This is a genomic window from Pseudomonas sp. R3-57 (assembly GCF_051132065.1).
GTDB lineage: Bacteria > Pseudomonadota > Gammaproteobacteria > Pseudomonadales > Pseudomonadaceae > Aquipseudomonas.
Genome location: NZ_CP071655.1, coordinates 115,343 through 230,685 on the forward strand (window position 1 = coordinate 115,343; position 115,343 = coordinate 230,685).

At 59.3% G+C, this 115,343-nt stretch carries 103 protein-coding genes and 1 pseudogene (2 of these 104 running past the window's edge); 61 read left to right on the top strand and 43 right to left on the bottom strand.

The features are described 5' to 3' along the window. Positions 1-507 carry the beginning of an autotransporter outer membrane beta-barrel domain-containing protein gene (locus tag J3P93_RS00490; protein ID WP_434594189.1) on the bottom strand. It extends 2,448 nt beyond the left edge of the window, so 507 of the gene's 2,955 nt are visible here — the first part of the coding sequence; its start codon is at positions 505-507; the stop codon falls past the left edge of the window. Between the two features lie 229 nt (positions 508-736). On the opposite strand from J3P93_RS00490, the gene J3P93_RS00495 reads away from it, so the two are divergent. Together J3P93_RS00495 and J3P93_RS00500 are read left to right on the top strand one after the other, a co-directional pair. Continuing rightward, positions 737-2,086: a HipA domain-containing protein gene (locus J3P93_RS00495; RefSeq protein ID WP_434598515.1), complete on the top strand. Its 1,350-nt coding sequence runs from the start codon at positions 737-739 to the stop codon at positions 2,084-2,086. Then, positions 2,083-2,361: a helix-turn-helix domain-containing protein gene (locus J3P93_RS00500; protein ID WP_090287690.1), complete on the top strand. Its 279-nt coding sequence runs from the start codon at positions 2,083-2,085 to the stop codon at positions 2,359-2,361. Before J3P93_RS00495 ends, J3P93_RS00500 begins: the two co-directional genes overlap by 4 nt. A 28-nt stretch (positions 2,362-2,389) precedes the next feature. Here J3P93_RS00500 and J3P93_RS00505 read toward each other — a convergent pair whose 3' ends face one another. Both J3P93_RS00505 and J3P93_RS00510 read right to left on the bottom strand, forming a co-directional pair. Beyond that, positions 2,390-3,226: an amino acid ABC transporter permease gene (locus J3P93_RS00505; RefSeq protein WP_434594193.1), complete on the bottom strand. Its 837-nt coding sequence runs from the start codon at positions 3,224-3,226 to the stop codon at positions 2,390-2,392. After that, a complete protein-coding gene (locus J3P93_RS00510) occupies positions 3,223-4,044 on the bottom strand; it encodes an ABC transporter substrate-binding protein (protein ID WP_434594196.1) in 822 nt (273 codons plus the stop codon). Before J3P93_RS00510 ends, J3P93_RS00505 begins: the two co-directional genes overlap by 4 nt. A gap of 114 nt (positions 4,045-4,158) precedes the next feature. Between J3P93_RS00510 and J3P93_RS00515 the strand changes: the two genes are divergently transcribed. Then, positions 4,159-5,061 (top strand): homocysteine S-methyltransferase family protein, encoded by a 903-nt coding sequence (locus tag J3P93_RS00515; RefSeq protein ID WP_434594199.1) that lies wholly within the window; start codon positions 4,159-4,161, stop codon positions 5,059-5,061. A gap of 121 nt (positions 5,062-5,182) precedes the next feature. Here the strand turns inward: J3P93_RS00515 and J3P93_RS00520 are convergent, their stop codons facing one another. Genes J3P93_RS00520 through J3P93_RS00530 form a run of 3 tightly spaced genes read right to left on the bottom strand, consistent with a single transcriptional unit; the run spans position 5,183 to position 6,947 of the window. After that, positions 5,183-5,854 (bottom strand): GNAT family N-acetyltransferase, encoded by a 672-nt coding sequence (locus J3P93_RS00520; protein ID WP_434594202.1) that lies wholly within the window; start codon positions 5,852-5,854, stop codon positions 5,183-5,185. A 12-nt stretch (positions 5,855-5,866) separates the two neighbouring features. After that, complete coding sequence (locus tag J3P93_RS00525) at positions 5,867-6,313, bottom strand: GNAT family N-acetyltransferase (protein WP_434594204.1); 447 nt, start codon at positions 6,311-6,313, stop codon at positions 5,867-5,869. 10 nt (positions 6,314-6,323) lie between these two features. Further along, the gene (locus J3P93_RS00530) at positions 6,324-6,947 is read right to left on the bottom strand and encodes an FMN-binding negative transcriptional regulator (RefSeq protein WP_434594206.1); all 624 of its coding nucleotides are present in this window, start codon (positions 6,945-6,947) and stop codon (positions 6,324-6,326) included. 91 nt (positions 6,948-7,038) lie between these two features. On the opposite strand from J3P93_RS00530, the gene J3P93_RS00535 reads away from it, so the two are divergent. Then, entirely contained in the window at positions 7,039-8,592 is a 1,554-nt protein-coding gene (locus J3P93_RS00535) for a PLP-dependent aminotransferase family protein (RefSeq protein WP_434594209.1), read from the top strand. Here J3P93_RS00535 and J3P93_RS00540 read toward each other — a convergent pair. The 6 genes from J3P93_RS00540 to J3P93_RS00565 all read right to left on the bottom strand — a co-directional run bounded on the left by J3P93_RS00540 (position 8,549) and on the right by J3P93_RS00565 (position 20,306). Then, on the bottom strand, positions 8,549-13,153 hold the full coding sequence (locus J3P93_RS00540) for a dermonecrotic toxin domain-containing protein (protein WP_434594212.1): 4,605 nt from the start codon (positions 13,151-13,153) through the stop codon (positions 8,549-8,551). The genes J3P93_RS00535 and J3P93_RS00540 overlap by 44 nt on opposite strands. 153 nt (positions 13,154-13,306) lie before the next feature. Continuing rightward, positions 13,307-14,332, bottom strand: a complete 1,026-nt coding sequence (locus J3P93_RS00545; protein WP_434594215.1) for a histone deacetylase family protein — start codon at positions 14,330-14,332, stop codon at positions 13,307-13,309. A 264-nt stretch (positions 14,333-14,596) separates the two neighbouring features. After that, positions 14,597-15,592, bottom strand: a complete 996-nt coding sequence (locus J3P93_RS00550; RefSeq protein WP_434594218.1) for an AraC family transcriptional regulator — start codon at positions 15,590-15,592, stop codon at positions 14,597-14,599. A 168-nt stretch (positions 15,593-15,760) separates the two neighbouring features. Continuing rightward, a complete protein-coding gene (locus J3P93_RS00555; protein ID WP_434594221.1) occupies positions 15,761-16,765 on the bottom strand; it encodes an asparaginase in 1,005 nt (334 codons plus the stop codon). A 168-nt stretch (positions 16,766-16,933) separates the two neighbouring features. Next, on the bottom strand, positions 16,934-18,382 hold the full coding sequence (locus J3P93_RS00560) for an alanine/glycine:cation symporter family protein (protein ID WP_434594224.1): 1,449 nt from the start codon (positions 18,380-18,382) through the stop codon (positions 16,934-16,936). A 499-nt stretch (positions 18,383-18,881) separates the two neighbouring features. After that, entirely contained in the window at positions 18,882-20,306 is a 1,425-nt protein-coding gene (locus tag J3P93_RS00565) for an aspartate ammonia-lyase (protein WP_093096767.1), read from the bottom strand. A gap of 180 nt (positions 20,307-20,486) precedes the next feature. On the opposite strand from J3P93_RS00565, the gene J3P93_RS00570 reads away from it, so the two are divergent. From J3P93_RS00570 to J3P93_RS00590, 5 genes are all read left to right on the top strand, one after another. Then, positions 20,487-21,395, top strand: coding sequence for a LysR substrate-binding domain-containing protein (locus J3P93_RS00570; RefSeq protein WP_090287657.1), 909 nt, complete (start codon positions 20,487-20,489; stop codon positions 21,393-21,395). A 330-nt stretch (positions 21,396-21,725) separates the two neighbouring features. Continuing rightward, on the top strand, positions 21,726-22,217 hold the full coding sequence (gene purE, locus J3P93_RS00575; protein ID WP_007954291.1) for a 5-(carboxyamino)imidazole ribonucleotide mutase: 492 nt from the start codon (positions 21,726-21,728) through the stop codon (positions 22,215-22,217). A 10-nt stretch (positions 22,218-22,227) separates the two neighbouring features. Beyond that, the gene (locus J3P93_RS00580) at positions 22,228-23,310 is read left to right on the top strand and encodes a 5-(carboxyamino)imidazole ribonucleotide synthase (protein WP_434594229.1); all 1,083 of its coding nucleotides are present in this window, start codon (positions 22,228-22,230) and stop codon (positions 23,308-23,310) included. Between the two features lie 111 nt (positions 23,311-23,421). Next, complete coding sequence (locus J3P93_RS00585; RefSeq protein WP_208939209.1) at positions 23,422-23,667, top strand: GlsB/YeaQ/YmgE family stress response membrane protein; 246 nt, start codon at positions 23,422-23,424, stop codon at positions 23,665-23,667. 93 nt (positions 23,668-23,760) lie between these two features. Next, positions 23,761-24,297, top strand: coding sequence for a DUF3299 domain-containing protein (locus J3P93_RS00590; protein ID WP_090288674.1), 537 nt, complete (start codon positions 23,761-23,763; stop codon positions 24,295-24,297). Positions 24,298-24,421: 124 nt separating this feature from the next. Here J3P93_RS00590 and J3P93_RS00595 read toward each other — a convergent pair whose 3' ends face one another. After that, the gene (locus J3P93_RS00595; protein ID WP_434594232.1) at positions 24,422-25,321 is read right to left on the bottom strand and encodes a D-hexose-6-phosphate mutarotase; all 900 of its coding nucleotides are present in this window, start codon (positions 25,319-25,321) and stop codon (positions 24,422-24,424) included. A 57-nt stretch (positions 25,322-25,378) separates the two neighbouring features. Beyond that, positions 25,379-25,783 (bottom strand): acyl-CoA thioesterase, encoded by a 405-nt coding sequence (locus J3P93_RS00600; protein ID WP_003229628.1) that lies wholly within the window; start codon positions 25,781-25,783, stop codon positions 25,379-25,381. Between the two features lie 377 nt (positions 25,784-26,160). Here J3P93_RS00600 and J3P93_RS00605 point away from each other — a divergent pair, with 377 nt between their 5' ends. Beyond that, complete coding sequence (locus tag J3P93_RS00605) at positions 26,161-27,459, top strand: MFS transporter (RefSeq protein WP_090287649.1); 1,299 nt, start codon at positions 26,161-26,163, stop codon at positions 27,457-27,459. Positions 27,460-27,467: 8 nt separating this feature from the next. On the opposite strand, the gene J3P93_RS00610 is transcribed toward J3P93_RS00605, so the two are convergent. Both J3P93_RS00610 and J3P93_RS00615 read right to left on the bottom strand, forming a co-directional pair. Then, positions 27,468-27,968, bottom strand: coding sequence for a type II toxin-antitoxin system VapC family toxin (locus J3P93_RS00610; protein ID WP_434594236.1), 501 nt, complete (start codon positions 27,966-27,968; stop codon positions 27,468-27,470). Beyond that, positions 27,965-29,023, bottom strand: coding sequence for a helix-turn-helix domain-containing protein (locus J3P93_RS00615; protein WP_434594238.1), 1,059 nt, complete (start codon positions 29,021-29,023; stop codon positions 27,965-27,967). Before J3P93_RS00615 ends, J3P93_RS00610 begins: the two co-directional genes overlap by 4 nt. Before the next feature lie 187 nt (positions 29,024-29,210). Between J3P93_RS00615 and J3P93_RS00620 the strand changes: the two genes are divergently transcribed. The 7 genes from J3P93_RS00620 (at position 29,211) to J3P93_RS00650 (ending at position 38,407) form a co-directional block, all read left to right on the top strand. Beyond that, the gene (locus J3P93_RS00620) at positions 29,211-30,209 is read left to right on the top strand and encodes a phosphate ABC transporter substrate-binding protein PstS (RefSeq protein WP_090287642.1); all 999 of its coding nucleotides are present in this window, start codon (positions 29,211-29,213) and stop codon (positions 30,207-30,209) included. A 413-nt stretch (positions 30,210-30,622) separates the two neighbouring features. After that, positions 30,623-32,656: an ABC transporter permease subunit gene (locus J3P93_RS00625; RefSeq protein ID WP_197677995.1), complete on the top strand. Its 2,034-nt coding sequence runs from the start codon at positions 30,623-30,625 to the stop codon at positions 32,654-32,656. Between the two features lie 16 nt (positions 32,657-32,672). Beyond that, the gene (gene pstA / locus J3P93_RS00630) at positions 32,673-34,343 is read left to right on the top strand and encodes a phosphate ABC transporter permease PstA (protein WP_203420046.1); all 1,671 of its coding nucleotides are present in this window, start codon (positions 32,673-32,675) and stop codon (positions 34,341-34,343) included. A gap of 93 nt (positions 34,344-34,436) precedes the next feature. Then, positions 34,437-35,270 carry a phosphate ABC transporter ATP-binding protein PstB gene (gene pstB, locus J3P93_RS00635; protein ID WP_090287634.1) on the top strand — a complete coding sequence of 278 codons (834 nt, stop codon included), beginning with the start codon at positions 34,437-34,439 and terminating at the stop codon, positions 35,268-35,270. Positions 35,271-35,381: 111 nt separating this feature from the next. After that, the gene (gene phoU / locus J3P93_RS00640) at positions 35,382-36,143 is read left to right on the top strand and encodes a phosphate signaling complex protein PhoU (RefSeq protein WP_203420045.1); all 762 of its coding nucleotides are present in this window, start codon (positions 35,382-35,384) and stop codon (positions 36,141-36,143) included. Positions 36,144-36,330: 187 nt separating this feature from the next. After that, positions 36,331-37,284, top strand: coding sequence for a response regulator (locus tag J3P93_RS00645; RefSeq protein ID WP_203420044.1), 954 nt, complete (start codon positions 36,331-36,333; stop codon positions 37,282-37,284). A gap of 226 nt (positions 37,285-37,510) precedes the next feature. After that, positions 37,511-38,407 carry a peptidoglycan DD-metalloendopeptidase family protein gene (locus tag J3P93_RS00650; RefSeq protein ID WP_434594244.1) on the top strand — a complete coding sequence of 299 codons (897 nt, stop codon included), beginning with the start codon at positions 37,511-37,513 and terminating at the stop codon, positions 38,405-38,407. Positions 38,408-38,521: 114 nt separating this feature from the next. Here J3P93_RS00650 and J3P93_RS00655 read toward each other — a convergent pair whose 3' ends face one another. From J3P93_RS00655 to phoB, 3 genes are all read right to left on the bottom strand, one after another. Continuing rightward, positions 38,522-39,862: a hemolysin family protein gene (locus J3P93_RS00655; RefSeq protein WP_090287628.1), complete on the bottom strand. Its 1,341-nt coding sequence runs from the start codon at positions 39,860-39,862 to the stop codon at positions 38,522-38,524. A gap of 123 nt (positions 39,863-39,985) precedes the next feature. After that, positions 39,986-41,272 carry a phosphate regulon sensor histidine kinase PhoR gene (gene phoR, locus J3P93_RS00660; protein WP_231988049.1) on the bottom strand — a complete coding sequence of 429 codons (1,287 nt, stop codon included), beginning with the start codon at positions 41,270-41,272 and terminating at the stop codon, positions 39,986-39,988. Between the two features lie 140 nt (positions 41,273-41,412). Next, the gene (gene phoB / locus J3P93_RS00665; RefSeq protein WP_007896474.1) at positions 41,413-42,102 is read right to left on the bottom strand and encodes a phosphate regulon transcriptional regulator PhoB; all 690 of its coding nucleotides are present in this window, start codon (positions 42,100-42,102) and stop codon (positions 41,413-41,415) included. Between the two features lie 151 nt (positions 42,103-42,253). Between phoB and J3P93_RS00670 the strand changes: the two genes are divergently transcribed. Beyond that, positions 42,254-42,637, top strand: a complete 384-nt coding sequence (locus tag J3P93_RS00670) for a COG4315 family predicted lipoprotein (RefSeq protein WP_434594249.1) — start codon at positions 42,254-42,256, stop codon at positions 42,635-42,637. 111 nt (positions 42,638-42,748) lie between these two features. Here J3P93_RS00670 and ubiA read toward each other — a convergent pair whose 3' ends face one another. After that, complete coding sequence (ubiA, locus tag J3P93_RS00675; protein WP_434594251.1) at positions 42,749-43,639, bottom strand: 4-hydroxybenzoate octaprenyltransferase; 891 nt, start codon at positions 43,637-43,639, stop codon at positions 42,749-42,751. After that, positions 43,639-44,199 (bottom strand): chorismate--pyruvate lyase family protein, encoded by a 561-nt coding sequence (locus J3P93_RS00680; RefSeq protein ID WP_434594253.1) that lies wholly within the window; start codon positions 44,197-44,199, stop codon positions 43,639-43,641. The genes ubiA and J3P93_RS00680 overlap by 1 nt, the downstream gene beginning before the upstream one ends. 200 nt (positions 44,200-44,399) lie before the next feature. Between J3P93_RS00680 and J3P93_RS00685 the strand changes: the two genes are divergently transcribed. From J3P93_RS00685 to J3P93_RS00695, 3 genes are all read left to right on the top strand, one after another. Then, complete coding sequence (locus J3P93_RS00685; RefSeq protein WP_003177199.1) at positions 44,400-44,567, top strand: rubredoxin; 168 nt, start codon at positions 44,400-44,402, stop codon at positions 44,565-44,567. A 20-nt stretch (positions 44,568-44,587) separates the two neighbouring features. Further along, complete coding sequence (locus J3P93_RS00690) at positions 44,588-45,736, top strand: NAD(P)/FAD-dependent oxidoreductase (protein WP_434594256.1); 1,149 nt, start codon at positions 44,588-44,590, stop codon at positions 45,734-45,736. Between the two features lie 190 nt (positions 45,737-45,926). Next, positions 45,927-46,202, top strand: a complete 276-nt coding sequence (locus tag J3P93_RS00695) for an HU family DNA-binding protein (RefSeq protein WP_003213368.1) — start codon at positions 45,927-45,929, stop codon at positions 46,200-46,202. A 98-nt stretch (positions 46,203-46,300) separates the two neighbouring features. On the opposite strand, the gene J3P93_RS00700 is transcribed toward J3P93_RS00695, so the two are convergent. The 6 genes from J3P93_RS00700 to tssI all read right to left on the bottom strand — a co-directional run bounded on the left by J3P93_RS00700 (position 46,301) and on the right by tssI (position 53,568). Continuing rightward, positions 46,301-46,657 (bottom strand): hypothetical protein, encoded by a 357-nt coding sequence (locus J3P93_RS00700; RefSeq protein WP_434594259.1) that lies wholly within the window; start codon positions 46,655-46,657, stop codon positions 46,301-46,303. A gap of 93 nt (positions 46,658-46,750) precedes the next feature. Next, positions 46,751-49,081, bottom strand: coding sequence for a lipase family protein (locus J3P93_RS00705; RefSeq protein WP_434594262.1), 2,331 nt, complete (start codon positions 49,079-49,081; stop codon positions 46,751-46,753). Further along, positions 49,078-49,863, bottom strand: coding sequence for a hypothetical protein (locus J3P93_RS00710; RefSeq protein ID WP_434598518.1), 786 nt, complete (start codon positions 49,861-49,863; stop codon positions 49,078-49,080). Before J3P93_RS00710 ends, J3P93_RS00705 begins: the two co-directional genes overlap by 4 nt. 41 nt (positions 49,864-49,904) lie before the next feature. Further along, complete coding sequence (locus J3P93_RS00715) at positions 49,905-50,702, bottom strand: hypothetical protein (protein WP_434594265.1); 798 nt, start codon at positions 50,700-50,702, stop codon at positions 49,905-49,907. Continuing rightward, positions 50,699-51,547: a DUF4123 domain-containing protein gene (locus tag J3P93_RS00720; RefSeq protein ID WP_434594267.1), complete on the bottom strand. Its 849-nt coding sequence runs from the start codon at positions 51,545-51,547 to the stop codon at positions 50,699-50,701. Before J3P93_RS00720 ends, J3P93_RS00715 begins: the two co-directional genes overlap by 4 nt. Further along, positions 51,544-53,568 carry a type VI secretion system tip protein TssI/VgrG gene (gene tssI, locus J3P93_RS00725; RefSeq protein WP_434594269.1) on the bottom strand — a complete coding sequence of 675 codons (2,025 nt, stop codon included), beginning with the start codon at positions 53,566-53,568 and terminating at the stop codon, positions 51,544-51,546. The genes J3P93_RS00720 and tssI overlap by 4 nt, the downstream gene beginning before the upstream one ends. Positions 53,569-53,804: 236 nt before the next feature. Between tssI and J3P93_RS00730 the strand changes: the two genes are divergently transcribed. From J3P93_RS00730 to J3P93_RS00885, 32 genes are all read left to right on the top strand, one after another. Next, complete coding sequence (locus J3P93_RS00730) at positions 53,805-54,080, top strand: hypothetical protein (RefSeq protein ID WP_434594272.1); 276 nt, start codon at positions 53,805-53,807, stop codon at positions 54,078-54,080. Positions 54,081-54,282: 202 nt separating this feature from the next. Then, positions 54,283-55,845, top strand: coding sequence for a type VI secretion system protein TssA (tssA, locus tag J3P93_RS00735; protein ID WP_336356523.1), 1,563 nt, complete (start codon positions 54,283-54,285; stop codon positions 55,843-55,845). Positions 55,846-55,877: 32 nt separating this feature from the next. Continuing rightward, the gene (tssB, locus tag J3P93_RS00740; RefSeq protein WP_003229587.1) at positions 55,878-56,381 is read left to right on the top strand and encodes a type VI secretion system contractile sheath small subunit; all 504 of its coding nucleotides are present in this window, start codon (positions 55,878-55,880) and stop codon (positions 56,379-56,381) included. 25 nt (positions 56,382-56,406) lie between these two features. Then, on the top strand, positions 56,407-57,882 hold the full coding sequence (gene tssC, locus J3P93_RS00745; RefSeq protein WP_434594276.1) for a type VI secretion system contractile sheath large subunit: 1,476 nt from the start codon (positions 56,407-56,409) through the stop codon (positions 57,880-57,882). A gap of 9 nt (positions 57,883-57,891) precedes the next feature. Beyond that, complete coding sequence (gene tssE / locus J3P93_RS00750) at positions 57,892-58,299, top strand: type VI secretion system baseplate subunit TssE (protein ID WP_090287609.1); 408 nt, start codon at positions 57,892-57,894, stop codon at positions 58,297-58,299. A gap of 11 nt (positions 58,300-58,310) precedes the next feature. Next, positions 58,311-58,835 carry a PAAR domain-containing protein gene (locus tag J3P93_RS00755; RefSeq protein ID WP_434594278.1) on the top strand — a complete coding sequence of 175 codons (525 nt, stop codon included), beginning with the start codon at positions 58,311-58,313 and terminating at the stop codon, positions 58,833-58,835. An 11-nt stretch (positions 58,836-58,846) separates the two neighbouring features. After that, positions 58,847-59,818, top strand: coding sequence for a DUF6402 family protein (locus tag J3P93_RS00760; RefSeq protein ID WP_434594280.1), 972 nt, complete (start codon positions 58,847-58,849; stop codon positions 59,816-59,818). A gap of 2 nt (positions 59,819-59,820) precedes the next feature. Next, positions 59,821-60,219 (top strand): hypothetical protein, encoded by a 399-nt coding sequence (locus J3P93_RS00765; protein ID WP_434594282.1) that lies wholly within the window; start codon positions 59,821-59,823, stop codon positions 60,217-60,219. Positions 60,220-60,221: 2 nt separating this feature from the next. Continuing rightward, on the top strand, positions 60,222-60,671 hold the full coding sequence (locus J3P93_RS00770; RefSeq protein WP_434594285.1) for a hypothetical protein: 450 nt from the start codon (positions 60,222-60,224) through the stop codon (positions 60,669-60,671). A 27-nt stretch (positions 60,672-60,698) separates the two neighbouring features. After that, a complete protein-coding gene (gene tssF, locus J3P93_RS00775; protein ID WP_093096845.1) occupies positions 60,699-62,486 on the top strand; it encodes a type VI secretion system baseplate subunit TssF in 1,788 nt (595 codons plus the stop codon). Then, complete coding sequence (gene tssG, locus J3P93_RS00780) at positions 62,450-63,457, top strand: type VI secretion system baseplate subunit TssG (RefSeq protein ID WP_090287595.1); 1,008 nt, start codon at positions 62,450-62,452, stop codon at positions 63,455-63,457. Before tssF ends, tssG begins: the two co-directional genes overlap by 37 nt. An 11-nt stretch (positions 63,458-63,468) precedes the next feature. Then, a complete protein-coding gene (tssH, locus tag J3P93_RS00785; protein ID WP_434594287.1) occupies positions 63,469-66,126 on the top strand; it encodes a type VI secretion system ATPase TssH in 2,658 nt (885 codons plus the stop codon). A 10-nt stretch (positions 66,127-66,136) separates the two neighbouring features. Continuing rightward, positions 66,137-67,657 carry a sigma-54 interaction domain-containing protein gene (locus tag J3P93_RS00790; RefSeq protein ID WP_394504595.1) on the top strand — a complete coding sequence of 507 codons (1,521 nt, stop codon included), beginning with the start codon at positions 66,137-66,139 and terminating at the stop codon, positions 67,655-67,657. Positions 67,658-67,750: 93 nt separating this feature from the next. Beyond that, a complete protein-coding gene (locus J3P93_RS00795) occupies positions 67,751-67,891 on the top strand; it encodes a hypothetical protein (RefSeq protein WP_003229566.1) in 141 nt (46 codons plus the stop codon). Positions 67,892-67,909: 18 nt separating this feature from the next. Beyond that, the gene (gene tagH / locus J3P93_RS00800) at positions 67,910-69,106 is read left to right on the top strand and encodes a type VI secretion system-associated FHA domain protein TagH (RefSeq protein WP_434594291.1); all 1,197 of its coding nucleotides are present in this window, start codon (positions 67,910-67,912) and stop codon (positions 69,104-69,106) included. A gap of 5 nt (positions 69,107-69,111) precedes the next feature. Then, positions 69,112-69,612 (top strand): type VI secretion system lipoprotein TssJ, encoded by a 501-nt coding sequence (tssJ, locus tag J3P93_RS00805; protein WP_203420024.1) that lies wholly within the window; start codon positions 69,112-69,114, stop codon positions 69,610-69,612. A 2-nt stretch (positions 69,613-69,614) separates the two neighbouring features. Then, on the top strand, positions 69,615-70,946 hold the full coding sequence (tssK, locus tag J3P93_RS00810; protein WP_090287582.1) for a type VI secretion system baseplate subunit TssK: 1,332 nt from the start codon (positions 69,615-69,617) through the stop codon (positions 70,944-70,946). A 5-nt stretch (positions 70,947-70,951) separates the two neighbouring features. Then, the gene (gene icmH / locus J3P93_RS00815) at positions 70,952-71,827 is read left to right on the top strand and encodes a type IVB secretion system protein IcmH/DotU (RefSeq protein ID WP_090287580.1); all 876 of its coding nucleotides are present in this window, start codon (positions 70,952-70,954) and stop codon (positions 71,825-71,827) included. Positions 71,828-71,840: 13 nt separating this feature from the next. Further along, a complete protein-coding gene (tssM, locus tag J3P93_RS00820) occupies positions 71,841-75,380 on the top strand; it encodes a type VI secretion system membrane subunit TssM (protein WP_434594296.1) in 3,540 nt (1,179 codons plus the stop codon). After that, positions 75,380-76,108, top strand: a complete 729-nt coding sequence (locus J3P93_RS00825) for a PP2C family protein-serine/threonine phosphatase (protein WP_434594299.1) — start codon at positions 75,380-75,382, stop codon at positions 76,106-76,108. The genes tssM and J3P93_RS00825 overlap by 1 nt, the downstream gene beginning before the upstream one ends. After that, a complete protein-coding gene (locus J3P93_RS00830) occupies positions 76,105-77,106 on the top strand; it encodes a serine/threonine-protein kinase (RefSeq protein ID WP_434594302.1) in 1,002 nt (333 codons plus the stop codon). The genes J3P93_RS00825 and J3P93_RS00830 overlap by 4 nt, the downstream gene beginning before the upstream one ends. 28 nt (positions 77,107-77,134) lie before the next feature. After that, a complete protein-coding gene (locus tag J3P93_RS00835) occupies positions 77,135-79,171 on the top strand; it encodes a type VI secretion system tip protein VgrG (protein ID WP_434594304.1) in 2,037 nt (678 codons plus the stop codon). A gap of 38 nt (positions 79,172-79,209) precedes the next feature. Continuing rightward, positions 79,210-80,211, top strand: coding sequence for a sel1 repeat family protein (locus tag J3P93_RS00840; RefSeq protein WP_434594306.1), 1,002 nt, complete (start codon positions 79,210-79,212; stop codon positions 80,209-80,211). After that, positions 80,211-83,246, top strand: a complete 3,036-nt coding sequence (locus J3P93_RS00845) for a hypothetical protein (RefSeq protein ID WP_434594309.1) — start codon at positions 80,211-80,213, stop codon at positions 83,244-83,246. Before J3P93_RS00840 ends, J3P93_RS00845 begins: the two co-directional genes overlap by 1 nt. Further along, the gene (locus tag J3P93_RS00850; RefSeq protein WP_434594312.1) at positions 83,243-83,977 is read left to right on the top strand and encodes a hypothetical protein; all 735 of its coding nucleotides are present in this window, start codon (positions 83,243-83,245) and stop codon (positions 83,975-83,977) included. The genes J3P93_RS00845 and J3P93_RS00850 overlap by 4 nt, the downstream gene beginning before the upstream one ends. A gap of 149 nt (positions 83,978-84,126) precedes the next feature. Next, complete coding sequence (locus J3P93_RS00855) at positions 84,127-84,738, top strand: hypothetical protein (protein ID WP_434594315.1); 612 nt, start codon at positions 84,127-84,129, stop codon at positions 84,736-84,738. Between the two features lie 143 nt (positions 84,739-84,881). Continuing rightward, a complete protein-coding gene (locus tag J3P93_RS00860; RefSeq protein ID WP_434594317.1) occupies positions 84,882-85,343 on the top strand; it encodes an XAC2610-related protein in 462 nt (153 codons plus the stop codon). Between the two features lie 20 nt (positions 85,344-85,363). Beyond that, a complete protein-coding gene (locus J3P93_RS00865) occupies positions 85,364-86,728 on the top strand; it encodes a lysozyme inhibitor LprI family protein (protein ID WP_434594319.1) in 1,365 nt (454 codons plus the stop codon). Positions 86,729-86,867: 139 nt separating this feature from the next. Continuing rightward, positions 86,868-87,323 (top strand): cell division protein, encoded by a 456-nt coding sequence (locus J3P93_RS00870; protein WP_434594322.1) that lies wholly within the window; start codon positions 86,868-86,870, stop codon positions 87,321-87,323. Positions 87,324-87,327: 4 nt separating this feature from the next. Beyond that, positions 87,328-87,915, top strand: coding sequence for a lysozyme inhibitor LprI family protein (locus J3P93_RS00875; protein ID WP_434594324.1), 588 nt, complete (start codon positions 87,328-87,330; stop codon positions 87,913-87,915). A gap of 119 nt (positions 87,916-88,034) precedes the next feature. Continuing rightward, complete coding sequence (locus J3P93_RS00880; protein ID WP_434594326.1) at positions 88,035-88,751, top strand: N-acetyltransferase; 717 nt, start codon at positions 88,035-88,037, stop codon at positions 88,749-88,751. A gap of 37 nt (positions 88,752-88,788) precedes the next feature. Beyond that, positions 88,789-88,950: a hypothetical protein gene (locus J3P93_RS00885; RefSeq protein WP_208939242.1), complete on the top strand. Its 162-nt coding sequence runs from the start codon at positions 88,789-88,791 to the stop codon at positions 88,948-88,950. A 113-nt stretch (positions 88,951-89,063) separates the two neighbouring features. Here J3P93_RS00885 and J3P93_RS00890 read toward each other — a convergent pair whose 3' ends face one another. Further along, on the bottom strand, positions 89,064-89,435 hold the full coding sequence (locus tag J3P93_RS00890; RefSeq protein ID WP_093096920.1) for a DUF6124 family protein: 372 nt from the start codon (positions 89,433-89,435) through the stop codon (positions 89,064-89,066). Between the two features lie 584 nt (positions 89,436-90,019). On the opposite strand from J3P93_RS00890, the gene J3P93_RS00895 reads away from it, so the two are divergent. From J3P93_RS00895 to J3P93_RS00905, 3 genes are all read left to right on the top strand, one after another. Next, a complete protein-coding gene (locus tag J3P93_RS00895) occupies positions 90,020-90,403 on the top strand; it encodes a hypothetical protein (protein ID WP_056790828.1) in 384 nt (127 codons plus the stop codon). A 191-nt stretch (positions 90,404-90,594) separates the two neighbouring features. After that, positions 90,595-93,243: a hypothetical protein gene (locus J3P93_RS00900; protein ID WP_434594330.1), complete on the top strand. Its 2,649-nt coding sequence runs from the start codon at positions 90,595-90,597 to the stop codon at positions 93,241-93,243. Positions 93,244-93,525: 282 nt separating this feature from the next. Then, a complete protein-coding gene (locus tag J3P93_RS00905) occupies positions 93,526-94,887 on the top strand; it encodes a hypothetical protein (RefSeq protein ID WP_434594333.1) in 1,362 nt (453 codons plus the stop codon). A 56-nt stretch (positions 94,888-94,943) separates the two neighbouring features. On the opposite strand, the gene J3P93_RS00910 is transcribed toward J3P93_RS00905, so the two are convergent. From J3P93_RS00910 to exbB, 6 genes are all read right to left on the bottom strand, one after another. After that, a complete protein-coding gene (locus J3P93_RS00910; RefSeq protein WP_016772531.1) occupies positions 94,944-96,344 on the bottom strand; it encodes an aminoacyl-tRNA deacylase and HDOD domain-containing protein in 1,401 nt (466 codons plus the stop codon). A 79-nt stretch (positions 96,345-96,423) separates the two neighbouring features. Further along, the gene (gene recG / locus J3P93_RS00915) at positions 96,424-98,499 is read right to left on the bottom strand and encodes an ATP-dependent DNA helicase RecG (RefSeq protein ID WP_394504552.1); all 2,076 of its coding nucleotides are present in this window, start codon (positions 98,497-98,499) and stop codon (positions 96,424-96,426) included. 9 nt (positions 98,500-98,508) lie between these two features. Then, positions 98,509-99,438 carry a hydrogen peroxide-inducible genes activator gene (locus tag J3P93_RS00920; protein WP_090287545.1) on the bottom strand — a complete coding sequence of 310 codons (930 nt, stop codon included), beginning with the start codon at positions 99,436-99,438 and terminating at the stop codon, positions 98,509-98,511. A gap of 279 nt (positions 99,439-99,717) precedes the next feature. Continuing rightward, the gene (locus J3P93_RS00925; protein WP_434594337.1) at positions 99,718-100,464 is read right to left on the bottom strand and encodes a TonB family protein; all 747 of its coding nucleotides are present in this window, start codon (positions 100,462-100,464) and stop codon (positions 99,718-99,720) included. Then, positions 100,461-100,889 (bottom strand): TonB system transport protein ExbD, encoded by a 429-nt coding sequence (exbD, locus tag J3P93_RS00930; protein ID WP_090287539.1) that lies wholly within the window; start codon positions 100,887-100,889, stop codon positions 100,461-100,463. Before exbD ends, J3P93_RS00925 begins: the two co-directional genes overlap by 4 nt. Positions 100,890-100,895: 6 nt before the next feature. Beyond that, a complete protein-coding gene (exbB, locus tag J3P93_RS00935; RefSeq protein WP_434594340.1) occupies positions 100,896-101,849 on the bottom strand; it encodes a tonB-system energizer ExbB in 954 nt (317 codons plus the stop codon). Positions 101,850-102,037: 188 nt separating this feature from the next. Here exbB and J3P93_RS00940 point away from each other — a divergent pair, with 188 nt between their 5' ends. Next, positions 102,038-102,895 carry an SDR family oxidoreductase gene (locus J3P93_RS00940; RefSeq protein ID WP_434594342.1) on the top strand — a complete coding sequence of 286 codons (858 nt, stop codon included), beginning with the start codon at positions 102,038-102,040 and terminating at the stop codon, positions 102,893-102,895. 141 nt (positions 102,896-103,036) lie between these two features. Here J3P93_RS00940 and J3P93_RS00945 read toward each other — a convergent pair whose 3' ends face one another. From J3P93_RS00945 to J3P93_RS00970, 6 genes are all read right to left on the bottom strand, one after another. After that, entirely contained in the window at positions 103,037-103,777 is a 741-nt protein-coding gene (locus J3P93_RS00945; RefSeq protein ID WP_434594344.1) for a hypothetical protein, read from the bottom strand. Between the two features lie 67 nt (positions 103,778-103,844). Further along, complete coding sequence (locus J3P93_RS00950) at positions 103,845-104,225, bottom strand: RidA family protein (protein ID WP_003229509.1); 381 nt, start codon at positions 104,223-104,225, stop codon at positions 103,845-103,847. 24 nt (positions 104,226-104,249) lie between these two features. Beyond that, a complete protein-coding gene (gene spoT / locus J3P93_RS00955) occupies positions 104,250-106,355 on the bottom strand; it encodes a bifunctional GTP diphosphokinase/guanosine-3',5'-bis pyrophosphate 3'-pyrophosphohydrolase (RefSeq protein WP_007920338.1) in 2,106 nt (701 codons plus the stop codon). A gap of 57 nt (positions 106,356-106,412) precedes the next feature. Further along, complete coding sequence (rpoZ, locus tag J3P93_RS00960) at positions 106,413-106,676, bottom strand: DNA-directed RNA polymerase subunit omega (RefSeq protein ID WP_039757363.1); 264 nt, start codon at positions 106,674-106,676, stop codon at positions 106,413-106,415. 168 nt (positions 106,677-106,844) lie between these two features. Continuing rightward, positions 106,845-107,465, bottom strand: a complete 621-nt coding sequence (gene gmk / locus J3P93_RS00965; RefSeq protein WP_039757364.1) for a guanylate kinase — start codon at positions 107,463-107,465, stop codon at positions 106,845-106,847. Between the two features lie 12 nt (positions 107,466-107,477). Next, entirely contained in the window at positions 107,478-108,341 is an 864-nt protein-coding gene (locus J3P93_RS00970; RefSeq protein WP_434594350.1) for a YicC/YloC family endoribonuclease, read from the bottom strand. Positions 108,342-108,609: 268 nt separating this feature from the next. Between J3P93_RS00970 and rph the strand changes: the two genes are divergently transcribed. The 3 genes from rph (at position 108,610) to gltS (ending at position 111,305) form a co-directional block, all read left to right on the top strand. Next, positions 108,610-109,332, top strand: a complete 723-nt coding sequence (rph, locus tag J3P93_RS00975) for a ribonuclease PH (protein ID WP_090287527.1) — start codon at positions 108,610-108,612, stop codon at positions 109,330-109,332. Between the two features lie 28 nt (positions 109,333-109,360). Then, positions 109,361-109,729, top strand: coding sequence for a DUF4870 domain-containing protein (locus J3P93_RS00980; protein ID WP_203420003.1), 369 nt, complete (start codon positions 109,361-109,363; stop codon positions 109,727-109,729). A gap of 367 nt (positions 109,730-110,096) precedes the next feature. Next, positions 110,097-111,305, top strand: a complete 1,209-nt coding sequence (gltS, locus tag J3P93_RS00985; protein WP_434594353.1) for a sodium/glutamate symporter — start codon at positions 110,097-110,099, stop codon at positions 111,303-111,305. Positions 111,306-111,378: 73 nt separating this feature from the next. Here the strand turns inward: gltS and J3P93_RS00990 are convergent, their stop codons facing one another. Then, positions 111,379-112,158 (bottom strand): exodeoxyribonuclease III, encoded by a 780-nt coding sequence (locus J3P93_RS00990; protein WP_007920349.1) that lies wholly within the window; start codon positions 112,156-112,158, stop codon positions 111,379-111,381. A gap of 82 nt (positions 112,159-112,240) precedes the next feature. On the opposite strand from J3P93_RS00990, the gene pyrE reads away from it, so the two are divergent. Continuing rightward, the gene (gene pyrE, locus J3P93_RS00995; protein WP_258451168.1) at positions 112,241-112,885 is read left to right on the top strand and encodes an orotate phosphoribosyltransferase; all 645 of its coding nucleotides are present in this window, start codon (positions 112,241-112,243) and stop codon (positions 112,883-112,885) included. A gap of 183 nt (positions 112,886-113,068) precedes the next feature. Here pyrE and argB read toward each other — a convergent pair whose 3' ends face one another. Further along, entirely contained in the window at positions 113,069-113,974 is a 906-nt protein-coding gene (gene argB / locus J3P93_RS01000) for an acetylglutamate kinase (protein WP_016772548.1), read from the bottom strand. 17 nt (positions 113,975-113,991) lie between these two features. After that, positions 113,992-115,343, bottom strand: a pseudogene (locus tag J3P93_RS01005) (phosphomannomutase/phosphoglucomutase) (its annotated part continues 25 nt past the right edge of the window); the annotation flags it as partial.

A 115,343-nucleotide genomic window follows, 5' to 3' on the forward strand; every position in this document is an offset into this window, starting at 1 on the left:
GCTGGCCTCGCCGCGAATCAGCCCGCCGGCGCGATTGATAATCGTAGTCGTCACCGCATCGCTGCGCAGCGCATCCAGATCCAGACCCTGGCCGGTGGTCGAACGGATCACCCCGCTGTTATCGATCAACAGGCTGCCGCTGACGAAGTTGCTGTCGATGCGCAAGGCATCGTTGGCCCCCAGAATCTGCCCGCCACTGCGGTTGTAGATCGCGTAATTGCGCGCCTTGCTCTCATCGCCACTGCTGTCGATGGCCCGGCCGCCGCTGGAGACGATCTTGCCGGCGTTATCGATCACCACACCGGCACCGCTGGTGCTGTCTTTCAGGCTCACGGCCTTGCCACTGTTGGTGATGCTGCCCCGCGCCGAAATCGTCAGCGTGTCGCTGCCGCCCAGGGTTTGCGAGGCGGTGGTGGCGGTGTCGATCTGCACGGTTTCACCGTGAGCAGTGGTGGCGCTGATCAGCAGGGCAATAGTGAGAGGCAGGCGCTGTGGCGGAAACGGCATGAAGGGAAGGCCTTTTTCTTATGGACGGGCCGTCCTGTATAGCGAGGGGTTTTTACAGAATGATGTCGGAGTCAATCTGCATTGTTTTGCGCGCCGTATAAGCGAAACAGTCCGTTATCTGCATTTTGTTGCAGATTACCCACCTCCAGTCCTTCTGAAATGCACTATATTGCATTCGGCGACACTAAAGCGCTGAGTTAAGTGCATTTAAATGCAGACGGGCGAAACCATGTACAACCTGACATTACAGATTTTCACAGCCGGTATCTGGCACGACGCGATGGTTCTGAGCTTCGATGATCCTGAAAAGGGCTTCGCGAGTCGCTGCAGCTTCGGCTATGAGACGGACTACCTCGCAGAAAACATCGACGCCATAGGCTCGCCTTTCTCCAACGCGGTGAGTGCTCTGTATCCGCTGGACTGGAACGGTCGGCGCTCCGAGACACCGGCATTTGTCCACGACATTGCCCCCGCAGGCGCAGCCAAGCGGTTCCTGCTTGCACGTCTGGGACAGGAAAAACCCGCGGATATCAGCGCCGATCTGTATCTGCTCGGGCGCAGCACCCCGGCCCCTATCGGCAACATGCGCATCAAGGAGTCTGCTGCGGCTGTGGATGAACGCAAGCCTATCGGCTTTACGCGAGAAGACGTCATTCACCGTGACCAGCGCTTTCTTGAGTATGCCTACGAATTGGGCGCGGCAATCGGTGGGGCGACCGGGGCAGGCGGGGAAGCACCGAAATTATTGCTGGTCGAAAATCACGCGGGTCTGTTGTACCCCGACGCGGTATTGAGTGATGAAGACGTCAGGCAGCATTGGTTCGTGAAATTTGCCCGGAATCGAGGTGGGCTGACCGATCAGGACATCCTGCGCAGCGAATTCCATTACTACAAGGCGCTGCAGACGCTGGGCATCGACACGATCGCGGAGGACGGCCTGGCATTGGAGGAGGCGAACAAACCGAGTTTGTGGATGCACCGCTTCGACCGTAGTGTCCAGAACGGCGAAGTCAGCCGTTTTGCTGTCGAATCGATTTATTCGCTGGCTCAGGTGACGACGCCGGGCAGCGCCATGAATCATCTGGAGGTTATCCGCCTGCTTGCCGGTCTCTGGCGTACAGCGGGGCAAACCAGCCAGATTCCTGACCTTGTCGCGGATTATTTGTGTCGAGACCTGATCAACAAGATTCTCGGTAATTCGGATAACCACGGGCGCAACACCGCGATCATTCGCGAGGCAAACGCTTTTCGCCTTGCGCCGATTTATGACTTGGCGCCAATGGTCATGGACGATGAAGGCGTGACCCGTACGACGAAATGGCCAAGAGAGCTGGAGAGGGCGGGAGACATCGATTGGCGAGGCGTGTGCCGCGTACTGGTGGATATTGCCGAGCCAGGCGACCCGTCGGCAGTGAGTGACGAGTCAATGCTGTTTGAGCGCTTGCGCCAAGAGGCTCAACGCCTGTCGGCGCTGCCGGATATTCTGGCTGACAGCGGTCTGCCAGCCAGAACAATGAACCATCCCGGCGTCCACCTGAAAAATCTGCAGCAACGCTTGAATGATTGGGGATTGAAATGAGCCTGTCTGTGGCTGAGCGCACGGCGCTCATCGAAAGCATCCAGCAAGCCCTGGCCCAAGGCACGCTGGACATCGGCGAAGCCGTGCGTCGACTACGGGTGGAAGTGACCGGTTTGCATCAGACCCAGTTCGCGCGGATGTGCAAGATCTCGGTGCGGACGCTGGTGCATATCGAGCATGGCGAAGGCAATCAGACGCTCAAATCGTTGAATGCCGTGTTTCGTCCGTTTGGTATGAAGATGGGCGTGGTGCGGATTCACCGGGATAACAGCTGACTCCCGCACGGGGCAGGGGCTCGCTGTTTCAACTACGCCGCACGTACGCCTTGCCGTAATGCCGCTCCATCTTCGCCTGAATCAATTCCAGTCCAATCGACATCAGCCAATAGATGATCGCCGCGGTGGTGAGCATTTCGATGTAGCGATAACTCGAGCGGCCGTACGACTGGGCGAGAAACATCACTTCCCAGACGCCCATCACCGAAATCAGCGACGAGTCCTTGAGCATCGAAATGAACTGATTGGTGGTCGGCGGAATGATGGTGCGCATGGCCTGGGGCAGGGTGATGCGCCAGAAGATCACCGTCTCGCGCATACCCAGCGCCAGCGAGGCTTCGCGTTGGCCGTGGTCGACACCGAGGATGCCGGCGCGAAAGATCTCGCTGAGGTAGGCGCCATAGTTCAGTGACAGGGCGATGATGCCGGCGACGATCGCACCGGGGACGAGGCCCAGTTGCGGCAGGCCGAGGTAGATCAGCAGGATCTGGATCAGCAGCGGGGTGCCGCGAAAGAACGAGGTGTAGAAACTGGCGATACCGAACGCCACGGCGCTGCTCGACAGGCGCGCCAGTGCCGTGACGAAACCCAGCAGCGACGAGGCGACAATCGAGCAGACGCACAGAAACAGCGTCAGCGCCGCGCCTTGCAGAAAGCCGTTGGGCGCCAGGTGCAGGCCGACCAGGTTGGGCAGCTTGTCGAGGATGATCGAGAACTTCAGGTCGAAGCTCAGAAAGAAACCGGCGAACAGGCAGAACAGTGCGGCCCATGTCAGGTACAGCCGTGTGCGAAAACCGAACAGCCGCTGCAAGCGTGATTCAGCCACCGGTTGCGGTGGCTGTGGAGGCGTCGGGAAAGAGGTCATTGGCTGATATCGGCGCCGATCCATTTCTGCGACAACTGGCTCAGGGTGCCGTCCTGCTTGAGCTGCGCGAACACCTCACGGACTTTCGCGTCCCACTGCGCATCGCCCTTTTCGATGGCCACCGAGTTCGGCTCGGAGTACAGCGCTGCGCCGGCCAGTTTGAAGCGCTTGTCCTGATTCAGGCGTGGCTGTGCAGTGACCAGGTTGGTGAGGATCGCATCCAGACGCACGCCGGCGCCGAGCCCCAGATCCTGAAACGCGACGTTGTCGGTGTCGTACGGGGCGATCTGCACATCCTCGAACGGATACTGCAGTTGCGTGTCTTCGGCACCTTCGATGATCAGGTTCTTGTTCAGATAGCTTTCGTAACTGGAGGCGCTGGTCAGGCCGATTTTTTTGCCGCTCAGGTCCTTGGCGCTGTGAATCCGCTCATCCTTGGCGTTGACCACGATGACTGCCGGCGAAGCGTAATACTCGACCGGGAAATCGAAGACCTCGGCGCGGGCCTTGCTCGGTGTCATCGAGCAGATGCAGATGTCGTAACGTCCGCTCCAGCGGCCGGCGGCGATGACGTCCCAGGAGGGTGTCTCGAGGCGCAGCTTGACGCCCAGTTTGTCGGCCACGGCTTTGGCGACATCAACGTCGAAGCCGTCGAGCTGGTTCTGCTCATTGAGGAACGAGAACGGCGGATAGCTTTCCATCAGCACACCGACCAGTTCTTTGTTCTGCTCGACGCGATCCAGGGTGGCGCCGGCAAAAACTTGTGTCGAAGCGGCGAGCAGGGTCAGGCCCAGAGCCAGTAATGGTTGCAGTTTCACGGGCGATCCCTGAGCAAAAAAAGAGGTTGTCATTAACCGAATGGTGAGCATTAAATAGTTATAACAAAGACTCTGGTAGTGAGTTTTTTTCATAAGCATATGAGTGAAAAGCATATGGGTGCAGCAAGCACAGTGATTCTCGATGGCGGCATGGGCCGTGAGTTGCAGCGCGCCGGGGCGCCGTTTCGTCAGCCCGAGTGGTCGGCGCTGGCGTTGAGCGAAGCACCGCAAGCGGTCGAAGCGGTGCATGCCGCGTACATCGCCAGTGGCGCCAATGTGATCACCACCAACAGTTACGCCGTGGTGCCGTTCCATATTGGCGAAGCACGCTTCGCCGCTGAAGGCCAGGCGCTGGCGGCATTGGCCGGAGAGCTGGCGCAACGTGCGGTGCACGCCTCGGGCCAATCCGTGCGCGTGGCGGGTTCATTGCCACCGCTGTTTGGCTCCTATCGCCCGGATCTGTTCGAGGCCTCGCTAGTCAGCGAATTGCTGACGCCGTTGGTCCAGGGCCTGGCGCCGCATGTGGATCTGTGGCTGGCGGAAACCCAGAGTTCGATCGTCGAAGCCCGAGCCATCCACGCCGGATTGCCGAAGGACGGCAAAGCGTTCTGGCTGTCATTCACTTTGAAAGACGAAGACACCGATGAGGTGCCGCGCCTGCGTTCCGGTGAGCCGGTCGCTGAAGCGGCGGCGGTGGCGGCTGAACTCGGCGTCGAGACGCTGCTGTTCAATTGCAGTCAGCCGGAAGTGATTGGCGCAGCGATTGATGCGGCGCGCGCGACCTTCGAGCGTCTCGGCGTGAGCATCCATATCGGCGCCTACGCCAATGCGTTTCCGCCACAGCCCAAGGAAGCGACGGCCAACGACGGCCTTGATCCGTTGCGTGAAGACCTCGACCCGCCGGGTTATCTGCAATGGGCGAGGGATTGGCAGCAGCGCGGCGCCAGCCATTTGGGCGGTTGCTGCGGCATCGGCCCGGAACACATTGCGGTACTGGCGCAGCAACTGCGTCCTTAAACCATACCCGATTAATTGTGGGAGCGAGCCTGCTCGCGAAAGCGCTGGGTCAGTCGATGCAAGGGTGACTGAACCGCCGTCTTCGCGAGCAGGCTCGCTCCCACAGGGTCGCCTGTGAAGGCTAAGTTCGGCACTCGGCCAGACCTTTGACCTGACCGGCCGGCGTCTGATTGTCATCGCTCAGCCAGCGCTCGAAGCCTGCGCCAATCGCCGGCCACTCCGAATCGAGAATCGAATACCACGCGGTGTCGCGGTTCTGGCCTTTGACCACCATGTGCTGGCGGAACACGCCCTCGAAGCTGAACCCCAAACGCTCGGCCGCGTATCTGGAGCGGGCGTTGCCGTTGTTGCATTTCCATTCGAGACGGCGGTAACCGAGCTCAAAGGCATACTGGCCCAGCAGATAAACCGCCTCGGTGCTTTTCGGCGAGCGCTGCATTGGCGCACCGAACGTGACGTGGCCGATTTCGATACGGCCCTGCGCCGGAACGATTGACATCAGGCTGAGAATGCCTTGCACCTGACCGGTTGCCCGATCGACAACGCTGAAAAAATACGGGTCGCTGTTGGCTGCGTGATTGTTCAGCCAATCGTTGAATGCACTGCGCTCGGGAAACGGGCCGTACGGCAAATAATCCCAGAGTTTCGGGTCGGCACCGGGGCCTTCGAGGGCAGCGTACAGCTCATCGGCATGCCGCGCCGGGTCAAGTTTTTCCAGGCGGATGAAGCGGCCTTCGAGAAGGGTGGCGGTGGGGGCGGGGACGCCTTTCCAGTCAGCGAGTGAAGCGGTCATGTGCGCGTCTCCTTAGAGGGCTTTGCGAAACTGGATGAAGCCCGGGCGTTCGGCGATCCGTTCGTAGAGCTGAATCGCGGTGGCGTTGGTTTCGTGGGTCAACCAATGGACTTTGCCACAGCCGTCGGCTTTGGCATTCGCGTAGACATGTTCGATGAGCAAGCGGCCGACGCCACTGCCGCGGGTTTCAGGGACCACCAGCAAGTCTTGCAGGTAGCAGGAGTTTTCGATGCTCCAGTTCGAGCGGTGATAGATGTAATGCACCATGCCTACCGCTTTGCCGTCAGCCCAGGCCAACGCGGCATGGGTGGGTTCGCTTGGCTCGAGAAAACGCTGCCAGGTACTGTGCGTCACCGTGTCCGGCAGTTCGGTGTTGTAGAAACGCAGGTACGCCTGCCACAACGGCAGCCACGCGGCATGGTCAGCGGCGCCGACCGGGCGAATGTCGATCTGACTCATGGTGATTTCCTTAACGCATCAAGCGGGCGAGGGTTTGATCGTTGACGTCGGGGCTGGCGGCGAGGCCGTCGCGCACCCCGGCAATATCTTCGGCACTGCGGTTCTGGCTGAGCTTGCGTTTGCCTTCGAGACGCTCGATCGGAATGGCGAAACCGACGATGGCCTTGAGCATGCCATCGATGTAATCGGCAGGCGCGTCGGCGACGGCCCAGGGTTGTGCACGGCCAGCTTCGTGGCGGTCGGTGAGGGTGCTGACGATGTCGAGCAGGCGCCCGCCATCGCTGAATGTCTCGGCATGCCCGTAGGCGTGCACGGCAATGTAATTCCAGGTCGGCACGACTTTGCCGTGTTCGGCCTTGCTCGGGTAAAAGCCCGGGCTGATGTAGGCGTCGGCGCCAGCAAAGATCAGCATGGCTTCGGCACCGTCGCGCAAGTCTTTCCACTGTGGATTGGCCTTGGCCAGATGCCCGTACAGCGTGCCGTATTCGCCTTGTTCACAATGCAGCAGCACCGGCACATGGCTGGCTTGCAGGCAGTTTTCGCCATGGGTGACCAGAATGGCGAGGCGGGTGGCGAGGATTAGCTCGTGCAACTGGGACAGTTCTTCGATGGCAAAGGCGCGCGGTGTATACATGACAGAATTTCCTTGGCGAATGCCTGCATCCTAGGCAGGCTATTGGTCTGTTGTAAGAGCCATTGCTGACCAATTTCATAGGTCCATTGTCATGCCTGATTCAGCGCTGCTGTCCATGCCGTTCAATCCGGCCGGTATTGAACTTGATCGCCGTCTGGGTCTGAGCCGCCAGCTTTATCAGGCTCTGCGCCTGCGGGTTCTGGATGGACGCCTGGCGAGTGGCACGCGGTTGCCGGCCAGTCGTGATCTGGCGGCGGCGCTGGGCATTTCGCGCAACAGCGTGGTACGCGCTTACGATCAACTGTATGCCGAAGGGTTTATCGAAGGGCGCGTGGGCGACGGTACTTATGTCGCGCAATTGGTGCCGACAGCCACGCCGCCGAAAAAACTATCCACAAAACTGTCCACAGGCTTTTCAACAAGCTTACCCACAGCCTTATCCACAAATCGGCTGGATTTCCCTGTAGTTTCATCCAGTAAAGTTATCCACAGCGGCAGTTTTTCGCGCATCGAAAGCAACCATTTACCACAACCACCGAGCGGCCCGCCACGGGCATTCCGGGTGGGTGTGCCAGCTTTCGATCTGTTTCCGTTTGACGTCTGGGCCAAGCTGAATGCGGCTTTCTGGCGCAAGCCGGACCTGGAGCAACTGTGCTACGGCGATCCCTCCGGCGATCAGCGTTTGCGCGCAATGATCGCCGCGTACTTGCGCAGCTCACGCGGCATGCAGTGCTTAGCTGAACAAATTGTGATCACCAGTGGTGCACAACAAGGCATTAGCCTTTGTGCACAGTTACTGGTGGAGCCAGGCGACAGTGTTGCGATCGAAAATCCGGGTTACCGCGCCGCCGGGCATGCCTTTGCCGTGGCGGGTGCGCGTCTGCGCGGAATTGCCGTGGATGCCGAGGGCATGGACTGCTCGGCATTATCGGCCAGCGACGATTGTCGCGTGGCCTATGTGACGCCCTCACACCAATACCCGACCGGTGTAGTGATGAGCCTGGCGCGGCGCCTCGAATTGCTGGCGTGGGCCGAGCGCAGCCAGGGCTGGATCGTCGAGGATGACTACGATGGAGAATACCGTTACACCGGGGCGCCGCTGGCACCGTTGGCCGCACTCGATCGTCAGGGTCGGGTTTTATATGTGGGCACATTCGGCAAGGTCGCGTTCCCGGCATTGCGCCTCGGTTATCTGGTGCTGCCGCCGGCACTGGTGGATGCCTTCTCGCAACGCCGTGCGGTGGATGTCCGGCATTCTGAAGTCAGCACTCAAGCGGTGATGGCCGAATTCATGGCCGCCGGGCATTTCCAGCGGCATATCCGGCGCATGCGCCGGGCCGCGTTGAGCCGCCGCAATGCCCTGCTCGACGGCTGGCCACGTGGAATTGAAGGGGTGGGCGAATTGCCCGCCGTCTCGGCCGGGCTGCATTTGACCGTGGCGGTCGAAAGCCTTGAGCGCGAGCGACAACTGGTCGAACAGGCTGCTCGCGTCGAGGTAGAGATCAATGGCTTGAGCGCTTACTGGCTTTCAGACTCCAGCGCGCCGGCGGATCAGCGTGCGGGGCTGGTGCTGGGTTTCGCCGCCGTGCCGGAACCGGCAATCAAAGCGGCGTTGATTCGCTTGCGACAGGCGTGGCGGGCGTGATGAATAGCGCTTGCGCAGACTTGTCGGAGATGCCGCTGCGATGAATGTCGATCAGCGCCTGATTGGTGAGAAGGCGTGGCTCATAGGCCCCCGGCATGTGTCGCTGGGCCACGGTTTTCATATGGCCGAGGGGAAACGGCACGACGGGCGCCTGCGCGCTGCTGTAGTGAAAATGCGCATAACAAATTGGCTTGTGGGTGTGGGCGTCGCGTATTTCGTATTCGTCGAGAAAGTCGGCGGTCTTACCCTTCAAGCGCTTGCGCGTTACCGTTTGAGAAAACGTCACTTCGCCCTGGTCTTTGAGCCACTGAACGCCGGCGGCCGTGGGGGCTTGTTGCTTGACCATTCTGATACGCGTGCGCAGGCCTTTCTCGATCAGACCGGTCGCGGCCTCGTCCAGCTTGTGGCCTAGCGCTTCGGTCGGCTCCTTGAGGTCGGCGGTCAGGTTGCTGGCCGTCAAGGCTTCATCGATGGCCGCATTGGCTGTGCGCAGAATGGCAGCCTGTTTAAGATATTCCTCCTCGACCTCCACCGGTATCCGTGGACCTCGTTTGAGCCAAGCCTCGGTGCGCCGGTGGAAAGCGGCCAGACCGTCGATCAGTGCCTGACCTTCACGAATGCTTTTGTTGAGACTCGGTGTGGCCTTGGCCGGCGCAGGTTTTACCGTGCGCTGTTCGACCCAGACGCCTGGTGACTCTTCCTCGAAGGTAGCGATGACGCCGGTCAGGTGGGTGCGTATCTCGACCAGACCAGAGTCTTCGCCGTCGACGCTTTTTTTCCGCTCGCCGACCAGCACGCCGCGCGATCGGGTCTTGATGATCCGGCGCGTCGATGCCGATGCGGATGCCGGCCGTGATGGACCCGGTTGCGGTTCGAGCAAGTGTTTGTAACGCAGCAGCTCGACCAGTTTTACATCGGCGCGAGCCTTGAATTCGTTGACCCGTTTGCGCACCAGCTCCAGTCGCTCGGAATTGATGTGCTCGGGATAGTCGATAAGCAGATCGCCAAAACGCTGATCGATGGAAGTGAACCGTTCGGCGGCCGTGCTCAGTACTTCGGTGCGCTCGCGCAGGTTGTCGAGACTTTCGTCAGCAGTCAGGTTGAGCGTGCTCTGGATGCTGAGCGCTGCCTCCTCAATCAGCGTGCTCAGGCTCTGATAAGCGTTGGCGCTCGACGCCGAAGCACCGGTCTTGAGGCAGATCTCCTGACCAAGGCTGATCTGCAACAGCTTGAGGTCATTGAGATCATAGCCAGGCAATGCGTCACGATAGGTCTTGATGATCCCGGCCGCATCCCGGCCGAGCAGGGCCAGCTCATCGAAACGGCTCTGCGCCAGCTCCACTTTTTCCATGATGGCCTGGGTCTGGTCGGTCATTGTTTCGAACGTCTGTACGAACGCCTGAGCCTCGAAGCGGGCTTCGTCGGCGAGCATGGTCTGCATGGTTTTCAGGCTGGCCTGGAAGTCGTCCGAATGCAGGCCGAGCCATTCCTGGCCGAGAAACAACTGCATCTCCAGCCGCTGCATCATGACCGTGCGGTAATTGGGTATGGGCTCCTTGTGATTCAACGCTTTGATCTGTTCGATGTTCTTGCCATAGGCCTGGATTTGCGCCTCGAGCGTTGCCAGATAGCGCTCCCGCGCCGCGGTCTGCGCCGCCGGTAACGCTGCGGTGAGTGCGGTGTGGTCGGCGTTGCGCTGTTGTTGCTTGGCATCCATGGTCTTGTCGAACGCATTGATTTCGGCGGTCAGCTGTCGGGCGCCCATCTTGTTGACCTTTTGCAGTTCCTCGAGGGCACTGCCGAGTCCACCGCCACGCAGGCGCAAGCGCAGGTCGATCACCCATTCGCCGTTGGCGGTGCGGGCGAGCAATGGCCCGACCCGCGCAGCTTGCTGGCGTGAGTCGATGATCTGTACGTCGCCATGCTCATTGAGCATGACCTCGAACCAGCGTACGCCGACGGCCGCGAACCATTGCTTCTGGCGCGGATAAAGGTGTCTGTGCGCGCCGTTGCTGGCTGCAGCTCCGATGCCTTTGGGCTTGGCAATCTGAAAACTGTCGAGCAACGCCGTCAGAGCAACGGGCGAGCGTTTCAGCGGGGTGAAGCGATTGACCGATATCTCATGCGCGATGGGCAATGCGCCGTCGACGACGTCAGGCAATTGCGCGGGCTTGCTGGCGGGCAGCTCGGCGGTCGGGGTGATTGCCGGTGCTTCTTCGATGATCGAATCGCTGCGTGGCTGGTCGCTGACCGCTGCGCGATGGGCCAGCACCATGCCCAACGCCAGCAGGATATCGGCGAGCGCGGCCCAGTCGATTTTACCGGATTGCTCGTTGGCCACATCGCTGATCTCTTGCAAGTCGTCCATGATCTGCCAGATCCACGCCGCCGCGCCAAGGCTGCGACCCATGAACGGCAATGCGGCGTTGAACAGCAGCCAGCCGCCGCTTTTCAGGGTTGCCCAGCGTGACTCCGCATCGGAAACCGATTGACGGTCGGCCTGGGTAATCACCGCCTGCACGTTGCGTTCATGCAGGCTCGTCGGCACATGGTGTTCAATATGCGCCATTCCCAGCGCGACGGCGCCGGACATGTCGAGCGCTGCGGTGGGATTGACCAGTAATTGGGGAATCGTCCACACCGAAGGCAGGCTGGCAGTGAACACGAACTGGCTGTAATTGAAACGCACGTCATCCGGCAGCCAGGCCAGCACCGACTCACGCAAGTCGCGTGAATGCTGGATCTGATAAAGAAGGTTGGCGTGGGAAGGGAATTGCATCAGGGCCATTTCGAACAGCGGCCGGTACAGCACGCACGGGCCTTTGCTGACCTCGCGCGGGCCGATGATGAACATGTTTTCAACGGTGTCGGCCCTGGTGCTGGAACGACGAGCGATAAACGCCAGCGGACGAATAACAATTTCATCGTGATCGACGTGACGTTCATCGTCAGTGTTGGCCAGGGCGGCGGCGACATAGCGGTAACCCTGTTCGGTGATGCCGGCCTTGCCCTGGATCTTGTGTTGCAACGCCAGCAGCGGCAACTCGATACGCAGCTGGCTGGTATAGAGCGTTTGCAGCGCTGCGGCTTGTTCGCTGTCGTCGATCAGCATTTTCTGCAAGTGCGCGGGGTAGGTCTTGCCGATGTCGACGCTGCTCACCAGTTGTTCCAGATAGCTGGCGGTCATCCATTGCGGCACGTCGCTGCCATCCTTGTAGCGCACGGTTTTATTGCCGATCGGCTGTCCCGCGAGGTTCTGCAAAGCCAGTTCGATCAGCGATAGCGTGCGCGTCTGGGTATTGCCCGGCAAGACGAACGTGCCCCAGACCACCAGGCTGGTGATGGTGATCTGAATGTCCTCGATCTTCACCTCAGCCGCTTTCGGATGGTCCTTGAGCAGCTGCTGTTTCAGGGCCTCCTGAGTGAACGCTTGCAGACTGACGACTTCGCTCTGGAACGTTTTGCCTTTGTTCTCATGCTGCACCGTGGTCAGGTCCAGCAGATGGCGGCTGTAGCGGGTCTGGTCGGCCGCAGGTGCGTTGTCGAGCCACGCTGGCAACATCGGACGCAGGCGCTCGTAATGCGGTTTGAGACGCGGGGTCGGTCCCTGATGATTGCCAGCCGTTCCGGCATGCGGATAGGTGTTGCGCAGGCGCGTACCCTGGAAAAAATTGATCGCACCGAGGGCATCGGCTTCCAGAGCGATCAGAGAGCAGGCCTGATAATCGAAGAAATCGCCCTGCGGTTCGACCAGCCGCCATTTCAAATCATTCCTGGCAGTGGTGTCCCAGTAATGGCGTGGCAGGGTCTCGCCGAGCTCTTCCAGCGACTCGAAGTTCTTGAAACCGTGAACCACCGAATGCGTCATGATCAGGGTGCGCTGGTCATCGACGCCGATCAGTACTGCGGTATCGAGCAAGGTCAGATGTTGCTGCGCATTGCCTTCGCCCTGGTCGATATCGATCAGGCAGGCGCGGGTCTTGTACTTGTCGGCAGGCAGTCGCTGGGCTTTGTCCGGATGGTTGTAGAGTGCGGCGGCCATGGCCTGCTGATCGGCGTCTCGATCAGGGGCCGCGTCGCTGCTCCACAGGTTGCGCAAGGCTTGCGACATTTGTTGCCAGCGTGGTTGGCCGGGATAGGTGAACTCGTCCCAATAGCTGACGTGCTGTTCCTTGTAGGCAATGAACAGCAACGGCGCCAATTGGTTGAGCAACTGACCGATGGCGCTGATCTTGACCGGTAACTGGATGGCGGATGGCTGGTCGGGCTGGCGGGTCAGGTAATGTTCGCCGTCGAGGTAGGTCACGGTGGTGCCGGTGAACCCCAGGCGTACCAGTGTGTCGGTCAGCGACTCGACGAGATGGCGACCGGGCACGACCTGGCCAGCCTGAAGGGTCCAGGTCGGTCTGACGACCATGCTCGATTGCGGATCTATATCCTGATCCGGGTACAGTTTCTTCAATGCCGGGCGCAAGGTTTTCGAGGCGACTTCTCGCAGCGACGGACCGGTGACCAGTTGAGTGATGATATCGATGCTGCTGGGCGAGGGGATTTCGGGCATGGGCAAGTCCTGCTCTGATAGGCGCACACCGGAACGGCGGCGGTATCGGGCAAGGTAGTGGCGGGTCGTGTGCGGGCTGCGGTAGATAACTATCGCAGGGCAAAAAAAAGACCCGCATCGGCGGGTCGTTTGGCGGTTCCTGGCTGCCGGGATTTACCGTTCGAAACCTTCCAGCACGTTCACTGCGTTGATGCCGATTTCTTCCACGGCATAGCCGCCTTCCATGACGAACAGGGTCGGTTTGCCGAGCGCGGCGATGCGTTTGCCCATGGCCAGGTAGTCGGGGCTGTCGAGCTTGAATTGCGAGATCGGGTCGTCCTTGAAGGTGTCGACGCCAAGCGACACGACGATGACGTCAGCGCCGTAACCCTCGATTTTCGCGCAGGCCCGCTCCAGCGCGGCGCTCCACACGTCCCAGCCAGAACCGGCCGGCAACGGATAGTTGAAATTGAAGCCTTCACCAGCGCCTTCGCCACGCTCATCGTCATAGCCAAGGAAGAACGGAAATTCCGCTTCCGGGTGGCCGTGGATCGAGGTGAACAGCACGTCGCTGCGCTGATAGAAAATCGATTGGGTGCCGTTGCCGTGGTGGTAATCGACGTCAAGGATCGCAACCTTCGTGTGGCCCTGATCGAGGAACGCCTGCGCGGCGATGGCGGCGTTGTTGAGGTAGCAATAACCGCCCATCAGGTCACTGGCGGCGTGGTGCCCTGGTGGCCGGCACAGCGCGAAGGCCGCGCGTGCGCCACGCTGGATTTCTGCTTGCGCGGTCAGGGCCACTTGCGCCGCACTGTACGCCGCTTGCCAAGTGCCGGCAGTGATTGGCGCGCCGCCGTCGAAACTGTAATAACCGAGCTGGCCATGCAGACTGGTCGGCTTGATCGCGCGCAGGGTGCGCGCCGGCCAGGTGTACGGCAGCAAATCACCGTCAGTATTGAATTCGGTCCAGCGCGCCCAGGCACCTTTGAAGAACTCCAGATAATCGCGGTCGTGAATGCGTGCGATCGGCTCCAGACCGAAATCCTGCGGCGCTTCGACCGGGCCGAGATTCTGGCTTTTCACTCGCTGCAAAACGTGGTCGGCGCGTGAAGGCATCTCGAAGCAGGGTTTAAGCTGACCGTCGATAAGTTCGCAGCGGCCATGGTGCAGGTGGTGATCGTCCGAGTAGATCGTCAGCATTTATTGTTCTCCGCAAGGCTGGTTCGGTGGCCTTCAGTGTTGCGGCGCAAGGTCAATTGGAGAACGGCAGGAAAGGCCAAAAGGGGACAGATCTGGCCAAAAAAGCTGACCTTAAATCGCCCCTTCGATTCGAATCCACCCTCCATCAGCGCTTGTAACAGGGCCCCTGTAGGAGTGAGCCTGCTCGCGATAGCGGTCCGACAGATACAGATTATTGTCGGGAAAGATCGCAATCGCGAGCAGGCTCACTCCTACATTTTGTCCTCAGTGCGGGCGAAACTGACTCGGTGCCACGCCGCTCCAGCGTACAAACGCATGACGGAAACTTGCGGTTTCGCTGAAACCCAGGGTCTCGGCAATGCGGTAGATCGGCAACTGATCCTCACACAGCATCTGCTTGGCCCGCTCGAAGCGCAGCTCATCGAGCAGTTCCTGATAGCTGCTGCCCATGTCCTTGAGATGTCGGCGCAAGGTACGCGGTGAGCATTTCATCTGCAGCGCCAGCCCCTCCAGACCCGGTGCCGCATTCAGCTGCGCGCTGAGCAACTGCCGAATCCGCCCGAGCCAGGCCTGGCGTCCGGTGAACTCCAGGTTCTGCTTGCGACAGCGCTCGGCCATGGCTTGATGGGTAATGCTGTCGGCCAATGGCAACGGTTGATCCAGCCATTGGCGCTCGAAGGCGAACGCGTTGTCCCTGGCACCAAAGTGCAGCGGCGCATCGAAATGCTCGGCGTAACTGTCGCGGTAGTCCGGCGCGGCATGTTCGAAGCGTGCTGCGAGCAGTGGCAATGGATGCCCGAGCAAGTCATCGCAAATGACCTTCAGCGAGACCAGGCAGAATTCGGCATTGAACACCGCCATCGCCGGGCTTTCACGGTAGTCGGCGGCGGCGAACCAGATGCGCTCGCCGTCATCCTCAAGGTTCAACTCGAAAAGTGTTCCCAGCAGCGCCGGATAACGGATCGCCAAGCGTAGAGCGTCACCGAAGGTGGCACACGTGAGCAAGGCGTAACCGAGGATGCCGTAGCAGGAAACATGCATGCGCCGGCCCAGTTCCAGGCCAATGTCACGCTTGAGCGCGACCGCGTTGGCGCAGACCTGCATTTCCTGATTGGTGGTGATGCGTGTGTCGGCACGTTGCAAATCCGCCGCGGTGATGCCGCTGCCGGCCAGCAACGCCTCGCTCGACAGGCCTTCGGCCTTGAAGGTGTTGAGGATCAGCGAGACCGCGTTAAGGGTGGTGAGGTGGGAGTGGAGCATGGGATCTTCCAGCCTGGGGATACTGGAAACGGCAGCAAGTTGCATGCCGTACGAAGATCGAAATGTAGGAGTGAGCCTGCTCGCGATAGCGGTATATCAATAAACCTTTATGGCGACTGACATACCGCTATCGCGAGCAGGCTCACTCCTACAGGGTTTTGCGTTGTGTCAGATCAACTCACCACACAGATCCAGCTCGATCAGTTGGCGCACTTCAGCGATCTCAAGCCCGGCGCCCAGCAACCCATGCAACTTGCCGAACGCCGCCTCCCTTGTCATGCCACCGCCGGACAATACGCCAACGCTGCGCAAACGGCTGCCAGCCTCATACACGTCCAGCTCGACGCCACCTTCATGACATTGCGTTACTGCCACGACGACCACACCGTTGTCCCGCGCGCGGCCAAGGCTGGCGAGGAATTCGGGGTTGTCGCTGGGCCCGGTGCCGCTGCCATAACATTCCAGCACCAGGCCTTGAATACCGCTGTCGAGCAAGCCGTCGAGGATCCCGGCACTGATGCCCGGGAACAGTGGCAGAACGGCGACTTTGGCCAGTTGTTTCGGCTGGTTGTAATTCAGCGCGGCGGGAATAGATGTGGCTTTGACGCCGCCACCCTGACGCTCCAGACGCTTGAACGGATGCCGCCCGAAGCTGCGTACTTTCGCGCAACGGGTCGGCGCCAGCAGTTCGCCGTGGAAGTACAAATGCACGCCGGGGGCCAGGCCCTGGCCGAGCGCGACCAGTGCGCCACTGAGGTTTTCCCAGGCATCGCTGTCGGTAACGCCGGCGGGCAGCATCGAACCGGTGAAGCACACGCGAGCATTCAGGCCGAGCAGTTGAAAGCTCATCGCCGCCGCGCTGTACGCCAGCGTGTCGGTGCCATGCAGGATCAATACGCTGTCGCAACCCTGGACGTCGACCGCATCGACCACCGCTTCGCGCAGTTGCTGCCAGTAGGCCGGGGTCATGTTGGCGCTGTCGATCAGCGGCGACATCTCGCGAAAGCGCCACTGCGGCACGACCAGCTCAGGCTGGGTGTGCAGATAGTCACGCATGCGCGCTTCGAAACCGGACGCCGGGGCCAGGCCGTTGGCGCTGGCCTGCATGCCGATGGTGCCACCGGTGTAGAGCACCATGACGTGTTGGGCGGCGGGATAAGAATTGGCAATCATCTGAGGTCTCCACGAGAGATGACATTGTAGGAGTGAGCCTGCTCGCGATGGCGTCGTGTCAGCTAATCCTGGGAAACTGACAAATCGCCATCGCGAGCAGGCTCACGCCTACAAGTTATTGCACCACAATAACTGACGGGCGCAGGGGATGCGCCCGTCATTCACCTGTCAGCGTTGCGCTGCTGGTACGCCTTGCGGCTCGGCTTCGGTGTTGCCCGCAGCCGCCGGCGGGTTGGCTGGCCAGGCGTTGCGATCCAGATCCAGATCGAGGAATTTGCTCGAGTCGAATACCGGCTGTTTGACGCCGGCGCGGCGCTGCTCGTCGTAGTCGCGCATGACGCGCATGCCGACCTTGAACAGCATCGCCAGGGCCACCAGGTTGACGAACGCCAGGCAGGTCATGGTGATGTCGGCAAAAGCGAATACGGTCGTGAGGTCCTGCATCGAGCCCCACACCACCAGTGCCAGCACCAGACCGCGGAAAATCATCAGTGCGGCGCGGTTGCGGGTGAGGAATTGCAGGCTGTTCTCGCCCAGATAGTAGTTGTAGAGGATGCAGGTGAAGACGAACAGCGACAGCGCGACGCTGACGAACATGCGACCCCAGTCACCGACCACGGCAGCCAGCGAGTTCTGGGTCAGGACAATGCCGTCACCTTCGAAACCCGGGGTGTAGAAACCCGACAGCAGGATCAGCAGCGCGGTGCAGGTGCAGATCACGAAGGTGTCGAGGAATACGCTGAACGCCTGGACCACGCCCTGCGCACCCGGGTGCTTCACGGCTGCCACGGCGGCGACGTTTGGCGCACTGCCCAGGCCCGCTTCGTTGGCGAATACGCCACGCTTAACGCCCATGACGATGGCGCTGCCGAGCAGGCCGGCAAAGGCCGGGTCGAGACCGAAGGCACTTTTGAAAATGGTCTCCAGCATGGCTGGCACGTGTTCGATCTGGGTGCCGATCACGTACAGGGTCACGCCGATATAGGCCAGAGTCTTGATCGGTACCAACAGGTCGGACACCGAAGCGATGCGCTTGATGCCGCCGATGAAGGTGATGGCCAGCAGCACGGCCAGGACGATACCGGTGTGTTGTGGGTTGAACTCGAAGGCGTTCTGCAGCGAGTGCGTCACGGTGTAGGACTGCAGGCCAATGAAGGCGAAGCCGTAGGTGACCAGCAGCAGAACGGAGAACACCACCGCCATGCCTTTGAGCTTGAGGCCGTGCTGGATGTAGTAAGCCGGGCCGCCGCGGTACAGGCCGTCACCATCGGCGCGCTTGTAGACCTGAGCGAGAGTGCACTCGAAGAAGCTGCTGGACATGCCGACCAGTGCGGTCACCCACATCCAGAACACCGCACCCGGACCACCGAGGGTCACGGCGATGCCGACACCGGCGATGTTGCCCGCACCGACACGCCCGGCGAGGCTGAGCATCAGGGCCTGGAACGAGCTGAGTTGCCCGGCGCTGCCTTTCAGACTGTCGCGGAACACCGCGAACATGTGGAAGAAGTGGCGCAGTTGAACGAAACGCGAGCGAATCGTGAAGTAGCTACCGAGCCCGACAATGAGCACGATCAGTACTTTCCCTGAGAGGAAGTCGTTGATGACTTCGAGCATGGATTTTTCCTCGCTGTTTTTTGTGAGAGCAAATGCTGGACCGGAGAAACATCGTGTTACACCGCTGTGCGCACGGCACAACGGGTGAGGCGAAGGTTTCGTCCCGGATCCATATCGCGGGTTTTGTTATTAGTTCGGGTTTCGCATGGGTTATGGCCTCGTTACCGACGACCGCTCACGCGAAGAGGGGCGGCACTATACCGATCAGTGGCGCGCCCGTCTGCACGGTTGTGGTGCAAGCGACGAAACGAAGCGTTGAAACACCCGGCGTTACCGGCGCCGGGCTTTTGCAGGAGTGAGCCTGCTCGCGATGCAGGCGCCGCGGTTTTAATGACACACCGCGTCATCGTTCATCGCGAGCAGACTCACTCCTACAGAAGACGTTTGTCCTTTGAACAGTTAAAAAAAAGGGCTCGGGGACCAGGTCCCCAAGCCCTCAAAAGGTGAGAGGTGTCTAGTCCCTCGACCTGGTGAGCGGTGCTACAGATAACGTGTCGGTTCAGGCTTTGAGCGGAACCAGACGCGGGGCAATCATGTTTTCCGGACGCAGGATGTCGGCGAGCATGGCTTCGTCGAGCAGGCCTTCTTCGCGTACCAGTTCCAGCACGCCGCGGCCGCTTTCAAGGGCGAGGCCGGCGATGCGCGTGGCGTTTTTGTAGCCGATGTACGGGTTCAGTGCGGTGACCAGACCGATCGAGTGTTCGACCAGTTCGCGGCAGCGGGCTTCGTTGGCGGTGATGCCGACAATGCAGTGCTCGCGCAGCATGTCCATGGCGCGTTGCAGCAGGCGGATCGAGTCGAAGATCTTGAAGGCGATCAGCGGCTCCATCACGTTCAGCTGCAGTTGGCCGCCTTCGGCTGCCATGGTCAGCGCCAGGTCGTTGCCGATGACCTGGAACGCCACCTGGTTTACCGCTTCCGGGATCACCGGGTTGACCTTGCCAGGCATGATCGAGCTGCCTGGCTGACGTGCCGGCAGGTTGATTTCGTTGATGCCGGTGCGCGGGCCACTGGACAGCAGGCGCAGGTCGTTGCAGATCTTCGACAGCTTGACTGCGGTGCGCTTGAGCATGCCGGAGAACAGCACGAAGGCGCCCATGTCGGAAGTCGCTTCGATCAGGTCGGCGGCTGGAACCAGCGGTTGACCGCTGATCAGCGCCAGACGCTGTACCGCCAGCGCTTGATAACGCGGGTCGGCGTTGATCCCGGTACCGATCGCGGTGCCGCCCAGGTTCACCTCAGTCAGCAGTTCCGGGGCCAGCGTCTTCAGGCGGGCCAGGTCTTCGCCCATGGTGGTGGCGAAGGCACGGAATTCCTGGCCGAGGGTCATCGGCACGGCGTCTTGCAGTTGGGTACGGCCCATTTTCAGGACGTGATCGAACTCTTTGCCCTTGGCTGCGAACGCCTGGATCAAGCTGTCGAGGCTGGCCAGCAGGGTGTCGTGACCGAGCAGCAGACCCAAGCGGATGGCCGTCGGGTAGGCGTCGTTGGTCGACTGCGCCATGTTCACGTCGTCGTTCGGGTGCAGGTACTGATACTCGCCTTTCTGGTGACCCATTGCCTCGAGCGCAATGTTGGCGATCACTTCGTTGGCGTTCATGTTGGTGGATGTACCGGCGCCACCTTGAATCATGTCGACCACGAACTCTTCGTGGAAATCACCGCGGATCAATCGGGCGCAGGCTTCGCTGATGGCAGCGTGCTTGGCTTCGCTCAGGTGACCCAACTCGCGGTTGGCGTCAGCGGCGGCCTGTTTGACCATCGCCAGGCCCACAACCAGTTTCGGGTAATGCGAAATCGGAACGCCGGAGAGACGGAAGTTATTCACCGCTCGCAGGGTCTGGATGCCGTAATACGCTTGCGCCGGTACGTCGAGGGCGCCAAGCAGGTCGGTTTCTGTGCGGAAAGATGCAGCGGAGGACATGATGGAAATCATCTCGATAAGGACCCGGTCTGTGCCGGAACGCTGCGAATGCTAGGCTTGTGGGGATTTTTGGGCCAATGCTGTTCAGCACTGCCCTATGCACATTCGGCATAATGTCGGTGTGACGCCGCTGGTGCGGCAGACGTGTGACCTGTTTTGGTGCGTGTCCGGGAGGACGTGATGAATCTGGAAAGCAAATGGCTCGAGGACTTCAGTGCTCTGGCCGCCACCCGCAGCTTCTCGCAGGCGGCAGAACGGCGTTTCGTGACCCAGCCGGCGTTCAGTCGGCGGATCCGCAGCCTTGAAGCTGCACTGGGCCTGACGCTGGTCAATCGCTCGCGCACGCCGGTCGAGCTGACGGCGGCGGGGCAGCTGTTTCTGGTGACCGCACGCACCGTAGTTGAACAGCTCGGCGAAGTGCTGCGCCATCTGCATCATCTGGAAGGCGGGCAGGGCGAAGTCATTCAAGTCGCTGCGGCGCACTCGCTGGCGCTGGGTTTCTTTCCACGCTGGATCGCGCAGTTGCGCAACGACGGCTTGAACATCGCCACGCGGCTGGTGGCGACTAACGTCGGCGACGCGGTGCACGCCTTGCGCGAGGGCGGTTGCGATCTGATGCTGGCGTTTTACGACCCGGATTCGGCGATGCAGATGGACCCGGAAATCTTCCCGTCGCTGCATCTGGGCCAGACCGAAATGCTCCCGGTGTGCGCGGCGGATGCCGAGGGCAAACCGTTGTTCGATCTGGAGGGCGAGGCAAGCGTGCCATTGCTGGCCTACAGCGCCGGCGCGTTCCTCGGGCGCTCGGTGAACGGTCTGCTGCGCCAGCGCCAGTTGCGCTTCACCACGATCTACGAAACCGCCATGGCCGACAGCCTGAAAAGCATGGCACTGGAAGGCCTCGGCATCGCCTGGGTGCCACAACTGAGCGTACGCGCTGAACTCGCCCGCGGCGAACTGGTGGTCTGCGGCGGTCCGCAATGGCATGTGCCGCTGGAGATTCGCCTGTATCGCTGCGCCCTGGTGCGCAAGGCCAACGTAAGGTTGCTGTGGCGCAAGCTTGAGGGCGGCGCAGCACAGTCCTCCTGACCCTACGCTGACCCATTGTAGGAGTGAGCCTGCTCGCGATAGCGTCTGCACATTCAACGATAATGTGACTGATATACCGCCATCGCGAGCAGGCTCACTCCTACAGGGATTTACGGTGTTGTTTCGCTGACCTTCAAGTCAATAAAACCGGGCCTTTCGCTGATTTGACGGATGGTCGTTTCGGGGGCTGTTTATTGCTTTCTTTGCGGTATACTGCGCGGCCTTCGGCCGGCACGTCCGGCCATTTTTCGTACAATCAAGCCACGCAACCTGCGTGGCTTGTTGTTTTATGACGCGCCTGCGGGCGCTCCTGAGAGAAGAGGCGCGACGATGAGTGCACTGGTTGGCGTGATCATGGGCTCCAAGTCCGATTGGTCCACCCTTAGCCACACCGCCGATATGCTGGAAAAGCTCGGCATCCCGTACGAGGTCAAAGTGGTCTCTGCCCACCGCACCCCGGATCTGCTGTTCCAGTACGCCGAAGAGGCTGAAGGCCGTGGCATCGAGGTGATCATTGCCGGTGCCGGTGGCGCTGCCCACTTGCCAGGCATGTGTGCGGCCAAGACCCACCTGCCGGTGCTGGGCGTGCCGGTGCAGTCGGCCATGCTCTCGGGCGTCGATTCGCTGCTGTCGATCGTGCAGATGCCGGCAGGCATTCCGGTCGCCACCCTGGCCATCGGCAAGGCTGGCGCGATCAACGCCGCGCTGCTCTCGGCGAGCATTCTCGGCGCCAAGCACCCGCAGTTCCACGCGGTACTGAAAACCTTCCGTGCCGAGCAGACAGACAGCGTCCTGGACAATCCAGACCCACGTATTGCCTGAGGTTGTTGAGATGAAGATCGGTGTAATCGGTGGCGGCCAGTTGGGTCGCATGTTGGCCCTGGCGGGTACTCCGCTGGGGATGAACTTCGCTTTTCTCGACCCTGCGCCGGACGCCTGTGCGGCCGCACTGGGCGAACACCTGCGGGCCGATTACGGCGATCAGGACCATCTGCGCCAACTGGCCGATGAAGTCGATCTGGTGACCTTCGAATTCGAAAGCGTCCCGGCCGAAACCGTGGCGTTCCTCTCGCAATTCGTACCGGTCTACCCGAGCGCCGAAGCCCTGCGCATCGCGCGCGACCGCTGGTTCGAAAAGAGCATGTTCAAGCACCTGGGCATTCCGACCCCGGCCTTCGCCGACATCCAGTCGCAAACCGATCTGGATGCGGCGGTTGCTGCAATCGGTCTGCCGGCCGTGCTGAAAACCCGCACCCTGGGTTACGACGGCAAGGGCCAGAAAGTCCTGCGCACGCCGCAAGACGTGGTCGGTACGTTCGCCGAGCTGGGCAGCGTCGCCTGCCTGCTCGAAGGTTTCGTGCCGTTCACTGGTGAAGTATCGTTGATCGCCGTGCGCGCGCGTGACGGTGAGACGAAGTTCTATCCGTTGGTGCACAACACCCACGACAGCGGCATTCTCAAATTGTCGGTGGCCAGCACCAATCATCCGTTGCAGGCACTGGCGGAAGACTATTCCAGCCGTGTGCTCAAGCAGCTCGATTACGTCGGCGTAATGGCGTTCGAATTCTTTGAAGTCGACGGTGGCCTCAAGGCTAACGAAATCGCCCCGCGCGTGCACAACTCCGGGCACTGGACCACCGAAGGCGCCGAGTGCAGCCAGTTCGAAAACCACCTGCGCGCCGTAGCCGGCCTGCCGCTGGGTTCGACCGCCAAGGTTGGCGAGAGCGCCATGCTTAACTTCATCGGCGTGGTTCCGCCAGTGGAGAAGGTCATCGCCGTCGAAGACTGCCATCTGCATCACTACGGCAAAGCCTTCAAGGCCGGACGCAAGGTCGGCCACGCCAACCTGCGTTGCGCCGACATGGCCACGCTGCAGGCGCAGATCGTCAAGGTCCAGGCGCTGATCGCCGAGTAAGACAGTTTCATGTGACAACGGCGGAACCATTCAGGGGCCGCCGTTCTCTCATGGCAGGATGCGAAACTCTGGCTAGGCTTTCGCGTATCTACCAAATCAGAGGGAAATGTCATGGGAATTATCGGAACCATCTTTATCGGCTTGATCGTCGGCCTGCTGGCGCGGTTCCTGAAACCGGGCGATGACAGCATGGGCTGGATCATGACCATCCTGCTCGGTATCGGCGGTTCGCTGGCGGCCACTTACGGCGGCCAGGCTCTGGGTATTTATCAGGCGGGCGAGGGTGCCGGATTCATCGGCGCGCTGGTCGGCGCGATCGTGCTGCTGGTGATCTACGGCCTGATCAAAAAGAACTGATCCAAAGCGATAAAGCCCTCTCTGCCAAACTGGCCGGGAGGGCTAGAATGCTCGGCGATTCAACGTTCCTTCCTTTCCATACCGAGCATATTCATGCGCCGTCTTTTGTTGACTCTCCTCTTGCTGGGCAGCGGTTTGGCCCACGCCGGCGAACTGCCGGAAACCGACTGGCTCGAACTGATGCCCAAGTCGGATCAGAAAGCCCTCGAGGCCATGCCTGAAATCGACCACAACACCCCGGAAGCCACCGGCACCTTCACCGAGAAGGGCGGAATGAAGCAGGCCAAAGGTCTGCCGGCGGTGATGTACTCGACCAAAACCGTTGCATCGATGAACGACAAGCACATCCGCATCGGGGGTTACCCGGTGCCGCTGGAGTCCGATGCCAAGGGCCGCAGCACGCTGTTCTTCCTCGTGCCGTACCCGGGCGCGTGCATTCACGTGCCGCCACCGCCACCGAATCAGCTGGTGCTGGTGCGTTATCCGAAGGGTTTGAAGCTGGACGATATCTACACGCCGTTGTGGGTGACCGGCACGCTGAAAATCGAGAAGGTCAGCAACGACCTGGCTGATGCGGCGTATGCGCTGGAGGCGGACAAGGTGCGGGTGGTGCAGGAAGCTGATCTCTAAAGACCGCCGCAGACAAATGTAGGAGTGAGCCTGCTCGCGATAGCGTTGTGTCAGTCAATCAAGTTGGATCTGACGAACCGCTATCGCGAGCAGGCTCACTCCTACACTGGTTTTGCGCTGAGGATTAGAGCGGTATCGCGGCGACGCTGACGCCCATGGTATGGCTCGCTCCTGGCGCCAGTGTGACGATGTCATCCATCACATTTGCGGTCTCGATGCACAGCATGCGCTGCCAGCCGTCATTATCCATGTCCGGCAATGCAGCGGCGCGGTCGATCCATGGGTTCCAGATCACCGCGGTGCGTGAACCCGTCGAGGTCAGCACGATGCGTCGTTCCCAGGTTGGATCGACAATGCTCAGTTGCGGCGGCGCGTCGAGGTAGATGCGGTCGGTTTCGCCGGCAAACTGCAGAGCGCCTTGCTGGCTGGCAATGTTCCAGTCGTCCAGGGTCTCGATGTAATCCAGCCCGGCCACGCCGTCGACCTGCACGTTACGCACGTCACTGACGGCGAAATACGTGTGCAGCGCCTGGCTGAAGGTCACGCTGTCGGCGCCACGGTTGTGGCTGGTCAGGCTGTACCTCAACTGATCCGTCAGATGCAAAGTCAGGGTCAGGTCGACTTCGTGGGGCCAGCCTGGCAGGCCACCTTCCGGGTACGGCAGCTTGAACTCGACCTTGATGCCGTCAGCCTCCGACTCGATGCCGCCCAGTTCCCAATCCATCGCCCGCACCAGGCCGTGCGCGGGGGCCGGCTGTGCGCCGGTGTACATGGCCTGCACGCTCTGCGGGTTGCGTTCGAACTTGCCGAACCACGGCCAGCACACCGGCACGCCGGCACGGATGCTCTTGGCGGTCTTGAAGTCGGCCTTGTCGTTGAGCCAGATGATCGGCGGCTGGCCGTCGACCTGGTAACTGAGGATGTGCGCGCCTTGCTGGGCCACCAGCACTTCGGCCTTGCCGTGGCGGATGCGCCAGCAGTTCAGTTCATCCTGTTTCACGGCTTCAACGTTGGGCGTGTTCATGGGCAACTCTCGATCAGACACTGGGGACGACTATCGACCGCAAAACGGCCGCGAGGTTTAACGCGCGCGTGGCGGCACTGAGCGAGTGCGTCCGCTGCCGTCGATGGCGACGAAAACGAAGACCGCTTCGGTGACCTTGCGCCATTCGCTGGACAATGGGTCATCGCTCCACACTTCGACCATCATCTGGATCGAGCTGCGGCCGATTTCCAGGGTCTGGGTATAAAAGGACAACTGCGCGCCAACGGCCACCGGCACCAGAAACGCCATACGGTCGATGGCCACCGTGGCGACACGACCACCAGCCACGCGACTGGCCATCGCGGTGCCGGCCAGGTCCATCTGCGCGACCAGCCAGCCGCCGAAAATATCGCCAAAGCCGTTGGTTTCGCGTGGAAGTGCGGTGATTTGCAGGGCCAGGTCGCCCTGCGGGATCGGATCTTCTTGTTCGAGCTCTATCATGCCGGGGGTGCCTCTGACCCGTGACTCTTCGTGGGTATTGCGGGTGGTAGCCGTCTTCGGGAAAAACGATTCAACACCGAACACACTGCGTTCGTCACGTTTTCCATCAGGCGCCTAAAGGGAAACTCTGCGAAAAAGGCTAATCCCGAGCAAAGGGCGGGCCAACAACGTTTTCGCACAGCAACCTCTTACAAAACCTGCGCAGGTGGCGAGTATATCGGTCGGTAGACTCCGCGACGACCGTCCGGTTCTGATTTCGACCGTCAATTACGCGCCTCTATGTGCTTTTTCGAACAATTTGCTATGGTGCCGAACCTGCCCAAGCCACCGCCAGCGTTGTTGTGGCGGCAGATTCGACTATAAGAGAAGACCTTGCCATGACCACAGCGCCTTCGAGCCTCGCGCAGCCCGAGCAACCCGCACGACCGTTGACCCGCAATGACTACAAGACCCTGTCGCTGTCCGCCCTCGGCGGGGCGCTGGAATTCTACGATTTCATTATCTTCGTTTTCTTCGCCACCGTGGTCGGCAAGCTGTTCTTCCCGGCCGACATGCCCGAGTGGCTGCGGCTGATGCAGACGTTCGGCATCTTCGCTGCCGGCTACCTCGCCCGGCCGCTGGGCGGCATCGTCATGGCGCACTTCGGCGACCTGCTGGGTCGCAAGAAGATGTTCACCCTGAGCATTTTCATGATGGCCGTGCCGACCCTGATCATGGGCCTGCTGCCAACGTATGCGCAGATCGGCATCTGGGCACCGATCCTCTTACTATTGATGCGCGTCATTCAGGGCGCGGCGATCGGCGGGGAAGTGCCGGGGGCGTGGGTCTTCGTTTCCGAACACGTCCCGCAAAAACACATCGGCTATGCCTGCGGTACGCTCACCAGCGGTTTGACCGCCGGCATCCTGCTCGGCTCGCTGGTCGCCACGGCGATCAACAGCATTTATACGCCGGCGGAAGTCTCCGATTACGCCTGGCGGATCCCGTTCCTGCTGGGCGGCGTGTTCGGCCTGTTCTCGGTCTATCTGCGCCGCTGGCTGCACGAAACGCCGGTGTTCGCCGAGTTGCAACAGCGCAAGGCACTGGCTGAAGAAGTACCGCTGCGCGCGGTACTGCGTGATCACCGCGGCGCGATCGCGATTTCGATGTTGCTGACCTGGTTGCTCTCGGCCGGTGTGGTCGTGGTGATCCTGATGACCCCGACCGTGCTGCAAACGGTCTATCACTTCTCGCCGACCACAGCGTTGCAGGCCAACAGCCTGGCCATCGTCTTCCTCAGCCTGGGTTGCATCGGCGCTGGCGCACTGGCCGATCGCTTCGGCGCCGGTCGCGTCTTCGTGTTCGGCTGCCTTGGGCTGCTGATCAGCTCGTGGACTTTCTATCACAGCCTCGCCGATCACCCGGACTGGCTGTTCCCGCTGTACGCATTGACCGGTCTGCTGGTCGGCACCATCGGCGCGGTGCCGTATGTGATGGTCAAGGCGTTCCCGCCGGTGGTGCGCTTCAGTGGTTTGTCGTTCTCGTACAACGTTGCGTACGCGATCTTCGGCGGCTTGACGCCGATGGTGGTGAGTCTGCTGCTCAAGGAAAGCGCGATGGGCCCGGCCTACTATGTGGCGGTGCTGTGCGGGATGGGTATTCTGGTGGGTGCGTGGTTGTGGAGGAAGGGGCGCTGATCCGTGCTTCAGATTACGTAAGGCTCTCGCCAGCGCAAGAGCCTTGCTTCGCACTCGCCAGCCGGTAGTCGGGCGCCGTGCTCAAGCATGTGGTCCAAGGCATTTGCTGCGTGCTGTTCGTTGATCACTTTATGCTCAACCATAAGATCCAGTAACCAAAGTGCACCGTGTACCCGCAGCCCATCGCGTTGTGCCTGGCGCCGTAACCTGCCATCTCCAGTCAAGAGCGGGCGTCCCGTTTCCTGCGCCAGCAAGTAGCAGGACACGTCCGCGAGTGAGCTGTTGTTGTGCTCGATTTTCAACCCGAAAAGTTTGATCACACCAGATTCGTCAAATGACTCGACGCTCAATCCTCGCTTGAGCAGTTCTTCATGTGGGAAGTCGGCGAGCTCTTGCATTACGAAGTCGGTACAACAAAGGGTGAAGGGCAGTTGGAACATTTGCTCCAGTAGTCCGGCATTTCTAAAGTCGATCCAGATATTCGTATCGCTGATGTAGATCAGACTCATGCATTCTCCAGTGAACCCAGGAAATTAGGGTCCAATGCGCTTACCGGCTTGCGCAGGAGTTCAGCAGCTCTGGATTTGCTGATCAGTCCTTCGGCCAGCGCCCAGAATGCCAGCGACTCGAATCGTTGTGGCGGCTTGCATGGCAGAGGTTCGGGTTCCGACTTGCGCCAGCCGTTTGCACTGAACTGGATGGTCAGTGACTTATAGCCACTTTCGCTGAGCAGCTTCAGATCCTTCAGGCGTCTGAGCGCCGCATGCATCGATATGCCGTATTGGCGCTTGGCAATCAGCAGTTCTCTTGGGTGAACTCTGGAGCGAGGATGGCTGCCGAAATCGCTGGTGACGCCTTTTGCCGGATAGAGGAAGGCCCCGGCAAATCGATGGCAGCAATTTTCCTTGTCTTTCTCGGACATGTCCTCAGGTAATGCCATGACCCAGTGACCGAGTTCGTGAGCGGCAGTAAACCTGATGCGTTCGCCTGGTCGATTGGCATTCAATGCAATCAACACATGCTCGCCATTGCCGGCGGCAGCACAGGCTCCATCGAAATCCTCAGGACCTTTGAGCATCGCTACCTTGATGCTGTGCTCCTCCAGTTGCTCGGTGAGGCTGGCAATCGGGTCGCTGCCGATTCCCCAGACCTGGCGAAGCTCTTCAGCCGCGTGCTCGGCTTCATCGAGGCAGGACACCGGGATCATTTGTGCAGGGGTCGCCGGGGTATATATGTCGGCAGGATTGAAACATTCCTCGAGCGCTATGTAGCGCTCGAGGTGTTCGCGGATTTTCTCTTCGACTTGTGCCTGGCGGTATTTAGGCATCCTGGCCAGCTTTCGAAATTCCAACGGCGCAAGCGCAATTGCATCCGCGCGGAAGAAATACTCCGGGCTGACCTGCAGCGCCTTGGCCAATTGCAACAGGCGAGTCGAGCCTGGAGTGCTCAACCCTTTTTCATATTTGCTCAAGGCTTGTTTGGTTATATCGCCGAGCTGATTGGCCAAAGCCTCAAGGGTGAGGCCACTTTGCAGGCGCGCGCGGCGAATACGGTCGTTTATCATAGGGGCCCCTCGTGGTTGACAAGGCTATATTCTGATAGTGATTTGTCAACTCGCCAAACGTTTCTTCTTATTTGCTGGCGGCAATACTGGCCTTTCATCCAATTGTCATATTTCAGCCATAGAGTGTTCACACGGCCTGCTGATACTTGGCCCCGACTTAACACACCCTATCTGCTAGGAGTAAGGCATGAAACTGAAGCGTTTGATGGCGGCAATGACTTTTGTCGCTGCTGGCGTTGCGACTGCCAACGCGGTTGCCGCTGTTGACCCTGCTATCCCGAGCTACACCAAGACCACTGGTGTGTCGGGCAACCTGTCCAGCGTCGGTTCCGATACCCTGGCCAACCTCATGACCCTGTGGGCCGAGAACTACAAAAAAGAATACCCGAACGTCAACATCCAGATTCAGGCCGCCGGTTCCTCTACCGCGCCACCTGCACTCACCGAAGGCACCGCCAACCTGGGCCCGATGAGCCGCAAGATGAAGGACAACGAGCTGCAGGCTTTCGAGCAGAAGTACGGCTACAAGCCGACTGCCATCCCGGTAGCCGTGGATGCCCTGGCCGTGTTCGTGCACAAGGACAACCCGATCAAGCACCTGACCATGGCTCAGGTCGATGCGATTTTCTCCTCGACACGCCTGTGCGGTGCCAAGGCTGACGTCAAGACCTGGGGCGACCTCGGTGTGACCGGTGACCTGGCCAACAAGCCAGTGCAACTGTTCGGCCGCAACTCGGTATCCGGCACCTACGGCTACTTCAAGGAAGAAGCCCTGTGCAAAGGCGACTACAAGCCAAACGTCAACGAACAACCAGGTTCGGCGTCGGTGGTGCAGTCGATCAGCAGCTCGCTTAACGGCGTTGGCTACTCGGGTATCGGCTACAAGACCGCCAGCGTGAAAACCGTTGCTCTGGCCAAGAAAGAAGGCGGCGAGTTCATCGAGGACACCGAAGAAAACGCCCTGAACGGCAAGTACCCGCTGTCGCGTTTCCTCTACGTATACGTCAACAAAGCCCCGAACAAGCCTCTGGCCCCGCTGGAAGCCGAGTTCGTCAAACTGGTGCTGTCGAAGCAGGGCCAGGAAGTGGTGGTGAAAGACGGCTACATCCCGCTGCCAGCCAAGGTTGCTGCCAAAGCACTGGCTGACCTCGGTCTGCAGGAAGGCGGCTCTGTCGCCAAGCAGTAACAAATCGAGCCCGGCGTAACGCCGGACTCTTTGTGGGAGCGAGCAGGCTCGCTCCCACAACCACCAAATTTTCGACTCCGCTGCCGGGCCTTCCGGGTGGCGGATTTGCTGCGTCACTGCATTGTCATCTTTCTGTCATACAGGATCGCTAGGGTGTGCGCATGAATGATCTGGCCAATTCCCCAATGACTACGACTTCCCCTCCCAAGCGCATTGATTTCAATACGCCTGAGCTGCAACGCAAGCGCCGCATTCGCGCGCTCAAGGATCGCTTCACCCGTTGGTACGTCCTCGTCGGCGGCCTGGCGGTGCTCGCGGCCATCACCCTGATCTTCTTCTTCCTCGCTTACGTCGTTGCGCCGTTGTTTCAAGGTGCCGACCTGACCGCGAAGGACTCGATCACCCCGGCCTGGATGCAGGACGCCGGCAAGCCGCTGATGATCTCGCTCGAAGAGCAGAATCAGGTGGCGATGCGCGTCTCCGACAAGGGGCAGGCGTTGTTCTTCGATATCGACAGTGGCGCTGAACTCAAGCGCGTCGATCTGCCGGTGCCGGCCGGCGCCAGCGTGACGTCCATCGGTGAAGATCAACCGGGTCATCCGCTGGTGGCCGTGGGCCTGTCCAACGGTCAGGCGCTGGTGTTCCGTCACACCTATAAAGTCAGCTACCCCGATGGCAAGAAAACCATCACGCCGGCCATCGAGTACCCGTACGGTGAGACACCGATTGCGCTGAACGAAAGCGGCGGCGCGCTGGAGCATGTCAGCCTCAATGCCACCGATACGACCCTGATGCTGGTGGGCTCTACCGGTTCGCAACTCAATGTTCTGTCGCTGACCAGCGAAGAAAACCTGATGACCGGCGAAGTCACCAACGAGCAGCAGCGTATCGATCTGCCGCAGATGACTGAGCCGGTGAAAAACATCTTCGTCGACCCGCGTCAGCAGTGGCTGTACGTGGTCAACGGTCGCGCTCAGGCCGATGTCTTCAGCCTGCGCGACAAGAGCCTCAACGGTCGCTACAAGCTGCTGGAAAATGCTGACGCCGAAGTCACCGCGACCACGCAACTGGTCGGTGGTATCTCGCTGATCATCGGCGACTCCAAGGGCGGTCTTGCCCAGTGGTTCATGGCCCGTGACACCGATGGCGAGCAGCGCCTGAAGCAGATTCGCACGTTCCAGATGGGCAGCACGCCCATCGTTGAAATCGCTGCCGAAGAACGCCGCAAAGGCTTCCTCGCCCTCGACGCCAGCGGCAAGCTTGGGGTGTTTCACAGCACCGCGCACCGCACGCTGCTGGTCGATCAGGTTGTCGACGGCCAGGGCCTGTTCGGTCTGTCGCCGCGCGCCAACCGGGTGATCGTCGAAGCCGGCGGCAAGCTGCAACCGTTGCTGCTCGACAACCCGCACCCGGAAGTGTCGTGGAGCGCGTTGTGGAGCAAGGTCTGGTACGAGAACTACGACGAGCCCAAGTACGTCTGGCAATCGACCGCCGCCAACACCGATTTCGAGCCGAAACTGAGCCTGTCGCCACTGACCTTCGGCACCCTGAAAGCCGCGTTCTACGCGATGCTGCTGGCCGCGCCACTGGCCGTTGCCGCTGCGATCTATACCGCGTACTTCATGGCCCCGGGCATGCGCCGCAAGGTCAAGCCGGTGATCGAACTGATGGAAGCCATGCCGACGGTGATCCTCGGTTTCTTCGCCGGTCTGTTCCTCGCGCCGTATGTGGAAGGGCATCTGCCGGGCATCTTCAGCCTGCTGATGCTGTTGCCGATCGGCATCCTCGTCGCCGGTTTCACCTTCAGCCGCCTGCCTGAATCGATCCGCCTGAAAGTCCCGGACGGCTGGGAAAGTGCACTGCTGATTCCGGTGATCCTGTTCGTGGGCTGGCTGTCGCTGTACATGAGCCCGTTCATGGAGAACTGGTTCTTCGGCGGCGACATGCGCATGTGGATTTCCCACGACCTGGGCATCACCTACGACCAGCGCAACGCTCTGGTGGTCGGCCTGGCCATGGGTTTCGCGGTGATCCCGAACATCTACTCGATCGCTGAAGACGCCGTGTTCAGCGTGCCACGCGGCCTGACCCTCGGTTCGCTGGCCCTCGGTGCTACACCGTGGCAGACCATGACTCGCGTGGTCATCCTTACCGCCAGTCCGGGGATTTTCTCGGCGCTGATGATCGGCATGGGCCGCGCAGTCGGTGAAACCATGATCGTGCTGATGGCCACCGGTAACACCCCGGTCATGGAAATGAACCTGTTCGAAGGCCTGCGCACCCTGGCCGCCAACGTTGCAGTGGAAATGCCTGAATCGGAAGTCGGCGGCAGCCACTACCGCGTGCTGTTCCTCTCGGCGCTGGTGCTGCTGCTGTTCACCTTCGTCATGAACACCCTGGCAGAACTGATTCGTCAGCGTCTGCGCAAGAAATACTCGTCGCTTTAAGCAAAGGTAGAAGTCTGTGAAACAGAACTCCCTGAAAGGATGGTTCAAGAGCGGCGCCCCGGGCGTCTGGATCAGCGGTGGCGCGGTGTCCATCGCGGTCATCATGACCATTGGCCTGTTGGCGGTGATTGCCGTGCGCGGTCTCGGTCACTTCTGGCCGGCGGACCTGATCCACGCGCATTACGACGTACCCGGCCAGGCCAATCACCTGATCGTCGGCGAAGTGGTGCAGAAAGAAGAAGTGCCGCGTGCCCGTCTGAAGAGTGCCGGCCTGCCGGTGCCTGACGAAGGTCCGGAATTCATGACCCGCGAGCTGGTCAAGGTCGGCAACCGCGACCTGAACGGCAACGACTTCACGTGGATCGTCGGCGACTGGCTGACCAAGCAGACCACGCCGCCCGAGTTGATGGCGATCGAGCGTCGCGAGTGGGGCAATTTCTACGGCTACCTGGTCAACGTCAAACAGGACGGCAAGGTCATCGCCGAAGGCGAGGCCGCATGGCCTGAGCTGCAAGCGCGCATCGATCGGGTCAACGATCTCGCGGCTCAACTGAAGACGCTGGAAAAAACCGACATTGGCGCGATCAACGCCGGCCTCGAGCGCATCCGTCTGCACGGTCGCAAACTCGAGCTGGAAGGCAAGCTCGACGCCACCGCGCAAGCGGACATGGAATCCGAGCGCGCCGAGCTGGACGCGCGCTACAAAGACATCGAAGCGCGTCTGTCCGATCTGCATGCACAGTTCAACCGCGACGCCTTGACCGCCCGTGACGCCAACGGCAAGGAAATCGAAATCGGTCTGGGCAAAGTCGTGCATGCCTACCAGCCGAACGGCATGAGCACGTTGACCAAGGTCGGCTTCTACTTCAGCAAGATCTGGGAATTCCTCTCGGATGACCCGCGTGAAGCGAACACCGAGGGCGGGATCTTCCCGGCGATCTTCGGCACCGTGATGATGACCCTGATCATGGCGATGATCGTCACCCCGTTCGGCGTACTGGCGGCGGTGTACCTGCGTGAATACGCCAAACAGAACACCCTGACGCGTGTGATTCGTATCGCGGTAAACAACCTTGCCGGTGTACCGGCGATCGTTTACGGCGTGTTCGGTCTGGGCTTCTTCGTCTACGTGCTCGGTGGTTCGGTTGACCGCTTGTTCTTCCCTGAAGCACTACCGGCACCGACCTTTGGTACGCCGGGTCTGCTGTGGGCCTCGCTGACGCTGGCGCTGCTGGCAGTGCCGGTAGTGATCGTGGCGACCGAAGAAGGTCTGGCGCGGATCCCGCGTACCGTGCGTGAAGGTTCGCTGGCACTGGGCGCAACCAAGGCCGAGACGCTGTGGAAGATCGTTATCCCGATGGCCAGCCCGGCAATGATGACCGGCATGATCCTCGCCGTGGCCCGTGCCGCCGGTGAAGTGGCGCCGCTGATGCTGGTGGGCGTGGTGAAACTGGCGCCGTCGCTGCCAGTGGATGGCAACTACCCGTACCTGCACCTGGACCAGAAGATCATGCACCTGGGCTTCCACATCTATGACGTCGGCTTCCAGAGCCCGAACGTCGAAGCGGCCCGTCCGCTGGTGTACGCCACGGCGCTGTTGCTGGTGCTGGTGATCGCGACGTTGAACCTGTCGGCGGTGTATATCCGCAACCACCTGCGCGAAAAGTACAAAGCACTGGATAGCTAAAGCCATTAGCCACAAGCGGCAAGCCACAAGCCGCTTTTGCTCAAACTTGCAGCTTGCAGCCAGAAGCTTGCAGCTACGAACGGAGTGAGACCCATGCAGCACGAAACACACAGCCACGGCATCAACATGTCTGCCCTGGGCCGCGACAAGCAGAGCCTGAACCTCGAGCAGGAAACCGTGGCCATCGAAGTGCCCGGCCTGAGCCTGTACTACGGCGAGAAACAAGCGCTGTTCGACGTCAGCATGAACATTCCGAAGCAGCGCGTGACCGCGTTCATCGGCCCGTCCGGTTGCGGCAAGTCGACTTTGCTGCGCACCTTCAACCGCATGAACGATCTGGTTGACGGCTGCCGCGTTGAAGGCGCGATCAACCTGTACGGCAACAACATCTATCGCAAGGGCGAAGACGTTGCCGAGCTGCGTCGTCGCGTCGGCATGGTGTTCCAGAAGCCCAACCCGTTCCCGAAGACCATCTACGAAAACGTGGTGTACGGCCTGCGTATCCAGGGCATCAACAAGAAGCGCATCCTCGACGAAGCGGTTGAGTGGGCATTGAAGGGCGCGGCGCTGTGGGACGAAGTCAAAGACCGTCTGCATGATTCGGCGCTTGGCCTGTCCGGTGGTCAGCAACAGCGTCTGGTGATCGCCCGTACCATCGCGGTTGAACCGGAAGTTTTGCTGCTCGACGAACCGTGCTCGGCACTCGACCCGATCTCGACGCTGAAGGTCGAAGAGCTGATCTACGAGCTGAAATCCAAGTTCACCATCGTTATCGTCACGCACAACATGCAGCAGGCGGCGCGGGTGTCCGACTACACGGCGTTCATGTACATGGGCAAACTGGTGGAATTCGGCGATACCGATACCCTGTTCACCAATCCGGCGAAGAAGCAGACCGAAGACTACATCACCGGTCGCTATGGCTGACCGAACAGCTGCAAGCCGCAAGCTTCAAGCGGCAAGAAAGAGCGGTTCGAGTACGACACAAATCAGCTTGCAGCTTGTAGCTTGCAGCTCATGGCTTTTGCGGAGCAAATCATGATTTCGAAGGAAGGTTTAACCCATCACATTTCCGCGCAGTTCAACGCCGAACTGGAAGAAGTGCGCAGCCACCTGCTGGCCATGGGCGGGCTGGTCGAGAAGCAGGTCAACGACGCCGTCACGGCGCTGATCGAGGCCGACTCCGGTCTGGCTCAGCAAGTGCGCGAGATCGACGACCAGATCAACCAGATGGAACGCAACATCGACGAAGAATGCCTGCGCATTCTTGCTCGTCGTCAGCCGGCAGCGTCGGACTTGCGTCTGATCATCAGCATTTCCAAGTCGGTGATCGACCTTGAGCGCATCGGCGACGAAGCGACCAAGATCGCCCGCCGTGCCATCCAGTTGTGCGAAGAAGGCGAAGCGCCGCGCGGTTACGTCGAGGTTCGCCACATCGGCGACCAGGTGCGCAACATGGTCCGCGATGCGCTGGACGCGTTCGCGCGTTTCGACGCCGATCTGGCACTGTCGGTGGCGCAGTACGACAAGATCATCGACCGCGAATACAAAACCGCCCTGCGCGAGCTGGCGACCTACATGATGGAAGACCCGCGCTCTATCTCGCGGGTGCTGAGCATCATCTGGGTCCTGCGTTCGCTGGAGCGCATCGGCGATCACGCGCGCAACATCTCGGAACTGGTGATCTACCTGGTCCGCGGCACCGACGTGCGGCACATGGGCCTCAAGCGCATGAAGGAAGAAGTTGAAGGCACCAGTGCCGAAACCGCTAATGTTCCGGGCGAAACTGACGATAAGTAAGATTGCCTGAGAAAAGCGCCCGGCCCTTTGGCCGGGCGTTTTTGTTTGTGCTTTTCACAGGCGGCCGAATTGAAAAGCGAATTAAAAAGCAGCACCCGCGAACGAAAAGTCCCGGCGTGACTGAAGAGTTTTGGCAATGTGCCATCAGCCAGCGTTATGCTTGCCGGGATTTTAATAGGGGTGTTGGATGAGCAAGATCAGTGTGTTGGTCGTGGACGATGCTTCGTTCATTCGTGACCTGGTGAAAAAGTGCCTGCGTAATTACTTCCCGGGGATCCGCACCGAGGACGCCGTGAACGGCAAAAAGGCCCAGGCCATGCTGGCCAGAGAAGCTTTCGACCTGGTGTTGTGCGATTGGGAAATGCCGGAAATGTCCGGCCTCGAGCTGCTGACCTGGTGCCGCGAGCAGGACAATCTCAAGACCATGCCGTTCGTCATGGTGACCAGCCGGGGCGACAAGGAAAACGTCGTGCAGGCGATTCAGGCTGGTGTGTCCGGCTACGTCAGCAAGCCATTCACCAATGAACAGTTGCTGACCAAGGTCAAGCAGGCGCTGAACAAGGTCGGCAAGCTCGACACCCTGATGAACAGCGCGCCGACCAAGATGAACTCGGCGTTCGGCAACGATTCGCTGAGCGCACTGACCGGCGGCAAGCCTGCGGTGGTCGGTGCTGCCCCGGCTGCGGCGGCCAACCCGTTTGCCAAGCCTGCTGCGGCGGCTCCGGCAGCCGCTGCTGCGCCATCGCGCGGTTTGCTCAACGCGCCGCCGGTGCAGGCACCTGCCGCGTCGAAAGCGCCGGTCGGTGGTCGCGGTCAGGGCCAGTTGCGCCTGCCGAGCGGCACCCAGCAATGCGTGATCAAGGCACTGAGCATCAAGGAAGCGCTGCTGGTGGTGAAGCGCACCGAGACCCTGCCGCAGATCCTCGACAGCGCCGTGCTCGATCTGGAGCAGGGCGACAACGCCGAAGTCGCGCGCCTCAACGGTTACCTGCACGCGGTTGTCGCGGTTGAGCAGAAGCCAGACAGCGAATGGCTACAACTGACGTTCCGCTTCGTCGATCAGGACGCGCAGAAGCTCGACTACATCTCCCGCCTGATTGCCCGTGGCACGGCGCAGAAGCATTTCGTCCCCGGCGCGTGATCTTCGTCGCCTGACAATGATCGTTCCCACGCTCTGCGTGGGAATGCAGCTCGGGACGCTCTGCGTCCCTTACGCAGAGGACGCGGAGCGTCCGATTGAGGCATTCCCACGCAGAGCGTGGGAACGATCAGCTCCTGCACTGCCTATTTGCAACATCTGTCGACTAGCCTGGTCTGCTTCACCTGCTAGGCTCATTTCCAGGCCTTCTTTCGACAGATCCTTGCCCATGCTCGCGCGCCTGCTGTTTCTCTGTGCTGTCTTTCTGGCCTCCACCTCGGCAGTGGCCATGACCATCTATAAATCCACCGATGCCAACGGCGTGGTTTCCTACAGCGACCGGCCGAGCAAAGGCGCACAGGTGTTCGTGTTTCAGGACCGCATGGTCGAGCGCCTGGAGCGCCAGGTGTACCTCGACATCAAAAAGCAGAAAGGCACCGACGTGGTGTTCGTGCGCAACGATCTGTACGCGCCGGTCGAGATCGCCCTGGCATTCACCGGCCTGAGCAACGTGCGCGGCGCACCGGCGCAAACCATTCGCCGGGTGCTGCCCGCGCGCAGCAACACGCGGCTGGCGCTGCTGACGGCGATTTCCGCCAGCAAGCCGCTGGTGTATTCGCCGCAGTTCCATTATTCGCTGGGCGACCCCGCTGGCGCGGCGCAGAGCTATCGCTATCCACTGCCGTGGCGTGGCGGGCCGTTTCGCCTGAGCCAGGGCGCCAACGGCCAGTACAGCCACTACGGGCCGAAGAATCGCTACGCCATGGACATCGCCATGCCGGTGGGCACGCCTATCATTGCCGCGCGGGCCGGGGTGGTGGTCAAGACTGAAAACTCACAGAGCGGGCGCGGCACCGATGCGTCGGGCAATTTCGTGCGGGTGCTGCACGATGACGGCACGATGGGCGTGTACCTGCACCTGAAACAGGGCTCGGTGAGTGTGCGTGAGGGGCAACGGGTCAAGGTCGGCAGTCCGCTGGCGCTGTCTGGCAACACTGGCAACAGCAGCGGCCCGCACCTGCACTTCGTGGTGCAGCGCAATACCGGCGAAGGGCTGGTGTCGATCCCGTATCAGTTCAACCAGCCGTTGGGGGCGTTGCCCAACTTTGCGTTGGGCAAGCAGTGATGTGTTGACCATGCAAGCCCCTTCGCGAGCAGGCTCGCTCCCACAGTTGAAATGCATTCCAATGTGGGAGCGAGCCTGCTCGCGAAAGAAGCGGCGCGGTCCCGGATCAGCCCATCAATCCAGCATCAACACCTTGGCCAGCACAATCTTCGGCCCTTTCATCTTCTTGATGATGATGCGCAGGCCTTCGACTTCCAGCACTTCTTCCTCTTCCGGCACGCGTTTGAGGGTTTCATAGACCAGCCCGGCGAGGGTTTCCGCTTCGATGTGGTCCAGGTCGATGCCCAGCAGGCGCTCGACCTTGAACAACGGAGTATCGCCACGGACCAGCAGCTTGCCCGGCTGATAGGCGAGAATGCCGCGCTCAGCCTTGCGGTGTTCGTCCTGAATATCGCCGACCAGCACTTCCAGCACGTCTTCCATGGTCAGGTAGCCGATGATGTTGCCATCAGCCTCCTCGACCACGGCGAAGTGCGAGCCGCCCTTGCGGAACTGTTCCAGCAACTGCGACAGCGGCATGTGCCGCGACACACGCTCCAGCGGACGGGTCAGTTCGGCCAGGTTGAACGACTCGGGAATGTGGTCCAGCGCGGCCAGTTCCAGCAGCAGATCCTTGATGTGCAGCAGGCCGACGAACTCTTGGCGTTCGCTGTCGTACACCGGATAGCGGCTGAACTTGTGGCGACGGAACATCGCCAGGATTTCCTTCAGCGGTGCGTTGAATTCCAGAGTGATCAGGTCTTCCCGGGAGTTGGCCCAGTCGACCACTTCCAGTTCGCCCATTTCCACCGCCGAGGCCAGTACGCGCATGCCTTGGTCGCTCGGATCCTGACCGCGGCTGGAGTGCAGGATCAGTTTCAGTTCTTCGCGGCTGTAATGGTGTTCATGGTGCGGGCCGGGTTCGCCTTGCCCTGCGATACGCAGGATCGCGTTGGCGCTGGCGTTGAGCAGGTAGATCGCCGGATACATCGCCCAATAGAACAGGTACAGCGGCACCGCGGTCCACAGCGACAGCAACTCGGGTTTGCGGATCGCCCACGACTTCGGCGCGAGTTCACCGACCACGATATGCAGATAGGAAATGATGAAAAACGCGGTGAAAAACGAGACGCCTTTGACGATCTCCGGCGAATCGACGCCGATCGCGCTCAACAGCGGTTCGAGGATATGCGCGAACGCCGGCTCACCGACCCAGCCCAGGCCGAGGGAGGCGAGGGTGATACCCAACTGGCACGCCGAGAGATAGGCATCGAGCTGACTGTGCACGGTGCGCAGGATATGCCCGCGCCAGCCGTGCTGCTCGGCGATGGCTTCGACCCGGGTCGAGCGCAGTTTGACCATGGCAAATTCCGCCGCAACGAAAAAACCGTTGAGCAGTACCAGGATCAGAGCAAAAAGAATCATGCCGAAGTCGGCGAAAATGGTAGCGAGGGACAAGCCAGGGGAAGGGTCCATGATGGAGTTTTGCAGGTTCCGTGTGATTCGAAAGTAAGGGAAAACAGCGCCTGAAAGGCAGGCGCAAGTCAGCCAATGTAGCTGCTGACTTGGCAATTGCCTAGTGGCGTGTGCCGGGCGGCATCACTCGGCGGCGCCGATCGCCCGTGCGCTGGCCACCTGGGCCGGGGCGAAATGGCAGGTGAACGTACTGCCGTGGCCGGGCACGCTGCTGATCTCCATGCGCGCGCGATGGCGCAGCAACACATGTTTGACGATGGCCAGACCGAGGCCGGTGCCGCCGGTGTTGGAGTTGCGGCTGGAATCGACGCGATAGAAGCGCTCGGTCAGGCGCGGCAGATGTTTGCTGTCGATGCCGATGCCCGAATCCTGCACGCTCAGGTGCGCGCCTTGATCGTCGCCCCACCAGCGAATGCGAATGTTGCCTTCGGCCGGGGTGTACTTGACCGCGTTGAACACCAGATTGGAAAACGCACTGCGCAACTCCGCTTCGCTGCCCTTGAGCAGCACGCCGGCATTGGCTTCCAGCGTGATGTGCTGATTCTTCGCGCCAGACAATTGCTGGGCGTCGCTGGTGATCGACTGCAGCAGTGTATCGATCTGTACCGGCTGGTTGTCCGACGGGTAATCGGTCGCTTCGAGCTTGGCCAGCAGCAGCAAGTCGTTGAGCAGCGTCTGCATGCGCCCGCCCTGTTGTTGCATCTGCTGCAAAGCCCGGCTCCAGCGCGGGTTCACTTCTTCGACGTTATCGAGCAGGGTTTCCAGATAGCCGCAGATCACCGTCAGCGGTGTGCGCAGTTCGTGGGAAACGTTAGCGATGAAGTCTTTGCGCATTTGCTCCAGTTGATGGATGCGCGTGACATCGCGCACCAGCATCAGGTGCTCGTTGTTGCCGTAGCGGGTCAGGTACAGCTGAATGCGCACGCGATCGTTGGTCGGCGAAGGGATTTCCAGCGGCTCGGCGAAGTTGTCCTGCTCGAAATATTCCTTGAAGCGCGGATGCCGCACCAGGTTGGTTACCGGTTGGCCGCTGTCTTGTGGGGTCTTGAGGCCGAGCAGGGTTTCAGCGGCGCGGTTCCACCATTCCAGGTTGCCGTCGCTGTCGAGCATGATCACTGCGTCTTTGAGTGCCGCGGTGGATTCCTGCACCCGGTCGATCACCGCTTGCAGGCGCCCGCGCACCCGTTGGTCGCGGCGTTGCAGGTGGTAGATGCTGTCGAACACTTCGCCCCATAGACCGTAGCCATCGGGCGGCGCTTCATCGGGCTGGTGTTGGCGCAGCCATTCGTGCAGACGCAGCAATTGCTTGAGCGTCCAGGCCAGATACAGACCCAGGCCCACCGCGAGGCTCCAGCCGTAATAGCCGCTGATCAGCCCGATCACCAGGCACGCGGTGACCAGTAGCAGCATGTGGCGAATCAGGGTGCCATGCCAGTTTTGATTCACAGGGGCGTCCTTAGCCGCAGCGTCAAGTTTCAAGCTACAAGCTGCAAGCTAAAGCGGATCGGCTTTCACTTGCCGCTTATAGCTAGAAGCTTGCAGCTGCTTTTTTATGCTTTTGTGGAGAACCGATAGCCCGTACCGCGCACGGTTTGTACCAGATTTTCGTAAGCATCGCCGAGGGCCTTGCGCAGGCGGCGAATGTGCACGTCGACGGTGCGCTCTTCGACATAGACGTTGCCGCCCCAGACCTGATCCAGCAACTGGCCGCGGGTGTAGGCGCGTTCCTGGTGGGTCATGAAGAATTGCAGCAGGCGGTATTCGGTCGGGCCCATCTCGGCCGGTTTGCCGTCGATGGTCACGCGGTGGCTGATCGGGTCGAGCAGCAGACCACCGACTTCGATCGGCGCTTCGCCGTCGGTCGGGCCGGCGCGGCGCAGCACCGCCTTGAGGCGGGCGACCAGCTCGCGCGGGGAAAACGGTTTGGTGATGTAGTCGTCAGCGCCGACTTCCAGACCCTGGATCTTGTTGTCCTCTTCGCCCTTGGCGGTGAGCATGATGATCGGGATGTCCCCGGTCAGCTCGTCACGCTTGAGGCGTCGGGCCAGTTCGATGCCGGACGTGCCGGGCAGCATCCAGTCGAGCAGGATCAGGTCCGGTTTGCGGTCGACGATGATGGCGTGGGCCTGCTGTGAGTTCTCTGCCTCGAGGCAGTCATAGCCGGCCATTTCCAACGCCACGGCGATCATTTCGCGAATGGGCGCTTCGTCGTCGACGATCAGAATGCTCCTGCCAACCATGCCTTAATCCTCTTGTCATTTAACTGTCTTGCGCCGCATTAGATAACGGAATTATTGCAGTCGTGTGACAGTATTTCTGCCCGCCAACAAGTTTGACCATCCTGGACTAAGCTCTAAGTCCGAATCCTGACAACCACAAAAGAAGGTTTCCATGACTCAGATGACTGCTTCTTTCAAAGCCCTGCTGGTGGCCGCGGCCCTGGCGTTGCCTGGCCTGGCCATGGCTGCCGATCCGGCGATGGAGAAGGACGGCATGTTCACCGACCACAAAGGCATGACCCTGTACACATTCGCCAAGGACTCCGCCGGCAAGTCAGCGTGCAATGACAAATGCGCAGCGAACTGGCCGCCATTGATGGCGCAGGCGGGTGACAAATCGATGGGCGACTGGACGGTGGTCAAGCGTGACGACGGCTCGATGCAGTGGGCTTACCAGGGCATGCCGCTGTACACCTTCGTGATGGACAAGAAGGCCGGCGACATGACCGGCGACGGCAAGATGGACGGCGCCTGGAAAGTCGCCAAAGCCAAATAGCCATGGTCCCGTGTAGGCCTTCGCCTGCTCGCGATAGCGGTGTGTCAGCCGCATTTTCGTTAACTGACACACCGCTATCGCGAGCAGGCGAAGGCCTACACTGATTTGGGTTTAGCGCAGCGCGTAATCCACGACGATCCCGACAAAAATTGCCAGCCCGGCCCAATGATTGTGCAAGAACGCCTTGAAGCAACGCATCCGATCGCGATCGCGGGTGTACCAGAACTCCCACGCATAACAGCCAGCCGCCACCAGCAAGCCGAGGTGAAACCACATTCCCAGCTCGAATTTCGACCCCGCCAGCATCAGGCAACCCAACGACAGCGCCTGCAGGCTGAGAATGATCACCCGGTCCGCCTCGCCAAACAGGATCGCCGTGGATTTCACCCCGATCTTCAGGTCGTCATCGCGGTCGGTCATTGCGTAGTAGGTGTCATAACCCACCGTCCACAACAGGTTGGCAATCCACAGCAGCCACGCCGCTGCCGGCAACTCACCGGTCTCGGCAGTGAACGCCATCGGCATGCCCCACGAGAACGCGGCGCCCAGCACAACTTGCGGGTAATAGGTGTAGCGCTTCATGAATGGATAGGTGCAGGCCAGCGCCAGACCACCCAGTGACAGCCAGATGGTCGGCGCGTTGGTGCACAGCACCAGCAGAAAACTGATGCCCATCAGCACGGCAAAGAATATCAGCGCTTCTTTCGAGCTGATCCTGCCGCTGGCCAAGGGGCGCTGCGCGGTGCGTTTGACATGGCCGTCGACCTTGCGATCGGCCCAGTCGTTGATCACGCAACCACCGGCGCGGGTCAGCACCACACCGAGGACAAAAATCACCACGTTGGCCAATGACGGCGAGCCCTTGCCGGCAATCCACAACGCCCACAATGTCGGCCACAACAGCAGATAGATACCGATCGGCTTGTCCATGCGGGTCAACTGAATGAAATCCCAGGCGCGCGGGTTCAAGCGGTTCAGGGACTTGAGCAGGCTCTGATACATCAGCAGTTCTCCGGATGGGCGCGAGCGGCACGCCACAGGCTCGGCAGGAAGATTTCCGCAACCAGCACGCTCAGCGCGCCACGGTCGAAACGCGAGCGCCGTCCCCACAGTTCAGGCGCTCTGACATCTATTGGCAGCCAGTCTTCAGGGTAGTGGCAAACCTCGAGGGCGCGGCGCTGAAACGCCTGGTCGCAAAACAGCAGTTCGCCCAGCGAGCGGCTGCCGAGTTCGTCCATGTGCAAGCCGTCACCCTGCAATGCCGCACGCGAGGCGACGCTGCGGGCGAACACCCAAGCCTCGCCGTGGCCACGCAGATACACCTCGCGCACCCAGCCTTCGCTGCCTTCTGCCAGCTCCAGCGCCGCGCATTCGTCGCTGCGCAGGGTGGCCCAGCCTTCGAACAACGGCGTCACGCTGAAGCCATCGCTGGACAGTCGCGTCAGGCGGCGGGTCAGCGAACCTTCGTCGAACAACCAGTCCAGGGTCAACGAATCGGGGCGGGGTGACAGTCGGCTTTGGGTCAGCCAGAGCGGGGCGGGGCAGGCATTTGAATGTTGCACAATGAGTCATTATTGGCCGCAAATGAGGCGGCGAGCTTACCATGGCAGGCGGCGAGATTGATCGATCCGGGTGGCCGTTGCGCCGAACAGGCTTGCATCTGTCGGGCACCCTCAGTACAAAACGCCCTGAGCCGGATGGCAGCGCAACACCCATCGACTGTCCGCGCCAGCAATCGCCTGAACCTTGAGGAAGTATCCGAATGAAAAAGTGGCAATGCATCGTCTGTGGCCTGATCTACAACGAAGCCGACGGCTGGCCGGATGACGGCATTGCGCCGGGCACCCGCTGGGAAGACGTGCCGGCAGACTGGCTGTGCCCGGACTGCGGCGTCGGCAAAATGGACTTCGAAATGATCGAAATCAACTAAGCGAAATCAAGGAGTAAGGCATGAGCGCACCTGTCGTCATCATCGGCACTGGCCTGGCGGGCTACAACCTGGCCCGCGAGTTTCGCAAGCTCGACAGCGAAACCCCGCTGCTGCTGATCACCGCCGATGACGGCCGCTCGTACTCCAAACCGATGCTCTCCACCGGTTTCGGCAAGAACAAGGATGCCGACGGCCTGAGCATGGCCGAGCCCGGTGCCATGGCCGAGCAGTTGAAGGCCGAAGTGCGCACCCACACGCGCATCAGCGGCATCGATGCCGGCCACAAACGCCTGTGGATCGGCGAAGAGGCGGTGTATTACCGCGACCTGATTCTCGCCTGGGGCGCGGAAACCGTGCGTGTGCCGATCGAAGGCGATGCTGCCGATCTGGTCTTTCCGATCAACGATCTGGAAGACTACGCACGGTTTCGTGCGGCCGCGGCCGGCAAGCGGCGCGTGCTGTTGCTCGGTGCTGGGCTGATCGGTTGCGAGTTCGCCAATGACTTGATCCTCGGCGGCTACGAAGTGCAACTGGTCGCGCCGTGCGAGCAGGTCATGCCGACTCTGCTGCACCCGGCCGCTGCGGCCGCCGTGCAGGCCGGGCTGGAAAGTCTCGGCGCAAAATTTCACCTCGGCCCGGTGCTGACCCGCCTGCAGAAAGTTGCCGATGGCCTCGAAGCGCACCTGTCCGACGGCCAGGTCGTCGCCTGCGACGTGGTGGTCTCGGCAATTGGCCTGCGCCCACGCATCGATCTGGCAGCGGCGGCGGGGCTCCAGGTCAATCGCGGTGTCATGGTTGATCGGCAGCTTAAAACGTCCCACACCAATATCTACGCCTTGGGCGACTGCGCCGAGGTCGACGGGCTGAATCTGTTGTACGTCATGCCCCTTATGAGCTGCGCGCGAGCGCTGGCCCAGACCCTGGCGGGAAACCCGACAGCGGTCAGCTACGGCCCGATGCCGATCACCGTGAAAACCCCGGTGTGCCCGCTGGTGGTCTCGCCGCCGCCGCGTGGCAGCGAAGGCGTATGGACGGTTGAGGGGCAGGGCGCCGACATCAAGGCGCTGTGCCGCAATGCCGATGGTCAGTTGCTCGGTTATGCGCTGACCGGCGCCGCGGTCATGGAAAAACTCGCCCTGAACAAACAGCTTCCGGCCCTGCTGGCGTAAATGCCGGTCGTTCTGTCGTAAACACCCCGCTTTTGCCCCGACAAAGGTCGCGGGGAGACTGGCGTCGCCCGTATCCGCGTGCCATTCTCACTCCCGTCTGCCGCAGAGTAGAGCCTGCGGCGCCTTGGGCGCTGTTCCAACGAGAACAGCACGGACATAACAACAAAAAACCGTCAAAGGGGCTTCACTAATGCGTAAACCAGAACTCGCCGCCGCCATAGCGGAAAAAGCGGACCTGACCAAAGAACAGGCCAATCGCGTCCTTAATGCCGTCCTCGAAGAAATCACCGGCGCCCTGCACCGCAAGGACAGCGTAACGCTGGTCGGCTTCGGCACCTTCCTGCAACGCCACCGCGGCGCCCGCACCGGCAAAAACCCGCAAACCGGCGAACCGGTGAAGATCAAGGCCAGCAACACCGTTGCGTTCAAGCCAGGCAAATCGTTGAAAGACAGCGTTAATCCATAATCGCGGCGTGTTCCCCTGAATGACGGGGAGAACCGCGATCACAAAAATGGGCACACCGATTGCGGTCGGGTGCCCATTTTTTGTGGCTGTGTGATGGCTTACTGGCGACGGAAGCATGCCTTGCCGTTGCCGAAATCCACGGCCAGGCAGTCAGGTTCGATAGCCAGTTCCAGGTCCTGGAAGAGGCCGCCCAGATCGCTGTTCGAGGCAGCCTTGGTTTGGCTTTTCAGCAGCACTGTCTGGTTCTCCACTGCCCAAGTGCCTTTGGCGAAGCCGTCGGCACTGCCATACGAAACGCCCGCATCAAAGGTGCCGTCTTTGCGCAGCAACAGTTCGGCGCCCATTTCCATCGCCCCGGTCAGATAGTAATGACCTTCCAGCGCAGGGGCGGCAGCGAATGCCGAGGTGAAGGGAAGGCCCAGAAGTGCGGCGAAAATGAGTGGTTTCAGTTCCATGAGGTGAAGCTCCATGCCAGCTGTTGTAGGGGTGCCGATTTTCGGGCTTCGGATTCTGGCATAACCACGGTTTGCCCGCGCGTTGTTATGACGCTACACAATCGAATCAATATCCAGATGAAACGGCGCGCCAACCGCCCGCCCACCGGTCATCGCGGCGATTGCAGCATCGTGGTCTGCGGCGGCGGGCGGAGTCATCGCCAATTGTTCCTGGATGAGGTTTTCCGGGTTGGCGTTCCAGCGCAGCAGACTTTCCTCGACCCATTCGGGCTGGTCGGCGAAGCTGCCGTAAACATCAGCCTCGGTTATGCGTTGGCCGCGCAGTGCTTTCAGGCGGGCCTCGGTCATGCTGATCTTGTCGATCTCCTGAATGAGTATCAGCGTTTTGTGGGTGAACTCCTGCTCTCGCACGTAGGAGCGATGGTTGCTTTCGAGATCGCGCCTGACAGCGCGCAGCTGTTCCCGGATATTTTTCAGGGCGCTGCTGACCCACTCAAACTCGCGATCGGTTACCAGCGCACGCTTGAGCCGCAGCGCTTCCTGCCAACGGCGCAAGCTGGCCCAGCAGCCGGGTATATAGCTGCCGACCATTGAGTGATGACCTGCGGAACGCAATTGCCGCAAAAACGATTCGCGCTCGGGCAAACCGTTGGTCGCACGCAAGGCCTGGGCGCAGCCGTGATCAATGATCGTGCTGCAACCCGGTTCCCAAAGAATGGAAGACCGATGGTTCTTGTCGAACTCAACCGGCATGAAATGGCGCAAGGCACCGTGATGCCCATAGTCGTCACCCATTATGTTGGTCATTCCCCAGATCAGGAGCCCGAGGCCGGCGACCGGATTAAGAGCCAGCACTCCGGCGTTGGCTCCGTACATCGGTACAGGCTCGGCGAAGGTATTCATCCAGGTCGCCGGCACGCTCGGCACCGGATCGTTCTGATTGACGATGCGGTGGTGCACCAGCGACTTCGCGCTTTCGATGAAGGTGGTGTCGCCGGCGCGGGGGGCGCCGTAGGTGTAGAGCACGATATCCGGGGAGAACTCCAGGTTGCGTCTCAGCATCTCGGACAGGATCAGTGCAACTGCACCGCCCAGACTGTGACCCGTGATCAGCAGCTTTTGCCCACTGTAGAATTTTTCCAGATAAGTCACGATGAATGGATAAGCCGCCAAAGCTCCACCGTAGAAACCGCGGTGCACTTTGCCTTCGCCTTCGGCAAAGGGAACCTGATAGGCATCGCCGTCACGCCGGCCGTCGGGCCAGATCTCACTGGTACCGCGTACGCTGATCAGGATCAGTTCGTCGTGGTGGCAGATGAAAGCTTGGGTATCAGTACTGTTGTCTTTGTTACGGTCATCGAGACAGTGCAACTTGGCCGGGTGTTCTTGTTCGTCGCCCAACGCCGGGTCGTTCACTTCGGGGTAAAGGTTCGGGTCGAACGGCACCACTTCCAGGCGTTTCGAATACGGCACGTCTTCGTACAGGGGGTAGTATTTCTGCGTTTGCGAGTCATCGACCTTCCACAACTCGTTGAACTGCGGCAGCGCGTGGCCGAACCAGTTGCCGCTGCTGGGCTGTAGCGGAAAGCTTACCGTGTCGGTCTGCACCGGTTGAGTGTTGGGTTCCTGTCCGAAATCGGTGTAGCTCAGCGTCGCCATCACCGACAGCTGATAAAGGTTGAGCGCGCAGAACGCCTCGCCTGTTGACAGCATTGGCCGTAGCGCTCTCATCGGCCGTACTTCCAGCACATGGTGCTTGTTCGGCAGCAGCGCAACGCCATTGGGCGGTGGCGGGGAAAACCCCAGCTCGACGGTGGCCATTTGCGCGGGACTCAGGATTGCGTGCAGTCCGCCACCCGCAGAAGTTTTATCGACGAGTGTGAAGTCTCTGGACATCGCCGCCGATCGCATGAGCTTGTGCGCCGCCCTCTTCGGAGGGTCGCGACGAGCAGCCAGCGGCGGCAGGTGGGCGATGTGTTTGACCAGTTCACTGACTTCGACCTGACAGTACGCATCGGTTTCGGCCAGCTCCCTGGCGGGATTGGCTTGGGTGCGAACGCCGGTTTTGTGGAAGAAGCGGGTTTTTTCGGCGCGGACCTGGAGCTCGGTGATGGGGAGGGGGTAGTGGGGACGCTTCTGCAAAAAGGTGTAGGATTTCTCGCTACCTTGATAGCGGCTTTTCAATTTGAGTATTACTGGACCGCAATAGTGATCGGCAATCTCTGCAGATCCAGTCGCATCAAGCTTCCCGGTATAGATCGTGTCTTCGTAATCAATCACTTCGTAAGACAGACCAGCGTACGGCTTACCGTCGCCGAACTCGTCCACTAGCTGGAAGCTGGTCCGATGGCTGCGTTTAGGGCAGGCATATATGTCGCCCCGCATGAAGCGCAAATCAGTCGCTGAGAGAGTCTCGATGTTCATGGCGTCCCTTGCTCGGTGCATCCCGGGTAGATGGTGCAAACCCGCCCATCGACCATCTTGAAAGTGCTGAAATCTCTATCGTTGCCGTAGCAAAAAGCGTATTGATCCTGGAAGTTGTCACCCATACAGCGCTTCCAGCCATCAGGCACTTTCACCCACGTATCGCCGATGGCGGGTAGCTCTTCACTTGCCAACCTGACTTTCATCGTCACTGTTTTGCCCCCAAGTTGCGTCAGCGTGTACGCGGCAAAAGGTCTCGTTCGCAGCACTTTTCCCTGTGCATCCATACCTTTGCATCTCAACATTTTTATTAGGTTACGCTTGGGGCTGACTGTCCGAAAAAACCACATGCATTCGCCTGTAAACTCACCCAGGCCGTCCTCGTTGAATGTGCCCTTTATTCGTTCCAGCAACTCTGGACGCACGAAAATCGAGGCGTAGTCCATGCTGAAGTTGCTTCGGCCTTTTCCATAAAAGCCGATGACCTTGATTTCCACTTTGTTGAGCGCCAACGGACAATCGCTGACGGTTTTGTACAACTCGATTTCCGCAGTGTTTACATATTCCATGGTGGGTTTATTGAAGCTCACCCAGAAAACCGGCTTTCCGGGCACGTGGCAGGTTTCACCTGCGGCAGGCAGGTAGATAGCCTTGAGCTCGTATTTGAAGTCAGGTGGGAAGTCCGGAATAAAGGTGAAGGAGTTTGGCTTGTCTACCGCCGAACAGCCTGAAATCAGAGTGAGAGCACCGCCGAGAGTACTGGCGAAGAGGGCTCGTTTAATTCGCGGGAGCGTTTGCCGCCGATTGAGTTCTTTCCGGTCGTTCATGGCTTTTCTTCCGCATTCTCTGTGCAACCCGGGTAGATGGTGCAGACTCTTTCATCAACCATCCGGAACGTGCTGAAGTCAGTTTGATTGCCGTAACAAAATGCATGTTGATCCTCAAAGCCTTTCCCCATGCATCGCTTCCATCCGCCGGGTACTTTGACCCATGTATCGCCCATGTAAGGCTCCTCTTCCGCAGCTAACCTGATCTGCAGTTCTACGGTCTTCCCTGGTAGCTCAGTCAGCGTGTACGCCGTAAAAGGATGGCCTCGGCCAAGATTCCCCTGCGAATCCATCCTTTTGCAGGTCAGGATTTTGGTGATATAGCGTTTGGGACCAACAGTCCTAAACAGCCATTGGCACTCACCGAAAAACCTCCCCGCGCCGTCATCGTCGATACTCCCCCTATGCCGCTCCTGCAACGCCGGGCGCACGGCGAACGACGCATAGTCGTAGCTCGAGTAGGTGCGTTTCTGGTCTCTGCCAATGACGCCGATTATCTTGATTTCCACTCGATTCAGCGCAAGCGGGCAGCCACTCACGGTTCTGTAGAGTTCAATTTCGGAAGGGCTTTGGTACTTCATGTTGGTTTTATTGAACCCGACCTCAGTGCCTTTACCGCCCGGCACCGAGCATGTTTCGCCTTTGCCGGGTACGTAGGCTGCTGTCAGGTCATAAGTAAAATCCGGCGGAAAATCCGGAACAAACGTAAACGAGCTCGGTGTCTCCACAGCCGCACAACCCGCGATCAATCCCAGGCAACCACTCAGCATCAACCCGTATTTCAAATGCCTCATCTGCCAATGTCTCCCTGCCAACACAACGCTTCCTGATAGACCCGCTCAAAGTGCATTGCTGGATCTTCTCCGGGTTGGGGCAGCCATGTTTTGGGTGGTCGATAGTCCGGTAACTGCAAACAGCGAGTCAGCAGGAAATTCACTTGCTCCGGTTGTTGCCAGCCCCACAAGAGCGTCAGTTGCACCAAACCCCACAACCATTCATCGACGTCGCGTTGTTCGGCCAGCGTGGCCATGGCTTCGGTGTGTTCGCCGACCAGGTAACGCCGCGTGTTGTCGAACAGCACGTTGGCGTAGATCAGTTGCGGAGTTGGCGTCTGCAGCCACGGTGGGTCGATCGGCAGCGGATGGAGGCCGGGGTCCGGGTTGTCGGCGGTGTGCCATTGTTCGGTGTGCCAATAGCAGACGCTGGTGAACGGCCCGAGAAATGCTGCGTACTGCTCGGGTTGCAGATGCGCCAGCGCGCGTCCCAGCACCCGGTTGTCATGCACGCGGTACACCGCCAGATTCGGGCGTTCGCCGGTCACCACGCGCTCGCGCCAATGCGCAGTCAGTACATCCAGTTCGACGTGACGGGCACTGGCCAGCCAACCCCAATGCCGCTCGGGCGTAGCGAGCAATGTCTGGATGGCCGGATGCTGCACCGAGTCGAGGCGCAACAGCAGCGGCCCGGACGACCCCAGCGATTCGGCAGCGGTGCCGGTGTACAGCGGACGAAACTGCTCGGTGCCGAGGTCGCGAGTCAACGCCGCGTGCTCTGCGCCTTGGCCGGCGGTCTCGAGCATCAGATACAACTCGCATCCGCCACGGGTCTGGGCATGCAGCCATTGTTCGAGCGGGTTCATGCGACATCTCCCAACTCGCACTGGCCCGCCGCACAGGCTTCACACAGCGGGCAATAGTCGGCCGCTTGCTCGCGGGCACTGCTGATGATCGACAGTGGCGTGGCGCTGGCCGCAGGGGAAACGCCGGGCACCCCCTGCTGAGATTGCAGCGGTGCGAGACCGGCCAGCGGCGCACCGCCCTGGACGATGGGCACGCTGCTGAAAATCCCCCCGGCATTGATCACGATGTGATGACCGCCCGCCGAAAGTGTCAGGCTCATGCCTGCATCGATCACCACGTTGCTTGCGCTGACGTGTGCCTGCTGACCTGCCTGAATCACCAGAGCGCCGAAGGTCTGACTGCTGGTGCCGCTGACGGTCAGCAGATCATTGGCATTGATCAGGGTGCTGCGCACGCCTTGGTGGGTGCGGGTCTCCGTGCCTTCAATCAGGCTGGTGCTGTTGTTGCCGACATGCTCGAAGCGGTTGCGGTTGATCCGGCTGCGGCTGTCGTTGAGGATCAATTGCTCGAGATCGCGCTGGGCCCGCAGGTAGATGTTCTCCTGTCCGGCACGGTCCTCGATCGACAACTCGTTATACCCGCCATTGCGCGGATAACTCTGGCTGCGCAGCACCGTTCTGGTCTTGTTGGCCGGCAATGGATAAGCAACGCTGTTGACCTTGTTGGCAACGCAGCCGGTAATCAGCGGGTGGTCCGGGTTGCCGTCCTGAAAGCTCACCACGACTTCCATTCCGACCCGGGGGATGGTCACTGCGCCGAATCCCTCACCGGCCCAACTGGAGGCCACGCGTAACCAGCAACTGCTTTTCTCGCTGTTGCGTTCAGCACGATCCCACGGGAATTCGACGCGAACCCTGCCGTATTCGTCGCAGAAAATCTCTTCTTCGCAGGGCCCGGTAACTCGTGCGGTCTGACACACCAGCAAAGGTCTTGGCGCAGGCAGCGGTGGGCGGTAGAACACGTCTGCCGGAACGGCCCGGAAGGTGTTGCGATAACCTTGGCTGAAGCTGTCGGCCGGTTGCGCAGCGCTGACCAGGGATTCTTCCAGCACCTGCGGCTGCTTGCCTTCGTGGGTCAGATTCAGCAACAGCCATGACTGGTTGCAGTCAGTCCTCGGATGCTCGCGTATGTCGAACAGGTAACCGCTGCGCAGCGTCGCCTGATTGCTGTGGCCTTCAATCCATTGATAGTCGTTGCGGTGACGCTCCAGAGCCTGGCGCGCCAACTGCTTGCCGTGCCTCTCCGAATGCATCAGCAGTGGATAGCGATAGTCCTCGAGATCAGGCGTGTATTCAGCGGTGAAGCGACTCTCCAGCAGCAGGCTGGGGCGTTTCAGGTCGTAGTCACGACGCGTGACGGTGCTGGTGCGCGTGTTGAAGCCCATCGTCAGATGGTTGATCACCGCGCGTTCGGCGACCATGCCGCTGTCGGCCTTGAAGGATGTCGGCCCCAATTTGGACGCAAACACCGGGCTGTCGCTGAACACCAGCCAATGCCCTTCGGCGGAATGCTGATGGTGCCAGGCGATACCGTCTTCGGCGCATAGACGCTGGATAAACTGGAGGTCGCTTTCGCCATATTGAGTGCAGTACTCGCGGGTCTCGCTCGGCGTGACATCAAACGTAAACGCGTCGCTCAGGATGCCGTGGCGTTTCAGCACCTGAGCGATGATTTGCGGCACTGTCAGCCGCTGGAAAATCCGCTGGTCATGACTGAACTGCAGATAATGCAGCGCCGGGACCAGCCTCAACTCGTAGTGAGTCAGACGATTGCCCACGACACCCACCTGGACATCTTCGATGCGTCCGTGGATGCCCTCCCGGTCGAAGCCGAACTGCAGAAATGCCGGCTGAGCGAGCAGGCTCTCCAGATCGAAGTCTGTGCGCTCGCTGACCACTTCGATGTGTATGGAATACAGCTGACTGATGGCTTCGGTGCCGTCGAAAGCAAGCACCTTGAAATCGTGCTGGATGGCCGGGATGTGCAGCTCGAACCGCGGGCAATCGCCTGGATTGAACATAGGCTTGTCCTTAAGCAAAAGAGAGTCTTGCGCGGTGCTCGATCGTCCGTGATCGCCACGCGTCAGAAATTTGCCAAGGCACGCTAACGAAGAGGGAAATGAAATGATGTAAGAAGCATCTTTGACGCTTGTCGGAGACTTCCGGGTTGTAAAGGCGTGGATGAGTTGCAGGGTACGACTGTAGGAAGGCACTTACGTGTTATCGAATAAGCACGCTTGCACATTGTTTCTGGATTGTGAAAGTCATAAAAAATGAAAATGATATCAGATTGATGGCACTTTATTTGTTGGCTGTGGTCACCCTCAAAGTGTTTAAAAAAAACTTAATCATTTCAGAAGCGTCCTACTTCTATTTTTTTCAAGAGTTGTCATGCTTGCCGCCGCGTATCGAGAGCTGCGCTTGGCGAAACGTTCAAGGTCCGGTTCTGACGGCTCTAGGTCGAGGGTTTGCCGGGGGCGCGGAAAAAGCGGCAATGAAAAGCGGGCATCAGGGATTCCCTTGCAACATATAAGGCAATCTCCTACAGAGCCCAATGAACACTTCGTCTTGTTGTTTAATCAGATGCTTGCTAGTGGCCATCATTGTGATTACGATGCGCCCACTTGAAAGAGCACATCTCAATTGGATGAGTCGCTGAACTGCTCTTCGATACTGTCCCGCGTGGCTGACACTCTATTCGCCCGCACGACTGTAATCCTTAATAAAGGCCACGGATGTCCTACTCAAGCAAACTTTCCGCCCATTACCTCGAACTCGCAAAAGTCTCTGTTTCAAAAGAGAATTTCGCGGGCGAAGACGTTCGTTTTTCGAGCGAATTCGAGGCGCTGGAAAGCGAGCTGGCCAAAGCCTCGTCGATGCACGAAAGCGGGCAGATCGACTGGCTGAAAATCCGTGAAAACAGCGAAAACCTGCTGCGTACCCAATCCAAGGATTTGCGTGTCGGCGCCTGGCTGACCTGGTCGTTGTACCAGCGCGAATCCTTCCCCGGGCTGCTCGCCGGCCTCGGTCTGCTGCACCATTTGTCGGAAAACAACTGGGCCGACGTTCACCCGCTCAAACCGCGCACCCGTGCCGCCGCGATTGGCTGGCTGGTGCCGCGTCTCGAGCAGGTCATTACCGAAAACATTGCGATCAAAGAGCAGTTGCCGATGTTCCGGCAGCTCTCCGAGCACCTGGCCGGTCTCGAAGCCGCCTGCACTGAACATCTGGGCGATGACGCGCCGTTGCTGCTGCCGATCTCCCGTCGTCTGAAAACCATGATCCAGCGCGCTGCCGACAATCAGCCGGCCCCTGGCGTGGTCGGCGCGGCGGTGGCGCAGGTCAAGCAGGCGGCGACCCAGCTACTCACTCCCGGCGCGCCGATCGACAACGAGCGCGATGCGCACAAAGCCCTGCGTGCCCAGCAGGAAAGCGCCCGGCCGTTGTGCGCCTGGTGGCTGAAACAAAAAGCCACCGACCTGCGCGCCCTGCGCCTCAACCGCACCTTGCTGTGGATGACCATCGACGCGGTGCCCGAGCGCAACGCCGAGCAGATCACCGTGTTGCGCGGCCTGCCGCTGGAAAAACTCAAGCTCTATCAGGACCGTTTCGATCAGGGCAAATACGCCGACCTGCTGGTGGAACTGGAGGCGAGCCTGGCGAAGGCGCCGTTCTGGTTCGATGGCCAGAGGATGGTCTGGGAATGTCTCCAGAACCTCAACGCCGAATTGGCCATGCGCGAAGTGGAAATCCACTTCGCGCTTTTGGTTCAGCGCCTGCCCGGCATTGTCGAGTTGCGGTTCCATGACGGCGCGCCGTTCGCCGATCCGTCTACTCGAGCGTGGATCGCCGCCAATGTCATGCCGCACCTGCAGAGCGCCAGTGCGCCGCGCAAGGTCGAGAGCGAAAACGTCGAAACCCAGCCCGCCTGGGAGAAAGCACTCGAGGACGTCCTGCCACTGCTGCGCAAGGAAGGCTTGAAGCCGGCCGTGCAGACGCTCAAGCAGGGTCTGCAATCGGCCCACGGCGGGCGCGAACGGTTTTTCTGGCAGTTCGCCCTCGCGCGGCTGTGCTTCATGGCCAAGAAATATGAACTGGCCAAGAACCAGCTCGAAACCCTCGATCAGACATTACAGGACTCAGGCCTGCACGCCTGGGAGCCCGATCTTGCATTGGAAGTGCTGCACCTGCTGCACAGTTGCTGCGAGTTGTTGCCGCAGAACCATGCCGTACGTGAACGCAAGGAAGAGATTTATCGCAGGCTGTGCCACCTCGACCTCGAAGTGGTACTCGAATAGGCCCCAGGGCCACAACCGCAAGGAGAAAAGCCATGGCCAAAGAAGGCTCGGTAGCCCCCAAGGAACGCATCAACGTCACCTTCAAACCCGCCACCGGCGGTGCTCAGGAAGAGATTGAACTGCCGCTGAAACTGCTGGCAATCGGTGACTACACCCACCGCAAGGACGATCGCAAAATCGAAGATCGCAAGCCGATCAGCATCGACAAGATGACCTTCGATGAAGTGTTGGCCAAGCAAGAACTGGGTCTGACGCTGAGCGTGCCGAACCGTCTGCAGGAAGATGGCGAGGCCGACGAGCTGGCTGTGCAACTGCGCGTCAATTCGATGAAGGACTTCAACCCGGCCAGCCTGGTCGAGCAAGTGCCTGAGCTGAAAAAACTGATGGAACTGCGCGATGCGCTGGTGGCCCTCAAAGGCCCGCTGGGTAACGCGCCTGCGTTCCGTAAAGCGATCGAAGGCGTGCTCGCCGACGACGAATCCCGTGGTCGCGTACTCGGTGAGCTGGGCCTGAACGCCGCAGCCCCGGACGCCTGAGACTCTTGCCAAGGAAGCCAACACAATGAGCACTAGCGCAGCACAAGAGAAGAGCGCCGCCAGCGGCGAATACAGCATTCTCGACAGCATCATCGCCGAAACCCGTCTGACTCCGGACGACGAAGCCTATGACATCGCCAAGCGCGGCGTGTCGGCGTTCATCGAAGAACTGCTCAAGCCGCAGAACAACGGTGAACCGGTCAAGAAGGCCATGGTTGACCGCATGATCGCCGAGATCGATGCCAACCTCAGCCGTCAGATGGACGAGATCCTGCACCACCCGGATTTCCAGGCGCTGGAATCGTCGTGGCGTGGCCTGCAGTTGCTGGTCGACCGCACCAACTTCCGCGAAAACATCAAGATCGAAATCCTCAACGTCTCCAAAGAAGACCTGCTGGACGATTTCGAAGATTCGCCGGAAGTCATGCAGTCGGGCCTGTACAAGCACATCTACACCGCTGAATACGGCCAGTTCGGTGGTCAGCCGGTGGGCGCGATCATCGCCAACTACTACATGTCGCCAAGCTCGCCAGACGTCAAGCTGATGCAGTACGTGGCCAGCGTTTCGTGCATGTCCCACGCGCCGTTCATCGCTGCCGCCGGCCCGAAATTCTTCGGCCTGGAAAGCTTCACCGGCCTGCCAGATCTGAAAGATCTGAAAGACCACTTCGAAGGCCCGCAATTCGCCAAATGGCAGAGCTTCCGTACTTCGGAAGACTCCCGCTACGTTGGCCTGACCGTGCCGCGTTTCCTGCTGCGCAACCCGTACGATCCGGAAGAAAACCCGGTCAAATCGTTCGTCTACAAGGAAACCGTTGCCAACAGCCACGAGCACTACCTGTGGGGCAACACCGCGTACGCGTTCGGCACCAAACTGACCGACAGCTTCGCCAAATTCCGCTGGTGCCCGAACATCATCGGCCCGCAGAGCGGTGGCGCGGTTGAAGACCTGCCGTTGCACCACTTCGAAAGCATGGGCGAAATCGAAACCAAGATTCCTACCGAAGTATTGGTTTCCGACCGTCGTGAATACGAACTGGCCGAAGAAGGCTTCATTTCCCTGACCATGCGCAAAGGCTCCGACAACGCGGCGTTTTTCTCCGCCAGCTCGGTGCAGAAGCCGAAGTTCTTCGGCATCAGCGCAGAAGGCAAGGCGGCAGAGCTGAACTACAAGCTCGGCACCCAACTGCCGTACATGATGATCGTCAACCGCCTGGCTCACTATTTGAAAGTGCTGCAGCGCGAGCAACTCGGTTCGTGGAAAGAGCGTACCGACCTCGAGCTGGAACTGAACAAATGGATCCGTCAGTACGTCGCCGACCAGGAAAACCCGAGCGCCGAAGTGCGTGGCCGTCGTCCGCTGCGCGCTGCGCAAGTGATCGTCAGCGACGTTGAAGGCGAGCCGGGCTGGTATCGCGTGAGCTTGAACGTGCGTCCGCACTTCAAGTACATGGGTGCCGATTTCACCCTGTCGTTGGTTGGCAAGCTGGACAAAGAGTAAGAGCGACTCATGGACGGATACGGCAGCCTGTTCGAACGCCTCAACGGCGACGCACAACTACGCAATGGCAAGAGCCTTGAGGTTTCTGCCATGGCGTCGGTGGCTGCCCATCTGGCCAAAATGCTCAGCACCCGGGCCGGCAGCGTGCAAACGCTGGCCGACTACGGGTTGCCCGATCTCAATGACATGCGCCTGAGCCTGCACGACTCCCTGAGTCAGGCTCGCCTGGCCATCGAAAGCTTCATCGAAGCCTACGAACCGCGCTTGAGCAACGTGCGTGTCATTTCCCTGCCGCGTGACCACGATCAACTGCGCCTGGCCTTCAGCATTGAAGGCCTGCTGGAAGTTGAAGGGTTCAAGCGTCAGGTCAGTTTTTCCGCGCGCCTGGATGGCAGCGGTCAAGTCAAGGTCACCTAAGGAGATCCCCGATGTCTGGCAAACCCGCAGCACGCGTATCCGACCCCACCGCTTGCCCGCTCCCCGGCCACGGCACCAACCCGATCGCCGCCGGTTCCGGCGACGTGTTCTTCGACGGCCTCGCGGCCGCCCGCCAAGGCGATGCCTCGGCGTGTGGTGGTGCGATGTCCGGCGGCTTGGCGACCACTGTGCTGATCAACGGCAAGCCTGCTGCGACGGTTGATTCGGTGGGGACCCATGGCAACAAGGTCACGGCTGGGTCAGGCACGGTGATTATTGGCAATTCGCATTCGCCAGCGCCGTTTGTGCCGCCGTTGCCGGTGGAGATTCAGTGGCCGTTTACGGAGCACTTCGTTGTTACTGATCCCGAGACCGGCGCACCGGTAGCTAATCGTGGATACACCATCCGTACTGACTCAGGAAAAGAGGTTACGGGTGTAACGGACAGTGAAGGCAAAACCTCAGTGGTCGGCTCTTCCATTGCTGAAGGGGTCACTTTGCTTTTGGATTCTCAAGACTCGATAGCCATTTCCTGAGACTGATTTTTATGCCAGCTCCTATTAAAACTGCACTGACGCCCGCTGAAAATAAAGAAGGTCAAAGTGTTCAGGTCAAGGACTTTCAGATTTCTTCAATTCCACGGGTTATGGATAAGTTGGGGTGGACGGTATCTGCTCGTGTTATGCGGAGATGGTTTGCTGGCGAACCTTATGAATTGTCAAAGTCTGTCAAGCAGGGCGATCTTGCAGCGAGCACATTGAGTGCGGAAAAGCTCCTTACAGATATACCGTTTGATTGGTTGTTTTCAGGATCGAAACGAGTAAAGCCAAGAATTGATGAGTTCGTCGCGGCGCTTTCATCATCGTCCGAATTTAACAATAGCGTCGGTAGATTAAAGGGTTCTCTGGACGAACTCTCAAGAGGTCTGGTCGTATTAATGACTCGCCTTCAACGGCTCGGGTTGCTGGATGCTAAAGCAAGGAAGTTGAAAAGCGCTTATCTGGATTATAGTGATAAAACAGCGCTGGAGCTTGAGGAAATATCTCAGTTCAACTTGATTAGGTTCGGGGCCACAGACTGGGAGAAAGCTACCGATGCTCTGGATGATGTATACGGCGCGCTAGGAACTTTTGTTGTTAAGGTTGCAGCTACCAAATTTCGTACAGTTTCAAATGATAATGGCTTTCCAGCAATCGAGATTGAACAGATCGGGCTTTATGTCCGAGATACATACGATTTTCTCAATGCTGGGGATGATCAATTGCTGGGCTATTGGTCGGACGAGGGCGTTATTAGACCTGGACCAATTGATTACATCACCGAACCAAAGCTGATTGAAAAAGGTGGGGTCGAATATTATAAGGTGACGAACGGGAAATTTAATGAATATCGCAAGTTGCACTGCAAGGGTGGCGATTTCATGATCTATACAGCCGTTAAATTATATGATGTCTCATTTGTCATTCACCTTGGGCCAATCGATTTTGATGAGTATCTTTCTCGCTCAGGGTCGAAGTGATTATGAAGGCGTATTCGAAACTGTTGTTATTTTTATTTTTGGTGGGAGCACCCATTTTTGTTTGGCTGTATATAAAGCTGGGTGCTGCCGCAGCGGCAGAGGTTTATTCGACAAAATGGAATGAATCAAAAACGTGCTATATAAATTCATATATCCCCAGGTATTCGAGTTTTGGTGTTGCTGGAAAAGTGGTAAAGCTTTTTACAAGTGAAGCTTTTTTTCGGGTGTATAACAAAAAAGGCGAATTGCTAAGGTCATCTGAGTGGCTACTCTGGCAGAGTGAGTTCACAACGGATGAACGCTCACAGTGGGTCAATGGTCATGCAATCTACCCAACTTCATCAGGCTATGAAGGCTGGAATATTACAGCATGCGCACCGTTAGACGGCGGTGAGGAATAAATATGTACGGGGAATGGAAGAGACTCGATGTTCAATATTTGAGCTCAAAAGGTCGTCGATTACTCGTGGCTGCCCTGTGGTTTCCGCTGGTTGTTCTCTCGCTCATTGTGCTGATTGATCAATTGAATGAACCGCCTTCCGTTGCTCTGAATTTTGAAACCTTAGGAACGATTTTTGGAGTTCCGGCATACATCGCTTTTGCAATTCTGGAAATGCGGCTCATGCGGGATAAGCCTGAGCAGCGGGTGCTTAATCGAATTTGGCTTGGGCCGCTGTTGTTCATGCCTTTTTACGCCGTCAACTGGATGCTCTTTCGGTTAGCGGGAGGACTCAGCGGTCAGCCCATGAAGGGCGCGATGATGATCGAGTGGCTGGCATATGTTCCGACCTTGCTCATCTTCGGCTACATAGTGTCCGGACTGACAGTCGCGCTCTACAGGATATTTTTTTGATGCGTTCCACTACCAGGCAGGTACCCCGTGTCCTTTAACCACTACTACCAAAGCGAACTCACCGCACTGCGCCAGCTCGGTCGCCGTTTCGCCGAGCGTAGTCCGGCGCTGGCGCCGTATCTGGGGCAGGCCGGGCGGGATCCGGATGTGGAGCGGTTGCTCGAAGGCTTTGCATTCCTGACCGGGCGTTTGCGTCAGAAGCTCGATGACGAGTTGCCGGAGCTCAGCCATTCGCTGATGCAGCTGCTGTGGCCGAACTACATGCGCCCGCTGCCGGCGTTCAGCATTTTGCAGTTCGACCCGCTCAAGCGTTCCGGGCCGGCGCTGCTGGTTGAGCGCGATACGCCGATCGAGAGCAAGCCGATCGAAGACGTGCGCTGCCGTTTCCGCACCTGCTACCCGACCGAAGTGCTGCCGCTGGATCTGGCGGCGCTGAATTATTCGGTGAAGGGCGATGGCTCGCTGCTCAGTCTGCGCCTGGAGATGAGCGCTGACGGCCACCTCGGCGAGCTGGAACTGAGCAAATTGCGCCTGCACTTTGCCGGTGAGCGTTACATCAGCCAGATGTTGTACCTGAGTCTGCTGCGCAACCTCGACGGCATCGAACTGATCCCGCTCGACGGCGCCGGCAAGCCGATTGATGGCGTCAGCGGCAAACCGATGGCGTTCAAGATTCCCGGCGACCGCGTCAAACCGGTGGGCTTTGCCGAAGAAGAAGCGTTGATTCCGTATCCGCTGAACACCTTCCGTGGCTATCGCTACCTGCAGGAATACTTCGCCTTCCAGGACAAATTCCTCTTCGTCGACGTCAATGGCCTCGACATTCTCAAGGCGCTGCCGGAAGACACGCTCAAGCAGATGCGCGGCCTCGAATTGCGTTTCGATATTCGCAAGAGCGGCATCATGCGCATGCGTCCGACGCTGGATAACGTCAAGCTGTTCTGCACGCCGATTGCCAACCTGTTTGCCCACGATGCACTGCCAATCCGTCTCGACGGCAAACAGGACGAATACCTGCTGCTGCCGGCGGAATACGATCTGGAAAACTGCGGTGTGTTCTCGGTGGAAACCGTGACTGGCTGGAAGCCCGGCGGCCTCGGTTATCAGGAGTACGTGCCGTTCGAGTCCTTCGAGCACGACCCGAGTTTCGACGTCCCCAACAGCCGCCCGCATTACAGCATTCGCCAGCGTTCGTCCTTGCTGCACGACGGCCTCGACACCTACCTGAGCTTCGGCATCCGCCACACCGAAGCCCACGAAACCCTGTCGATCGAGCTGATGTGCACCAACCAGAACCTGCCGAAAAAGCTCAAGCTCGGCGACATCTGCATGGCTTGCGAAGAGACGCCGGAATTCCTGAGCTTCCGCAACATCACCCCGGCCACCCCGAGTTTTGCGCCGCCGCTGAACCGTGACTTCCTGTGGAAGCTGATCAGCAACATGTCGCTTAACTATCTGTCGCTGGCCGACGTCAATGCGTTGAAGGTGATTCTGGAAACCTACGACCTGCCGCGCTACTACGACCAGCACGCAGAAAAGGTCAGCAAACGCCTGCTCGGCGGCCTCAAGCACATCAAACATCACCACGTCGACCGCTTGCATCGCGGCCTGCCGGTGCGCGGCTTGCGCACCGAACTGACCATCGACCCGGAAGGCTATATCGGCGAAGGCGACCTGTTCGTCTTCGCTTCGGTTCTCAACGAGTTTTTCGCGCTTTACGCCAGTCTCAATTCATTCCATGAGCTGCGGGTAAAAAGCACACAGGGAGAGGTGTACCAATGGACACCACGTATGGGCCTGCAGCCCCTGCTCTAAGCGGGCTGACCAAGGTAATACGCGAGTACTCGCTGTTTCAGGCCGTGCTGCTGGTGATCGACCGGCTGCGCGAGGCACACCCGCACCTGAGCGAAGACGATCTGTACGATCAGGTCGAGTTTCAGGCCAACCCGAGCCTGGGCTTTCCGCGCAGCGACGTCGATCGCGTCGAGTTCTTCGAAGAGCACGGCAAGATGCGCGCGCGCATGCGCTTCAATCTGATCGGGCTGGTCGGCTCCGGTTCGCCGTTGCCGGCGTTCTACGGCGAGCAGGCCTTGGGCGACAGCGAGGACGGCAACCCGACACGCAATTTCCTCGACCTGTTCCACCATCGCCTGCAACGGCTGATGCTGCCGATCTGGCGCAAATACCGCTACCGCGCAAGCTTCCAGAGCGGCGCGGTCGATCCGTTCTCGGCGCAGCTGTTCGCGCTGATCGGTCTGGGCGGCGACGAGATCCGCAAGGCCAAGGAACTGAATTGGAAACGCCTGCTGCCGTACCTCGGCCTGCTCAGCCTGCGGGCGCACTCGGCGGCGCTGATCGAAGCCGTGCTGCGTTACTACTTCAAGCACGAAGACCTGGTCATCGAGCAGTGCATCGAGCGCCGCGTGGAAATTCTCGACGAGCAGCGCAATCGTTTGGGCCGCGCCAACAGCCTGCTCGGCGAAGACCTGGTGCTCGGCGAACACGTGCGCGACCGCAGCGGCAAATTCCGCATCCATATCACCGAACTCGACTGGCAGCGCTTCCACGAATTCCTGCCGATCGGTTTCGGTTACCAGCCGCTCTGCGCGCTGGTGCGGTTCACCCTGCGTGACCCGCTCGATTACGACATTCGCCTGGTCCTGCGCCAGGAAGAAATCCGCGAACTGCGCATCGGTGAGCAGAACGCCTGTCGCCTCGGCTGGACCAGCTGGCTGGGCCGCGAGAAAGCGGACGGCGTGGTGACCCTGGGCAGCAAAATTCATTAAGGACGTGAGCCATGATCAACGTAGACCTGCAACAACTCATCCAGGCGCTGGACGCCGATACCCGTCGTGATCTGGAACGTTCGGCCGAGCGTTGTGTGGCTCGGGGCGGTAGCAAGATTCTCGTCGAAGACCTGCTGCTGGGCCTGCTGGAGCGTCCGAACGGCTTGCTGTCGCGCGCCTTGCAGGATGCCGACGTCGATGCCGGTGAGCTGAGCGCCGCGCTGCAATCGCGGGTCGAGCACAGCGCTTCGCGCAACCCGGTGTTCGCCCCGGAACTGGTGCAATGGCTGCAAGACGCACTGCTGGTGGCCAACCTTGAACTGGGCCAGACCCAGGTCGAAGACGCCGCGCTGATTCTGGCTTTGCTGCGCAACCCGATGCGCTATGCCGGCAGCCGCTATCAGCCGCTGCTCGCCAAGTTGAACATCGATCGCCTGAAGGAATTTGCCCTGTCGCAACAGGAGCAACCGGCGGCCAATGGCAAACCGGCCGCGCAGGGCGAATCGCTGTTGCAGCGTTTCACGCACAACCTGACCCAGCAGGCCCGCGACGGCAAACTCGACCCGGTGCTGTGCCGTGACGGCGCGATCCGCCAGATGGTCGACATCCTCGCCCGCCGCCGCAAAAACAACCCGATCGTGGTCGGTGAGGCCGGTGTCGGTAAAACCGCCATCGTCGAAGGTCTGGCCTCGCGCATTGCCGCCGGGGAAGTGCCGCAGGTGCTCAAAGGCGTTGAATTGCTCTCGCTGGACATGGGCCTGTTGCAGGCCGGCGCCAGCGTCAAAGGTGAATTCGAACGTCGTTTGAAAGGCGTGATCGACGAAGTCAAAGCCTCGCCGAAACCGATCATTCTGTTCATCGACGAAGCCCACACGCTGATCGGCGCGGGCGGCAATGCCGGCGGCTCCGACGCGGCCAACCTGCTGAAACCGGCACTGGCCCGTGGCGAACTGCGCACCATCGCCGCGACCACCTGGGCCGAGTACAAGAAATACTTCGAGAAAGACCCGGCGCTGGCCCGTCGTTTCCAGCCCGTGCAACTGCACGAACCGACCGTCAGCGAAGCAGTGACCATTCTGCGTGGTCTGGCTCAGGTCTACGAGAAGAGCCACGGCATCTACCTGCGTGATGACGCGGTGGTTTCTGCGGCCGAATTGTCCGCGCGTTATCTGGCCGGTCGGCAACTGCCGGACAAAGCCGTCGACGTGCTCGACACCGCTTGCGCCCGCGTGCGCATCAGCCTCGCCGCCGCCCCGGAAAGGCTTGAGCGCCTGCGTGGCGAACTGGCTGAAGGTGGCCGTCAGTGTCAGGCCCTGCGTCGCGATGCCGAGGCCGGTCTGCTGATCGACCACGAAGCGCTGGAAGCACTGGAAGCGCGTCTGGACGAAGCCGAAAGTGAAATGGTCGCGCTGGAAACCCTGTGGACCGAGCAGAAAGCATTGGCCGAGCGCCTGCTGGAATTGCGTCAGCAACTGGCCAAGGCCCGCGAAGCCGCCGCAGTCGAGCCGACTGTCAGCGTTGAAGAAGACGCCGAAGGCACGGTCATCGAAACCGTGGTCGCCGAAGTCGAAGAAGGGCAAAGCGTCGAAGCGCTGGAAGCGCAGCTTCACGAAACCCACACGGCGTTGACTGCTGCGCAGGTCAAAGAGCGTCTGGTCAGCTTCGAAGTGTGCCCGCGTCTGGTTGCCGAAGTGATCAGCGCCTGGACCGGCGTGCCGCTGGCGCAACTGGCCCGCGAACACAACGCCAAGGTCGCCAGTTTCGCCACCGACCTGCGCACGCGCATTCGTGGCCAGGAACAAGCCGTGCACGCGCTGGATCGCTCGATGCGCGCCACTGCGGCCGGCCTGAACAAGCCTGACGCACCGGTCGGCGTGTTCCTGCTGGTCGGCCCGAGCGGCGTCGGCAAGACCGAAACCGCGCTGGCCCTGGCTGACCTGCTGTATGGCGGCGACCGTTTCATCACCACCATCAACATGTCGGAATTCCAGGAGAAGCACACCGTCTCGCGCCTGATCGGCGCGCCGCCGGGCTACGTCGGTTACGGCGAAGGCGGCATGCTCACCGAAGCCGTGCGGCAGAAACCGTATTCGGTGGTGCTGCTCGACGAAGTCGAAAAGGCTGACCCGGACGTGCTCAACCTGTTCTACCAGATCTTCGACAAAGGCGTGGCCAACGACGGCGAAGGTCGCGAGATCGACTTCCGCAACACGTTGATCCTGATGACCTCGAACCTCGGTAGCGACAAGATCAGCGACCTCTGCGAGAACGGCGCGCGGCCAACCGCCGAAGTCCTCGAAGAAACCATTCGCCCGGTGCTCAGCAAACACTTCAAACCGGCACTGCTGGCGCGGATGAAAGTGGTGCCGTACTACCCGGTCGGCGGCCCGGTGTTGCGCGAGCTGATCGAAATCAAACTCGGTCGCCTGGGCGAGCGCCTCAACCGTCGTCAGCTGGACTTCACCTGGTGCCAGAACCTCGTCGATCACCTGTCCGAGCGCTGCACGCAAAGCGAAAGCGGCGCGCGCCTGATCGACCATCTGCTCGACCAGCACGTGTTGCCGCTGGTGGCTGATCGTCTGCTCGATGCGATGGCCACGGGTGAAAGCCTCAAGCGCGTGCACGCCACGCTCGACGGCGACGCCAGCGTGACGTGCGAGTTCGCCTGAGGTGGGTGTGATGTTCACTCGAGTGCCGCAGCCACTGGTTTACGCCGAAGCGTTGCTGGCGCAGTTCGCCAGTCTGTCGCGGGCGGCGGACGGTGCTGCGCTGCTGGGTGACTTCGTGCGCGGGTTGGCCGAGCTGAGCGGTTGCGAACTGACGCAGCTGTACCTGCTCGACGCCACCCACACCTGCCTGGGGATGAACGCCGAATGCCTCGACGGGGCGCTGCAACCGCGCCAGGCGGCGAGCCTGCCGGCCGATTACAACGGTGAACAGCTGCTGCAGTTCGCCCTGTGCCAGAACCGCGTGGTATGCCTCGACGATTTGAGCGGCAGTTTGCACGAGACCAGTTTTCTACCGGCGACCTCAAGCGCCTGGCAATCGTTGCTGTGCGTACCGCTGGTCAACAGCCACAAAGCGGTCGAAGGCTTGTTGCTCTGCGCCAGCCGTCGTCGCACCGACTTGCAGGGCTTTGCCGATTCCCTCGGTCAGCTCGGTTCGTTCGTGCTCGGCCAGTTGCATTTGCTGCAACGCCTGCGTCAGCCATCGGCGGAATCGGCCACGGCGGTGCGCAGCGTACCGAGCATCAGCGGCTACGGCCTGATCGGCAAAAGCGCAGCGATGCGCCAGACCCATTCGCTGATCAGCAAAGTCCTGCACAGCCCGTACACCGTGTTGCTGCGCGGCGAAACCGGCACCGGCAAGGAAGTGGTTGCGCGGGCGATCCACGATTGTGGCCCGCGCCGGTCCCAGGCATTCATCGTGCAGAACTGCGCGGCGGTGCCGGAAAACCTGCTTGAAAGCGAGCTGTTCGGCTATCGCAAGGGCGCTTTCACCGGCGCCGATCGCGACCGCGCCGGTCTGTTCGATGCAGCCAATGGCGGCACGCTGCTGCTCGACGAGATCGGCGACATGCCGCTGTCGTTGCAGGCGAAGATTTTGCGTGTGTTGCAGGAGGGCGAGATTCGTCCGCTGGGTTCCAACGACACGCACAAGATTGACGTGCGCATCATCGCTGCGACGCACCGTGATCTGGCGGCGCTGGTCGGCGAAGGCAAATTCCGCGAGGACCTGTATTACCGCCTCGCGCAATTTCCGATCGAGTTGCCGGCCCTGCGTCAGCGCGAGGGCGACATCCTCGAACTGGCGCAACACTTCGCCGAAAAGACTTGTGCCTATCTGCAGCGCGATCCGGTGCGCTGGTCGAGCGCAGCGCTGGAGCACCTGTCGGGTTACACCTTCCCCGGCAACGTGCGCGAACTCAAAGCGCTGGTCGAACGTGCGGTGCTGTTGTGCGAAGGCGGCGAACTGCTCGCCGAGCATTTTGCCCTGCGCATGGAGCCGATCCTCGAAGACAACAGCCATCTGAATCTGCGCGAACGCCTGGAGCAGGTCGAGCGCACCTTGCTGCTTGATTGCCTGCGCAAGAACGACGGCAACCAGACCCTCGCCGCCCGCGAACTGGGGCTGCCACGGCGCACGCTGCTGTACCGGCTCGGCCGTCTGAACATCAATCTGGGGGATTTCGATGGCTAGGCAAAAACGCATCGAACTGACCCGAAAAACTCATTTCAGCGCCGCCCGCAAGGGTCGGCGCTTTGTGCTTTGTCTACACCTGGAGACCCTCTGATGTCTGTTCGTCACTGGCACGCTGTCCTGCTGACCCTCGTCGTTCTATGCGGCCTTGGCGGCTGTAGCGGCAATTACAAATTCAACGACAACGACTATCGCCCGTTGGGTGATCCGCAAGCGGTCAATCGCGGCAAGTGACCGCAAGGAGCATCAAACATGGAATTGGTTTTCGAAATGCTGAACACCAAGCAGTTCGTGCCCACCGAATTGTGCCAGCGGACTTTCAAACAGGCCGGTGGCGTGATCGGGCGGGGCGAGGACTGCGACTGGATCATCCCTGACCGCAAGCGTCACCTGTCCAATCACCACGCAATTGTCAGCTACCGCGACGGCACGTTCTTTCTGACCGACACCAGCAGCAACGGTGTCCAGGACGGCAGCAGCCACGCGCGCCTGCACAAGGGCGAGCCGGTGCGCATCGAGCACGGCAGCACCTACATTCTCGGCGACTTCGAGATTCGCGCGCGGCTGGTGCGCGACCCGGCGACCTTCGACGGCGAAGTCGGCCGTCCGCGTGCTGCTGGCAGCATCATTCCGGACGACGCGTTCCTCGACCTCGACCCGCTCAATGCGCTTGAACAGCAGGAGCGCGTCTACTCGGAAATCGACGAGCTGCTGGCGCCCACGGCCAAACCGGAAGATTCGCGTCAGCGTGCCGACTACGCGCGCATCGACATGGAAAGCCTGCTGGTCCCGGAGCTGATTGCCGCGCCGGTCGAACCCGAGCCCGCTCCGGCCCCCAAAGCCGTCGAGCGTCAGAGCGACGGATTCTGGGAGCATTTCGGCGCTGCGCTGGGTGTCGACGTCAAAGACCTCAGCCACGACGAACGCGAAGCCATGGCGATCAATGCGGCGCGCCTGCTGCGCCAGAGCATCGGCGGTTTGCAGCAGAGCCTGCGCACCCGCTCGGAGCTGAAAAACGAACTGCGTCTGGCCCAGACCACCGTGCAGGGCACCAACAAGAACCCGCTGAAATTCGCCGTTGACCCGAGCGAAGCGCTGGAGATTCTGTTGCAGCCGAGCAAACCCGGGCATCTGCCGGCCGAGCAGGCGATCTCCCGTGCGTTCCGTGATTTGCAGGCGCACCAGGTGGCCTTGCTCACCGCCAGCCGCGCCGCCGTGCGCGGCACGCTCGAGCACTTCTCGCCGGAGCAGTTGACCCTGCGTTTCGAGCGCGACAACAAGCCACTGATCGCCACGTCGGGCGGGCGCTGGAGAGCGTTCGGCCGTTATCACCAGGCGCTGCGTCAGGACGATGACTGGAGCGAGCGCTTGTTGGCCCGCGACTTTGCTCATGCCTACGAAGAACAGATCCGCCTGATTTCCACCCTTCACACCGACCACCAAGGATGATGCGCATGTCTCGCCGCTCGACCGCTTTTTTCCAGACGCTGACTGCGCTCACCCTGCTGGTGCTGCTCGCCGGTTGCTCGTCGCTGTCGCCGTACTCGAAAGTGACCAAGATCAACCTGAAGCTGACCGGCAGCGATCAGCTCAACCCGGACCTCAACGGGCGTCCGTCGCCGATCGTGGTGCGCCTGTTCGAACTCAAGCACCCGGTGACTTTTGAGAACGCTGATTTCTTCAGCCTCTACGAGCGCGCCAAGGAATCGCTCAATCCGGATCTGGTGGCCAGCGAAGAACTGGAGCTGCGCCCGGGTGAAACCGTAGAGATGAAGCTCAAGGTGGAGGAGGGCAGCCTTTATGTTGGCGTTCTCGCCGCTTACCGCGACTTGCCGGACACCCAATGGCGCCACACGGTTCAGATCACGCCGCTGGAAGTCACTGAAGTCGATCTGACGCTGGACCAGACCGGCATCCGCAACACCCATCAAGTGCTCGCCAAGGCGGATGACTGAACATGAATACCCATAAAGTCATTTGGCAGGAAGGCATGCTGCTGCGTCCGCAGCACTTCCAGCACAACGATCGCTATTACGATCACCAGATGAAAACCCGCACGCAATTGCTCGGTGGCTACACCTGGGGTTTTCTCAATCTGGAAATCGACCTGCAGTTCCTCAACATGGGCAAACTGGTCATCAGTGAAGCCTCGGGGATCCTGCCGGACGGCAGCCTGTTCGAACTCGGTGGCAACACCGAACCGTTGGCGCTGGACGTGCCGCCGAACACTGGCAATACGCCGATCTATCTGGCGCTGCCGCTGGTTACCGGCAACCACATCGAGGCCCGCCGCCCGGAGCAATCCGATGTGCTCGCGCGCTACACCGCGTACGACGCCGAAGTTGCCGACTCGAACGCCGGCGACGATTCGGCCAGCCAGGTCAGCTGCGGTCGCCCGGACTTCAAACTGTTGCTCGGCGAGCAGCAGAGCGATCAGGCCTACGTCAAGCTGAAGATCTGCGACGTGCTCGACACCACGCCCGACGGCGTGATCAGCCTCGATCCGGATTTCGTGCCGACCTACATTCAGGCCCACGCCTCCAGCTACTTGCTGTCGTGCCTGAAAGAAGTCATCAGCATGCTCAGCCACCGTGGCGACACCATCGCCGAGCGGATTCGCTCCAACGGCAAGGTCGGCGGCGCCGAGGTTGGCGACTTCATGATGCTGCAACTGATCAACCGCACCGAACTGCTGCTGCGCCACTATCTGGGGCTGGAGCAGGTGCACCCGGAAGAGTTGTACCGCACGCTGCTGACCATGCTCGGCGATCTGGCGACCTTCTCCGGCGAGAGCAAACGCCCGCGTCTGGACAGCCGCTATTCCCACGCCGATCAGGGCGCCAGCTTCCGCAAACTGATGGAAGCGATTCGTCAGGTGCTGTCGATGGTGCTTGAACAGCACGCCATCGAACTGATCCTGCAAGCGCGTCAGTACGGCATCATTGTTTCGCCGTTGCACGACCACAAACTGCTCGGCTCGGCCTCGTTCGTGCTGGCAGCCAGTGCCGACTGCGACTCCGAAGAACTGCGCCAGCGTCTGCCGGCGCACCTCAAGGTCGGCCCGGTGGAACGCATTCGCCAACTGGTCAACCTGCACCTGCCGGGCATCAAGGTCAAACCGTTGCCGGTGGCCCCGCGGCAGATCGCGTTCCACTCCAACAAAACCTATTTCATTCTCGAACTCAGTTCCGAAGACCTGGCACAACTGGAGCGCTCCGGCGGTTTCGCGTTCCACGTGTCCGGCGAATTCGCCAATCTTGAACTGAAATTCTGGGCCATCAGGAACTGACCGACATGATCAAGGAAACGGATTACAGCCAGGACGACAAAACCGTCCTGCTCGATCGCCAGGGCCACGGACCGGCGTCGAGTCCATTGACCGACTTCGCCGCGCCGCCGCGTTTCGAGCAACTGGAAGAACGCATGATCTACGCCGCGCGTTTGCGTCCGGCTGAAGCGTTCAACATCAGCCTCAACTCGCTGGTCGCGGCCTCCTCGGAACTGCTTTCGGAAGTGGTGCGCCTCAAGCACAGCGAAACCCGTGAGGACCTGTACGCGCTCAATGAGCGCCTGACCGCCGGGCTCAAGCTGTTCGAAGTGCGCGCCCTGCACAACGGCGCCGAAAGCAGCCAGGTGATGGCCGCGCGTTACGTGCTCTGCACCGTGGTCGACGAAGCCGTCGTGACCACACCGTGGGGCAACGAAAGCGAGTGGTCGCAGATGAGCTTGCTCAGCAGCTTCCACAACGAAACCTTCGGCGGTGAGAAGTTCTTCCAATTGCTCGATCGGCTGTCGAAAAACCCGGTCAAGCACCTGCCCATGCTCGAGCTGATGTACCTGTGCCTGTCCCTCGGTTTCGAGGGCAAGTACCGCGTGCAGGCACGCGGCATGCTCGAACTCGAAGGCATCCGCGACGCCTTGTACCGGCAGATTCGTCAGTTGCGTGGCGACGTGCCACGCGAGCTGTCGCCGCACTGGGAAGGCCTCAACGATCAGCGCCGCAACCTGGTGCGCATCGTGCCGGCGTGGATGGTGGTGCTGTTCACGCTGGTCTGCCTGGTGGTGATGTATTCGGGCTTCGCCTGGGTCTTGGGCGAGCAGCGCGACACCGTTCTGCAACCTTATCAGCCGCTTGATCCGGCCGCGGTGCAACCGCAGTCGCAGCCGTAAACAGGGACGTGTGATGAAAAAGTTTTTCAAGAAAGTCGGCGCCTTCCTGCGCCAGACCTGGGTCTGGACCTTGCTGCTGGTGCTGTTTCTGGCGCTGCTGGTGTGGTTCGCCGGTCCATTGTTGGCGGTTGACGATTACAAGTTCTGGGAAAGCCCGACCTCGCGTCTGCTGACCATCGCCGTGCTGTTCCTGATCTGGGGCCTGACCATGGTCTTCGTCAGCTGGCGCGCCGGGATTCGCAAGAAAGCCGAGGAAGCCAGCGAAGACGGCCAGGACCGCATTCGCCGCGAAGAGCTGATCGATGAGGAACAGAAAGAGTTGAAGGCGCGCTTCAAGGACGCGCTGAAAACCCTGAAGACCTCAAGCCTGTATCGCGGCCGCAGCGAGCGCTGGCGCAGCGACTTGCCGTGGTACCTGTTGATCGGTCCGCAGGCCTCGGGCAAGACCAGCCTGCTGGACTTTTCCGGTCTGGAATTCCCGATCAACAAGATCGACCGCAAGCTGACCCGCGACACTCTCGGCACCCGTCACTGCGACTGGTATTTCGCCGATCACGGCGTGCTGATCGACACTGCCGGGCGCTACATGACTCAGCCCGACGCCGAAGTCGACGGCAACGCCTGGACCACCTTGCTGGAACTGCTGCGCAAGCGTCGCCGCGGTCGTCCATTGAACGGCGTGCTGGTGACCATCCCGGTGGAAACCCTGCTCGGCGGCAGTGAGCAGGACATCGATACGCTGGCGCGCCAGGTGCGTGGGCGTTTGCAAGATGTGCATCAGAAACTGCACGTCGATGTGCCGGTGTATCTGGTGCTGAGCAAGGCCGACAAGCTGCTTGGTTTCGACGAGTTCTTTGACCAACTGACCCGCGAAGAAAGCGATCAGGTGCTCGGTACCAGTTTCCGCAAGGATCAGGTCGGCACCGACGTGGCAGTGCTGCGCAACGAGTTCGAAGAGCTGCTGCGTCGTCTCAACAGCCAGGTGATCATGCGCATGCACTCCGAGCGCGATACCCAGCGCCGTGGCCGCATCCTCGACTTCCCGCATCAACTCGGGCAGATCGGCGAGCGCCTGTGCCTGTTCGTCGACATGGCGTTCACCGGCAACCGTTATCAGCGGGCCACGCAACTGCGCGGTTTCTACCTGACCAGCGCGCCGCACCTGACCCAGGAAATGGATTCGACCACCGCCGGTATCGGCGCCAGCCTCGGCATGAACGCCGGTGTGCTGCCGACCCTGCGCAGCGGCCGTTCGCGGTTCATTCACCACCTGTTCAGCCAGGTTATTTTCCCCGAAGCCGATCTGGCCGGTCTCGACAAGCGCGAGCGCAGCCGCATTCACTGGGGGCAGCGTGCGCTGTACGTCGGTGCACTGGCGGCGCTGGCATTGTTCGGCATGCTCTGGGCGGGTGGTTTCTCGGCCAACTACGAGCGCCTGGAAAACCTGCGCACGCTGGCGCAGAACTGGACCCAGCAACGTGCGGCGCTGTCGCCACGCGATGACGCCATGGGCGTGCTGAAAACCCTCGACACCAGTTACGCGGCGACGCAAGCGTTCCCGAAAAAGGGCGACGTGTCGTATCACGAACGCGGTGGGCTGTATCAGGGCGAAGACGTCAATCCGGTGGTCAAGCAAGCCTACGAGCATGAGCTTGAAGCGCAACTGCTGCCACGGGTGGCGACCATGCTCGAAGGGCAGATTCGCGCCAACATGAAGGACCGCGATCGTTTGCTCAACAGCCTGCGCGCATACCTGATGCTGAACATGAAGGACCGTCGCGATGCCGTCTGGCTCAAGGACTGGATCGCCACCGACTGGTCGCAGCGCTACACCGGCAACACCGCGGTGCAGAACGGTCTGAATGCGCACCTCGATCGTTTGCTCAAGCAGCCGTTCATCTATCCACTGAATGATCAGTTGGTGACGCAGGCGCGTCAGGTCCTGCGCAGCGAATCGCTGGCGACCGTGGTGTACCGCATGCTCCGCGAGCAGGCGCGCAACCTGCCGGACTACCGTTTCAGTCAGCACCTCGGCCCGCAAGGCTCGTTGTTCATCGGCACCGAATACGTGATTCCGGGCTTCTACACCCAGAGCGGTTATCAGCAGTACTTCTCGGTGCAGGGCTCGGCGCTGGTCACCGACATCCTGCGCGACAACTGGGTGCTGGGCGAAGGCGCGGGCATCAGCGACATGGACTTGCGTCGCCTGATGGTCGAACTGGAGCAACTGTACTTCCGCGACTACGCCAACTACTGGAGCGAAGCGGTTGGCCAGGTTGCGTTGCCGCCGATCAGCGACGCCGGCGAAGGCGCCGAGCAACTGGCGGGCCTGACCTCGGCCAACTCGCCGGTACTGGCGCTGCTCACCGAAGTGCGTGAGAACACCCGCTTCGAAGCGACGGCTGATCCGGTCGAGGAAGCCGGTGATGCAGCCGATGCGCTGGCCGACCAGAAAGGCAAGCTGGGCAAGGTCGGCAAACTGGCGTCTGCCGTGGCGGACAAGGCCTCGGCGCTGAAGGTCGCCAAGAACCTGCCGGACACCGCGAAGAAGTCGCTGCAACGCCGCTTCGAACCGTTGCACCGTTTGCTCGATGACAACAACGGCCCGGCGGCGGACCTGACCCCTGCGCTGAGCGCGCTCAACGACCTGCAGCTGCAACTGGCCGGCCTGGCCCGTTCGAGCACGCCGGAACAAGCCGCGTTCGAACTGGCGAAAACCCGCATGAGCGGCCAGCGCGATGCGCTGACCAACCTGCGCAATGCGTCCGGGCGTCTGCCGCGTCCGCTGAGCGTGTGGTTCAACGTACTGGCTGAAGACTCGTGGCGCCTGGTGCTCAACGATGCCTATCAATACCTGAACGGCCGTTATCAGAACGAGCTGTACAGCGTGTATGGCAAAACCATCAGCAAGCGTTATCCGTTCAGCGCCACCAGCACCAGCGACGTGGCGATCAGCGACTTCCGCGAGTTCTTCAAGGCGCAAGGCATTGTCGACCGCTTCTTCGACAACTACATGCGTCCGTTCGTCAGCGGCGATCCGGGCAACTACCGCATGCGCAGCGTCGACGGTCACAGCCTGCCGGTGTCCAAGGTCTACCTCGATCAGATGGCCGCAGCCCTGACGATCCGCCAGAGCTTCTTCTCGATCAACCCTGCCGAACCGACCGTGCAGTTCAAACTGGAGCCGTACACCCTCGACCCGGCCGTGAGCCGTTCCGAGTTCAAGTTCGGCGACAAGACCATGGAATACCGCCACGGTCCGATCCTGCCCATGTCGTTCAAATGGCCGACCGACGCTGAAGACGGTCGCACCAGTCTGGTCATGGACAAAATGGCCGGACGTCCGATCGGCATCGAGAAGAACTCCGGCCCATGGTCGCTGTTCCGTCTGTTCGACCTGATGCAGACCGAGTACATGACCGGTCGCGACGTGCTGGTATTGAAAGCCGATGTGGGTGGCCTGCGCGCCAACTACCTGCTGACCAGTCAGCGCACGCCGAACCCGTTCGACATGGGCGTGCTGCGCACCTTCCGTATGCCGGTGCAGCTCTGATGCTGGTGGCCAGTGCCTGGCGCAGCGCGGCGCGTACCGACCCGGGCAAGGTGCGGGCGCGCAACGAAGATGCCTTCCTCGACCTGCCACAGCACGGGCTGTGGGTGGTCGCGGACGGCATGGGCGGTCATCAGGGTGGCGATATCGCCAGCCAGTTGATCGTCGCCAGTCTGGCTGAGCTGCCGCAACACGAGGACTTCGACGAACGCCTCAAAGCCATCCGCCAGTGCCTGCACTGGTTGAACCGGCGACTGGGGCAAGAGTTGACGGTCACCGCCGGGCGTCACGACAGCATCATGGGCAGCACCGTCGTCGCGCTGCTGGTGGAAGGCAATCGCGCGGCCTGCATCTGGGCCGGCGACAGCCGTTGCTATATGTGGCGTGGCCAGCGGCTGTATCAGCTGTCCAAGGACCATTCGCTGCAACAGCAATTGATCGACGAGCAACAAATGAGCGTCGAACAAGCGGCAGCGCATCCGGCGGCTCAAGCCTTGACCCGAGCTGTTGGCGCCGCCGAGACACTGACCCTGGATGTGCTGGAACTTGAGGTCTATCCGGGCGATGCATTTTTGCTTTGCAGCGATGGTTTGTATCAAGGCCTGAGCAGCGATGCCCTCGGCAACGCCCTCAGCCTCAGCGCGCCGCATGTGGCGCTGGAACGTTTGTTCGACGGCGCCCTGCGTGGCGCCGCGCGTGACAACCTGACTGCCGTGGTGATCCGCCAATGAGTGAACTCGAATCGCCCATCGATGACCTGCTGATCAGCGAAGAGCAGGCAAATAACCTGACCTATTTCGCTTTTGCCAAAGGTAATCAGGCAGAACCGTTGCTGGCGCCAACCAAGGCCAGCATCGGCGCACTGCCGGATGTACTCGCCGGTCGCTACCACCTCGAGCGTCTGCTCGGGGCCGGTGGCATGGGCGCGGTTTACCGGGCGCGGGATCTGCTGCACGAACAGTTCGGTGATCCCGATCCTTACATTGCGCTGAAAATCCTCAGCGAAGAATTTGCCGAGTCGCCGGACGCCAGTGCCTTGCTGTACAGCGAGTTCGCCCTGACCCGGCGTCTGCGCCACGACAACGTCGTACGTGCGCACACCTTTGAAGTCGACACCGACTGCCAGCGGGCCTTCATCACCATGGAATACATGCGTGGCCTGACCCTGGACAAATTGCTCTGCGAGCGGCCCCTCGGCCTGCCGTGGAAGGAACTGCGCGACATCGTCCTGCCGCTGCTCGACACGCTGGCCTACGCCCACCGTCGCGGCGTGCTGCACGGTGACCTGAAGCCGAGCAACGTCATGCTCAGCGAAGACGGCCTGCGTCTGTTCGACTTCGGCCTCGGTCAGGCAGAGCAGGGCACCTTGCCCGGCCTGCCGCACCTGAGCCGCGAACGCTTCAACGCCTGGACCCCAGGCTACGCCGCCCCCGAACTGCTTGAGGGCCAACCTTTGTCGGCCAGCGCGGACGTGTACGGCGTGGCCTGCGTGATCTATGAACTGGCGGGCGGCAAACACCCGTTCCGCCGCTTGCCCTCGACCCAGGCCCGCGAGGAGCATCTGGAGCGCGAGCTGCACGCCCCAGCGAATCTACCCCAACAGGGCTGGCAAGCGCTGCGAACCGCGCTGAGCTTCAACCCGGCAGAACGCACCATCACTGCCCAACAACTGCGTGACGCCTTGGGCGCCACTTCGTCCTGGCTGCAACGTCTGCGACTTCGGGCGTAACGGATGACATTCGAACAGGGAGCACACGATGTTCAACTCAGCTAACGAAACCCACTTCAGCCTCAAGGTCGAAGACTACGTCGGCGACCTGCAAGTGCTGTCGTTCACCGGCACCGAAGGCATCAGCCAGCCGTATCGCTTCGACCTCGAACTGGTCAGCGAAAACCCGGATCTGGATTTGGAACAGCTGCTGCACAAGCAGGCGTTTCTCGCATTCGACCCACAGGGCTCGGGCATCCACGGGCAGATCTACCGCGTCGCCCAGGGTGATGCCGGCAAGCGCCTGACCCGCTACAAAGTGTCGATCGTGCCGCAACTGCAATACCTGCATCACCGCACCAACCAGCGCATCTACCAGCAGATGTCGGCACCGAAAATCATCGCGCTGATCCTCGACGAACACGGCATCAAGAGCAACGCCTACAGCTTCCAGCTCAGCCAGCCGTGCCCCGATCGCGACTACTGCGTGCAGTACGACGAAACCGACCTGCATTTCGTCCAGCGCCTGTGCGAAGAAGAGGGCATTCACTACCACTTCCAGCACAGCGAAAAAGCTCACCTGCTGGTTTTCGGCGACGACCAGACCGTGTTCCCCGACCTCGGCCAGCCGACTGCGTACGTACAGGGCAGCGGCATGGTCGCTGACGAACCGGTGATCAAAGCCTTCAAACTGCGCCTGGAAACCCGCACCACCCGCACCACGCGCCGCGACTACGACTTCGAAAAACCGCGCCTGCAAATGGAGGCCGCGTACAAACCTGAAGGCGACAGCACCGAACCGGATCTGGAAGATTACGACTACCCGGGCCGCTTCATCGACCGCGCGCGCGGCAAGTTCCTCAGCCAGCGCGCCCTCGAACGCCACCGCGCCGACTACCGTCAGGCCGAAGGTCGCGGCGACCAGACCAAACTGGTCAGCGGCCACTTCATGGCCCTGTCCGACCACCCGCGCAGCGAGTGGAATGACCTCTGGCTGCTCACCGAAATCTTCCACGAAGGCAAGCAACCGCAAGTCCTCGAAGAAGGCGTGACCAGCGACACCACCGACAACAAGGACGACTTCCACCAAGGCTACCGCAACACCTTCCTCGCCACCCCGTGGGACGTGTTCTACCGCCCGGCCCTCGAGCACCCGAAACCGCGCGTGCTCGGCAGCCAGACCGCCATGGTCACCGGCCCCAAGGGCGAAGAAATCCACTGCGACCAGTACGGCCGCATCAAAGTGCAATTTCACTGGGACCGCGAAGGCCTCGCCGACGACAAAACCAGCTGCTGGCTCCGCGTCTCCAGCGCCTGGGCCGGCGACCGCTACGGTGCGATCAGCATTCCGCGCATCGGCATGGAAGTCCTCGTCACCTTCCTCGAAGGCGACCCCGACCAACCCCTCGTCACCGGCTGCCTGTACCACAAGGAAAACCCGGTGCCGTACGCCTTACCGGCGAACAAGACTCGCAGCGTGTTCAAAACCCTCAGCTCACCGGGTGGCGGTGGGTATAACGAACTGCGCATTGAAGACAAGAAAGGTGCGGAGCAGATCTACATCCACGCCCAGCGCGATTGGGATGAAAACGTTGAGCACGACCAGAAGATTCGGGTCGGGAATGAACGTCACGACACGGTGGTTAAGAACTCCTACACCGAGCTGAAGGCTGAAGAACACCGCACCACGATTGCCGACCGCAAGGTCGAAGCGAAGCTGGATGATCATTTGACGATTGGGCAGAACCAGCATGTGAAGCTGGGCACGGCGCAGCTGACCAGTGTGGGGAAAGAGATTCACCTTAAAGCTGGGGACAAGATCGTTATTGAGGCGGGGACGGAGCTGACCATTCTTGGGGGTGGGAGCTTTATCAAGCTGGATGGCGGTGGGGTGACGGTGGTTGGGCCGGTGATCAAGATTAATGCTGGCGGTTCCGCAGGAACGGGTACTGGCATCGGGATTAAACCGCCGGTGCTGCCGGGGGCGGCAGATAAGGATAAGGCGGGGAGTTTGATGGATCAGGCGTTGGGGAATGCGCCGCCTGAGAAGGTTAAGCCGAAGGCTTTTTTTGTGTTTTCTGAGTGATGAATGTCGTGATGACAACAAACAGGTACGTAAGGCAGATGAAGTGGTTTTCGATTGTTTTGTTGTGCTGGGGGATGACTTCGGGAGCCTTTGCCTCTTCGTCCAGCACCGCCCAATGCCCAAGCGGCAATTTTGCTGATTTCGTAAAAGTTTTTGCATCTGAGCCAGAGACACAGAAAGCGTTTATTGCGTCTCCTCTGAAGCATATTCAAGTGATAGCTGATGGGAAAATACCGAAGGTCGTCGAACGGAGCTTGGGCTCGATTTCCGTCGATGAGTTGAAGGTGCTGCTTCCGGAAAATGCTGCCAAATTGGGTCTCACTATCGAACCCAAGGTGCCTGACAGAGTGGTCGTCCTTGATGAGGCGGGCCATTTTTTGAAGATTTTCGTCTTCAAACACAGTGATTGCTGGGCTCTGAGTCGAGTGGAGGACTGGGCAATCGATGCGGTGATGGAAGAGATCACTCAGTCTGAGAGACTAACGCCCGGTGAGCTGGAACTAAAAAAAGGCGTCATATTCGACAGGTTGGTCAACAAGGCGTCTCCCGAATCAGGGATCTATTTGTACGCCGCGGCATTGGATAGCTATTTAGATGGCGCCCGGAAGGGTTCGGCGCAAGCTGCATTCGCTGCCGCGGGAATCAGTCTTTCTGGACAAGCGCCACGCTTGGAGAATTCCAGAATCCTGGCGTTGTTGATTCAAGCTTCAGAACAAGTGCCGGATGCCGGCTTGACTCTCGCAGATTTTTATTGCGATGAAGGTGAATACGACGAAAATCACGGTTGTATTAACCCCAAAGAATCAATAGCGACATTGGAGCGTGCCGCCCGTCTCGGTTCGACTAACGCGCTGATTCGATTAGGTGAAGTATACGAAGCGGGAGACCTCGTAGCGGCTGACTTGCCTCGCGCGATGGCGTGTTACCGGAATATTCAGAAAACCGATCCTAAGACGGCTAACGCTTTGGTTGAGCGCTTGGCAGCCCGAGGCGTCGTCAGCGATAACTCTATTCAATGTTTTGAAGCAGGAAGCTTTTGATGAGCACAGGACTACTTGAACAAAGGCAGCAATATCGCACTGGTTACGAGTACGGCCCTTTCAAGGGCGAGACTGACCATGATGAAGATGGTAAAAAGGAAATCGACTGCTCCGGGCTTCTGTATCGAATGCTTAAGGATGCGGGATATACGATTCCTTACCTCACAACATCGGGGTTAAATGCCGACACTACTTTTTTTGATGTAATCCCGCTTGCGGAAGTACAGCCTGGCGATATTGCGCTGTGGATAAACTTTCATGGACACACGGGGGTTATCGAAGACATCTCCGGGGCGCCTGTTCGAAATAAGGGCAATTTTTTCGGCTCACAGTCTTCAAGCGGCCCGAAATCTGCCAAATATGGGGCGGGTAGTGGTTACTGGCCAATGCCTGAAAAGTTTTTACGCCCGAAGCCCCAATTCAGAGGTGCTCAACCAGCCCCCGCACCTACTCCTGCGCCGGCCCCCGCGCCGGCAGGCCCAGCTCCGCTGATGAGCTTCCAATATCCATTCAGAAAAGCTGACGGTAAGCAGTTTTCTGACGCGGATGAGATTTATAAGGCTCTCGAAAACGAGAGTGCCGGGCATTACTTGCTGGGCAGCAACAAGTTCTGGCACGGTGGCATTCACATCAGCAATGCCAGCGCTCCTCAATGCATTTTGAATGAACCGATTCGCTGCATGGCCGACGGCGAGGTCGTGGCATATCGTCTCAATGAAGATTATTTGGAGTCGACCTTTGGTGAAAATGAAAAAAAACTGAAGTATTCAAATTCTTTTTGTCTTGTACGCCATGAGTATAAATCCGAGCCTAATCCTGAAGATGGGCCCAACAAGGGCAAGCAAAATAAGCTGACCTTTTTCAGTCTTTATATGCATTTGCTACCTTATAAGCGTTATCCGCTGTCAGAGGAGGAAACTCCTAAGCCTAAGGTGACAATGCAGGTTGACGACTTTAAGGCCTACGATAGTTTTCCCGAAGCATCCGGCTGGCCCTCTCCAGGAAAGTTGGCCGGCGGGACCAAGCTTGAAGTGTTGGAGGAAAAAGCCGCAGGGGATATTACCTATGCGAAGGGTAAGATTCTTTCCGGATGCGTCAAGAACAACGCACAAAAAGTACGCTTGTCAGGCAGTGTTGTCTGGTTTGCATATCTGAAAAATAGTGAGCCATTTAAGAATTCGCAGCAAAAGCGTATATGGCGTGCCGACCCGATTCCCGAGCGTAATAAACCAAAATATTGGCAAGGAAAGGTAAAAGGTACTGCCATCAAAAAGCTGGATCTGTATCAGGATCCGGCTTCACCGCAGAATGGACAGCCCGCAGGCCCCAGAAAAGGAACAATGCAGCTTAATCCGGGAAGCGTTGTTGAGTTTGAAAGTAAAGATGTATTGAACCTGACGGTGTCGGGGATCACCCGAAGAATGGCGAAATGTACGAAAATCAGTGGTGACCTTGCGGGTGCGGGTGAGGTGACAACTAGTTTTTGGGCATTCGTGGAGAATGAATTTGTCGCTTGGGATGTCATTCCAACAAGTTTTGATTCCGTCGAGCTCACGGGTACAGGGATCAAGGCTGGCGATCCGATTGGCTATCTTGGGCTAACGGAAAATTTGTCTGGAGAGGACGGTAGTGTTTCAAGCAAGCATCAGGTTCATGTCGAGATTTTTACAGCAGCAACCCATGTAGCCGAATTTTTGAAGAATAGCGCGGGGTTGAAAGTTGGGAAACAATATCTTCACTTGTTAGCAGGAACAAATCTGAAAAGAAATGCGCCAGCGACAGATTTGACTCCGCTCAAGAAAGAACATGCCGTTGATCTGAACAAAGCCCGCGCTATCAAAGAAGGCGCTGAGGATTATTATCAGGTTTCCATCATCGAGGACGGCTTGACCTTAGCTGGGCTGGTAAATAAAAAAGAAACTGAAATCATCACGCAGCACGACTGGGGAAAACTTGGCTTCGTTATTGTTGAGGAAGCTAACGCAGCGGCAGATGGATTTCTTGATCCGGATAGCATGCCGCAGTTCTTCAAAGAGCTATTCCTGAAGATGGATACCAACGACGATAAGGAAGTTGATCCTGCAGAGCTTGCCGTCGCATTGAAAAATGCAGAGACAAGAGCGAGCTGGGCCAAGCTGATCGCGCGTCATCCTACGGAATGGAAAGAGAAAGCAGATGCTGCCAAATGGAGTCGACTTGATGTCATTTTAAAAGACACTCCGAAAACTCTGAAGCACGAAAAAGAACGAATCACGAAGTATGTGTTTTGGGAGGATCTTAAAGACAAGGCCGCCATGAGTACGGACTTGGTTTGGCATTTTCATCCTATTGAAATGCTGAGTAACTTCATGAGTCGTTCCGAATTTATAGATGTCGAGCGGTTTGTAGCCATGTATGCTGAGCAACATGCTTCGTTTCAGGCTGATGCGCCTCCGTTTTCTGCTGCGTCTAAGTCCAATTTGCGTAAGATTGCAGAGAATATTAATAAATATCTAGACAAAACCAAAGAGGTTTATACAGTCTATGAGTTGTCATATATGTTCGCGACGGCGCGTCACGAGGCTTACCAATTTATGATTGCTGAGTATTTTAGCGCTGCCCCGGAGTATGGGCCGGTTTCCTATTTTGACAAATATGACCCTGTGCTTGCAGATACAGCAACACGCAGACAAACTGCGATCGGCAACGGTAATACGGTACAAGGGGACGGTTTTAAATATCGGGGTCGTGGTCTCGTTCATTTGACTTGGAAGAAGAACTATCAAAAGGCGAAAGATTATTTCGGAATTGATTTTGTCGAAAATCCCGATGAGGCTGCCGGGTTTGAAAACTCCGTGCCTATCATGATATGGGGCATGAAAGAAGGTATATTTACTGGGAAAAAACTTGGCGATTATGTAAATAATAGCGCCAAGGACTATGAAGGGGCGCGGAAGGTAATCAACGGTTCCGACCAAAAAGCGTTGATCGCTAGTTATGCTGTGAAATTCGAAGCGATACTAAAGGCCACGTCAATTGCACCGGAGACCAAATGAGTATGAATATTAAGTTGCCTGTAGGTTTAGCTGTCGTAACTTTCGTGCTAGCAGGTTTCGCAGTCGCCGAGCCGCACGACGTGTATTCAGCCGATGTTGACGCCCAGTCTCTGACCGTTACTTGGTCAGGTGGTAGCAAAACAATAGAAGGCGTAGTCGGAAGTCAAGGCGAAACAACTAGGGAACTGGTTGAATTTAATGGAGGTAAGGCCCTCCATTACGAAAATCTGGCGTCGCGTGCTCCTTTTGAAGCCTATTTTACGTTAACTAGGCATGGCGCGGATGTTCTCATAGATTGCGTGTATACAAATATTCGGAACGAGCAGAATGGAGTTCTAATAAACAAAGCCGTTTGTGGCTTGGATCGCCCATTAGCTGAAGAATATGAGGAAGCAGTTTCTGAATTTTCGGATCAGTGGAAAAACTTGACTGGCAAGGTTGTTATTGCGCCTTTGTTGGCAACGCCCCCGGTATTGGTAGAGGTTGAAGACTCGGCTTTCGGTGGGGTGAAGTTATCCCGAACCTATCATTCTCCCAATGACCTAAAGTTCTCGCGTCCCGAAAGCGTTTTAAAGAAAGACAAAGTTAGCCATTCCTTTGGTGATAACTACGTATTTTCCGTCTACTCGATTGGGGATTTAATTAGTCCTCTCTATCTTGATGTGTCTTCTGGAAAGCTTGACACTGCATTCGTAAGGTATGATCGGGCTGCTTTAAATAAGTTGTTCTGATCAACTCTCCTGGCCTCAAAGCAAGGACGATCTGTTTGGGGGTGAAATGGGGATAGACCACGGTTTTAGTAATTGCCCGACAACGCGACAACGTGGTCTGTCCCCTTTTTTCATGTCCCCTTTTTTCAAGTCTTTCTGAGGCCAGCCGGATGATTCGATTAATTACATTGCTTTTGTCTGTTTATAGTGACGCCGCTTATTCTGGCTCAGCTGAGCATAGCCTATTATGCAAAGAACCTGGTCAGATTTCTGATTCTGCTAGGTTAACTCTTTCTATTGAAGATGAAGTTTTTTTTCTTAACAATGCCGATCGCGGATGTCGGTCAGATTATGTCGTTAGACCAGCGCAAGGAACGGAAAATGAATCGATCATATTTTCTTATCCGACGAGTGGCGATATGGGCTTAAATGCTCAAATAATGATTTTTTCTGCTCCAGCTAATGGCGGAGAAGCCCACTATATCGGAGATATTCCTGCTGGTGCTTCACAACTAAAGGATGGAAATTATCAAGATATTCAGCAGGCTGGTGATTCAATCTACGAGAATATCTACCGTATCGATGGTTCTAAAGTTATTACTTTGATGTCAGGGAAGGAGTTAATCATTTCCGGCGAACAGTGTGTTTATAAGAAAGCAGGTGACGCTGTTTGTCAGAAAATGCGAGGTAGCTTTGAAAAACCTGTGTGTGTCCTTAATGGTGGTACGCGTAAAATCCTCGCCGTTGCGAGTGACTGCACAGAGCTGAAAGAAAACCTTTAAGCACTCAAGAATAATATTGGGAGGACCACTCCTCAGTAACGGACGAGAAGTGGTTTGCCGCAATTTTCCACTACAGTTTTTTGCTTAAAAAACCGGAAATGAAAAAACAGTTAAACCGAACGTAAGTGGAAGTAGGACCGTACATGCCAGTCAAAACTCTAGCGGTATCACTGCTCGCTCTGATGTGGACCTTCCCTGTGTTAGCCGAAACCACCACATTCAGTCCCAAAGACGGCGTCAACGCTACGCTGGCTCTCGAGGGCTCCACATTGAACATCGCGGTTAAAAGCGAAACGCACAGAGAGTCGCGAACCATCGATTTTGAAGCCGAAAACCAACTCCATATGCAGTTCGACGATTTCAATTTCGACGGCGCCCAGGATTTCGCGATCTGGCAGCTGGATGACGGCATGGGCACGTACGACTACTACCGGGTATTCGTTTACCAAGCCAAAACCGGCACCTTCGAAGAGTTGCAGCCGGACTGCGGCGATGGCTTCGTTAACCTGCGCGTCGACAAAAAACGCAAAGCGTTGCTCAGCACTTACTGGGAAACGAACATCCCAAAGCAATGCATCACCCGATTCACCAAACGCAAAGCCTGAATGACTCAAGGATGAACACAGTGAACCGTTTTGTTTTAACCCTGCTGGCCGTACTGCTGCCGGCTTCAGCGGCCTATGCACAGGACGATTGCAGCCATGTCACCTCAAGCCTGGAAATGGTTCCCTGCTCGGAGGCGGCGAAGAAGGCTGCCGATGCGCAGTTAAATGTCAGTTACAAGCAGTTGATGACGCGGCTTGAGTCTGACTATCGAGCAGATCCGGCATTGGGCGCGGAGTACGCCGCGAAGGTCAAAGAGTCGCAACGTGCGTGGTTGAAGTTGCGCGATGCGAACTGCCCTTTGGAGGCATTCGAAATCGAGACGGGGATGCCGGCGCATGTGTTCGCCGTTAACTCGTGCATCGCCAGAATGAGTCGTGAGCGCTCGGCGTATCTGGACAAGATTGTCCCTGCGCTTGCATCCGACAAGAACGCTTCGACGGCACCCACCAGCGACGCTTGCCCCTCGGAGGAGTTCGCGCCTTTCCTTACAGCGTTTTCCGCCAGCAGCGAATCACAGCGCCGTCTCACGGCGATGACGGTCAAGTCGCTGGTGTTGAAACCGGTAGCTGGGAAGGATCGAAGCACCTTTGAGCCTTCGACATCGGGTGTCAGTGGGGCTACTTTCACCTATCCGCTGATGGCCGCCATCACACCCGGCAAAACGCCTGGAGTCGAGATCGAAGAGGTCGACGACAGTCACGTCAACGTGGTGGATAAACGGGCAGGCAACAGCAATATCAAGATCTTCAACTTCTCTCGTCAGGCGTGCTGGGTGCTTGAGGGAATTGAGGATTGGTCGATCAGCGATAAGGATCTTGTCGCAACGGATAACCCGGGAATGAGCCCCGCCGAGAACTTTTGTTATCAGCGTGCTGAAGCGTTAGGTGGGCTGGGGGTCCTTGAGCAATACCGGCTGACTGCGGAGCTGATTGAAGCGTCCCTGGAGAATTTTGTGTGTGCTGCAGAGTCGGGTGGTGCACAGGCGAGCCTGTCGGCGGCAAGCCTGAGTCTTTCGCAAATGGCTTCTCAGTTGGAAACCCCTAAGGTCGAGGCTTTATTCAAAGCGGCTTCGAAAATACCAAAGGGTGCGATGGGTTATGCGACGTTTCTTTGTTCAGGAAACTCCACTGACTATAACGGCCCTTGCCTTCATCCCAAGCAGGCAGAAGAGCAGGTTATTCGGGCGATTACCATGGGCTCCACGGACGCGATGAATTACCTGGCCTCTACCTTTGAGGGTGGCGAGTTGGGAACGAAGGATATGTCTCGGGCGTTAGCCTGTTATCAAATGGCGGCTGACAAGGATGATCAGTTGGGCCTCTTCAACGTGGGGCGATTGGGATCGTCAGCCGCGGCGCCGATCAAAGCCAGCCACTGCATTTGAATTTCGAGGGGCTGTTTGAGGCGGTTTTGCACAAGTTTTGTCTGAATCCCTCACGCTAAAACGTTTAACGCTTGAGCATCTGACGCCCCCGATTTTCCTTTAAACTTCCCACCCCCAAGGAACACGCTCAGGACACGGAATGCCAGCCCCTTCTTCCTCGCTTCGCCCAGCGTTGGTGCTTTGGCTATATGCCGCTGCGATCACGCACATCCTCGCCGGTCTTACCCTGACCTGGGCCGGTGACTCCGGCTTGCTCAATGGCTACCTGCAAGTCCTCGAACTGTCGTTCTGGGGTGCCGATGCGGTCCCTTTGGCCGGCCACGAACAACAGGTCTGGTGGCTCGCGCTGTTCGGCGCGACGTTGCAAAGTTATTCGCTGTACATGCTCGCACTGGTGCACCTGGGCAATCGCTTGAAAGCCCCGGCAGTCTGGGGTTGGTTGATCGCGGGCATCCTGTTATGGGCGCCGCAGGACATGTGGCTCTCGGCGCAACAGCAGGTCTGGTCGCACGTGTGGCTTGACGGTTTTGCTCTGTTGGTTTTGTTGCCACCGCTGTTTTGGCTGTACAGACATGACCGTCAAGGGAAGGAGTAACAGCGTGAAAGTATTTTCGATCCTTCTCGGTTGCTTGATCTCTGCTGCTTCATCCGCATTGTTTGCTGGAGAAGCGTGCAACCCAGACAGCTTTTCCAATCCGGACTTGATCATTTGCGGCCAGCAAACCTTCAAGAAAGTCGATGGTGTCTTGAACGAGCAATACAAAAAAGCGCTGTCGACTTTGGCTCCAGCGGAGCAAAGCCGTCTGAGAGATGTGCAAAAGAACTGGGTGCGCTTCAAAGAGTCGTTTTGCGAAGAGCTTTATCAAGCCGCGTTGCCGGGCGCTGAGGCGCCATTCGAGAGGCTCGGGTGCCTCGTCCAAACGACCAATGCTCGGCTGGGAGAGTTGATCGCTCTACAGACGGGTTTACCGCTGGATGGTTTTTACAAAGCGGCATCCGCGATTGCCGGGAAGGATCGTGAGAGAGATGTAACGAACTCAATTGGGCTGCTGGGAGGGGAAGAGCTCTATGATCCGCTTTGGACGCAATACGCGGAGGGGCACTGCAAAATGAGCGAGCGTTTGTTTCGTGAGGATTTTGCGAATTGCAGGGTGCGGATGCGCTTTCAGTTGCCTATGAATCGTTGAATGAATTTCCGATTTGAAGTTTTCGCGTGCGTTTATCTCTGCTCTGCTGCTAGTACCACTGACTGCCCATAGTGAAGTTTCTACACAGCTAAAGCGGTTGCCATGTTCGGTACTTCAGCGTGGTCAAGCGTTCCTTCAATAGCCTTTTACGTCCTGCCGATGAGCGACTGCGTTGCCGGTTGAGGCTCGAAGGCGGCGGAATGCTCGGACCAAGTAATCAGTGTCAGGTTATTTCTGTTTATGTTCAGAAGCTTGGAAACGTCGCTACCCTCATGGCCTTTGAAGATTGCCAGTGGTTGTCCATGTCCAGGATTCGAGGTAACGGGTATCGCTATCAGATCTGGCGATCTGAGGCGCGCAAGGCTGCGGAAGATATGGCGCGTGAAAGCCAAAACCTCAAGATCCGAGGTATCGAAACCACTCAAATCCGTTACGAGCCTATTACTCCCGTTGCCATCGAAGCTGCGGATCTTTGGGGTGACGAGGCGACGCTCTACCCGTGGCACGATGTGCATCAATGGAAACAGGCTGACACCCGTGGTTTTGATGTCTCGCTTTGGTTCAACCAAGAATTGTGTGGGTTGTGTTATGCGTCACCGCGCAAGAGCAAGCTATGTATCAAGATCGTCATTCTGGAGGGCAAGCCGGAAAGATCCCATCCGTTGCGGGGCACAGTGGCTGCTTTGGCATTAACCGCGATTGAAAACTACGCTCTCTTGATTGGCTGTACAGAAATTGAAGTTCAAGAGCCGGCAGTCGGCGCTATACCCATATACGAGAGTTTAGGGTTTGGCTTTGATCCGACGGGCCGGCTTGTTATTGCGGTTGAGCGGTAATACTATCCAGTCAAATTTCGAGACCCGAGAGGTTTCCATGAAAAAGTCCAAACATGAACCCAAGCCTTTGATGGCTGCCCGGTTCCAGGCTGAAGCTCGTGAAGTCTTGGCCAAACGCTCCGGTAAGCGCAGCCGCTTTCTGGATGCTGCACTGTCAAAAGGCAGTGATTTCGAGCCTGTCGGTCGACTGGCCGGTTGAAGCTTTCGCGACTCTTAAAAAAGCTGCCCTCGTTGGCAGCTTTTTTATGTCTGGATTTTTACGGACATTGTTGGAAGGGGACTTAACGTCCCCTTTTTCATCCGCAAATCCCGCTACGGCTTCGCCGCCGCGCTCTTCACCTCAATATGATCAAGTGTCCCTTCCACCATCAATCGCACCCCGTCCGCCATTCTGCTCAGGGCCAGTGCCACAGAGCGGCGTGAGCCGTGCAGATCGTCGGCCAAGTCGCAGGCGATGACGCTGATGGACAGGAGGTCTTCGGAGGCGTTGGCCATGAGGGCTTCGGCGTCGGTGCCGGGGGAGAGTTTAAAGAGGCCGGTTTCGCGCTTGGGGTGTGGTTCGGTGGGCGGTTTGAAATGGTGGTCGAGGGCGCGCTCGGCGGCCTCGTGGAATTTCTTCGATTCCAGAGATTCGTAGGGCGATATGTCCGGGGTTTCCGGGGGATTGGGTGTTGGTTTCTTCATTGAAATATACCGATTAAGGCGCTAACACCTCTTCGCTCGCACTTCGAATAAGGTGGCAGCTGTGTATAGGTGTGCAAGACCGGCAATCGGCAAACCGGCAGATCCTAAGATCTCCCACACACAGCTGCCATAACGATTCGCGAGCATAAGAAAACGCTCGATGAATAGCTATAACCGATAGTGTGCCGATGCGGACTTGCACGTCCGTATCGCCGATTTTGCGGCGACCCACAAAGCCTATCCCTCACGACCAATCCCGCCTAGTTCACGGACAGCCCGGCACTTCGCAGGAAATTTCCCATGGATTCGCGGGGCGGAAGATCAAAAGATCGCAGGCTTCGCCAACTCCTACAGGGATGTGTTTCAACAGGTGTAGGAAAGGTAAAGGGTGAGACGCGGAGCGTCTCGGGATGCATTCCCACGCGGAGCAGGGGAACGATCAGGGGCGGAACCTTGCATCGTGACTTGGCGGTCATCGTGCGGGAACTGGTCTGCATCCTCTTCTAACAGTTGCAGATACTGGCGTTATCGTCCGAATCCCTTACACTGCCCCGGCCGTTCATTTTCCTTTTGAGGCTGTGCGCATGAAATTTCGTTTTCTTCTGTGGATGATGGGTTTGTTGATGGGTAAGGCCAGCCGGACAAATCCTGCGTTCCAGCAGCAGTTGGGTGACAAGGATCTGGTGTTTCAGCTGCAGACGCTGGATGGGAAAGTGGCGCGGCATTTCGTGGTCAAGGATCAGCGCATCACCAGCAAGTCTGGCGTGGTGCCGGAGCCGGCGTTTGCGATTGCGTTTAAAGATGCCGGTTATGGTTTTGCGACGATGCAGGCCAAGAACAAGCAGCTGGCGTTTATGCAGGGCATTCAGGACAAGTCGATCCAGCTCAAGGGTAATCCGGCGCTGGTGATGTGGTTTCAGGGCTTGATGAAATATCTGAAGCCGCGGAAGGCAAAGGCCAAAGCATAAAAAGTCGCTGGCCCGAATAAACCCACGCAGGCGCGCTGAACAACGGCGCGCTTTGTCTTCCAAAACCAGCAATCAGGCTTGTAAAGACACTCGAACTGTCATTTCTATCAGGTGTTTCTGCCCCCCGCTCGGTGCTCTACTCAAGTACCGGTCCTGCACAAAGGACTTCACTGACTTGATGGAGCAAGCATATGAGCCTGGCAGAGAGCATCTGGACCCCCAAGTTTCTCGACCCCGCATTTGCCCAAGGCGGCGTATTGACGTTGCCGATCCCCGGCATCGTGGGCGACGTAGCGGCCGCCGTACTGGCGCTTCCCGATTCAAAATCGCTCGTTGCGATTCCGTTAAGCGGAGCAGACGCCCCGGTTGCCATCGCGAGGTTGAATGAAGACGGTTCGCTGGACGAAACCTTCGGTCCAGCGCGCAAAGGTTTCGTTGAAATAGCCCTGGAGAGCGCTCGAATCAGCCATGTGTACAGTTTGGCTGCCCTTATCGATGACGGTTGGCTTGCACTCATTCAGTATGCCTCGACGGTCTCCAGTGACCGTGGCCTGGCTCTCGTCCGCCTGAAAAGTACCGGGGAACTGGACCTCTCGTTTGGCACCAATGGCTCAAGGTTGATCTCTCATCACGGCACTCCTGAACCTGCAAGCGCGCCGCGTCGGGTAAGCCATTCGAATATAGAGGCTGCTCAAGTTGCGAGCGCTTCATTACCATCAGCGGCTCTGCAGGTGGATGGCAAAATCATCCTGCTCCATTCGATTTTTGTGGATGAGGCATCTCCATTGCCTGTGTCCGTTGTGATTCGTCTTTTGGCGGATGGCTCGCTCGATCCATCATTCGGCGATTCAGGTTACGTAGTGGTCGATGTCCGCACCACTTCGAGCGCCACATTTGGAATTGCTGTTCAAACCGACGCCAAGGTACTCATCTGCGGTACATACCGGGACGGATCGGGAGGCAATGGAGTCTTTCTGGCGCGTCTGGATGCAAGTGGCGCGCTGGACAGTCAGTTCAATCCACTCACAGCGCCGAACAGTAAGGTCACCACCGGTGGGGTCGTGCTGATGCCCGACGATATAGGCGAGAGCCATCTGCAAGCGGTCTCGGTACGTGAAAGCGACGGCAGGATTATTGTCGCTGGCCGAGCGCTGCGTGACGGTGGCGATGTCGGGTTGATCGCTGCGTTCACGACCAACGGTACCGCCAATCTTGTGTTCAATGGAGGCAAGCCGCTTTTATCGCCGTACGCGAAGGAATTGTCGTGGGCGCATGTTTCGCAGAAGAGTGGTTCGATCATAGTGGTCGGTCAGGGTCACTCCGTCGTGGTCACGGCGTGTTTCCTCGCTGACGGAAAACCGGATACAGGCTTCAGCGGTGTGGGGCATGCGCTGTTTGAAGACAGCACGGGGGATGCCAGTGCGCGTGGTCTGGCAGTGCTGGAAGATGGTCGAATCGTCGTGTGTATCGAGCTGTCGAATATTGCTCAACCTTCCTTGGTGAAAGGGCGGATCGTGCGCTACCTGGCCGGTTCTACGACGCTGAATAACGACCCGACCTTCGGCGACCGTGGCCTCCTCAGATTTCCATTTCCCGGGTTCACAGGGTACGACGTGCGGGCGCTGCTCGCGTTGCCGCAAAACAAGCTGCTGGTTGCCGTTCGCCTGTCGACGGAGGGTGCGCCCACGCGGATCGTCCGTCTGCTGGAAAACGGTGCTCTCGACAGCGCCTTTGGCGAGCAGAGCAGCGGTTACGTTGAGATCAAGCTTAAAGATGATTTGTTCATGAGCCGCATCCTCGGCTTTACACCGCTTGGCGATGGCGGCTGGCTGGTGGTGGCTCAGTACAGCGTGGAAGGCGAAAATTACTCGACGGGCCTGGTGCTGGTCAGACAGCGTGAGGACGGGCAACTGGAGCCGTCTTTCGCCGAACAAGGTGTGCTTTACCTGGCTTACGATGAGATGGGCGGCGGCGGGCATACCGGATTGGTTGAAGAATCTCCCAGCGCTGCTGCGGCGACTGGCGCGGCAGGGGCTGTCGCCCAACAAGCGGACGAAAAAATAGTCGTGGTCAGCACGGTGGAGGATGCTGCCGGGCGCGCCAAAGGTATCGTTCTGCGGTTCGATTCGAACGGCTTGCCTGACACGACATTCAATGGCGCAGGCTTTGCGTTTGTGGAGCTTGCGGGCATTTCACCTGCGGACACCGTCGGGCAATCCGTGGCAGTCCAGACCGACGGTGGCGTGGTGGTCTGTGGCAATTATTTCGCCACGAATATCCACGGTGCCTATGTTATTCGCTTCACCACTTCAGGCCAGGTTGACACCGGCTTTGGAAAAAACGGAGTGGTGGATATCCCCCGCGATCAATGGATCAGCCTGGACGTTGCGGCAATCGTCGGCGACAAAATCGTTGTGGCCGGCGGTGTGCAGGAGCAGGGCGACAACCGGGGGCTGGTTGCGGTGCTGAATTTCAGTGGCGAGTACAACCTTGTGTTCAATGCTGGTCAACCACTGCTCTGGTCACCTGTTACTCAAGGTGTCAGATGGTTGCATTGTGTGCCGCAGGCAGATGGGTCAATCATCGTTTGCGGCAGCAGTGGCAGCGGCGCGTTTGACGATGACCTGAGTGCAGTCACCGCACGTATTCTGCCGGATGGCTCCCCAGACACCTCATTCTTCGGCACGGGATTCACCGTCTTCAATGAGGGCGAGGGTTTCGAATACCCTCACGGCATGGCCGTGATGGAGGACGGCCGCATCCTGGTGGGCGGCGTGTTCTTCACGGATGCGGGATATGAGAAAGGTTGGGTGATCCGTTATCTGCATAAGTCGGCTTAGCCGGGAAAGGCTCGGAGCATTACGGGCAAGCTTTGTTTAACTTCGCGTCGCGTGCCCGCTTTTTTCCGCCTCGGCAGAACTGCGCAGCAATTAACGCAGCAGACGGCAGCCTCATTACTCCCGATATTCCCTTCCCGTTATTCCGCTATTCACGTTATCTCGGCAAAGGCGCATTTTTTGTCATAAAAGACTGACAGATCTGACAGGTGTGTTTTTTCAATGTTTGAGGCTTCATGAGGTAGTCCAGCAGTAAAGGGACTTATCTGGAATGGAGAATTCAATATGTCAGTACGAGCAGGTGAGCCTGATTCAACTTTCAATGGTGACGGCAAGCGCGATTGGACGTTGCCTGAGTTTGTGAGCATTGCCCCTCAGGTTGTTCTTTCATTACCTGACGGCAGAATGCTCGTCGTGGCGAACGAGAGAGCGGTGTTTCCTGGTTTTGTAATCGCCCGGCTCACCGAAAGGGGGCAGCTTGACGTTGGCACCGGTTTCGGCGAGAACCAGCAAGGGTTCGCGCGAATATCGACGCCAGGAAAGGAATTATCGGGAAAATTTGGCGCCAGCTTGCTGAGCAATGGTGGGGTGTTGATAACTGTCGATTACTCTGGGCGAGCACCGAATTATGAAAGCGGTCTTGTTGCTATCCAGCTACTGCCAGACGGCCGACTCAACGACAGGTTTGGTGAAGGCGGTGTGGCGACGTTCGCTTATGGTTCAATACCCGTAACGTTCATCAGAGCGCTCAAAGCTGCCCGAGCCCGCCGAAATGTACAGCAGAATGGGGGCACTGCGATCCAGAGCAGCGCTCATTCTGGAGCGTCTGGTATTGAGCTGCCAGACGGTAAAATCGCTCTGACCTATTTTGGCTTTGATCAGGTTGCACAGCAAACCAAAGGCTTGGTGATTCGGCTCAATTCAGATGGTACGTATGACGACACCTTCAATAAAATCGGTTCGGCCTGGGTTAATTTGACTGAATTGAGCCCGGAAGGTGATAACGCCGCCCGTGGAGTGGCTGCTCAAGCCGATGGTGGCTTGGTGGTGTATGGCGACTTCCACGATGACGGTATCTTCGGCACGTATGCGGTTCGCTTCACCAAAGATGGAATGCGGGACGACAAGTTCAAGACAACGATTGTGTCATCGGATCGGTTGCCGATATTTCGTGATATCGCTGTGAGAAAAAAGGATGGAATGATCGCTTTGGTCGGAGGCCAAGACGGTGAAACCCCTTTTGATGGTAAGGGAGTGATTGTCGTACTCAGCTCAGATGGCTCACCTCATCCCCTTTTCAACAATGGCCAGCCGTTAATCTCCAAAGTTGTGCCTGAAATTGGCCAAAATTGGTCGAGCTGCGCCTTTGGTGATGCGGATGAAAGCAAATTGATTGTCGCTGGCACCAGTGGTGGGGGTTTTGCTACTGATGAAATGCATGCCGTCTGTGCACGTTATGGCCTTACCGGCGAGCTCGATTCGATGTTTAACGGTACTGGTTGGGTATCCTTTGATCAAACTGACAAACTGGAAAATAGTTTAGATATGCACGTCACCGCGCAAAATAAAATTGTTATCTGCGGCGAGTATTGGAAAGACCGGTTGAGTTTTGCTACAGGCGGATGGATAGCGCGCTTCATTGCTTGATCAATAAACAAAGATGTCCGCTCTCACGAATGAAGTGATCCGTGAGAGCGGTTTTTTTATGCCTGGCTGAACTGCGAAGCCAGTTCCCGCAGCAACACTTCAGCCTCAAGCACTTTGCTGACCACATCATTGGCTTTATCGCGGCTCAGGCCGACACGCTCAAGCAGGGCGTCGGGGATGTCTTCATCCGGGCCGGAGCCAATCCCGCGGCTGCGCAGCAGACGTACGGCCAGGCAGACGAGGTTCGGGTATTCGGCGTAGGCGCCGTCGTAGCTTGGGTCGTGCTGGAAGCGCAGGGCGGTGGCCAGCTCGTCCGGCATGTCCCAGTAGCGCATCAACCACGAGCCGATCTGTTCACGGCTGATACCGAGCAGGTGTTGCTCGATGTAGCTGTGGCACAGGTGCGGGTTGACCTCCAGGTGGCGGCAGATCAGCGAGAAATGCGGCGGGAACACGTGGGCCAGCAGCAGATAACCGAAGTTGTGCAGCAGACCGGCCAGATAGGTCAGGCCGGCTTCCGGGCGCTGGGCGCGCGGCATGGCGCGGGTCAGGCCTTCGATGACGGCGGCGGTGTAGATCGACTGCTGCCAGTACGGCGTGGTGTGTTGCGGATGGTCTTTGGGCAGGCTCAGGGTCTTGCCGAGGGCCAGGCCCAGCGCGAGGTTTATCACCAGATCGAAACCCAGCACGCGGACGATCGCGTCTTCCACCGAACGAATCTTGCCCGGCGAGGCGTAGTACGGCGAGGCCGCCCAGCTCACCACTTGCGCGGCCAGCGCCGGGTCGGTTTCAACGACGCCGGTGATGTCGTCAATGGTGGCGTTGGGGTCGACGCGCAGCTTGATGATTTTTTGCGCGGTTTCGGCCAGTGGCGGAATTTCGATGGTCGCTTCCAGACGTTGCTGGATGCGCCGCGCGGTGAACGCCTGCACGGCCTGGGTGATTTCCTCGCGGTCATCGTCCGGGCGGTCGAGGTTGGGGCGGATACTGCTCAGGGCTTCGCCGAAATTGGCGGCGCTGGCCTTGGTCAGCATCGATTTGAAGTCATCGCTGCTGATTTCCAGCAGCAGGCCCGGCTCGCCGGAGTTGATCAGCAGCTTCGGCTCGCGCAGCAGGCTTTCTTCGTAGAGGCAAGGCGAACTGGTCAGCGCCGGCAGGCCCGGGAGCAGGCTCAGATTGTGTTTGCCGAGCATCTTTTCCAGGCGCTCGGTGGACACGGCAGTCAGGCGGCGACCAGTGAGTTCGGCGAGGCGGTTGAGATCCAGCAACTGGCTCTGTGGAAACAGCACCATCAACGCGCCGACGGCGTCGTCCAGCAACACCGCCTGCACTTTGCGCGAAGCATTGAGGCCGTGGTGGTCGAGCACTTCTTCGTAGGCAACGCCCAGCTTGTTGAGCAGCAGCCGAATAACAGACGGAGCTTGCGGAGATTCGGGGACGAGAGCAGCTTCGGTCATGGTCTGTATCCGTTTTTGAAACAATGGCAGGAGTATAACCACCTCTGCCGGAACGAGCTGTCGGAAACTGCGACAGTGCTCACACTTGGCCGTATTGCTGCCCATGCCGCAGCCAGCGATCAAGCAACGGGCTGACGTGGGTCGGCCAGCGCTCCAGCAGGGCTTGCGCAGCGTCGCGCACGGCGGGTAACAGATCGGCGTCGCGCATCAGGTCGGCGACCTTGAATTGCAGCAGGCCGGTCTGACGGGTGCCGAGCATTTCCCCGGGACCGCGGAGTTCGAGGTCTTTTTCGGCGATGACGAAACCGTCGTTGGTCTCGCGCATGATGCCCAAACGCTGACGACCGATTTGCGACAGCGGCGGATGGTAGAGCAGCACGCAATGACTGGCCGCGCTGCCGCGACCGACGCGGCCGCGCAATTGGTGCAGTTGCGCGAGACCGAGGCGTTCGGGGTTTTCGATGATCATCAGGCTGGCGTTGGGCACGTCAACGCCGACTTCGATCACCGTGGTGGCAACCAGCAGTTGCAGGTTGCCGGCCTTGAACTCGGCCATTACCGCAGCTTTTTCCACCGGTTTCATGCGCCCATGAATCAGCCCGACTTTCAGTTCGCCGAGGGCGAGAGTGAGGTCTTCGAACGTGGTTTCGGCGGCCTGACAGGTCAGCTCTTCAGATTCTTCAATCAGCGTGCACACCCAATACGCTTGTCGGCCTTCGGCACAGGCACCGCGCACGCGTTCGATGACTTCAACGCGACGGGTGTCGGTGACCAGCACGGTGTTGACCGGGGTCCGGCCGGGCGGCAACTCATCGAGGATCGAGGTGTCGAGATCGGCGTAGGCGCTCATTGCCAGTGTTCGCGGAATTGGTGTTGCGGTCATGATCAGCTGATGCGGGCACATGCGCCCGCCAACGCCTTTCTGTCGCAGGGCCAGCCGCTGCTGCACGCCGAAGCGGTGTTGTTCGTCGATGATCACCAGCGCGAGGTTCTTGAATTGCACTTCGTCCTGAAACAGCGCGTGAGTGCCGACCACCATCGGTGTGCCGCTGGCGATCTGTTCGAGTGCGGCGACGCGGTTCTTGCCTTTGAGCTTGCCGGCCAGCCACGCGACGTCGATGCCCAGCGGTTCGAGCCAGCGCTTGAAGGTGATGAAGTGCTGTTCGGCGAGAATCTCGGTCGGTGCCATCAGTGCGACTTGATATCCAGCCTCCAGCGCTTGCAGTGCAGCGAGGGCGGCGACCACGGTTTTGCCCGCGCCGACGTCGCCCTGAATAAGCCGCAGCATCGGTTCGTGTTGGCTGAGGTCGTAGGCGATTTCGTTGCCGACCCGTTGCTGCGCGCCGGTCGGGCTGAAGCCGAGGTTCTTCAGGTATTTCGGAGGCAGTTTCGTGGCTTTCGGCATCGCCGGTGCGCGTAGCGAACGCAGGCTCTCGCGCAGGCGCTGTTGCGACAGTTGATGGGTGAGCAGTTCTTCGAAGGCCAGACGATGCTGCGCCCAGTGATGACCGAGGGCGAGTTCATCGACGTCGGCATCGGCGGGCGGGTTGTGCAGGTAACGGATCGCGTCGGCCAGCGGCGCCAATTGATAGTCGCGAGCGAGCTCGGTCGGCAGCCAGTCGGGCAAGGTCGAGGGCTCGAGCAGTGTCAGGGTTTGCATGCACAACTGACGCAGGCGCTGCTGGGTCAGGCCTTCAGTGAGCGGGTAGACGGGGGTCAGGGTTTCATCCACTGGCGGCGGTTCGTCGCCGGTGATCGCGCGGTATTCCGGATGGTAGATTTCCAGACCCGACGCACCGGGCCGCGCTTCGCCGTAGCAGCGCACCCGCGTGCCACGCTTGAGGCCTTCTTTCTGCGCATTGCTGAAATGGTAGAAGCGCAGACTCAGTCCGCCTGTACCGTCCTGCAAGCGCACGACCAGGCTGCGACGGCGACCCATGACCACGTCGGCACCGCTGACGGTGCCTTCGACCACGGCGTCCTGCCCCGGCCGCAGCGCACCGATCGGCACCACGCGAGTGCGGTCCTGATAACGCAGTGGCAGGTGAAACAGCACGTCCTGCAGGTTTTCCAGTCCGACCTTGGCCAGCTTCTCGGCCATGGCCTCGCCGACACCCTTGAGTGCCGTCACCGACACTTGCGACAGCTCCGTCATGACCCTGGCTTAACCGGCCGTGACCGGCGCGGCAGGCTTGGCCACCGAGCACAGGCGAATGGAGTCGGCGAGGATCTCGATGGCTTTCGGCCGCGGGAAGCTCGCGCGCCAGGCGATCGCCACGGTGCGGAACGGCACGGGCGCGGTCAGCGGACGGACTTCGATCACGCCCGGGGCGTAGTGATGGCTGTCCACCGCCGACAACGGCAGGATCGAGATGCCCAGGCCGGAGGCGACCATGTGCCGGATGGTTTCCAGCGAGCTGGATTCGACCGTGGTGTGCTTGGCGCCGTCGTTGCCCTTGGTCAGGGTCGGGCAGGCTTCGAGCACCTGATCGCGGAAACAGTGGCCTTCGCCGAGCAGCAGCAGGCTCTTGTCGTTGAGCAGGCCGGCGTCGATGGTTTCCTTTTTGGTCCACGGATGCTGGGCCGGCATCAGGACGTAGAACGGCTCGTCGTACAGCGGCAGGGTCAGCACGTCGGCTTCGTTGAACGGCAGAGCGATGATGATCGCGTCCAGTTCGCCGTTGCGCAGTTTGTCGCGCAGCACATGGGTAAAGTTTTCTTCGATGTACAACGGCATCTGCGGGGCGACCCGGTGCAGTTGCGGAATCAGATGCGGGAACAGGTACGGGCCAACGGTGTAGATGGCGCCGACTTTCAGCGGTGCGGTCAGCTGATTTTTGCCTGCCTGGGCCAGTTCGCGAATGCCCTGAGCCTGCTCCAGCACTTTCTGCGCCTGAGCGACGATGCCCTCACCGACCGGGGTCAGGCGCACGGCGCTTTTGCTGCGCTCGAAAATCAGCACACCGAGTTCGTCTTCAAGTTTTTTCACGCCCACCGACAGCGTCGGCTGGCTGACGTGGCAACGCTCGGCGGCATGGCCGAAATGCTGCTCTTGGGCGAGGGTAACGATGTAGCGTAATTCTGTGAGGGTCATAGCAAGCGTCCATGAAGATGCGCGCCAAGCATACCGGCTGCAATCGATAGACGCACGTTATCAGACTGAGGGCTGAGTGCGACACCGGGCGATGTCGGTTTGCCGCAGGCAGATATGCGAAAGGCACCTTTCGTTGCCTTTCTTGGCTTGGTTCTCTCGGCTGGCGGAGAACCTTGTGGGAGCTGGCTTGCCAGCGATTGCGGTGGGTCAGCTAATAAATCCTTCTCTGACACACCGCTATCGCTGGCAAGCCAGCTCCCACAGGTATTGCGGTGTTGCTTAGCGGCGGCGTTCGAGGGAGTAAACAAACGGCGCAACAATTTCGATCGAGCCGTTGTTGAGCATGTCGGCCGGTGGCTTGGGCAGCGGTTGCGCGCGGCGGATCATGTCCAGGGTGGCCCGGTCCAGATCGGCGTTGCCGGAGCGGCCCACCAGTTCGAACGACAGCACATTGCCTTCGCCATCAACCACGAAACGCAGACGATTCAAGCCTTCCTTGCCCCGTGCCTGTGCGCTTTGCGGGTATTTCTTGTACTTCTGCAAATGCGCGAGCAGGGTGCCTTGCCAACTGGCCTTGGCCGCCAGTTGTGCTGGCGACGGGCCCGGTGCCGGCTGGGCGGATTTCTCCGTCGGTGCCTGGGTCGGTTGGGTGTCGGCCGGCTTTTCCTCGGAAGGTTTTTCCTTCGGCGGGTCAGGCAGCTTCTTCTCGACCGGCTTCGGCGGTTTGGGCTTTGGCTTCGGCTTGGGTTTCGGCACCGCGATTTCCGCTTTCGGTGCTTCGGCCAGTTTTGGCATCGGCAACTCTTCCACCGGCGCCGGTGGCTGTGGCGGTGTGACGACTTTCGGCGGAGCCGGCGGTGGTGGGGCAGGCACTGGTGCCAGCTCGACCATCATTGCCTGCGGCGGCAATTCGATGGGCGGGCGGGCGGTCCAGTTCAGCGCCAGCGCGATGGCCAGCGCATGCACGCCCAGCACCACGGCCAGGCTACCGCTGTAACGCGTCAGCTTATGGCGCGTGTTGATCATTTCTTGGCTGCCGTCTCGAGACCGACCAGACCGACCTTCAGGTAACCGGCGGCGCGCAGGTTATCCATCACGCTCATCAGGTCACCGTAATCCACGCCTTTGTCGGCCTGGAAGAAGATGGTGGTGTCTTTCTTGCCCTGGGTCTTGGCGTCGAGCGTGGCGCCGAGTGCTTCGGCTTTCACTTCGTCGTCGCCGAGGAACAGGCGCTGGTCAGCTTTCACGCTGAGGAACACCGGTTTTTCTGGCCGCGGCGCCGGTTTGGCGGTCGAGGCAGGAAGGTCGACTTTGATGTCCACGGTGGCCAACGGCGCGGCCACCATGAAGATGATCAACAGCACCAGCATCACGTCGATGAACGGCGTGACGTTGATTTCGTGGTTCTCGGCCAGATCGTCGTCTGCGCCTTCTTTCAAATGCAGGCCCATGGCCGATTACCCCACTTTGACCATGTGCGGCTGCGAGCTGCGCTCAGGCTGGTGGTCGAGGTCGCGGCTGACCAGCAGCAACACTTCTGCCGACGCATCGGACACCTGCGCCTTGTAACCGGCGATGGAGCGGGCGAAGACGTTGTAGATCACCACCGCAGGAATCGCGGCAACCAGACCCAGTGCCGTGGCCAGTAGCGCTTCAGCGATGCCCGGGGCAACGACGGCGAGGTTGGTGGTCTGGGTTTTGGCGATGCCGATGAACGAGTTCATGATGCCCCACACGGTACCGAACAGACCGACGAACGGTGCGGTGGAACCGATGGTGGCGAGGACGCCGGTGCCGCTGCTCATGTTGCGACCGCAGGCCGCGACCAGACGCTCGAGGCGGAAGCTCACGCGTTCCTTGATGCCTTCTTTCTCGCGGCTGTTGGCCGAGAGGCGCATTTCTTCGAGGGCGTCGTGCACCAGCAGGTTGGCGAGGGTGCCTTCCTTGGCCGCAGTGGCGCTGGCTTCCTTGAGCGTGGCGGCTTTTTTCAGCGCAGCGATTTCGCCTCGCAGACGACGCTTGGCGCCCATCAGCTCAAAGCCTTTGGCGATCCAGATGGTCCAGGTGATGATCGACGCGATGGCCAGACCGATCATCACGATTTTCACAATGATGTCGGCGTTCTGGTACATGCCCCAAGGCGACAGGTCGTGGGCCATGCCCAGGCTGTTGTCGGCTTCGAGGACTTCAGGTGCGTCGACGGCTTGCACGGCTTGCACCGGGTCGGTGGCGGCTGGTGCAGCTGGCGCAGAGGCCGGTGCGCTCTGCTCGGCAGCGGCTGGCGTGGCCGGGGCCTGGGCGTCAGCGAATGCGGCAGTCGGTGCCAGCATCAGGCTGAGCAAAAAAGCCGCCACTGCGCTCCAGGCGCGAGGTCGATTGGTTGGCGAAGCGGGAGTTTGATTACGTGTCATGCTGGCCGGACCTGAGATTGAAAAACGGTAATGCTCTTCCAGGCCTCGTGAGGCCGAGAACAAAAGTGGCCTGCATTATTGCAAGTAATTCTTGTTAACAAAAGTAATAGAGTAACTTTTTTTCCTTCATTGCTAGCCGTTCGTCCTCCGCCGACGCTAGTCTGTGCCTTTGTGATGGGAGTTTTCTGATGTCCGCGCCTTCTGTTTTGATTGCCGGTTGTGGTGATGTCGGCAGTCGTCTGGCCACGCAACTGTTGGCTGCCGGCTGGGACGTTTATGGTCTGCGGCGCAATGTTGCGCGCCTGCCCGACGGCGTAATTGGCGTTGCTGGCGACCTGTTCAACGAAGAGTGCCCGGCGAATTGGCCGATCGGTGCCATCGATTACGTGGTTTATTGCGCCGCGGCGACTGACCATGACGAAGAGGGATATCGCAAGGCTTACGTGCAGGGTCTGCAGAACGTGCTCGGTTGGCTGAATGACTACGGGCAAACGCCGGAGCGCCTGGTTTTCGTTTCCAGCAGCAGCGTGTACGGGCAGCAGGGCGGGGAGTGGGTCGACGAGTCGTCCGAGACTGCTGCTTCTGGTTATTCCGGGCGGTTGATGCTCGAAGCCGAGCAGGTCGCGCTCGGTAGCGGGATTCCAGCCAGCGTTCTGCGCCTGACCGGCATCTACGGGCCGGGCCGCGAATGGCTGTTGACCCAGGTGCGTCGTGGTTATCGCGTGGCGGTCGAGCCGCCGCTGTATGGCAACCGCATCCATGCCGATGACGCGGCCGGCCTGCTGGCGTTTCTGCTGGAAAAGGATCGGCAGGGCGTGAAGCTTGATCAGCTGTATATCGGGGTCGACGATGCGCCAGCGCCGCTGGCGGAAGTGGTGGGCTGGTTGCGCGAATACCTCAACGTGACCGAGTGGGCCGAAGACGCCAGCGTGCGGCGTACCGGCAGCAAGCGCTGCAGCAATGCGCGGGTGAAGGCGTTGGGGTGGGTGCCGACTTATCCGACCTACCGCGAAGGCTACGCGGCAATCCTTGAAGGTCGCTGCTGACTTCCAGGCATCACAAAACAACTGTGGGAGCTAGCCTGCTAGCGATGAGGCCATGACAGTCAAAATCAATACTGACTGTCAGACCGCTATCGCTAGCAGGCTAGCTCCCACATGGGATTTGCGGTGTTTCAGGAATCGGGATTACTGCTTCTCCAGCAACCACTTGCGCTCACCTGCGGCAAACTGTGGCTGTTCATCCGCCAGCGCGGCGTTCACCGCCTGCAGGATTTCCAGCTCGTCGCCCTTGCGCACAAAAATCCAGTTATTGCCCTGGCCGTTGAGCTGCAGCCACATGCTGTCGTTGCCATTGCTCATCGACGCGCAATCACCCGCCAGGCACAAGGCATAGCGGTCAGCGCCCGGCAGGCCGGTAACCTGGCCGTCCGCCTGAAACTGCACGGTGGCGCCTTCGCCCTCACCGCTGGCAATTTTCCAGTTGCCACCCATGTACGCCGAATACAGTGCGCGTTCGAAGCTGGCACCAATCGGTGCGCCTTCCGGCACCGGAATCTGCGCGCGGTCGAACAGCTGTTCCGGTTCGTTATCGCTTGCAGCTTGCTGCAGATGGTCGCCGTCGCGTTTCAGCTCGCTGGCGGAGCTGCCATAAAAGTCGACTTTCCAGGCGCCGGACTGTTCGCCGAGCAGCCGTCCTTCGACGTTCTCGAAACCGTTGGTGTAGCGGGCCTGACCGGCCTTGGTGTTGACGTCCCATTCCAGATTCGGGCCATAGGCCTGAAGCGCTTCGCGCAGGGGACCGCCCTTGGCGGCGGCATCGATCGCCACCTGATTGATCCAGGTGCCGCTGATGTCACGGTCGGCAGGGTCGCTGGCGCAGCCGCCGAGGAACATGGCGAGCAGCGAGAGAGCTAGCGCTTTGCGCATGGTGGAATCCTTTCAAAACCTTTTCTTGCACAGCTATCGGCGCGGCGGTCAGGCCGCGCCGTGCGCATCACTCGATGACCAGAATGGCATCCATTTCAACCTGCGAACCCTTTGGCAGGGCCGCCACGCCGATTGCGGCGCGAGCCGGGTACGGCTGGTCGAAATACTTGCCCATGATCTCGTTGACCTTGGCGAAGTGGCTAAGGTCGGTGAGGAAGATGTTCAGTTTGACGATGTCCTTGAACGAACCGCCGGCGGCTTCGGCCACGGCTTTGAGGTTCTCGAAGACCTGGACGGTCTGGGCTTCGAAGCCTTCGACCAGTTCCATGGTTTTCGGGTCCAGCGGGATCTGGCCCGACATGTAAACGGTGTTGCCTGCCTTGATGGCTTGGGAGTAAGTACCGATGGCGGCCGGGGCCTTGTCGCTGGTGATGACGGTTTTGGTCATGTATGACTCCTTTTAATAGGCAGGTTATGCACGCATGCGGGTGATGCGGATCACTCCGGTCAAGGCGCGCAGCTTCTTGATCACGCGGGCCAGGTGCACACGGTCGTGGACGCTGACCACCAGTTGCACGACGCTGATGCGACCATCGCGTTCGTCCATGCTGATTTTTTCGATATTGCCGTCGGCCGCGTTGACGCTGCTGGCCAGCAGAGCGATCAGGCCGCGCTGGTGCTCCAGCTCGACACGCAGTTCGACGTTGAATTCGCCGGTGACATCCTTGGCCCACGAGAGCTGGATGCATTTTTCCGGGTTGTGCCGGATTTCGCTGATGTTGCGGCAGTTGTCCAGGTGCACGACCATGCCTTTGCCCGCCGACAGGTGCCCGACGATCGGGTCGCCCGGGATCGGCGTGCAGCATTTGGCGTAGCTGAGTACCAGACCTTCGGTGCCGCGAATCGCCAGCGGGCCTTCCGGGCTTGGCAGTTGCTCGCCTTCGCCGAGCAGGCGACGGGCGACCACGTAGGCCATGCGGTTGCCCAGGCCGATGTCTTCGAGCAGGTCTTCGATCAGTTCGAGGCGGTACTCGGTGAGCATCGCCTTGACGCGTTCGGCCGGAATCTTCTCCAACGAGCTGTCGAAACCGTTGAGGACCTTGTTCAGCAGGCGTTCGCCGAGGCTGATCGATTCGGAGCGGCGCTGCAGTTTCAGCGCGTGACGGATGTGCGTACGCGCCTTGCCGGTGACCACAAAGTTGAGCCATGCCGGGTTCGGCCGGGCGCCGGGTGCGCTGACGATCTCGACCGTGGAGCCGCTTTGCAGCGGTTCGGACAGCGGTGCGAGGCGACGGTTGATCCGGCAGGCGATGCAACTGTTGCCGACATCGGTGTGCACCGCGTAGGCGAAGTCGACCGCGGTGGAGCCTTTCGGCAGCTCCATGATCCGGCCCTTGGGCGTAAACACGTAGACCTCGTCCGGGAACAGGTCGATTTTTACGCTTTCGATGAATTCCAGCGAGTTGCCGGCGCGCTGCTGCATTTCCAGCACGCCTTTGACCCACTGACGGGCACGGGCGTGAGTGCCTTTCGGCTGTTCATCACCGCTGGATTTGTACAGCCAGTGGGCGGCGATGCCGTTGTTGGCCATCTCTTCCATTTCGCGGGTGCGGATCTGGATTTCGATCGGTACGCCGTGCATGCCGAACAGCGTCGTATGCAGCGACTGATAGCCGTTGGCCTTGGGAATCGCGATGTAATCCTTGAAGCGCCCCGGCAACGGTTTGTACAAATTATGCACAGCACCGAGCACGCGGTAGCAGGTATCGACCTTGTCGACGATGATCCGAAACGCGTAGACGTCCATGATCTCGTTGAAGGCCCGACGCTTGCCGCGCATCTTCTTGTAGATGCCGTAGAGGTGTTTCTGGCGACCGCTGACTTCACCCTGGATGCCATCAATGGCGAGGCAATGGCCAAGGGATTCTTCGATCTTGTTGACGATTTCCTTGCGGTTGCCCCGGGCGCGCTTGACCGCCTGGTAGATCCGCGCGGAACGCATCGGGTGCATGGCCTTGAAGCCGAGGTCTTCGAATTCGATACGGATCGCGTGCATGCCCAGGCGGTTGGCAATGGGCGCGTAGATTTCGAGGGTTTCCTTGGCGATGCGCCGGCGCTTTTCCCCGGACAGCACTTCCAGCGTGCGCATGTTGTGCAGGCGGTCGGCAAGCTTGACCAGGATCACGCGAATGTCGCGCGCCATGGCCATGGCCATTTTCTGGAAGTTTTCCGCCTGGGCTTCGGCCTTGGTCTCGAAGTTCATCTGGGTCAGTTTGCTGACCCCGTCGACCAGTTCTGCCACGGTTTCACCAAACTGCGCCTGCAGCGCCTCTTTGGCGATACCGGTGTCTTCGATCACGTCATGCAGCATCGCCGCCATCAGGCTCTGATGGTCCATGTGCATGTCGGCAAGAATATTCGCCACCGCAAGAGGATGCGTGACGTACGCCTCGCCGCTGCGACGGCGTTGACCGTCATGGGCTTGTTCGGCGTAGAAATACGCTCGGCGGACCAGGTTGACCTGGTCGTTGCCGAGGTAGGTCGATAAGCGATCGGCGAGGGCGTCTATGCTCGGCATGATAAATCCTGCCGCAAGCTGTGATCCCGCGCCGTGCTACGTCGACCAGGCATAGGCTTAGACGGCCTCGTTGGACTCGTCCTCGAACGCTGCGAACAGCGGCTCATCCTGGACGATTTCCTGCTCGGCGATGTACTCGTAGCTCATCACGCCTTCAGCAATTTCACGCAGCGCGACAACAGTCGGCTTGTCGTTTTCCCACTGAACCAGTGGCTCTTTGCCGCCGGTGGCCAGTTGACGGGCACGCTTGGTAGAGAGCATGACCAGCTCAAAGCGGTTTTCCACGTGTTCTAGGCAGTCTTCAACGGTTACGCGGGCCATGGTATTCCTCGGAGCGAATGCAATATGCGCGCTGCCCGAATGGGCAAGCGGACTCAGCAGTTTAAAAAATCACCAGCGATTAGGGAAGCGCTGATTTTTTGACCAAGCCCTTCAACGCGCTGCAAGAACCAATGTAAAGCGCTTGCAGGCATTTTGGGAAGTGCTGTTTTAACCGAGCAGTTCGGCCAGCAATTTGCCGAAACGCACCTGTTGGCGCTTCTGTTGCAACTGATTGGCGCGGAAAATCGCCTTCAAATCGTCCAGCGCGTGGGCGAAATCGTCGTTGATGATCAGGTAATCGTAATCGACGTAGTGGCTCATCTCGCTGACCGCTTCGCGCATCCGCCCATCGATGATCTCGTCACTGTCCTGACCACGGTTGGTCAGGCGCTGGTGCAGGGCTTGCAGCGAGGGCGGCAGGATGAAGATCGAGCGTGCCTGCGGCATCAGCTTGCGCACTTGCTCGGCGCCTTGCCAGTCGATTTCCAGAATCAGGTCATGACCTTCGTCGAGCGTCTGCTGCAGACGGCTTTGCGAAGTGCCGTAGAAGTTGCCGAACACTTCGGCGCGTTCGAGGAAGTCGCCGTGTTCACCCATTTTCACGAACTCTTCGCGGGTCACGAAGTGGTAATTCACGCCGTCCACTTCGCCCGGACGCATGGCGCGGGTGGTGTGGGAGACGGAAACGCGGATTTCCGGGTCAGCGTCGGTCAACGCCTTGACCAGGCTGCTCTTGCCCGCGCCCGATGGCGCGGAAATGATATACAGGGTGCCGGTGTGTTGGGTCATGTCGGGGTAGCCTTACTCAATATTCTGCACTTGTTCGCGCATCTGCTCGATCAACACTTTGAGGTTGACGGCGGCCTGGGTGCTGCGCGGGTCGAAGGCTTTGGAGCCCAGTGTGTTGGCTTCGCGGTTGAGTTCCTGCATCAGGAAGTCGAGGCGCCGCCCGGCCGCACCGCCGGACTTGAGCACCCGGCGTACTTCGAGGATGTGGGTGCTCAAGCGATCCAGTTCTTCGGCGACGTCGCTTTTTTGCGCGAGCAGGACCATTTCCTGCTCCAGACGCTGCGGATCCAGCTCGGCCTTCATGTCAGCGAAGCGGTCGAGGACCTTCTGGCGCTGGGTGGCGAGCATTTGCGGGACCAGCTCGCGGAGGGTCACGACGTCTTCTTCAATAGACGTCAGGCGATCGTTGATCAAGCGGGCCAGCTCCGCGCCTTCGCGCTCGCGGCCAGCCTTCAGATCCTTCAAGCCCTGGTTGAACAACGCCAGCGCATCGGCGTTCAGCGCTTGTGGATCCGCCGCATCAGCCACCAGCACGCCCGGCCAGGCCAGCACTTCCAAGGGATTCAGCGCAGCGGGATTCTTGATCAGGCCGGCAACGGTTTCCGCAGCGGCGACCAGTTGCGCGGCGCGCTCGCGGTCGACTTGCAGCGGCTTGCCGGTGCTCTCCTCGGTGAAGCGCAGCGTGCACTCCAGTTTGCCTCGCGACAGGCCTTGGCGCAACGCTTCGCGCACGGCGCCTTCGAGGTCGCGAAACGACTCCGGCAGGCGCAGGTGCGGTTCCAGATAGCGGCTGTTGACCGAGCGCAATTCCCAGCTCAGGGTGCCCTGGGCGCCGGCTTTCTCGACGCGGGCGAAGGCGGTCATGCTGTGCACCATGGCGGTGACCTCGCAATGCAGATCGGCGCAGCAGGGGTTCCGCAGGCGCGATATCAATGAATGTAAGCCGACTGGCAGCAAAGGCGCAGGATTGTAGCGCAGTGCGGCGAGCGCGCCCAAACACACCCTGTGACAAAGCGCTGCAGCCCGTCGGTAACAGGCGCTTCAGAGCCCTCGCCGGTCGGCCCGGCTTTTTAACCAGTGCCCAGTCGCGGTGCGCCGCTCTATAATGCTCGGTAGTTTTCCGTCCTCAGCACAGGTATTCCCTATGAAACGTCCAAGTGGTCGCGCTGCCGATCAGCTCCGCTCGATCCGCATTACCCGCAACTACACCAAACACGCCGAGGGATCCGTGCTGGTCGAATTCGGTGATACCAAAGTCATCTGCACTGTCAGCGTCGAAAACGGCGTACCCCGTTTTCTCAAAGGCCAGGGCCAGGGCTGGCTGACCGCCGAGTACGGCATGCTGCCGCGCGCCACCGGCGAGCGTAACCAGCGTGAAGCGAGCCGCGGCAAGCAGGGCGGTCGCACTCTGGAAATCCAGCGCCTGATCGGCCGCTCCCTGCGCGCGGCGCTGGACATGTCCAAGCTGGGCGACGTGACCCTGTACGTTGACTGCGACGTGATCCAGGCGGACGGCGGCACCCGCACAGCGTCCATCACCGGCGCCATGGTTGCGCTGGTCGATGCACTGAAAGTGATCAAGAAGCGCGGCGGCCTGAAAGGCGGCGACCCGCTCAAGCAGATGATCGGCGCGGTATCGGTCGGCATGTATCAGGGCGAGGCGGTGCTGGATCTGGACTATCTTGAAGATTCCGCTGCCGAAACCGACCTTAACGTGGTGATGACCAGCACCGGTGGTTTCATTGAGGTGCAGGGCACCGCTGAAGGCGCGCCGTTCCAGCCTGAAGACTTGAACGCCATGCTGGAACTGGCGAAGAAAGGCATGAATGAAATCTTCGAACTGCAAAAGGCTGCACTGGCCGACTGAGCAGGTTGATAACCGCAAGGAGGACGCGATGAGTGACGAGCAAGAGCTGCTGCCCAAACCGAGCCATGAGGTTCGCCAATGGGCGATGTTTTGTCACTTGTCCGCCTTGCTGGGCATCTGGATTCCGTTCGGCACGCTGATCGGGCCGCTGATCCTGTGGCAGATGAAGCGCGAGATGGACCCGTTCATCGATGCCCAGGGCAAAGAGGCGCTGAATTTCCAGATCACTGTGGCAATCGCTTCGGCGATCTGTTTTTTGCTGATGGTGCTGATCATCGGGTTTTTCCTGTTTGGCCTGTTGGCCATCGCTGCGCTGGTGTTGACCATCATTGCCGGCGTCAAGGCCAATGAAGGCTTCCCTTATCGGTATCCCTTCACTTGGCGGCTGATCAAATAAGCGAACCGAAAAATCAAATCAAACGCCCGAGTTATCCGGGCGTTTTTATTTGTGCAACGTAATAAGTTTCTGTGTTGTGTGGGAATAGTCTTTAATTGACGAGTGGTGCTTCTATATTAGTAGATGTTTCGCAACTACATCTTTCGTCACAACTCGTTCGCACAGTACCTGCTCCAGTTCTTGTTATGGTTTGGTGCTGATTGTTAAAGTTACCCGGCGTCGTGTTTCCCTTGAAACATCTCGATATGTTCAAGCCATCGAAGGCTCTTGAATTTCCCAGTAATCAGTGTTGATCAAATCAGCCGGTTCATGAGTCGAGCCCAGGTAAACGCTCGCCTCCTGAATACATAGCCAAGAATAAATCCACATGATTCAGCTCGATTTCTACGGCACGCTCGTGGCCGCCTCTTTAGTCTTATTGCTCGGTCGCGGACTTGTTTCGCGTGTCGGCTTTCTGCGAAGTTACAACATTCCCGAACCGGTAGCGGGTGGCCTGGTGGTCGCCGTGCTGTTATTGATATTGCGCACCTTTGATATTGAAGTGCGCTTTGATACTTCCTTGCAAACGCCGTTGATGTTGGCTTTCTTCGCGACGATTGGCTTGAGTGCGGACCTCGCCAGCCTGAAAAAGGGTGGTCGCGTTGTCGGCATATTCCTGCTGGCAGTTATCGGCTTGCTGGTGGTGCAGAACGCCATGGGTATCGGGTTGGCAACGATGCTTGGGCTGGACCCGCTGATGGGCCTGCTGACCGGTTCGATCACCCTGGCGGGCGGGCATGGTACGGGTGCCGCCTGGGGAACGGTATTCAGCGAAAAGTATGGGCTGGCCTCCGCCTCGGAACTGGCGTTGGCCTCGGCGACGTTCGGTCTGGTCCTCGGCGGACTGATCGGCGGCCCGGTTGCGCGCTTGCTGATCAAGCGTGTGCAAGTGCCGGGCTGCAATCAGGAGCAAGCCCCGCGGTTACCAAAAGGCTTCGAGCAGCCGAATAAGGAGCGCTCGATTACGCCATTTTCCTTCGTCGAAACGCTGGCGTTGATTGCCGTCAGCCTGCTGGCTGGCAATCTGTTAAATGGCTTGCTGCAGGGCACTGCCTTCGAACTGCCGACGTTTGTCTGCGTGCTGTTCGTGGGCGTGGTGTTGCGCAATGGCCTGTCGGCGCTGGGCTTGTATCAGGTGTTCGAGCGTGAGGTCTCGGTGCTCGGCAACGTCAGTCTGTCGCTGTTTCTGGCGATCGCGCTGATGTCGCTGAAGTTGTGGGATCTGGCGGCGCTGGCCCTGCCGATCTTTATCATTCTGGCTGTACAGGCGCTGGTCATGGCGCTGTTCGCAATCTTCGTGACGTTCCGGGTTATGGGCAGCAACTACGATGCTGCCGTGCTGGCAGCGGGGCACTGCGGTTTCGGCCTGGGCGCCACGCCTACCGCGATCGCCAATATGCAGGCGGTGACGCAGCGCTATGGGCCTTCGCAGATTGCCTTTCTGGTGGTGCCGATGGTCGGAGCGTTCTTTATCGACATCATCAACGTCATCGTGATCAAGCTTTACCTGGCCTTGCCGTTGTTCGCCGCTGTCTAGGCTGCGTCTTTGTTCGAGACGAAAAAATGCCCGCATCTGACGATGCGGGCATTTTCTGACGGCGATCGGACGTTTAGATGGTCAGCGTCCAGTCGTAGTCGACGATCAGCGGCGCGTGCTGCGAGAACCGTGGCTGACGCGGCAGGCGTGCGCTGCGCACGAAGCGCCGCAGGCCTGGTGTCAGGATCTGATAATCGAAGCGCCAGCCCAGATTGAGCATCTCGGCCTGTTCGTTATCTGGCCACCAGCTGTACTGATCGCCTTCGCGGCTGACTTCGCGCAACGCATCGACGTAGCCCATGTTGCCGACAATCTCGTCCATCCAGGCCCGTTCCGGCGCCAGGAAGCCTGGAGATTGCTGGCTGTCGCGCCAGTTCTTGATGTCGAGCTTCTGCTGCGCCACGTACAGCGAGCCACAATAAATGTACTCGCGACGTTTGCGCCGCTGTTTGTCCAGGTACTTGCCGAAGTCGTCCATGAGCTTGAACTTCTGGTTCAAGTCTTCATCGCCGTTCATCCCCGAAGGAAGCAGCAAGGTGGCAATACTGACTTTGTCGAAATCTGCTTGCAGGTAGCGCCCGTAGCGGTCGGCCGTCTCGAAACCGAGACCGCTGATGACAGCCTTCGGTTGCAACCGCGAATACAAAGCCACGCCGCCTTGGGCAGGGACTTCAGCATCGCAGGCATAAAGGAAGTAGCCATCCAGTTGGAAGGCTGGGTCGTCCAGTTCAAAGGCGGAGGCACGGGTGTCCTGCAGGCAGATGACGTCGGCATTCTGTGCTTGCAGCCAACTGAGCAAACCGCGCTCGACTGCCGCCTGAATACCATTGACGTTCACACTGATGATCCGCATAAATGGCCCCAAAAATCGCGTGCGTGTATGATACACGGCGTCAAGCTAATTAGCTAAATCCGTGGTATTTGGGGTTTTTTTCATGCAAGCGTATCAGCGCGATTTCATTCGTTTTGCCATCGATCGCGGCGTTTTGCGCTTCGGTGAGTTCACCCTGAAGTCCGGGCGCACCAGTCCCTACTTCTTCAACGCCGGCCTGTTCAACTCGGGCTCGGCCCTGGCGCAGCTGGGGCGTTTCTACGCCGCCGCCATCGCCGAAAGCGGCATTCCTTTCGATGTTCTGTTCGGCCCGGCCTACAAAGGCATTCCGTTGGCCGCGACCACTGCCGTTGCGCTGGCCGAACATCATGACCGCGACCTGCCATGGTGCTTCAACCGCAAGGAAGCCAAGGCGCACGGCGAAGGCGGCAGCCTGGTCGGCGCGCCGCTGACCGGTGACGTGCTGATCATCGACGACGTGATCACCGCCGGCACCGCAATCCGCGAAGTGATGCAGATCATCGCCTCGCAGGAGGGCGCCAAGGCCGCCGGCGTGCTGATCGCCCTGAACCGCCAGGAGCGCGGCAACGGCGAACTGTCGGCGATCCAGGAAGTTGAGCGCGACTTCGGTATTCCGGTGATCAGCATTGTTTCGCTGAATCAGGTGCTGGAATTCCTCGCTGACGACCCGCAGCTCAAGCAGCACTTGCCGGCGGTAGAAGCTTACCGCGCCCGGTTCGGCGTTTAAGCGCCGGCTTTTGTGGGAGCGAGCCTGCTCGCGAAAGCGTCCTGCCAGTCGACATCAATGTTGAATGGAAGTCGGCATTCGCGAGCAGGCTCGCTCCCACATGGGGTCTTCCGCTTGGGTTTTGCAGCAAAAAAAGCCCCCGCTCAGTCAGACTGAGCGGGGGCTTTTTGTTTGCGCGATCGCTTACGGACGCTTGCGATTGCTGATCAGCGTACCCACACCGGTGTCGGTGAAGATTTCCAGCAGAATCGCGTTCGGTACACGCCCGTCGATGATCAACGAACTTCCCACGCCGCCCTGAACCGCTTCCAGCGCACAGCGGATCTTCGGCAGCATGCCGCCGTAAATCGTGCCGTCAGCGATCAGATCGTCGACCTGCTGCGTGCTCAGGCCCGTCAACACCGTGCCGGATTTGTCCATCAGGCCGGCGATGTTGGTCAACAGCATCAGCTTCTCGGCTTTCAGCGCTTCGGCAACCTTGCCGGCCACCAGGTCAGCGTTGATGTTGTACGACTCGCCGTTCTCACCTACGCCGATCGGCGCGATCACCGGAATGAAGTTGCCTTTGACCAGCAGGTTCAGCAACTCGGTGTTGATCCCGACCACTTCGCCGACATGACCGATGTCGATGATTTCCGGCTGGGTCATCTCCGGGGTCTGGCGGGACACGGTGAGCTTCTTCGCGCGAATCAGCCCGGCGTCTTTACCGGTCAGGCCGATGGCGCTGCCGCCGTGGCGGTTGATCAGGTTGACGATGCTCTTGTTGACCTGACCGCCCAAGACCATTTCCACCACGTCCATGGTCGCCGCGTCGGTCACGCGCATGCCGTCGACAAAATGGCTCTCGATCGACAGGCGCTTGAGCAGGTCACCGATCTGCGGGCCGCCACCGTGTACCACCACCGGGTTGATGCCCACGGCCTTCATCAGCACGATGTCGCGTGCGAAGCCGGTTTTCAGCTCCTCGCTTTCCATCGCGTTGCCGCCGTATTTGATCACCAGGGTCTTGCCGACATAACGTCGGATGTAAGGCAGTGCTTCGGACAGGACCTTGGCAGTGTTGGCGGCGGCTTCGCGTTCGAGGGTCATTCAGGGCTCCGGGTGGATCAGAACGGTAGTTGGAGATCAGGTGCAACGCGTTTCAGTTGGGCGTGGAACACATCCTTGATGCGCTGCAATTCAGCCTCGTCATCGGCCTCGAAGCGCAGCACCAGCACCGGTGTGGTGTTGGACGCGCGCACCAGGCCCCAGCCTTTGGCGTAATCGACCCGCACGCCGTCGATGGTGGTCAGGTCAGCGCCTTCACCCCACTGAGCATCGTGCAGTGCATCAATGATGCTGAATTTGCTCTCTTCGGTCACATGGATATTGATTTCCGGCGTAGAAATATCGTTCGGGAAGGTCGCAAACAGCTCCTCCGCGGTGGATTTTTCCTTGCTGAGGATCTCCAGCAGGCGTGCAGCGCTGTAGATGCCGTCATCGAAACCGAACCAGCGTTCCTTGAAGAAGATGTGCCCGCTCATTTCCCCGGCCAGCAGTGCGCCGGATTGCTTCATTTTCTTTTTGATCAACGAGTGACCGGTCTTCCACATTAGCGGCCGACCACCGTATTCCTTGATCAGCGGCACCAGGCGACGGGTGCATTTGACGTCGAAGATGATTTCCGCGTCCGGGTTGCGTGCCACTACGTCGCGGGCGAACAGCATCAGCAGACGATCCGGATAAACGATGCTGCCGATGTTGGTCACTACGCCGACACGGTCGCCGTCGCCGTCGAAGGCCAGGCCGATATCGGCGTTGGTTTCCTTGACCTTGGCGATCAGGTCGACAAGGTTCTCCGGCTTGCCCGGGTCCGGGTGATGGTTAGGGAAGTTGCCGTCAACTTCGCAGAACAACGGAATGACTTCGCAGTTCAGTGCTTCGATCAGTTGCGGGGCGATCACGCCGGCCGCGCCGTTGCCACAGTCGACCACGACTTTCAGGCGACGGGCCAGTTTGATGTCCTGGACGATTTCGGTGTTGTAGCGGTCGAGGATTTCGACCTGGGTGACGCTGCCCTGGCCGCTGCTCAGATCGTTGTTCTTGATGCGCTGGTGCAGTACCTGAATCTGCTCGTTGGCGAGAGTGTCGCCGGCGATGACGATCTTGAAGCCGTTGTAGTTCGACGGGTTGTGGCTGCCGGTGAGCATCACCCCGGATTTGCCGGCCAGCACGTTGGCGGCGTAATACAGCGCCGGTGTCGGCACCAGGCCGACGTCGCTGACATGGCAGCCGCTCTCGGCGATGCCGCGAATCAGCTCGGCGACCAGTTCCGGACCGGACAGGCGGCCGTCACGACCGACCGACACGTTCGGTTCGCCCTGGGCCAGGCTCTGTGAGCCGATGGCGCGGCCGATCCAGTAAGCGGTTTCACCGTTGAGAAAATCCGGCACGGTGCCGCGAATGTCATAGGCGCGGA

Coding starts and splice junctions, on each gene's coding strand:
- J3P93_RS00720 (WP_434594267.1), bottom strand. CDS start 51,547: ATGAACCCGCTCGAACAATGGCTGCATGCCCAGACCCGTGGCGGATGC.
- J3P93_RS00835 (WP_434594304.1), top strand. CDS start 77,135: ATGTTCAACTCAGCTAACGAAACCCACTTCAGCCTCAAGGTCGAAGAC.
- gltS (WP_434594353.1), top strand. CDS start 110,097: ATGATTCAGCTCGATTTCTACGGCACGCTCGTGGCCGCCTCTTTAGTC.
- J3P93_RS00715 (WP_434594265.1), bottom strand. CDS start 50,702: ATGAGGCATTTGAAATACGGGTTGATGCTGAGTGGTTGCCTGGGATTG.
- J3P93_RS00535 (WP_434594209.1), top strand. CDS start 7,039: ATGCCTGATTCAGCGCTGCTGTCCATGCCGTTCAATCCGGCCGGTATT.
- J3P93_RS00605 (WP_090287649.1), top strand. CDS start 26,161: ATGACCACAGCGCCTTCGAGCCTCGCGCAGCCCGAGCAACCCGCACGA.
- tssH (WP_434594287.1), top strand. CDS start 63,469: ATGATCAACGTAGACCTGCAACAACTCATCCAGGCGCTGGACGCCGAT.
- J3P93_RS00770 (WP_434594285.1), top strand. CDS start 60,222: ATGTACGGGGAATGGAAGAGACTCGATGTTCAATATTTGAGCTCAAAA.
- J3P93_RS00980 (WP_203420003.1), top strand. CDS start 109,361: ATGAGTGACGAGCAAGAGCTGCTGCCCAAACCGAGCCATGAGGTTCGC.
- phoB (WP_007896474.1), bottom strand. CDS start 42,102: ATGGTTGGCAGGAGCATTCTGATCGTCGACGACGAAGCGCCCATTCGC.
- J3P93_RS00905 (WP_434594333.1), top strand. CDS start 93,526: ATGTCAGTACGAGCAGGTGAGCCTGATTCAACTTTCAATGGTGACGGC.
- J3P93_RS00845 (WP_434594309.1), top strand. CDS start 80,211: ATGAGCACAGGACTACTTGAACAAAGGCAGCAATATCGCACTGGTTAC.
- J3P93_RS00765 (WP_434594282.1), top strand. CDS start 59,821: ATGAAGGCGTATTCGAAACTGTTGTTATTTTTATTTTTGGTGGGAGCA.
- J3P93_RS00520 (WP_434594202.1), bottom strand. CDS start 5,854: ATGACCGCTTCACTCGCTGACTGGAAAGGCGTCCCCGCCCCCACCGCC.
- J3P93_RS00705 (WP_434594262.1), bottom strand. CDS start 49,081: ATGAACATCGAGACTCTCTCAGCGACTGATTTGCGCTTCATGCGGGGC.
- J3P93_RS00550 (WP_434594218.1), bottom strand. CDS start 15,592: ATGCTCCACTCCCACCTCACCACCCTTAACGCGGTCTCGCTGATCCTC.
- J3P93_RS00670 (WP_434594249.1), top strand. CDS start 42,254: ATGACTCAGATGACTGCTTCTTTCAAAGCCCTGCTGGTGGCCGCGGCC.
- J3P93_RS00945 (WP_434594344.1), bottom strand. CDS start 103,777: ATGCGCAAAGCGCTAGCTCTCTCGCTGCTCGCCATGTTCCTCGGCGGC.
- J3P93_RS00950 (WP_003229509.1), bottom strand. CDS start 104,225: ATGACCAAAACCGTCATCACCAGCGACAAGGCCCCGGCCGCCATCGGT.
- J3P93_RS00600 (WP_003229628.1), bottom strand. CDS start 25,783: ATGATAGAGCTCGAACAAGAAGATCCGATCCCGCAGGGCGACCTGGCC.
- J3P93_RS00655 (WP_090287628.1), bottom strand. CDS start 39,862: ATGGACCCTTCCCCTGGCTTGTCCCTCGCTACCATTTTCGCCGACTTC.
- J3P93_RS00620 (WP_090287642.1), top strand. CDS start 29,211: ATGAAACTGAAGCGTTTGATGGCGGCAATGACTTTTGTCGCTGCTGGC.
- argB (WP_016772548.1), bottom strand. CDS start 113,974: ATGACCCTCGAACGCGAAGCCGCCGCCAACACTGCCAAGGTCCTGTCC.
- J3P93_RS00920 (WP_090287545.1), bottom strand. CDS start 99,438: ATGACCCTCACAGAATTACGCTACATCGTTACCCTCGCCCAAGAGCAG.
- J3P93_RS00650 (WP_434594244.1), top strand. CDS start 37,511: ATGCTCGCGCGCCTGCTGTTTCTCTGTGCTGTCTTTCTGGCCTCCACC.
- tssB (WP_003229587.1), top strand. CDS start 55,878: ATGGCCAAAGAAGGCTCGGTAGCCCCCAAGGAACGCATCAACGTCACC.
- J3P93_RS00585 (WP_208939209.1), top strand. CDS start 23,422: ATGGGAATTATCGGAACCATCTTTATCGGCTTGATCGTCGGCCTGCTG.
- J3P93_RS00685 (WP_003177199.1), top strand. CDS start 44,400: ATGAAAAAGTGGCAATGCATCGTCTGTGGCCTGATCTACAACGAAGCC.
- tssG (WP_090287595.1), top strand. CDS start 62,450: ATGGACACCACGTATGGGCCTGCAGCCCCTGCTCTAAGCGGGCTGACC.
- J3P93_RS00590 (WP_090288674.1), top strand. CDS start 23,761: ATGCGCCGTCTTTTGTTGACTCTCCTCTTGCTGGGCAGCGGTTTGGCC.
- ubiA (WP_434594251.1), bottom strand. CDS start 43,639: ATGTATCAGAGCCTGCTCAAGTCCCTGAACCGCTTGAACCCGCGCGCC.
- recG (WP_394504552.1), bottom strand. CDS start 98,499: ATGACGGAGCTGTCGCAAGTGTCGGTGACGGCACTCAAGGGTGTCGGC.
- J3P93_RS00700 (WP_434594259.1), bottom strand. CDS start 46,657: ATGGAACTGAAACCACTCATTTTCGCCGCACTTCTGGGCCTTCCCTTC.
- J3P93_RS00615 (WP_434594238.1), bottom strand. CDS start 29,023: ATGATAAACGACCGTATTCGCCGCGCGCGCCTGCAAAGTGGCCTCACC.
- J3P93_RS00555 (WP_434594221.1), bottom strand. CDS start 16,765: ATGATTGCCAATTCTTATCCCGCCGCCCAACACGTCATGGTGCTCTAC.
- J3P93_RS00925 (WP_434594337.1), bottom strand. CDS start 100,464: ATGATCAACACGCGCCATAAGCTGACGCGTTACAGCGGTAGCCTGGCC.
- J3P93_RS00565 (WP_093096767.1), bottom strand. CDS start 20,306: ATGTCCTCCGCTGCATCTTTCCGCACAGAAACCGACCTGCTTGGCGCC.
- J3P93_RS00825 (WP_434594299.1), top strand. CDS start 75,380: ATGCTGGTGGCCAGTGCCTGGCGCAGCGCGGCGCGTACCGACCCGGGC.
- J3P93_RS00895 (WP_056790828.1), top strand. CDS start 90,020: ATGAAATTTCGTTTTCTTCTGTGGATGATGGGTTTGTTGATGGGTAAG.
- tssJ (WP_203420024.1), top strand. CDS start 69,112: ATGTCTCGCCGCTCGACCGCTTTTTTCCAGACGCTGACTGCGCTCACC.
- J3P93_RS00545 (WP_434594215.1), bottom strand. CDS start 14,332: ATGCTGACGATCTACTCGGACGATCACCACCTGCACCATGGCCGCTGC.
- J3P93_RS00595 (WP_434594232.1), bottom strand. CDS start 25,321: ATGAACACGCCCAACGTTGAAGCCGTGAAACAGGATGAACTGAACTGC.
- rph (WP_090287527.1), top strand. CDS start 108,610: ATGAAACGTCCAAGTGGTCGCGCTGCCGATCAGCTCCGCTCGATCCGC.
- tssE (WP_090287609.1), top strand. CDS start 57,892: ATGGACGGATACGGCAGCCTGTTCGAACGCCTCAACGGCGACGCACAA.
- J3P93_RS00830 (WP_434594302.1), top strand. CDS start 76,105: ATGAGTGAACTCGAATCGCCCATCGATGACCTGCTGATCAGCGAAGAG.
- pstB (WP_090287634.1), top strand. CDS start 34,437: ATGCAGCACGAAACACACAGCCACGGCATCAACATGTCTGCCCTGGGC.
- J3P93_RS00940 (WP_434594342.1), top strand. CDS start 102,038: ATGTCCGCGCCTTCTGTTTTGATTGCCGGTTGTGGTGATGTCGGCAGT.
- pyrE (WP_258451168.1), top strand. CDS start 112,241: ATGCAAGCGTATCAGCGCGATTTCATTCGTTTTGCCATCGATCGCGGC.
- J3P93_RS00870 (WP_434594322.1), top strand. CDS start 86,868: ATGCCAGCCCCTTCTTCCTCGCTTCGCCCAGCGTTGGTGCTTTGGCTA.
- purE (WP_007954291.1), top strand. CDS start 21,726: ATGAGTGCACTGGTTGGCGTGATCATGGGCTCCAAGTCCGATTGGTCC.
- J3P93_RS00610 (WP_434594236.1), bottom strand. CDS start 27,968: ATGAGTCTGATCTACATCAGCGATACGAATATCTGGATCGACTTTAGA.
- tagH (WP_434594291.1), top strand. CDS start 67,910: ATGGAATTGGTTTTCGAAATGCTGAACACCAAGCAGTTCGTGCCCACC.
- J3P93_RS00970 (WP_434594350.1), bottom strand. CDS start 108,341: ATGGTGCACAGCATGACCGCCTTCGCCCGCGTCGAGAAAGCCGGCGCC.
- exbD (WP_090287539.1), bottom strand. CDS start 100,889: ATGGGCCTGCATTTGAAAGAAGGCGCAGACGACGATCTGGCCGAGAAC.
- spoT (WP_007920338.1), bottom strand. CDS start 106,355: ATGCCGAGCATAGACGCCCTCGCCGATCGCTTATCGACCTACCTCGGC.
- J3P93_RS00515 (WP_434594199.1), top strand. CDS start 4,159: ATGGGTGCAGCAAGCACAGTGATTCTCGATGGCGGCATGGGCCGTGAG.
- J3P93_RS00890 (WP_093096920.1), bottom strand. CDS start 89,435: ATGAAGAAACCAACACCCAATCCCCCGGAAACCCCGGACATATCGCCC.
- J3P93_RS00885 (WP_208939242.1), top strand. CDS start 88,789: ATGAAAAAGTCCAAACATGAACCCAAGCCTTTGATGGCTGCCCGGTTC.
- tssA (WP_336356523.1), top strand. CDS start 54,283: ATGTCCTACTCAAGCAAACTTTCCGCCCATTACCTCGAACTCGCAAAA.
- tssI (WP_434594269.1), bottom strand. CDS start 53,568: ATGTTCAATCCAGGCGATTGCCCGCGGTTCGAGCTGCACATCCCGGCC.
- J3P93_RS00570 (WP_090287657.1), top strand. CDS start 20,487: ATGAATCTGGAAAGCAAATGGCTCGAGGACTTCAGTGCTCTGGCCGCC.
- J3P93_RS00530 (WP_434594206.1), bottom strand. CDS start 6,947: ATGTATACACCGCGCGCCTTTGCCATCGAAGAACTGTCCCAGTTGCAC.
- rpoZ (WP_039757363.1), bottom strand. CDS start 106,676: ATGGCCCGCGTAACCGTTGAAGACTGCCTAGAACACGTGGAAAACCGC.
- tssC (WP_434594276.1), top strand. CDS start 56,407: ATGAGCACTAGCGCAGCACAAGAGAAGAGCGCCGCCAGCGGCGAATAC.
- J3P93_RS00505 (WP_434594193.1), bottom strand. CDS start 3,226: ATGACCTCTTTCCCGACGCCTCCACAGCCACCGCAACCGGTGGCTGAA.
- icmH (WP_090287580.1), top strand. CDS start 70,952: ATGATCAAGGAAACGGATTACAGCCAGGACGACAAAACCGTCCTGCTC.
- phoU (WP_203420045.1), top strand. CDS start 35,382: ATGATTTCGAAGGAAGGTTTAACCCATCACATTTCCGCGCAGTTCAAC.
- J3P93_RS00795 (WP_003229566.1), top strand. CDS start 67,751: ATGTCTGTTCGTCACTGGCACGCTGTCCTGCTGACCCTCGTCGTTCTA.
- J3P93_RS00690 (WP_434594256.1), top strand. CDS start 44,588: ATGAGCGCACCTGTCGTCATCATCGGCACTGGCCTGGCGGGCTACAAC.
- J3P93_RS00760 (WP_434594280.1), top strand. CDS start 58,847: ATGCCAGCTCCTATTAAAACTGCACTGACGCCCGCTGAAAATAAAGAA.
- phoR (WP_231988049.1), bottom strand. CDS start 41,272: ATGCTGCTACTGGTCACCGCGTGCCTGGTGATCGGGCTGATCAGCGGC.
- J3P93_RS00580 (WP_434594229.1), top strand. CDS start 22,228: ATGAAGATCGGTGTAATCGGTGGCGGCCAGTTGGGTCGCATGTTGGCC.
- J3P93_RS00840 (WP_434594306.1), top strand. CDS start 79,210: ATGAAGTGGTTTTCGATTGTTTTGTTGTGCTGGGGGATGACTTCGGGA.
- J3P93_RS00910 (WP_016772531.1), bottom strand. CDS start 96,344: ATGACCGAAGCTGCTCTCGTCCCCGAATCTCCGCAAGCTCCGTCTGTT.
- J3P93_RS00755 (WP_434594278.1), top strand. CDS start 58,311: ATGTCTGGCAAACCCGCAGCACGCGTATCCGACCCCACCGCTTGCCCG.
- J3P93_RS00560 (WP_434594224.1), bottom strand. CDS start 18,382: ATGCTCGAAGTCATCAACGACTTCCTCTCAGGGAAAGTACTGATCGTG.
- J3P93_RS00645 (WP_203420044.1), top strand. CDS start 36,331: ATGAGCAAGATCAGTGTGTTGGTCGTGGACGATGCTTCGTTCATTCGT.
- J3P93_RS00855 (WP_434594315.1), top strand. CDS start 84,127: ATGATTCGATTAATTACATTGCTTTTGTCTGTTTATAGTGACGCCGCT.
- J3P93_RS00525 (WP_434594204.1), bottom strand. CDS start 6,313: ATGAGTCAGATCGACATTCGCCCGGTCGGCGCCGCTGACCATGCCGCG.
- J3P93_RS00850 (WP_434594312.1), top strand. CDS start 83,243: ATGAGTATGAATATTAAGTTGCCTGTAGGTTTAGCTGTCGTAACTTTC.
- exbB (WP_434594340.1), bottom strand. CDS start 101,849: ATGACACGTAATCAAACTCCCGCTTCGCCAACCAATCGACCTCGCGCC.
- tssK (WP_090287582.1), top strand. CDS start 69,615: ATGAATACCCATAAAGTCATTTGGCAGGAAGGCATGCTGCTGCGTCCG.
- J3P93_RS00695 (WP_003213368.1), top strand. CDS start 45,927: ATGCGTAAACCAGAACTCGCCGCCGCCATAGCGGAAAAAGCGGACCTG.
- J3P93_RS00990 (WP_007920349.1), bottom strand. CDS start 112,158: ATGCGGATCATCAGTGTGAACGTCAATGGTATTCAGGCGGCAGTCGAG.
- J3P93_RS00860 (WP_434594317.1), top strand. CDS start 84,882: ATGCCAGTCAAAACTCTAGCGGTATCACTGCTCGCTCTGATGTGGACC.
- tssM (WP_434594296.1), top strand. CDS start 71,841: ATGAAAAAGTTTTTCAAGAAAGTCGGCGCCTTCCTGCGCCAGACCTGG.
- J3P93_RS00495 (WP_434598515.1), top strand. CDS start 737: ATGTACAACCTGACATTACAGATTTTCACAGCCGGTATCTGGCACGAC.
- J3P93_RS00790 (WP_394504595.1), top strand. CDS start 66,137: ATGTTCACTCGAGTGCCGCAGCCACTGGTTTACGCCGAAGCGTTGCTG.
- J3P93_RS00900 (WP_434594330.1), top strand. CDS start 90,595: ATGAGCCTGGCAGAGAGCATCTGGACCCCCAAGTTTCTCGACCCCGCA.
- J3P93_RS00540 (WP_434594212.1), bottom strand. CDS start 13,153: ATGCCCGAAATCCCCTCGCCCAGCAGCATCGATATCATCACTCAACTG.
- gmk (WP_039757364.1), bottom strand. CDS start 107,465: ATGACCCAACACACCGGCACCCTGTATATCATTTCCGCGCCATCGGGC.
- J3P93_RS00625 (WP_197677995.1), top strand. CDS start 30,623: ATGCAGGACGCCGGCAAGCCGCTGATGATCTCGCTCGAAGAGCAGAAT.
- J3P93_RS00500 (WP_090287690.1), top strand. CDS start 2,083: ATGAGCCTGTCTGTGGCTGAGCGCACGGCGCTCATCGAAAGCATCCAG.